Genomic DNA, 115,343 nt, shown 5'->3' on the forward strand with positions numbered 1-115,343 from the left:
CAATGTCAAATGCTCCTGCTTCATATACAGACTTTGGTCCACCTGACAAAATGATTCCGACCGGATTTATCTCACGAACCTCAGCAGCTGTGATTTTATTGCTTTTCAGCTCAGAAAAAACACCAATCTCGCGGATTCGGCGTGAAATAAGCTGATTGTATTGGCTTCCATAATCTAATACAATAATTCTTTCGACATCTTGCAATTCAGTTGTAGTTGTCATTTCTTCCCTTTCTTAAAAGACTTTTCTTTGTTTATTCTAACACAAAATAAAGACTTTTTCCAATAACATTAAGTAGCGATTGACTTTTATTTCAATTGATAATACAATGAAGAGAGGAAACCATTCTTGAAAGGGGTTACTATGCTTCCAGCTTATATTAAAATTCACGATCAAATAAAAAAAGAAATTGACGAGGAAATCTGGAAAATCGGGCAACGTCTGCCAAGTGAGCGCGATTTAGCTGAACAATTTGAGGTTAGCCGCATGACACTTCGTCAGGCAATCACTCTTTTAGTCGAAGAAGGAGTACTAGAGCGCCGTATGGGTAGCGGTACATTTGTAGCCAGTACACGGGTTCAGGAAAAGATGCGCGGCACAACCAGCTTTACAGAAATCATCAAATCCCAAGGCAAGACACCTTCAAGTCAATTGATTTCTTACCGTCGAACACTGCCAAGTAAAGAAGAGGTCGAAAAATTAGGAATTGAGAAGACGGAAAACGTTGTCCGAATGGAGCGGGTGCGGTATGCGGATAATATCCCCGTAGTTTACGAAGTCGCTTCCATTCCAGAGAAATTCATCAAAAATTTTAATAAAGAAGAAATTACGAAACATTTTTTTCAAACCTTACAAGAACATGGCTATAAAATCGGAAAATCTCAACAGACCATTTATGCTCGTCTTGCCAAAGAAAAGATTGCACATTATCTAGAAATCCCTAGAGGACATGCCATTCTTGGTTTGACACAGATTTCTTATTTTGACGACTGCACCGCTTTTGAATATGTTAAAAGTCAGTATGTCGGCGAACGATTTGAATTTTATCTGGAAAATAACTGATTTAAATTACATAATTTAATATACGTAAACACCCTTAGTGATTTAAGAGTGTTTTTTAGTGAGTAAAGCTCTTCACTAGTAGAGTTTATCTGTATTTTTTGATATAATAATCTTTATGGAAATTGAAAAAACCAACCGAATGAATGCTCTTTTTGAGTTTTATGCAGCGCTTTTAACAGATAAACAAATGAATTATATCGAGCTTTACTATGCGGATGATTACAGTTTGGCTGAGATTGCTGAGGAATTTCAAGTTAGTCGTCAGGCTGTTTATGACAATATCAAACGAACAGAAAAGATTCTGGAAGACTACGAAAAGAAGCTCCACATGTATTCAGACTATATCGTCAGAAGTCAGATTTTCGATCAAATAACGGAAAAATATGCTAATGATGCCTATTTACAAGAGCAAATCGCAATTTTATCTAGTATTGACAATCGAGAATAGTGAATTGTCAGCTCAAAAAACGCAAAAATCAATAACCAATAACATAGAAATTAACTAGGAGAAATAAAATTTATGGCATTTGAAAGTTTAACTGAACGTTTACAGAATGTTTTTAAAAATCTACGCAGAAAAGGAAAAATTTCAGAGAGTGATGTTCAAGAGGCGACCAAAGAAATTCGCCTGGCGCTCTTGGAGGCCGATGTGGCTTTGCCAGTTGTTAAAGACTTTATCAAGAAAGTTCGTGAGCGCGCTGTCGGACACGAAGTCATTGATACACTAAATCCTGCTCAACAAATCATCAAGATCGTTGATGAAGAATTGACCGCTGTATTAGGCTCTGATACGGCAGAAATTATCAAATCTCCAAAAATCCCGACTATTATCATGATGGTCGGTCTTCAAGGTGCTGGTAAGACTACGTTTGCCGGAAAGTTGGCCAATAAACTCAAGAAGGAAGAAGGCGCTCGTCCTTTGATGATAGCTGCTGATATTTACCGTCCAGCAGCCATTGACCAGCTTAAAACTCTTGGTCAGCAAATTGATGTACCAGTCTTTTCACTGGGTACAGAAGTACCAGCAGTAGAGATTGTTCATCAAGGTCTAGAGCAAGCCAAGGCTAATCACAACGACTATGTCTTAATTGATACGGCAGGTCGTTTGCAAATTGACGAAAGACTTATGAATGAGCTGCGCGATGTCAAAACACTGGCTCAACCAAATGAAATCCTCTTGGTCGTAGATGCTATGATTGGTCAAGAAGCTGCCAATGTAGCTCGCGAATTCAACGCTCAGTTGGAAGTGACTGGGGTTATTCTGACCAAGATTGACGGCGATACACGTGGTGGTGCAGCCTTATCTGTCCGGCAAATCACTGGCAAGCCAATTAAGTTCACTGGTACTGGAGAAAAGATTACCGATATTGAAACTTTCCACCCAGATCGGATGTCTAGCCGCATTTTGGGCATGGGAGATATGCTGACCTTGATTGAAAAAGCTTCTCAGGAGTATGATGAGCAAAAAACACTTGAGATGGCTGAAAAAATGAGAGAAAATACCTTTGATTTCAACGATTTCATTGACCAGCTAGATCAAGTACAAAATATGGGGCCAATGGAAGATTTGTTAAAGATGATTCCTGGCATGGCTAACAACCCTGCGATGAAGAATTTTAAGGTAGATGAAAACGAAATCGCCCGCAAACGTGCCATTGTATCATCTATGACACCTGTCGAACGGGAAAATCCCGACCTTCTTAATCCAAGTCGTCGCCGTCGGATTGCTGCAGGTTCTGGTAATAGCTTTGTCGAAGTGAATAAGTTTATTAAGGACTTTAACCAAGCAAAATCCGTCATGCAAGGTGTCATGTCTGGCGATATGAATAAGATGATGAAGCAAATGGGGCTCAATCCTAACAATTTACCGAAAAATATGTCAAATATGAACGGTATGGATATGTCAGCCCTTCAAAATATGGACGTGTCCGCTTTAGGGGGAGCTGGTAATCCTGATATGAGCCAGATGTTTGGTGGCGGACTTAAAGGAAAAATCGGCGAATTTGCAACCAAACAAGCCATGAAACGTATGGCAAATAAAATGAAAAAGGCTAAGAAAAAACGGAAATAAACATATTTTGTAGTAAATGATGATTGGAATAAAGCAGTTCAATTTGGTGGGCTGTTTTATTTTTTTTGAAAAACTATTGACATTTGATGATAAACGTGTATTCGAGAAATTTCAGGAGGACAATTACAACGCGCAGGTATCTGTCGTACGTCGTGCTATGATAAATCAATCAGAACTTTTATTTGCTGATGAACCTACAGGTGCTTTAAACTCAAAAATCAGCCAGAAAGTGATGGAAAGCTTTAAAGAAATCAACAAAAAAGGTGTGACTATTGTTTTAGTCACTCACGATAGAGCAGCTTACGCCAACCGAATTGTCTTTATGCAAAATACTTACTGAACTAGAAAATATAAAAAAACAAAACCAAGATATTCAAAACGATAACGATGATAGTGATAATATAACAAGATCAGTTGTATAAAATTCAGTGATTCCAACCAATCTTATTTTGTATTGTGTATTATCTATTACAAAGTAAAGAAACGAATCTTTCAATAGACCCTTACACACATCTTTCCGAAAAACTATAATTTTCTTGAAAAAAATACAGGAGTGTGCTATACTTCTATTTATAGAAAATGATGGAGAATATCTTAATGAAACGCGAAATATTGTTAGAAAGAATTGAAAAACTAAAGGCTATCATGCCTTGGTACGTTTTGGAATACTATCAGTCTAAATTGACTGTTCCATACAGTTTTACAACCTTATATGAATATCTCAAAGAATATGACCGCTTTTTTCATTGGATTTTAGACTCTGGAATTGCTGATGGGGCGCAGATTGCAGAAATTCCTCTGTCAGTATTGGAAAATATGACTAAAAAAGATATGGAAGCGTTTATTCTTTACTTACGGGAGCGTCCATTGCTGAATGCCAATACTACACAGAACGGGGTATCGCAAACCACCATTAATCGCACTCTTTCTGCTCTCTCTAGCCTTTATAAATATTTAACTGAAGAGGTGGAAAATGAGAATGGGGAGCCTTATTTCTATCGTAATGTCATGAAAAAAGTGTCTACTAAGAAAAAGAGAGAAACTTTAGCTGCGCGCGCTGAAAACATCAAACAAAAACTCTTTTTGGGCGAAGAAACTGAACAATTTTTGAATTATATTGATGAAGAATACCCTAAAAATTTATCAAATCGGGCTCTCTCCTCTTTTGAAAAAAATAAAGAGCGAGATTTGGCAATCATAGCACTGCTTCTTGCATCTGGTGTTCGTCTATCCGAGGCAGTAAATCTTGATTTGAAAGACCTAAATCTCAAAATGATGGTCATTGAAGTTACTCGTAAGGGCGGGAAAAGAGATTCTGTCAATGTTGCAGCTTTTGCCAAAGCTTATTTGGAAAGGTATCTGGAGGTTCGCTCTAAACGTTACAAAGCTGAAAAATCAGACACTGCCCTCTTTTTGACGGAATATAGAGGTGTTCCTAACCGGATTGATGCTTCTAGTGTAGAAAAGATGGTTGCTAAGTATTCTGAAGATTTCAAAGTTCGAGTGACACCTCACAAACTCCGCCATACGCTGGCTACTCGACTTTATGATGCTACTAAATCTCAAGTTTTGGTCAGTCATCAGCTAGGACATGCCAGTACTCAAGTTACAGACCTCTACACCCATATTGTTAATGACGAACAAAAAAATGCATTGGATAACTTATAAAATAAAAAATTTGCATAATTTAAGGTATGCAAATTTTTTATTTGAATTGAGCTAAATGCTGCTAGTTTGTGCCCATGCTCATAGTTTCTGGTAGGGTACTACCGCCGTCAATGACAATTTGAGTTCCTGTAAGATAGGAGGATTCGTCACTACCTAAAAAGGCAAAGAGTTCCCCTACTTCTTGCGGTTTAGCTAATCTTTTCATTGGGACAGCGGCCGCAATATCTTGAATAGGAACTTCTGGATGTTCTGGGTTGGATTCCAAGGCCATTTTTTCGACCATCGGTGTCCGAGCATAGCCTAGCTGGCTGCAGTTAACCCGGATATTGCGATCGGCATATTCTACTGCCAAGGCCTTGGTTAAGCCGACCAGAGCTGCCTTGGTCATCGCGTAAGCTGCTTCTCCAGCATCAGCAACCAAATCGCCTGTTACAGATGATGCGATGACGATAGCGCCTGCTCTCTGTTTCAACATGGGCTTGATGGTTGCCTGACAAGTGTTCCAAACGCCCTTGATATTGACATTAATATGTTGATCCCGTATCTGGTCTGTCATTTCTTCAAAGGGCGCCAGCTTGCAGATACCAGCATTACAGCAGGCAATATCAAGATGCCCAAAGGCTTGGATAGTCTGAGAGACAGCCGCTTCCAAATCTTCTAGACGACTGACATCACCGATATAGCTGATAATATCTATTTGGTAGCTGTCACGAAGTTCTTGAGCAGTTGCTTCTACTTGAGGGTCTCGATCGAAAAGGCAGAGCTTGGCGCCATATTTGGCATAGACTGAGGCAATGCCCTGACCCAGACCGACAGCAGCTCCAGTAATCAAAGCAACTTTTCCATCTAATTTAGCCATAGTAACCATCCTTTCTAAAACGAAGAAGTTTGACAGATTTTTGTGACATTTTATGATGTATTTCTAACTTTAGTCTAGTACTTTTCTAGTTGCTTGTCAATATAATAATGAAGGAAAACCTCGCATTTGCTATGATGTTTCGTCCTCTTTATAAAAATTCTATCCAATAATTTCTGTAGGGTTCGATAATAAGGAACTTGCTCCAAAGCGGATATTCTTCAAGCGATTATTGGCTGTGGTGTATCCCAGAAGCATCTGAACATCCTGATAACCAGCTTCTTCAAACAATAGAAAAAACATCCTTAGTTAAATAAACGTAAGGATGTTTTTATTTTGTTATAGTCTTGTGATTTAGCCGACCACTGCTTCTGCAATTTCTTCTTGGCTAATTCCAGCGAAATAGCGAGAAATATCCAGGTTTTCAAGAGCATTTAAAACATCTTCTCTTTCATATTTAACACCCTTGAGGACTTCTTCTACTGCTGCTACATCTTCGATTCCAAAGAAATCTCCGTAAATTTTGATGTTTTCGATTTTTGACTGAACAACATTGGCAAAGATTTCCACTTTACCGCTAGTAAATTTGGTACTACGATGAACATTGTACTCTGGCGATTTGCCATAGTTCCAATCCCAAGTAGCAAATTTAGTTTCCTTGATATGGTTGATTTCAGCTAGTTCATCATCGGAGAAGACATATTCTGTCATTTCTGGATATTCTTTCTTCATATAGTCTAGCAGGAGGTCGCGAAATTGCTCGACAGTAATCTTTTCAGGCAATTCATCAATGATATTGGTTACACGAGCTCGAACAGACTTAACACCTTTGGACTCGAACTTGTCCTTGGAAACTTTTAAGGCATTCGCTAAGACGGATAATTCTACGTCAAACAGCAAGCAACCGTGATGCATGATTCGGCCATTGATGTAGGCCTGAGCATTGCCACAGAACTTTTTACTGTCAATTTCCAAATCGTTGCGCCCTGTAAATTCGGCTTTTACACCTAATGCTTCCAAGGTCTTGATGACCGGAATAGAGAAGCTCTTAAAATCAAAGGCTTTGTTCTCAGATTCTTTGGAAATAATGGTGTAGTTAAGATTGTTATAGTCATGATAGACAGCTCCGCCTCCACTGATACGACGAACAACCTCAATGCCATTTTCACGTACAAAATCTCGATTGATTTCCTCCACGGTATTCTGATGACGTCCGACAATGATAGAGGGTTTATTGATCCAAAGCAAGAAAATCATATCTTCGTCAAGAAGATGCTTGAAAGCATATTCCTCAAGAGCGATATTAAAAGCTGTATCGTTACTATTATTGATAATGTATTTCATAGTGCCTCTTATCTTTTCTTAGGGGCATGGATAGCCATGCCGAGTACGTCTGCAAATGCTTCGTACATAACTTCTGAGAATGTCGGATGACCGTGAATGGTCTTGAGCATTTCTTCCACCGTGATTTCCATTTCGATGATAGTAGAGGCTTCATTGATTAACTCGGCTGCAGCGGGACCGATGATGTGAACACCGAGAACTTCTCCGTATTTCTTATCAGCAATCACTTTGACAAATCCTTGAGCAGCATCAGATGCAATTGCTCGTCCGTTTGCTGCGAAGTTGAATTTGCCGATAGCTACATCGTATTTTTCGCGAGCTTGTTCTTCTGTCAGACCGACTGCCGCAACTTCTGGTAAAGTGTAGATGGCTGCTGGAGTTAGATTTAATTTAGCAACTACGTGATTGCCTTTGAGAGCATTCTCTGCAGCCACTTCTCCCATACGAAAAGCTGCATGCGCCAACATCTTGGTACCGTTAATGTCTCCGGGTGCGTAAATTCCTGAAACAGAAGTTTCCATATATTCATTGACCTTGATACGACCGCGGTCTAGTTCAAAGTCAACCTCGCCAATTCCCTCCAAATCAGGCACGCGTCCGATAGAAAGCAAAGCTTTATCAGCTATGATATCTCCCTTTCCTGCAACTTTGATGCGGAGCTTGCCATTTTCTTCGACAATTTCTTCCAACTTGGTCTCTGTCAAAATGGTCATGCCCTTGCGCTCAAGGATGAGCCGAAGGTTTTTAGAGACTTCTGCATCCATAGCTGGAACAATCCGATTCATCATTTCGACAACCGTCACCTTGCTACCAAAGGTCATGAAAGCCTGTCCTAGCTCAATACCAACAACGCCACCACCAATGATTATTAAACTTTCTGGAACTTCCTTCATATCTAGAATATCATCGCTAGTCATAACAAGTGGTGATTCTATGCCTGGAACGTTAATCTTGCTGACTTTTGAGCCACCAGCTAAGATAATTTTCTTGGTTTCAAGAAGTTCAGAACCGTTCACTAAGACATTCTTATCTTTGGTAATGGTACCAATTCCTTTGTAAACATCAACATCATAGCTGCGAAGCAGACCTGCAACACCTCCGACAAGTGTGTTGACAACCTTATTTTTAGTTTCCAGAACTTTATCCATATTGACAGTAAAGTTTGGATTTTCAATGATAATACCGCGGTTTGCTGCATGGGCTAGGCTTTCAATAATTTCTGCATTGTGAAGATAGGTCTTAGTCGGGATACAGCCACGGTTGAGGCAGGTTCCACCTAGTTCAGATTTTTCAACAAGGGCAATTTTGCCTCCTAATTGAGCTGCTTTAATCGCTGCCACATAGCCAGCTGGTCCGCCACCAATAACCACAATATCATAAGCGTCATTACTCTTATTATCGTCGTTAGAAGTTGTGGTTGCAGTTGGTGTTGGACTATCATCTGAAGTAGCCAGAGCAGTCGGAATATTTTCTCCTTCTTTGCCCAGATAACCGATAACTTCCGTTACAGGAACAGTCTCACCGTCTCCTTTCAAGATAGCAATCAGATAGCCATCTTCCTCTGCTTCTAACTCCATGCTGACTTTATCTGTCATGATTTCCAGAAGGATCTCTCCTTCTTTTACAAATTCGCCAACTTTTTTATTCCATTGAACAATCTGTCCTTCTGTCATATCAACGCCGGCTTTTGGCATAATTACTTCTAAGGCCATATTTTTCTTTTCCTCTCATTTTAACTTTTTCCTACACCAACATTGAAATCGGGTCTTCAATCAGTTCTTTTAGGTCTTTCATGAATTTAGCACCTGCCATACCGTCCACGACTCGGTGGTCAATAGTTAATCCAAGACTCATAATTGGTCGAATCACAATTTCTCCGTTTACTACGACTGGTTTTTCAATGGTTGAACTGACTCCCAAAATCGCTGAATTAGGCTGATTGATAATTGGTCCGAAGGATTGAACACCAAACATTCCTAGATTGCTAATCGTAAAAGTTGAGTTTTGCAGCTCACTTGGGGCTAATTTCCCGTCTAAAGTCCGACCAATCACATCCTTAAAAGCAACGACTAACTCAGACAGACTCATTTTTTCGGCATTGTAAACCACTGGTGTCATAAGCCCGTTATCCAAACCAACAGCCATAGCCAGATTGACATACTTGTGCATGATAATGGTTTGCCCATCTTCTGTCAGAGACGAATTGAGATAAGGGTGCTTCATTAAGATTTTAACAACTGCCATAGAAAGCAAGTCTGTGACCGTGATTTTCTTTCCTGTCGCTTCCATGATTGGCTCTAAAACCTTTTTACGCAGCGCCAGCAGCTCTGTCATATCTACATCATAATTGAGAGTGAAAGTTGGCGCTGTCAGGTAAGAATCAAGCATTCTTTGGGCAATGACTTTTCGCATTGGCGTCATTGGAAGGCGCTCAATTTCTCCATAAGGAGTGATGTTGTCAGATATTTCTTCCGCTTTCTCAATCTGAGCAGGTGACTTGATGCTGTCTGAGTCAACATTTTCAGGCAGCAAAGCCAGAATATCCTTTTTCATAATCTTGCCGTGCACGCCTGTCCCTTGGATTTCCTGCCAAGCGATGTTATTTTCTTCTGCAATACGTTTTGCAAGGGGCGTAATTTTCACAATATTGAATTCTCGATAACTTTCAATATCTTCTTTGTGAATGCGTCCCTTTGCGCCAGTACCAGATACGTCATAGAGATTGATACCCAAATCATCTGCTAATTTTCTAGCAGCGGGGGTCGCTCTTAACTTATCATCAGTCATAGCTTCTCCTATTTCTTTTTTTATTGATTGTTCTTTAATCTTGAACTGTTTTTTGCTTTTACATAATTTTAGTTATGTAAAACGTTGTAGCCAATATCAATTTCAGTTTTATTCTTTATTGTAAGTCTTACGGATAGCCTCTTTGATACTTTCAACTGTCGGAATCATAGCATTTTCAAGATTCTGAGCATAGGGCATAGGAACATCTTCGCCAGCACAACGGCGAATTGGTGCATCCAAATAGTCAAATGCTTCTGATTCGGAAATGATAGCAGAAATTTCACCGATATAACCACTAGTTTTGTGGGCATCATTGACTAGAACGACTTTTCCTGTTTTTTTGATTGAGTTAATAATGATATCCTTGTCCAGAGGCACCAAGGTACGAGGATCAACCACTTCTACTGAAATGCCTTCTTCTACCAATTCTTCAGCTGCTTGCATAACCCTACGGAGCATTTTTCCATAGGTCACAACTGTCACGTCCGTTCCCTCTTTTTTGATGTCACCAACACCGAGAGGGATTGTATAATCAGGATCAAGCGGAACTTCGCCTTTTTGGTTGAATTCTGACTTGTACTCAAGAATAATAACAGGATTGTTGTCGCGGATAGAAGATTTTAGCAACCCTTTCATATCCGCAGGAGTGCCAGGTGCCACGACCTTTAAACCTGGAATGTGGGTAAACCAAGATTCCAAAGATTGTGAGTGTTGAGCAGCTGATCCGACACCATTTCCAGCTGCGCAGCGAATTGTCATCGGAACCTGACCTTTACCACCGAACATATAACGCGTTTTAGCAGCTTGGTTGACAATTGCATCCATGGCAATGACAGAAAAATCCATAAAAGTCATATCTACAATTGGGCGTAGTCCAGTCATGGCCGATCCTGCTGCAGCTCCTGAAATAGCTGCTTCAGAAATTGGACAATCACGTACTCGTTCTGGACCGAATTCTTCTAACATTCCGACAGATGTTCCGAAATCTCCTCCGAAAATACCGACATCTTCTCCCATTAACAACACATTTTCATCGTGACGCATTTCCTCAGACATAGCAAGGATAATGGTATCACGGAAGGACATTGTTTTTGTTTCCATTTTATCTCCTCTCTTAGTCCGCGTAAATATCTTCAAAAGCTGACTCAAGCGGTGGGAATGGACTTTCCTCTGCAAATTTTACAGATGCTTCCACTGCTTCTTTAACCTCTGCTTGGATAGCTTCTAACTCTTCGTCGCTTGCAATCTGATTTGCTAGCAAGTATTTACGAAGATTTTCGATTGGGTCTTTTTTCTTCCACTCCTCTACTTCTTTGCGCGTTCGATACTTACCAGGATCAGAAGAAGAATGTCCTAACCAGCGATAAGTAACACTTTCAATCAAGACAGGCCCTTTACCACTTCGAACGTATTTAACAGCTTTTTGAAAACCTTCATAGACCTCAATAACGTTGTTCCCGTCTGGGATAAAGATGCCAGGAATACCATAGGCAGCACTCCGCTCATGAATGTGCTCTATATTGGTCATTTTCTTAATATCCGCAGAAATACCATAGCCATTATTGATACAATAGAAAATCACTGGCAAATTCCAAATAGAAGCCATATTAACCGCTTCATGAAAAATACCTTCGTTCGTTGCTCCGTCACCAAAGAAGCAAACCACGATTTTATCTGTTTGGTGCATTTGCTGAGTGAGGGCGGCACCGACTGCAATTCCCATGCCTCCGCCAACGATACCATTTGCTCCTAAGTTTCCGGCATCCAAATCAGCAATGTGCATGGAGCCACCTTTTCCTTTGCAGGTTCCGTTATATTTGCCCATGATTTCTGCCATCATGCCGTTCAGATCAATTCCTTTGGCAATCGCCTGACCATGACCACGGTGGTTAGAAGTAATCAAATCATCAGGATTGAGGGCCAGCATAGCTCCAACGCTAGCTGCTTCTTCTCCAACAGAAAAGTGAGTCATTCCTGGAACTTTCCCCTTTTTTACGAGTTGGGCAATTTTTAAGTCCATCCGACGGATCTCTTCCATCTTACGAAACATCTCTAGCAAAAGATTTTTATCTAAAGTTGACATAGTCGAGCCTTTCTATGAGTGTAATTCTATAATTTCATTCTATCCAAACTAAAAAATACTGTCAAAATTTATGCTTGAACAATTTCACAAAGAAAAATCAGCCAACCTTGCTGGCAAGCTGATTTGAATTGACTAAATAAAAATTTCACAAATAGATTTTTCTACTTTTTCCCAAAATCCTCTATCATTTGATCGATTTCCGAACGACTTGGTGTTGTCAAAATATAATGAACATCTCCTTGTAAGTCTGCAAATGCCTTTGGCATGATTTTGACTGCTTTTAATTTATCGCCGTACTTTGCACGCAATTCTTCTTCTGAATACACATAATTTGAGGTTGAACGGCGTGAAGTAACCAAGCCATATTGTGCTTCGACTTGAGGTTGTGGGAAAGGTTCGCCATTCACAATATCTGCATATCCACGATAAAGGTCAATGGAGTGAGCAAAGTTATACAAATCAATCGTAAAAGCACCTGCTGGACGATTATTGTATTCTATGGCAATATAATCATCTCCGTCACGGAAAAATTCAATATGGAAGAAACGTTCTTTCATGCCAAACGCTTTAATGATAGCTTCCCCATATTGACGTAACTTGGGATCCATGTCTTTTATAATATAATATGAGTTTTCATAATGATTCAAAACTAAGTCTAAAGGGGTATAAGCATAATCAAAAGTTGTTGAAAACACAATATTTCCTTTTGAATCCAGTAATCCGTCAAACGTACAAATTTGTCCAGAATCAACGAATTTTTCAAAGAAATAAATGGTTTGCTTATCCCACTCTTGTTTAAATTGTTCAACATCTTCAGTGGTTTCCAATTTATAAGTTCCTGCTGCGCCAACTCCATTGTCTGGCTTCGCAATCATCGGAAGTCCAATTTTACTGACAGCCATGTCAACTGCCTGCAAGGTTTTTACAATTTGACCAGGAACGACAGGAACTCCAGCCTTTTTAAAGAGTTTCTTCATTTCAGACTTAAATTTTGTCTTTTTCAAGTCTTTTGGCTTTGGTCCTACAACATTAAATTGTTCACGCAATTTTGCGTCTTGGTCCAACCAATATTCATTGTGTGACTCAATGCGGTCAATTGGTCCATGCTTGTAAAAAAGGAAAGCTACAGCACGTTTAACTTCATCGAGATTTTCTAGATTTTCCACACGAAAATATTCTGTTAAAGCATTTTTCAGAGGTTGATCTAATTGATCATAGGGCTCTTGCCCAATCCCTAAAACAGTAATCCCTTTGTTAGCAAGTTCAACGGTAAATTGTTGAAAATTTTGCGGATAATATGGTGAAATAACGATATAGTTCATAATAGTGTTTCCTTTCTAATCATAGGTTTAATTGATTGAGAAAATAAGGCATTTGCTTGCGCCACCAAATCCAGTCATGCGAAACATCATATCCCCACTCAGCAAACCATGCAGGAATGTTTTTCTGCTTGAAGGCTTCTTTTAAGGTATAGAAAGAAGGTAGTCCATCCTGCTCCCATGCACCAAGTCCCGTACAGACAATGATATCAGCATTGCGATAGCGGTCAATGAACCAGCCGTCGTTTTGATTCCAAATATAATCTGCTGGTGAATTTTGATAAATTGCTTCATCATCTAAACAATCGCCAACAAAGAAGCGGGCATCATAAACTCCGCTCAGTGCAATGACTTTATTGAAGACATCGGGGTGCTGGAGAAAGAAATTAACAGCGTGATAGGCTCCCATAGAACAACCTGTCGTCATCATTGGATCAAACCAACCTGTTTTATACTTGATAAAAGGAATGGCTTCCTCAATGACATAGCGCTCATAAGCTCGGTGCATTTCTGCACGGTCGTGAGGAGCTTTCCAATCAGCCAGCCAGCTTTCACTATCTACACTACTCAAAGTGAAAAATTGGATTTTTCCTGTTTCGATAAACCATGAACAAGCCTCAAACATACCAAAATCTGCATATTCATTGTGACTGCCTCCTGATGAAGCAAAAACGACTACAGGCATCCCAGCGTGTCCATAACGATTCACATACATTTCACGATTTAAATGACCACTCCAATGACTTAAAAACTCAACATGCATATAAATACTCTTTCCTCATATTCCTAATTGATTTATTTACCATTTTTCGCTAAAGAAGCGAAGGCAGTCAGGCAAATGCTCAGCCCAGGCTGCTTCATTGTGCTCTGCCCCAGCTTGAATATGAAACAATAGATTTTCCAAATCTAAGCCGCCCGCAATTAACTGACGGAAGTAGGTTAATGACGAATCAATATAAGCTTGTTTGATATTGCCAGCCATCAAGGTTTTATCTGTATCATCTGCTTCTTCTGTTCCAACATAAATATAAATATGCTGATCTGCTAATAAGTTATGACGTTCTATATAACGATTGAATGCTTCTTGGTGCAGCCAGTTCGCAGATGAGAAAACCCCCAAGCAACCGATTTGCTCTTGGTATTCGATTCCCATAAACTGCGTAATATTTCCACCCAAAGAAGAACCAACCATGCCCGTGTGTGCTCGGTCTGACTTGGTACGGTAATGCTCGTCAACAAAGGGTTTGACAACTTCCATGACAAACTCAGCATACTCTGTTCCTTTGCCTCCAAATTCTATACCTGGAATAGTTGACTCTTGGTATTTCCAAGCAGAATACTCATTCATTCGATTAAAACCATCGTTGTCAATAGCTACCACAATCATTTTTTCAATGTCCGGATTTCGCTTAATTGTTGGAATAATCTTCCAAGAATGACCGCTAAAAGACTCCTTACTATAAAGGACATTTTGACCGTCATGAAAATAAACTACAGGATAAGATTTATTAGTATTTTGCTCATAATTTCTAGGAAGGAGCACCCGAACACGACGCTTTTGTTTAGTATAAGGCACTTCTAATTCATGTGTTCTAACTTCAAGGTAAAAATAGGAATGGTTCATTATCAGAAAACTTTCTATTTTCAAAATTTTTATCTATTATATCATAAAAGTATTAAAAAAGTTAGGAATTCCTAACTTTTTTAATACTTTTATAACAAATCATCATTATTTCTATCTTTTCCAAAAGAAAACTAGAGATTTTGATAATTTTTGATAGCTTGTAGCGCTCGTTTTGCTATTTTTTCATAGCGTTCTTTTTTGTCTCGAATACGTGGACCGTCCAACTCCTTGATAATTCCAAAATTGACATTCATTGGCTGGAAATGTTTGCTATCAGCATGCGTGATATAATGAGGTAAGCTTCCAATAGCAGTTGTTTCTGGAAAGACCAGGGCTTCTTCTCCATTGAAAAGTCTGGCTGCATTGATACCGGCTACCAGCCCGGACGCGGCAGATTCTACATACCCTTCTACACCGGTCATCTGACCTGCAAAAAAGATATTCTCTTGTTTTTTAGACTGGAACGTCTGTGTCAGGAGATTTGGTGAATCCATGTAAGAATTGCGATGCATAACTCCATAGCGGACAAATTCTGCATTTTCCAATCCCGGAATCATCCGAAAAACGCGCTTCTGTTCTCCCCATTTTAGGTGTGTTTGGAAACCAACAATATTATAAAGGCTTCCAGCTGCATTGTCTTGACGAAGCTGAACGACTGCATAGGGTGTCTTAAATTCACCGTCACGAGGTCCTTTATAGTCATCTGGGTATTCCAAACCAACTGGCTTCATAGGACCGTAGAGCATGGTTTTTATTCCTCTTTTTGCCATCACCTCAATCGGCATACAGCCTTCAAAGTATTTTTCTTTTTCAAAGCTATTTAACGGTGCTTCCTCGGCATTTACCAAAGCGTCATGAAAAGCCATAAACTCATTCTTAGTCATAGGAGCATTGAGATAACCAGCCTCTCCCTTGTCATAGCGAGATTTGAGGTAAACTTTCTCCATGTCAATTGTATTGACATCTACAATCGGTGCTGCTGCATCATAAAAGTAAAATCCAGCTCCACCATTTAGCGCGTGAATCTTTTCAGCAAGTGTATCACTTGTCAAAGGTCCCGTCGCAATAACAGTAATCGTATCATCAGGAATTTTGGTGATTTCCTCACGAATAACTTCGATTAAAGGATGGTTTGTCACCTCATCAGTCACCATTTGTGAAAAACCGTCACGGTCAACTGCTAACGCTCCTCCGGCCGGTACACGCGTAGCTTCTGCTGCTCGCATAATGATGGAATCCAAACGGCGCATTTCTTCTTTTAAGAGACCGACTGCATTCGTTAGCGAATCCCCCCGTAGAGAATTCGAGCAGACTAGCTCTGCAAAATCACTAGTCTTATGTTGCGGAGTAGATTTCACTCCTCGCATTTCATACAGTTTAACAGGAATACCACGTTTAGCAATCTGATAAGCTGCTTCACTGCCAGCTAGACCAGCTCCGATGACATTGATGTAAGATTGAGACATGAAATGAATACCTCTTTGGGAAGAGATTCCCACAAATCTTTCTAATTATTCTTAACCATTATAACAGAAAAAGCCCCTACTGACGAGTGAGACTTTCTAGAACGCAAATACACTAACTTATTAGTATCCATCCTCAAACATTGGTGTAAAGAATATAATGATTGGTCATGTATCTATTTCTTTAACATTTTTTCCAGATAAGCAATTTTAACAAAATCCTTATCATTATTTTGGTCATTTCGATAGGAATCTTGCGAAGATGCTGTGTAAATCTTAAGATATTGTTCAGCATCAGGAAGAAAATAAATTACGTAAACATCTTTAACTTATTTTACTTTTTCTTCTTCGTAATCCCCATTGCTGCAGACAACTTGCTTGCCTCCACCACGAACTTTCTTTTCTACAAGATACTGACCGCATTTCGGACAAGAGCGACCAATCGGTTTATCCCAAGAAGTAAAGTCACAATCTGGGTAGCGATTGCAGCCATAGAAAAGGCGATTGCGTTTGGTTTTGCGCTCAATGATTTGCCCTTTGTGACACTTAGGACACTCTACACCGATTTCTTTGACAATCGCTTGAGTATGACGACAGTCAGGAAAATTGCTACATGCATAGAATTTACCATAGCGGCCCAATTTGATAACCATAGGACTTCCACAGACTTCACAGTCAAATCCAGCAGGTTCATCTTTGATTTGAATTTTTTCCATTTCAGTTTCTGCTTTTGCAACTTCTTTTTCAAATGGCTTATAAAATTCATCAATGACCTTTTGCCATTGCTCTTTTCCTACTTCGACATCATCTAGCTTAGCTTCCATATCAGCGGTAAACTTCACATTGACAATATCTGGGAAAAATTCAACAATCAGAGAGTTCACGATTTCTCCCAGTTCAGTTGGCTCAAAGCGCTTAGAAACTAATTTGACATAGTAGCGTTTTTGAATAGTTTCGATTGTTGGTGCATAAGTTGATGGACGTCCGACACCATTTTCTTCCAATGTCTTAATCAAGGTCGCTTCAGAGTAACGAGCAGGTGGTTGTGTGAAATGCTGTTCAGGATTGGTATTGACCCGTTTCACTATGTCACCCTTTTCCATATCAGGCAACATTTTATTCTTATCAGAATCATTGTAAATAGCTAGATAACCGTCAAATTTAACTTGACTACCATTTGCAGCAAATTGAACACCGTTTTGCTCCAACTTCACACTCATAGTGTCAAATACTGCTGCAGTCATTTGACTAGCCACAAAACGATTCCAAATCAGCGTGTATAGTTTTAATTGATCTTTATCTAGATATTTCGCGATATTTTCAGGTGTGTTGAACACACTTGACGGACGAATCGCTTCATGGGCGTCTTGTGCGCCAGAAGCATTTCGAACTCTACTACCGTGTTTAGAATATTTCTCACCAAAACGATCTGTAATAAAGGTTGCAGCTTCGTTTTGAGCCACTGGACTAATACGAGTGGAATCTGTACGCATATAGGTAATCAAACCTTGCACACCAGATCCGATATTAATTCCTTCATAAAGTTGCTGAGCAACCATCATGGTCTTACGAGTTCGGAAATTAATTTTATTGGCAGCGTCCTGCTGCATAGATGATGTGGTATAAGGCAGCGGAGCATTGCGCTTGCGTTCCTTTTTCTCAACGCTTTCGACAGTAAATTCATCGCCTTCAATATGAGAAAGAACGTTTTTTACATCATCGTTGGTAGCAAGCTTCATCTTCTTGCCATTCATGCCATAAAAGCTGGCTTGAAATTGACGAGTTCCTTTTTTGAAAGTTCCGTCAATCGTCCAATACTCTTCCGGCTTAAAAGCATTGATTTCATTTTCACGGTCAATGATGAGTTTCAAGGCAACAGATTGCACACGTCCAGCTGACAATCCCTTTTTGACTTTTTTCCAGAGAATTGGAGAGATAGAGTACCCCACAATACGGTCAAGGACACGACGCGCTTGTTGAGCATCTACCAAATCCATGTCAATCTGGCGCGGTTCTTTAAAAGCATTTTTTACTGCATCTTTCGTGATTTCGTTGAAAACAACACGATTTTTATCTGTCTCGTCCAGATTTAGAATATGTGCCAAATGCCAAGAAATGGCTTCTCCTTCACGGTCTGGGTCACTCGCAAGATAGACTTGCTTTGCTTTTTTAGCTTCTTTTTTCAAATCATTGATAAGAGGCCCTTTTCCGCGAATATTGATATATTCTGGCTCATAGTTGTTTTCAAAATCGATGGACATGGTAGACTTTTTCAAATCGCGAATATGCCCAACACTGGCTAAAACTTTGTAGTTCCTCCCTAAATATTTTTCAATTGTTTTTGCTTTAGCTGGCGACTCTACAATCACCAGATTTTTTTTCATTGCTGTTTTTTTCTTTGTTTTTGTTACCAATGTAAACACCTTCTAAAAGTAATAAACCTCATAGAGTTTAAACTATTTTTTTTAAGATGTCAACTAGTAACATTCTCTTATAGGAGAACTTGTTTTAAAATTGGAATTCAGAAAGTACGTCAGCGCCTGATGTGACACACTTTGCACCCTCTTGAATCAAATGATGACAGCCATCACTTCTGCCGTCTAAAATTGACCCTGGAATAGCAAACACATCTCGTCCTTCTTCCATTGCGCGCTCACAAGTAATTAAACTTCCTGAGCGCATTTTGGCTTCAGCAACAATAACCCCTCTGCACAATCCTGCTATAATCCGATTACGCTCTGGAAAATGAAATTTTAATGGCTCTGCTTCAGAACCATATTCACTAAGTACTAGATGATGTTCTCCCAAATACGATTGGAGTTTTTTATTCGCTCTTGGATAAAAAACGTCTAGACCCGTTCCGATAACTGCAATTGTTCGACCACCATTTTGCAATGCTGCCATGTGAGCCGAGGTATCAATTCCGCGTGCTAAACCACTCACGATAACCAATTCATTGTTTAGCTCTTTAACAATCTTTTGAACGGATTGACTACCTACTCGGCTACTATTCCGACTTCCCACAACGGCTACTTTCGGTAATTTCAATAAATCTAAGTTTCCTTTGTAGAAAAGAAGAACGGGTGGATTGTAAATTTCGCTCAAATCCCAAGGATACACATCATCCAAGATAGAAAAAGACGGAAATTTTTCAAATTCTTGACGTAATAAATCATCATCTAGCTGCAGATATTTTTCAATGAAAAGAGCAGGATTGCGGCATTCTGAAACAACTGCCATATCTTTTACCGATAATTCTTTTTCTTGTATCTCAGCATACGAGAGAACATTGATGACCTGCTGATTGGTCAAGCCAGCTTCTTTTAATTTATAAATATCAAAATTATCCATTTTATCATTCCTTTTACTTTTTAATTACACTTCACTTATATTATTCGTAAAAGGAATTAAAAAAACGAGAATTTCTCGCTTTTCACATTTTATCTAATTCTTTAATAATTCGAGCCGGGTTTCCAGCCAAAACAACATTATCACCATAAGATTTGGTAACAACCGAGCCTGCTCCAACGACGACATTGTCTCCCAATGTTACTCCAGGCAAAATCGTTACACCGCCACCCGCCCAGAAATTATTGCCAATGGTAATTGGTGCACCGTACTCTACGCCTGATATGCGCTCTTGTGCATCTAAAGGATGAAGAGGAGTCAGAAGTTGACAATTTGATCCAAACAATGCATTTTTTCCAATAGTAATTGGACAAACATCAAGCATGGTCAAATTCCAATTAGAATAGAAATTTTCTCCTAAATGAATGTTGATACCATAATCGCAGACAAAGTTTGGTTTCATCGAAATGTTCTCACCAGTTGAGCCGAACCATTCTTTTACGGGTTTACTTCTTTTTTACCGTCCTGTTCTGCATTAAATGCGTATTGAAATTGACGAGAACGTGTTACCAATTTTCGTAATTCGGAATCCTGCGGATTGTATAATTCTCCTGCAATCATTTTTTCATATTCAGTTTTCATTGACGTTCCTTTTCATTCTTGATAAGTGAATGGTTAGATACATTTGTTCATCATCAGACGTCTGATAATTTCGCGTCTGCTTGAGATATTGGGTAATCTTTGTTGCCGTTTCATAAGCTGATGGATACTTAATTTTCAGTAAATCAAACATATCGTTGTCATCTAACTCCTGATGTCCGGTGTCCGTTAAAACACGTTCGCAAAAAAATTTCAGATGCGTAATAAAGCGTTGAACATAAATATCCTCGTCATCTAATGAGATCTCTAAGCTGTATTTGACGATTGTCATGATTTCTTCCATTAGTTGCGTCAAATCTTGAGCGGCTACATTTCCGCTATCTAATTCAGCATTGACAATGGTCAAAGCCATAAAGCCTGCTTCATCCAAAGGTAACTCTTGTCCTAAATAGTCACCCAACAATTGATTGGCATACTTGCCAACTTCAAATTCGTCAGGAAAAAATCGCTTAATGTCCCACATGAGGAAATTTTTCATAAAGAAATGATCTTGGATACGTAAAATCACACCATACAAGGTGATCAGCCATTGCTAAAAAAGCACCATCTTGCAATTTTTTATTTATTTTTGCATGTGCGTAAGTGATAATTTTATCAGCCATTTCTATGATGTCAGCAGGTAATTCTAACAATAATTCACGCTTGTTTTCTGACAAAACATATTTTTTCTCAATCAGATTATCCCGACTATCATCTCCTGCTTTACATCCAAAATCCAGTCCACGTCCCATCAACACTACTTCTTGGTGGTTTTCTTCAGAAATGACCACATTATTATTTAAAACTTTAGTAATAATCATCTCTTGTCCTCGACTTCTTCAAGCATGGATTTAATTGGTTCAAAGGTTGTCCGATGAATAGGAGTGATTCCCTTTCGTTTCAATCCTTCTAAATGATACTGGGTTCCATAACCAACATTGTGTGCAAAGTCATAACCTGGATAAGTTAGCTCATAATTTGTCATCATGCGATCTCTAGTTACCTTGGCTACGATCGAAGCGGCCGCAATAGACAGTGAATTGGCATCTCCTTTGATGATAGACAGTTGCGGTATTGGAACATCTAACTGCATAGCATCAATCAAGAGATGTTGCGGAGCAACTTCAAGATTTCCCACCGCCTCTAGCATAGCTAATTTCGTCGCTTCATAGATATTCACTTCATCAATAACTTGATTATCCTTGATACCAATACCAACTGCAATTGCTTGTTTGAGCACTTCTTGATAGATTTCTTCGTGCTTTTTCTTGGGAACTTTCTTGCTATCGTTGAGACCTTTGATTTTACAGTTTTTAGGTAAAATAACTGCCGCTGCCACAACAGGACCTGCTAAGGTACCACGCCCAACCTCATCAATCCCAGCGATATATTGGCAACCAGTAGCATAAAGCTCCTTTTCATATCGTAACATTTGCTCCAAACGACGGTCTTCGTCCAATTCAGCTTGGATTTGTTTTTTACGCTTCATAATGAGCTTGTGGACACCAACCCGACTATCATCTCGAAATTGCTCAAAAACAGGACTCTCTATGTCTGTTATTTCAGATAAGATTTCTTGAATCTCTTTAATTGTTGCCATGTATCTCACCTAAAGTATCCAAAGTATAACGTCCCAATTTACCGTCACGAATGTCTTTGATAAAAAGACGATAAAAACGATCATAATCATCTCGAAAGCCCAATTTTTGTGTCATATCCATAATGATTTCCGGTGCTTCTTCTTCCAAGTCCATTTGCTTGAACCGTTCTTGAAGTTCCTTTGGATAATGTTCTTTGAAATAATTGATTCCAAAAATAGTAACCTCATCCATTGGAAGCAAATCGTCTTTAATCGCTCCTGTTAAAGCGAGTTTCAAAGCAACTTTTTCATCTTCAAACTTAGGCCAGAGAATCCCTGGAGTATCTAAAATTTCCAAGTTCCTATTAGATTTGAGCCACTGCTGCCCTTTGGTAACACCTGGTTTATTTCCAGTCACAGCAATTTTTTTTCCAGCTAAACGATTCATCAGTGTGGATTTTCCGGCATTAGGAATCCCGATAATCATGGTTCGCAATGTTTCAATTTGGATCCCACGTTCTTTTTGCCGAGCAATTTTTTCTTTCATCAATGACTTAGCTGCTTCTGTGACTTTTTTAACAGTTGATTGTTCTTTAGAATTGATTGCCAAGGTCTTGATACCTTGACTTTCAAAATATCTTCGCCACTCTTTCGTCAGATCAGAATCAGCTAAATCCCCCTTATTTAAAATAAGAAGCTTGGGTTTCTCTCCCACGATTTTAGTTAGCATAGGATTTTGACTAGATAATGGCAAACGCGCATCTACTAAAATTGTCACAAAATCCACAAATTTGATATTTTCTTGTACTTGTCTACGAGCCTTGGACATGTGTCCCGGAAACCATTGAATTGTTGCCATGAAAACCTCTTTCTTACAGTAATCTAACATCTTCATTATATCAGAATTTTAAATAATCCGCATTGATAAGTAGAGCAATAAAAAAGCCTTTCAAAAATAAAAGGCAATTTTAAAATTTTAATGATATAAAACAGGTTTTCTATCTTGCTTATCGGTAAATGGAAGTCTTGGTTCGCGAATCCGTTTTACATAGTCAACAATTTCTTTCCCTTCGTTGTCAAATTCTACAACAGCAAAAAATTGATCATGGTAAAAGAAAAATTTATAATGGTTTTCAAATGCTGCCTTGAGCCATTTTTCTTTTGCAATAATGGAACGCATGGGGTAATCATCTACAGCAGCGACCCATACAGGCTTGCGATGCGCGTGAGTTAAAAGCAAGTCCGCCATATGAATCATGGTTTCATTTCCTTGTTTCAACAAAATGATACTATGACCATTGCTATGACCACCAGTATGAACCATTTGAATTTCCGGTATGACATTTAAGTATTCCGTAAATGTCTCCACTTGATGTTGAATAGGTTCCCAATTTTCTCTGAGATAAGTCCCTTTAGTCCGATTATTTGGGTTCATCATCTCGTACCATTCAATATCATTTACAAAAATCTTAGCATTGGGAAAAGTTGAAACCAATTGATGATTTTCATTTAATTTTGTCAATCCACCAGAGTGATCGTGATGCATGTGAGTCATCAACACATAAGAAATATCTTCAGGAGTCAAACCTAAAAGTTCCAAGCTCTCTTCAATTCTGCTTTCAGATAAAATCCCTAAATTTCGTCTTTGTTTATCAGATAGTTTCGCAGTGTTAAAACTTGCATCAATTAAATAATTTTTATTTTTGTATTGAATCAATATTGGATCGGTTAATTCAACCATCATATTTTCTTCAGTTGTTGGATAATAGCGTGACCAAACAACTTTTGGTACAGAACCAAATAAAGTGCCTGCATGTGTCATTTTGTCAACTCCACGTAACCAAATTAATTTCATGTCTCCAAATTGATACTCTTGTAGAGCGAGTTCTGTCATTTCTTACTCCTTTAGCCACCTTTCGGCAATTTCTCTTCTGATAGAATTTCCAGATCTTCCATAGTTTTCAATAGTTTCTGCATCCTTTAAATAACGTTTGATATTAACCTTGTCGAATTTTTGTAAAGGACCAATTAGTCGAAGGATTTCATCGGATATCTCAATGGCAACTTTCGTCGTGTACAGTTTTATTCGAGAAACAAATTTTGCATCTTCTTCAATTTGACTAGGATAAGAATCAAAATAAGCTTCTGCAGAGCATAATTTATTGTATAAATCAGCAAATTTATTTTGATGAATTTCCACATCAATCAAACGCTTTCCAAATCCTCTCTTCACCTTTGCAAATTCAATACCTTTATTGAAAGCCCCCTCAGCAACACCTAATGCAATGGCACTTAAGCCAAGTTGCATATTTTTAATGATGTTCGCAAATTGGACATCCCCAGCTAATTCGTCTCCCAATAAGGCGTTTTCCGAAAGCAAGACATTTTTCAGCGTGACTGAACTCAAAGGAAGACCTATCAAGCCCGGTTTTTCAATCTGTTCACCAATTAGCACATCCGAATCTTTTGGATCAACAATAAAAAGTCCGTACTTCTCCACCTTACCTTGTTCTTTTACTTTTGCCAAAACCAATAGTATATCTGCAACGCTGCTATTGGAAATCATCGCCTTTTTCCCTGAAAGACACCATCCCTGCTGAGTCTTTGTTGCATACGTTTCAAGATCTTCTAGCCCCTTTAGATGTTTATACTCGCAAAATCCTAATCCTCCTATGTACTGACCTTTTAGTAACTTTTCAAGATATAATTCCTTTTGCTCTGCTGTCCCAAAATTCAAAATAGAATAAATTCCATAGCAACCTTGTGTTAATAAAATGGCTGAAAGAGCAGCAAATTCATTAGCAATTTTTCGGATAAATGTGATGAAATCAGAACTTAAGGTGTGATTCTCTTCAGATAAAATGGGCAAAAATATATCCATTTCGTTCGTCAACTCATCCCATATTTCCTTTGGAAAATAAGTTGATTCATCATGTGATTTTACATAGTTTTTGATTGCTGTATTCGTATATGAATCAATCATAGCTGCTATAGTGCTAATTTTTGACATCGATTTGCTCCTTTGTTAGGTATCAAGGCTCGAAATAGGCTGATAGTAACCTTTCAAAAGTTCTTCATAAACGTATGCTTCAACTTCATTATAATTTGCTTTATACGACCTACAGAACCAGATATTAAATGGAATCGGATCTTTAAAACGAACAGCTTTAAACTTATTTTTATCCACAAAATATTCTACTGGACGAGGTAAAATAGCAATCATATCATTCTTATACGTAGACTCTGTTAAAAAATCCCATGCTGATGATAAATATGTAAAATTTGTCTCTATCTTTTTATTTTTTAATTTTTCAGCTACTAATTCATAAGTAGTAAATGATTTATTAAATGTTGCTAAATCATAAGCAGCGATGTCTTTCCATTCAAGAAATTCTTTATCTGCTAAAGGATGATTTTTATCCATATAAGCTGCATATTCATCGGCTTGTATAATATATTGCTCGTACTTTTTAGCATCTAAATTAGTCGGCTCAATCAATAAAACAAAATTTAAATCACCTTCAAGAAATTTTTGGCGTAAATCCTTACTGCCTCCCTCTACGACTTGAATATTAATGTGCGGATTATCCTTGAAAAATTTAGGAAGAGCACTGGCAAAATAAACACGTAAAATCAGAGAAGGAATGCCTAAATTAATAGTTCCTTTTTGTTTTTGCGCTTCCATATGAATCATGGATTGCATTTCTTCATGACGATTGACAATTTCCGTAGCAAAACGATAAATTTTCCCACCAGCTTCTGTCAGACTTTCTAATCTTCCATTTCTACTATTAAAAAGCTGCAGTCCTTCAGTCGCTTCAAAATTTGTGACAAATTGACTCAAAGCAGATTGACTAATATGAATTTTTTTAGCAGCAATCGAAAGATTACATCCACATTCGACGATATTGATAAAGTAAGTCATTTGAATAATATCCATGTTCATCGTCTCCTATCTTTCAATATTTGTAATATAATTTGTCAGGAATAAAATAGCAACTGATCTTTTTAATATAGATGATTAGTTGCTAATAGGTTGATTAAAAACTTATCATCGATAAAGTTCGTTATAAGCATATAGTCACACACTTTATGGCAAACAGTAGTTCTATTTGCTTGATAATTTAACTAGATAGACATTGTTTTTAAGTCATCTGACACGATTACTTCTCCTTCTGTCTTTTCAAGAACTTCTTCCAAAGAGACACGGGGTGCTAATTCTTTTAGCAGGAATTTACCATCTTGAAAGCCGAATACCGCTAGTTCTGTGATGACTAAATCCAAAACTCCTTTAGCTGATAGAGGCAATGTGCACTCTTTCAGCAGTTTTGACTGTCCATCAACAGTAGTATGTTGGATAGCAGCGATAACCCTTTTAGCACCAACTAGAAGATCCATAGCACCTCCCATTCCTGGAGCAAACTTGTCTGGGATAATCCAATTTGCAATACTGCCATCTTGGCTGACTTCTAACGCTCCTAAAACTGTAGCATCAACGTGGCCTCCACGAATAATGGCAAACGACGTTTGAAGGTCAAATAAAGATGCTCCCGGTAAAAGAGTAATGGGGGCTCCACCAGAGTTGGCCAGATTCGCATTGTAGTTTTCTTTTGTTGGTGTCTCACCAAAACGAAGAGCACCATTTTCTGCTTGAAGGATAACATTCACGCCTTCAGGAATGTAATCAGCAGAAGCGTTCGGAATCCCAAAACCAAGGTTGATCACATCTCCATCTTTAAATTCAAGAGCTACACGTCTTGCAATAATTTCTTTTGATTTCATATTAATTTACCCCTGCCAATTTTTTAGTCTCTATCCAGAGGTCGCCCATCATTTTATGATGTTCTTTAGAAGTCAAGCTTTTAACAACATAGTCTACAAGAATTCCGGGAATATATACATCGTTAGGATCAATTTCCCCAACTTCAACAATTTCATTGGCTTCAACAATCACTGTATCAGCTGCAAGAGCCAGCTGCAATGAAATATTTTTAGTTGTCCCATCAATGTATAAATTGCCATATTTATCTGACTTGGTAGCCTTAATTAAAGCAACATCAATTTTCAAAGGGTCATAAACAAGATATTCTCTGCCGTTGCGAGCTACTTTTTCATAATCTTTTTCCAAAATAGTCCCAACGCCAGTCGGAGTCAAAACAGCTCCCAAACCAGCACCCGCAGCATGAAGTCGTTCAACCACGGTTCCCATTGGTGTGAATTCAACTTCCATATCGCCACTAAAATATTCATGTTGTACGGCAGCGGAAGTTCCCACATGAGCTGCGATATATTTCTTAACTTGGTGATTTTCACACAAGCGACCAACGCCAATCTCTTTACCCGGTTGTGAGGTAACAACAGATACTATTGTTAAGTTCTGTTGATTTTGTCGAACCAATTCTTCAATGAGTTCAAACGGCTCACCCACTCCAAGAAAACCTGAAATACCTACAATATCTTCAGATTTAATGTTAGAAATTGCTTCTGATAATGTTACAATTTGCATACCAATATCTCCACTTATTACTTACGATTAAAAACCACCTTGCGTTTTTCTACAAAAGCACGCATCCCTTCTACTTTGTCCTCTGTAGAGAACAACAATGCTTCAGCTTCCGTTTCAAGTCTGATAGCATTTTTAAGTGGAAGTTCCGAACCAACTTGAATGACATGCTTAGCTTTTTCTACTGCTAACGGTGCATTCTTTATCATGGCTGCAGCTAATTCTTCAGCTGAGCTTAATAGTTCTTCGGCGGAAACCAGCCTGTTAAGAATTCCCAGTTCGTAGGCTTCTTGACCTTTCACTGTACGAGCAGTGAAAATCAATTCTTTCGTACGGCTTGTTCCAATCAAACGAGACATACGTTGAGTACCAGCGAATCCCGGAATAATGCCCAAGCCAACTTCTGGAAAGCCAACAACTGTCTTTTCAAATCCAATACGGATATCTGTCGAAAGTGCTAATTCCATTCCTCCTCCAAGTGCATACCCATTGAGCACTGCAATTGTTGGTTGACGTAAGTCAGAAAGTCGAGTAAAAGTATTGTTTGCAAATGTCATATATTCAAAAGCTTGAATTGGCGACATCACGTCCATTTCTTTAATATCAGCTCCAGCTACAAATGCCTTTTCTCCTGCCCCTGTTACAATCACAACACGGATTTCTTCACTTTGTTCAACTTGATCAAGAACATCATTTAGATCAGTTAATACTTGAGAACTCAAAGCATTTAATGCTTCAGGACGATTGATCGTAATGTAGCCAATGCTGTTTTTTACTTCTAGTAAAACAGTTTTACTCATTTTAATGCTCCTACTTATAAAATTTGAATTATTAAGTATAATGTCAACAAATACTTGAACCCAAAATGTAAGAGCTTACAATGCTATGATATCTCATTTTTCTACTCTCGTCTACTTAATCTTAATTTATAACTCTATAAGTTAAACTTATAGAGTTATAAAAAATACTAAGACTTTTTGATTTTCAAAAGATAAATTGCAAGAATAAGTGCAACATTTACTCGTACTCATCCACTAGAGCTTCACAAGCAGTTCTGTAAGCTAAACATTTTCGTGGTCGGTGATTGATATCATATAAGGCCTTGTTCAAAGCCTCATCAGAGATAGCGGCTAAATCTGTTTTCTTTGGAAAATATTCTCTTAGTAAGCCATTGGCGTTTTCATTGCTTCCTCTCTGCCAGGATGAATAGGCGTCCGCAAAGAAAAAGGAAATTCCTAAATTCTCTACCAGAGGATAGCAGGCAAACTCTTTTCCCCTATCTGAAGTGAAGGTTTTAAGAGCCTCTTTTGGAAATAGCTTATAAAGTTGTTCGATGGCTGAAAACATGGATTTGGCTGTTCTGTCTGGTATCTTGAAAGCTAAGTAAAAGCGCGTTTTTCGCTCCAGAAAGGTCGCTAAACAGCCCTTGCTTTTGCCTCTGGAAGACACCACAGTATCGAGCTCCCAGTGACCAAAGGTCTCACGATTCCTGACCTCTTTAGGACGTTTGGCAATCGATGTGCCAATCCTAAATCTTCCACGTGTTTCTTTAGGTTGTCGAGTTTTTCCTTTACGACGAAGGACACTCAAATCCAGAGCAATCAAACCAGCATAGAGCCAGTTATAGATTGTTTTAAAAGCTACCATCGGCCTTTGTTCAAGCTGATAGCGGCCACAAATCTGTTCAGGCGACCAGGAGGATTTTAAACCGTCCTCAATTTCCTTTTTCAACGTTGGTGTCAAACGAGACTTCCGACCTTTTTGCTTAGCCCTGTGGTCATACTGTTCCTGTGCTAGGGCTGCGGAGTAACCATTTTGGCATCGTCTTAACTCTCTTGAAATGGTAGACTTATGGACGCCAAGTTTACTTGCAATTTGGCAAGGTTTCAAACCTAATTCCAAGTAGGTTTCTATCTTTATTCGGTCGGTTATGGTAAGATGGAAGTAGCTCATAGTTTTTCCTCGGGATTCTGTTTGTGTGGTTACTTACAGTTTACACCAATGAAACGCTATGAGTTTTTTTGTTGCACTATATTTTACAATTTATCAAAATAAAAAAAATTCTACTAAGAATCATTTAAGATAAACGTCTTAGATAGAATTTGTTTTACAGAGTAAAAAATCAAATGGTAAATTAAATTTAGTAGGTAATTATTTTTAACGTTCTACAATAACTGCTGTGCCCATTCCTCCTCCGATACAAAGAGTTGCAAGACCACGTTTAGCATCGCGTTTTTCCATTTCATGCAACAAAGTAACCAGAATACGGCAGCCTGATGCTCCAATTGGATGACCAAGTGCAATGGCACCACCGTTTACGTTTACTTTTTCCGGATCAAGATTTAACTCCTTACCAACAGCACATGCTTGCGATGCAAATGCTTCATTGGATTCAATCAAATCGAGATCTTCAGTTGTAAAGCCACCCTTTTCAAGTGCTTTACGAGAAGCATAAATTGGTCCGCAACCCATGATTTTCGGATCTAATCCTGCACTTGCATAGGATTTTATGGTTGCTAAAACAGGAATGCCTAGCTCTTTCGCTTTTTCTGAACTCATGACAACAACTGCTGCCGCTCCATCGTTGATACCAGAAGCATTACCAGCTGTGACCGTTCCGCCTTCTTTAAAGACAGGGCGTAATTTAGCCAAACCTTCTAGTGAGGCATCTTTTCTTGGAAATTCATCCGTATCAAAAACAATTGGCTCACATTTTCTCTGTGGAATAATCACTGGAACGATTTCTTCTTTGAAACGTCCAGCTTCAATAGCTGCCACAGCACGTTGTTGTGACTGAACAGCAAAAGCATCTTGGACTTCACGAGAAATATCATACTGTGCAGCAACATTTTCAGCTGTGATTCCCATGTGGAAATCATTAAAGGCGTCAGTCAGACCGTCGCGCAACATAGTATCAACAACTTTAGAGTCTCCCATACGAGAGCCCCAACGTTGATTTTGCAGCACATATGGTGCTTGGCTCATATTTTCTGCACCACCCGCTACGATGATATCAGCATCTCCACAAAGGATAGCTTGTGCAGCCAACTGAACAGTTTTAAGCCCTGAACCACATACTTTATTGACTGTGAATGCTGGAGAAGATACAGGGATACCTGCATTGACACTCATTTGGCGTGCCACATTCTGACCAAGTCCTGCCCCTAAAACATTTCCCATAATCACTTCATCAACTTGTTCAGCCTTCAAATTTGCTCGTTCCAGCGCGCTTTTGATAACCAAACTTCCCAAATCAACAGCTGAAATATTTTTCAAACTTCCACCAAAAGAACCTAATGGTGTACGAACTGCTGATACAATAACTGCTTCTTTCATTTCTTGCTCCTTACCTTAGTATTTAAAGAAACCTTCCTTGGTTTTACGACCAAGTTTATTAGCTTCAACCATTTTTTCAACAATGGAGCAGGACGATATTTCGGATCACCAAATCCATTATTCAACACTCCCATAATAGCCAAGCAAACATCCAAACCAATTAAATCTGCTAAAGCCAAAGGACCAATCGGATGATTAGCTCCTAGCTTCATCGCTTCATCAATTTCTTCAGCTGATGCTACTCCTTCTCCAAGAATGAAAATCGCTTCATTAATCATCGGAATCAACACTCGATTTACAACAAAACCATAAGAATCTCTAACATCAACTGCTGTTTTACCGATTTTTTCAGTCAATTCGCGAACAGTTTTGACTACTTCTTCTGATGTTTGAAGTGCTTTGATTACTTCGACCAATTTCATGACAGGAGTAGGATTAAAGAAATACATACCAATAACTCGTTCTTGATGCACTGTTGCTGCTGCAATGTCAGTGATTGACAAAGATGATGTATTGGACGCTAAAATTGTTTCTGGTGTTGTTAATTCATCTAATTGTTTAAAAATACTCAACTTAATGTCTCGGTTTTCAGTAGCTGCTTCAATAACTAACTGAACATTTTTTGCATCTTCGTATGAGGTTGAGGGAATCACCTTACTCAAAACACTGTTTTTATCAGCTTCTGACAGACGACCTTTCTCAACAGAGCGTGTTAATTGCTTGGTGATATTTCCAATCCCTCTTTCAACAAATTCGTCTTTAATATCATTCAAATACACCGTAAAGCCTGATTGGGCAAAGACTTGTGCAATACCGCTTCCCATCTGACCTGATCCAATGATCATCACTTTTGAAATATTCAATTTTCTCTCCTATCTAATATTAACATTATAAAGTTTAAAATGAAAGAATAGGAACGATTGAATGATGAATACTCTTCAACCGTTCCTGCTTTGTCATTATACAAATGCACCTAAGCCAGTAATTTCACGACCAACAATCAAAGCGTTGACTTCATGAGAACCTTCATAAGTGTAAACAGCCTCAGCGTCTGCAAAGAAACGTGCAACATCGGTTTCAAGAGTAATTCCATCCCCTCCGCCTACTTCACGAGCAAGGGCAACAGTTTCGCGCATAACGAGTGAATTATGCATTTTAGCAAGGGCAGAATTTAACATTAATTCATTGCCAGCTTCTTGCATTTCAGCAAGACGAACTGAGTAAGCAATAGCTGCCACAGCGTTCGCTTGCATTCTAGCCAATTTTTCTTGAATGATTTGGAATTTAGCAACTGGACGTTTAAATTGTTGACGGTTTGTAGTATATTTTAATGCTGCAACAAATGAACCACAAGTTATTCCCATAGCGATATGAGCAACATCAGCACGAGTAAATGTAAGAATACGAGCTACATCTTCAAAACCATTGATGTTTACCAAACGATCTGAGTCTGGAACTTCAACATTTGTCATTGTGATATGACCATTTCGAACACAACGAAGTGCAATTTTATGTTGAATAACTTCTACATCGTAACCAGGAGCTCCTTTGCGAACGATAAAGCATTTAATTTTGCCATCTGCAACGTCACGAGCAAACACTGGAATAACATCAGCTGTATCTGAACCACCAATCCAACGTTTTTCACCGTTAATAATCCACTTGTCTCCTACACGTTCAGCAGTTGTTGCAAGCCCACCTGCAATGTCTGAACCAGAAAGTGGTTCTGTCAAAGCAAAACATCCTTGCCAATCAAATGCTGCTAATTTAGGAAGAAATTCTTTTTGTTGGCGTTCATCACCACCGAGTAAAATTGTGTTATAGCAAAGTCCACCATGCACAGTATAGAATGTAGCCATTGATGTATCAAAGCGAGCCAATTCCAAGTAAAGGAATGCGATATAAAGTTCTGATGGTTTGTAGCTGCCTTCACGTCCCTCAAACAATTTAGGATTGTTCATAATTTGCGCGCCTTTGGCAACTGCGTAAAATTGTTCAAATGGAAAATCAGGTTTTTCCCAATGTTCATTGATCACAGGACGAAGATGTTTTTCAATCAAACGACGAGTTTCTTGTAAGACTTCTGCTTCTCCTAGTGTCAAACCGTCTGCATAGTGAAAAAGATCTTCAGGATATAATTCACGTAAAATTTCTTCTTTAGTTGCCATAGTATGGACTCCTTTATAATAAAGTTATAAGAGCGCTTTCATTTCAAGACTCAGTATTTGTTGACGCTTACATTTTATATCAGATATGATCTTGTGTCTACTTAAGAAAAATTAATCGTCCCATAAGTTTCTATTATACATATTGATTTTACTGACTTTTCAAAGGATAAAGACAAGATTTTACAAATAAAATTTTTGCAAAATCTAAAAATTTATTTGTAAAAATAATTGAATTTCTAAAAATATTTTCTCTAATTTCAAAGAAATTCTTTTCCCCAATCCTCCAGAGCAAAATGCAAGCATTTGCAAAATGAATATGTTACAATGCTTATAAAAACGGAGGAAAAATCATGTTAACATACGATTTAATTGTTATTGGTTTTGGTAAAGCTGGCAAAACATTAGCAGCAAAAATGGCAACCCAAGGAAAAAAGGTTGCTTTAATTGAACGCAGCAAAGCTATGTACGGTGGTACTTGTATCAATATCGCTTGTATTCCAACCAAAACCTTATTAGTCGCCGCAGAAAAAGGACTATCATTTGAAGAAGTAATGGCTGAGAAAAACGCAGTTATTAGCCGACTTAATGGGAAAAATTATGCAGCCATTAGTAGTGTTGGAGTAGATATTATTGATGCAGAAGCTCATTTTCTGTCTAACAAAATAATTGAGATTGTAGCAGGCGACGAAAAGCAAGAGCTAACAGCTGAAAATATCGTCATAAATACGGGCGCTGTCTCAAATGTTTTACCAATTTCAGGACTTACTACAGCAAAAAATGTTTATGATTCAACAGGCATTCAAAATCTTGCTACATTACCTAAGCGTCTTGGTATTCTCGGTGGTGGAAATATCGGTCTTGAATTTGCCGGACTTTTCAATAAGCTAGGAAGCAAGGTTACTGTCCTTGACGCTGCTGATACTTTTTTGCCACGTGTAGAGCCCTCAATTGCCACTTTGGCTAAACAATATATGACGGAAGACGGTATTGAAATTCTTCAAAATATTTACACTCAAGAAGTGAAAAATGATGGTGAAGAGGTGCTTGTCATTGCTAAAAACGAAACATTTCGCTTTGACGCTTTGCTTTATGCTACCGGTCGTAAACCAAATATTGAACCATTAAAACTTGAAAATACAGACATCCAAGTTACAGACCGCGGTGCTATCCAAGTAGATAAGCATTGCCAAACAACTGTTCCTGGCGTTTTTGCTGTTGGTGATGTCAACGGTGGACTACAATTTACTTATGTTTCGCTAGATGATTTTCGTGTCGTTTTCAATTACTTATCTGGTGATGGCTCCTACACACTTGAAAATCGCAAACATGTACCAACTACTATGTTCATCACTCCTCCACTGGCACAAATTGGTTTGACAGAAGCTCAAGCTAAAGAACAAGGCCTGCCTTATGCAACCAAAGAAATTCCAGTTGCAACCATGCCACGCGGACATGTCAATGCGGATCTTAGAGGGACGTTTAAAGCAGTTGTAAACACAGAAACTAAAGAAATTCTTGGCGCTACTATCTTCTCACAAGGTGCTCAAGAAATCATTAACATTCTAACTGTAGCTATGGACAATAAGATTCCTTATACTTATTTCACAAAACAAATCTTTACTCATCCAACTCTAGCTGAAAATCTTAATGATTTATTTGCGATTTAGTCACGACTTCTGCACTTTGACAAAAATATTGTCATAAACCATTTTGATTTCATTCGACAAAAAAACAAAAGTGGGATAGGGCTGAAAACTAAAAATTTTTAGCCCGTTCTCTCACTCTTGCAAAGCTTGCTCAAGTATCGCGTGACTATTTATTTCCATCATAAAAACGAGGCTGGGATATTATCGTCCCCACCTCGTTTTTATTATAGCTGCATTTGATTATACGTTTTACTAAATGCATTTAGAATTTCTTTTGGTGCGTCTTTATAAGAAGTTTCTCCTTCCAGCATTCCTTTAACAATCGTTCGTGATGTAGCCGCAGCATCTTCACAAGTCACCAAAGTCACTTCATTGACACCTTCGCGGTCATTAATCACATCTACTCTATCAGGTGCTACATTCTCAACTGAAGTAATGGAGTAAGTATAAATTTTTTCCTTATCTGTCAGATAAATTTTCATTCCGGCTTTAGCACGATCTAAAGGAGAAAAGAGCATATTGCTTGCACCTGTAATCCCAAATACATGGTGGCTAGCCAATGCGTAATTCCCTTTCCCCATTTGCTGCGTTTCTTTCATCGTGCCTGCGCCATAATAAAGACCCACATTGTCTAAGCCCTTGAAAATCGGCAAATTCATCGAAAGTTCAGGAATAGCAATTCCACCAATAACTGGTAATTGCTGTGCTTTCCATTGCGCGTTAATCACATCTTCGGTAGACAGCGATTTAACTTTATCGAAATTAAAGCTGGTTTTGGCTTTTTTGTTTCGATTGATTTTATCTTTGGAGACATTGCTCACTTGATACCGATTGGTATGCCAAACCATGATCATATTTCGAATAGAAGAGTTGAAAATAAGTGCAAGTGCAACAATGATTAACAATGTCGCAATAATGTTAATCAGAATATTTTTTCTTTTATTATGTTTTTTTCTTGTTGATGACATAACATTTCCTTTTATCTAATTTATTCTTCATCCTCTTCTTTTTCGCTATCCGCTGCAACGCTTGTAAAAGTGACAATCTGCGCTCCCTTATCTAGTCGCATTACTTTAACACCCAAAGTTGCACGTCCTGTTTGAGAAATATTGGCAACATTTGTCCGAATAATGACCCCTGTATTTGTGATAATCATCAAATCTTCATCACCATTCACAGCCATCAAACCTGCTAATGGACCATTTTTCTCAGTAATATTAGCTGTTTTCATCCCTTTTCCGCCACGTCCTTTCGTAGCGTATTCACTAGCTAAAGTACGCTTGCCATATCCTTTTTCAGTGATGACTAACACTTCTTGATCATTCGAAATGACACTTGCTCCTACAACATGGTCACCCGCACGCAAATTCACTCCGCGCACGCCGGTTGCAGCCCGTCCCATATTTCGGACTTGGTTTTCATTAAAACGTACAGCATAACCCATTTTTGTTCCAATAATGATATCTGCTTGACCATTTGTCAAAAAGACATTGATGAGTTCATCCTCATCTTTTAAATTCAGAGCTTTCAGACCGTTTTGACGAATATTAGCAAACTCTGTTACGCTTGTCCGTTTCACAACACCATAGCGCGTTGTAAAGAAAAGGTAGGAATTATTATCATGCTCGGCTTGAACGTTGATAATCGTTTGGATTGTTTCGCCTTCGTCCAATTTCAATAAATTAACAATCGGCAAACCTTTCGCTGTACGACCGTATTCAGGAATTTCATAGCCTTTCAAACGATAAACGCGACCTTTATTGGTAAAGAAGAGTAAGCGATCATGTGTGCTGGTAGAAACTAATTCACGGACAAAATCGTCATCCTTTACACCTGTTCCTTGAATACCACGACCACCACGTCTTTGCGCAGTGAATTCATCTTGGTTCAACCGTTTGATGTAACCCTTATTGGAAAGTGTAATCAAAACATCTGCTTCCTCGATGAGATCTTCATCTTCCAGAGCCAGTACTTCACCAACCATTAGTTCTGTACGACGTTCGTCAGAAAACTTACGTTTAATCTCTTCTAATTCTTCCTTGATAATCGCAACAACTCGTTCTGGTTTAGCTAAAATATCTGCTAAATCTGCTATCAATTTCATCAAGTCGTCATATTCAGATTGAATCTTATCCCGTTCCAATCCCGTTAAACGGCGAAGACGCATATCCAGAATCGCCTGACTTTGACGTTCGGATAATTCATAGCGTGCCATCAACTCTGCTTGCGCTTCTGCATCTGTCTCGCTGTTTCGGATGATGCGAATCACTTCATCAATGTGATCTAGTGCAATCAGCAAACCAGCTAAAATATGTGCACGAGCTTCCGCCTTTTCCTTATCAAAAACTGTCCGGCGTGTAACCACTTCTTTTTGGTGTTCAATATAAGCAAGCAAAATCTCGCGTAAAGACAAAATCTTTGGCACTCCATTTTGAATCGCCAGCATATTGAAGCTAAAATTCGTCTGCATTTGCGTTAATTTGAATAAATTGTTCAAGATAACATGCGCACTTGCATCCCGCTTCACTTCAATGATAAAACGAACCCCTTCACGGTTAGATTCGTCACGAACCGCTGTAATTCCGTCAATACGCTTTTCTTGGACTAACCGCACAATATGTTCGTGAACTTTGGTTTTATTGACCATATACGGAAATTCAGTAACCACAATTCGTTCACGACCAGATTTTGTTTCTTCGATTTCCGTCCGAGCACGTAGAACAATGGAACCTTTCCCAGTTTCATAAGCGCGATGAATGCCTGATTTCCCCATAACCAAAGCGCCTGTCGGGAAGTCTGGACCAGGCAACACTTCCATAAGGTCATGTGTTGTTACATCTGGATTGTCCATGACTAATTTTACAGCATCAATGGTCTCACTAAGATTGTGAGGAGGAATGTTTGTTGCCATTCCCACAGCAATACCTGTCGCCCCATTGACCAGCAAATTAGGAAAACGTGACGGTAAAACTAATGGCTCACGCTCACTGCTATCATAGTTATCTGCAAAATCAACTGTATTTTTGTTGATATCGCGTAACATTTCAAGCGATATTTTGCTCATCCGAGCTTCTGTATACCGTTGTGCCGCAGGACCGTCTCCGTCCATAGAACCAAAGTTTCCGTGACCATCTACTAACATGTGACGGCAAGACCACCATTGCGCCATCCGCACCATTGCTTCATAGATAGAAGAGTCTCCATGTGGATGGTATTTACCCATGACATCACCCGTGATACGAGCAGATTTCTTATGTGGTTTGTCAGGAGTTACCCCCAGCTCATTCATTCCATACAATATTCTACGGTGAACAGGCTTTAAGCCGTCTCGAACATCTGGAAGAGCACGAGCAACAATGACACTCATGGCATAATCGATGAAACTCGTCTTCATTTCGCTTGTTAAATTCACATTTACTAAATTATTATCCTGCATTAAAAAATGCCTCTCTTCATTTATATGACCATATCATTATAACATAAATTGGGATTTTTTTCAGTAAACACCTCTTATTATAAAAACGTTTACATAAGATGATATGTATTATATTCGTGACAAAATGTTACAAAAGTGATAGAATGGATGTGTAAAGGGAAAATGTTCCCCAATAAAATAAAGGAGATGTTTAGCAAAATGACTCTTACTAAACAACATAAAAAAGTCATCCTTGTTGGTGACGGTGCTGTAGGTTCTTCTTACGCATTTGCTCTTGTAAACCAAGGAATCGCCCAAGAACTTGGTATTGTTGATATTTTCAAAGAAAAAACAGAAGGGGATGCTGAAGACCTTAGCCATGCCTTGGCTTTCACTTCACCTAAGAAAATTTATTCAGCAGAATATGCTGATGCACACGATGCAGATCTTGTCGTTTTGACTGCTGGTGCACCACAAAAACCAGGTGAAACTCGTCTTCAATTGGTTGAAAAAAACCTTCGTATCAACAAAGATGTTGTTACTAAAATTGTTGCTTCAGGATTCAACGGTATCTTCCTTGTAGCTGCTAACCCAGTTGACATTTTGACTTATTCAACTTGGAAATTCTCTGGATTCCCTAAAGAACGTGTCATTGGTTCAGGTACTTCTCTTGACTCAGCACGTTTCCGTCAAGCACTTGCTGAAAAATTAGATGTAGATGCTCGCTCTGTCCATGCTTACATCATGGGAGAACATGGTGATTCAGAATTCGCTGTTTGGTCACATGCCAACGTTGCAGGTGTCAACCTTGAAAATTATCTTCAAGACGTAGAAAACTTCAATGCTGCTGAATTAGTTGACTTGTTTGAAGGTGTCCGTGATGCTGCATACTCAATCATCAATAAAAAAGGTGCAACTTTCTATGGTATCGCAGTTGCCTTAGCTCGTATCACAAAAGCTATCCTTGATGACGAAAATTCAGTTCTTCCACTTTCAGTATTCCAAGAAGGTCAATATCCTGGCGTTACAGATTGCTACATTGGACAACCAGCTATTGTTGGCGCACATGGTATCGTACGTCCAGTAAATATCCCGTTGAATGACGCTGAAAAACAAAAAATGCAAGCTTCTGCTAAACAATTAAAAGACATCATCAATGATGCCTTCTCCAAAGAAGAATTTGCTTCAGCAGCTAAAAACTAAAGAATTTCCTTTCTTACTCCTTGTTTTATCAAGGAGTTTTTTCATATCTAAAATGGATACGATAAAGTCATAATGCCGTGCAAATCAGCTTTATCGTACCCATTTATTTTATATAATCTTACTTTATCAAACATATTTATCAATTTATTTCAATATATCTTTTAAATAAGGAACAATCTTTTCATCCTTCATATCTGGCAGCGCCCGAATCCAGCGAAACGCTGTGTGCTCTTCCAAATCAAGTTTAACCTCTCTATATTCCAGCAATTTTGCCTTGTACACTAGACGCGTAAAAACGATGCCCTTTGTATCATCATAACAGCTATCCTCATGAAGAATCGAACTTAATTGTATCTTTTGATTAACTTCTTCCATTGTTTCACGCACAGCTCCTTCTCGTGGTAATTCGTCTTCTTCCACGCTACCTCCTGGAATGTCCCAATATTCTGGGTACATATTTGGCAAACCACGTTTTATTTTACTTCGTTTGATGAGCAGATATTTTCCATCTTTTTCAATTAGAGCATGAGCAATCAATTTCACAGGCATTGGTAATCTCCCTTGTAAAAATAAAAAATCTTGCATATAACAAGATTTATAAGCAGATAACAATTATCCACCCTGAGGGAATCGAACCCCCATCTCAAGAACCGGAATCTTACGTGATATCCATTACACTAAGGGTGGCAACTATTATAGTATACACAAAAAATGAAAAAATAACAAGTAAAAAAGGACTGAAAACATAATTCCAATCCCTTTATTTTGCTTATAATTCAATGTCACCAAACAAGTCAGCCATTGAGAATCCAGTTTGAGTTTCTGGAAGTTCAAAGTCACGTTTTTCTTGGCGTTTTTGACGACGAGGACGTGATTGACGTTTTTCTTTTTGGCTGTCTTCTTGAGCCGGACGTTCTTCAAGAGCTTTGATAGAAAGTGATACGCGTTCTGCATCAGCATTTACATCAAGAACTTTTACGGTTACTTCTTGACCAACTTTAAGCACATCTTTTGGATTTTCAACGCGCTTGTGTGAAATTTGTGAAATATGGACAAGTCCGTCAATACCTGGCAATACTTCAACAAAAGCACCGAAATCTGTCAAACGTTTAACTGTACCTTCAATCACATCACCAGCAGCTAATTTTTGTTCAACACCGTCCCATGGTCCAGGTGTTGTAGCTTTAAGAGAAAGTGATACGCGTCCTTCTTCTTCGTTCAAATCAAGAACTTTTACTTCAATTTCATCGCCAACTGATACAACAGATTTTGGTGAAACGTTGCGTTCGTGTGACAATTCAGTTAAGTGAACAAGTCCGTCAACACCACCAAGGTCAATAAAAGCACCAAAGCTTGTGATACGTGCAACTTTACCAGTCACGATGTCACCAACAGCTAATTTGCTAAATACTTCAGCACGTGCTGCTGCAGCTTTTTCTTCTACTACTTCACGGCGTGAAAGAATGAAACGATTTTCTTTTGGATCCACTTCTTTAATTTTTGCTTCAAATTCTTGGCCAACAAAACGTTCAGTGTTACGAACGAAACGAGTATCTAGCATTGAAGCAGGGATAAATCCACAAAGTCCTTCAAATTCTACTGAAAGACCGCCTTTAACAGCACGAGTACCTTTTACAGTAACAACTTCTTCTTCACGTCCAACCAACTTGTCCCATGCCTTGCGAGCTTCTAAACGTTTTTTAGATACAAGGTAAGTAACTGTATCAGTATCTTTACCAACTACTTGACGAAGAACAAGCAATTCAAGTGTTTCACCTGGTTTTACAAGATCGTTAATGTCAGCTTCACGATCATTTGTCAATTCACGAAGGGTCAACACACCTTCTACACCAGTTCCAGCGATTGCAACATTAGCTTGGTTCGCATCAACAGTCAATACTTCAGCAGTAACGACATCGCCTGGCTCGACTTGGCTAACACTATTTAGCAAATCTTCAAATTCATTCATCTAAAAAAATCCTCCAACAATCAAGCATTTCTCGCTTGACATACTTATAATATTTTTCCTAAGCACCGCAATGACATTGAACTATCTTTAACGTTTCTCACCCTATAAAGAAATAAAATACCCTAAGATATTTTACCATTTATCTGATATATTACCTAAGAACTGGGGTAGCTGGATTCGAACCAACGCATGAGGGAGTCAAAGTCCCTTGCCTTACCGCTTGGCTATACCCCAAAAAGAACGTGGTCATACCATTAAAAACTAAGTACGCTCATGGAGAGGGAGGGATTCGAACCCCCGAACCCGAAGGAGCGGATTTACAGTCCGCCGCGTTTAGCCTCTTCGCTACCTCTCCTGTATAATCAACAGTATTCATTATACCATTGATGAAAAGAAAATACAAGCATTTATTTACTCAAATTATAGGTTTCAATCAATTTTTCCACGGCATTTTCAAGTTTTTTATAAAAACTATCAACATTTTCATTTTTTATGATAGCAAATTGCCCGTCTAACTCAGCAATTTGACCAATGACTTTTTTTCCAATTGATAGAACATAACCTTCGTACTGGTCAGTTCCTACTTTGACTTGGCTATCTGCCAATTGGATTTCAATCTTTTTATCTTTTTTACTCATCATATACCTCTTTCAAGTCTCTATTTTACAAAAAAATAGGAAAACTAGCAAGTGCTACGTGAAAATAAAAGCTACCTCAATCGAGAGATAGCTTCAAAAATTTTTAAACTTTTACAATCCAACCTTCTGGTGCTTCAACATCACCAAATTGAATACCGGTTAATTCATTATAAAGTTTTCGAGTCACAGGTCCAACTTCTGTTTCACTGTAAAAGACATGGAAATCTTCACCATGCTGAATACCACCAATTGGAGAGATGACCGCTGCTGTACCGCAAGCCCCTGCTTCAGCAAAACGATCCAAATCATCAATTGGTACATCTCCTTCGATAGCTTTCAAGCCCAAACGATGTTCTGCTAGGTATAGAAGAGAATATTTTGTGATAGAAGGAAGGATAGATGGGCTGTACGGCGTTACAAATTCGTTGTCTTTGGTAATTCCAAAGAAGTTTGCAGATCCCACTTCTTCAATCTTCGTATGAGTGGCAGGGTCTAGATAAATGACATCAGAAAATTTCTTTTCATGCGCCATTTGTCCTGGAAGCAAGCTTGCTGCGTAGTTACCGCCGACTTTAGCAGCACCTGTTCCATAAGGAGCAGCACGGTCATACTTGTCAGAAACGATAAAGTTTGTTGGAGTCAAGCCCCCTTTAAAGTAATTTCCAACCGGCATGGCAAATACGGTGAAAATGTATTCATCTGCTGGTTTAACACCGATGATGTCACCAACACCTAGCAATAGCGGACGAATATAAAGGGTTCCTCCCGTTCCGTACGGCGGAACGTATTCTTCATTTGCACGAACCACTTGCTTCACAGCATCTACAAACATATCAGTCGGAACTTGCGGCATCAAGAGACGGTCTGAGGTGCGTTGCAGACGTTTTGCATTTTGATCTGGACGAAATAGTTGTACACTTCCGTCTTTCGTGCGATAGGCTTTCATTCCCTCAAAAGCTTGTTGCCCATAATGAAGACAAGGAGAAGATTCAGACATGTGCAGAGTTGCATCTTCAGTCAATCCTCCTTTTTCCCACTGACCATTTTTATAATAAGCAAGATAACGATAAGGCAATTTCATATAGGAAAAGCCAAGATTTTCCCAATCAAGATTTACTGACATAACATTCTCCTTTTTAATTTTATGATTTTTATTTTACACTATTTTTAGATATTTTCAATTGTTTTTTGCAAAATTCTGAAAATTTTTTAATTTCAGTTTATACCTGAACAAAAAATCAGCCGCTTGGACTGATTTTCAATTATTTAATATTCGCAGAGAACACTTCTTCATCAGAAATAGTATCAGAGATAAAGCTACCGTTGCTGGTTCTTTCAGACAAACCGAGGTTAGCAAGATTCACTTGGTAAGTCGTTCCTTTGTTAGAAACAATAGAAAGAATCTGCTCTTCTTCTGCTGTTGGATGATCTGAACTAAAGAGGTCTAGTTCTGCAGGTTGCTCTCCAAAGACAGGACCTGCTTGGAAAATACGATGTGGCTTGGACTTCAGCTCGCGCAACACTTGCAAACCACGATTTGCTCGGCTCGTCACAGGAATATCTGCAACTGCCATTCGCTTGAGCGCTCCGCGCTGGGTCAAGATATAAAGTGAATCAGTATTGGCAATAAAAGCCGCTGCTAAGACATCATCTTTTTTGAGATTGATAGCTTTGACACCTGCTGCTTTAGCACCCACAACTGGCACTTCTTCAATATTAAACCGCAAGGCATAACCGTTCTTGGTCACTAGCATAACATCATCTAGCTTGATTGGAGAAAGTGTGATAATTTGGTCGTCTTCATTTTTTAATTTAGCAAATTTAACAGACTTGGACTTATAGGTGCGCCAAGGACTGAATTCTTTTCGCTCTACTCGCTTGATTTGTCCTAGTTTTGTTACCGCAAAATAAGTTCCTTCGTCAAAATTATCAACTAATTCTGTATAAAGTACTTCTTCATTCGTCTCAAAATTGGTAATGGTCTGGCTGAGGTGTTCCCCGATTTCTTTCCAGCGAATGTCTGCCAATTCATGTACCGGTCGATAGATGACATTTCCAAGATTGGTAAAAATCAAAAGGTGCTGAGTGGTTTTCGCCGAGCTGACAAAAATCAGACGGTCGTCCTCGCGCTTGCCGACCTCGTCAACCGTTGATGAATTGAAAGAACGTGGACTGGTGCGTTTGAGGTAGCCACCACGAGTGACGCTGACAAAAGTTTCTTCTTCTACAATCAGACTAGCCGTATCAATTTCAATGGCATTAGCCGTATCTTGCAATTCACTAAGACGAGGATTGCCAAATTTCTTTTTGACCTCGCGGAGTTCGCGCTTCATCAGATTGTACATGGTCCGCTCCTCGCCGATAATGGCAGAAAGCATGGCAATTTTTTCGCGTAATTCCGCCTGCTCTTCCTCCAGAATTACCACGTCTGTATTGGTCAAACGATAAAGTTGGAGAGTGACGATAGCCTCTGCCTGCTCCTCGGTGAAATCATAGCTGACTTTGAGGTTTTCCTTAGCATCCGATTTATTTTCCGATGCACGAATGAGCGCAATCACTTCATCCAAGATAGAAATTACTCGAATCAAGCCTTCCACGATATGCAGGCGCTTCTCTGCTTTCGCTTTGTCAAAACGACTACGCGCCAGAATAATCTCTTTTCGGTGGGCGATGTAACTAGTCAGAATCGGCACAATCCCTACCAAACGCGGTGTAAAATGATCAATCGCCACCATGTTAAAATTGTAATTGACCTGCAAATCCGTATATTTAAAGAGATAATTCAAAATCAGCTCGGTATTGGCATCCTTTTTCAGCTCAATGGCAATACGAAGCCCGTCACGGTCAGACTCATCCCGTACTTCCGCAATACCAGCTACCTTATTATTGACCCGAACATCATCAATCTTCTTGACCAGAACAGCTTTGTTAATGTCATAAGGAATTTCAGTGACAACAATCTGCTCTTTGCCACCCTTGAGCTTTTCAATCTCCGTCCGAGAACGCACGACAACGCGCCCCTTTCCAGTCTCATAGGCTTTCTTAATCTCATCACGCCCTTGCACAATGGCTCCCGTTGGGAAGTCAGGCCCTGGCAGAAACTCCATGAGTTTGTCAACCTTGGATTTGGGGTGGTCAATCATATAAACCACCGCATCGATGACTTCAGCCAGATTGTGAGGCGGAATGTCCGTCGCATACCCAGCAGAAATCCCCGTCGCCCCATTTACCAAAAGATTTGGAAAGGCAGCAGGCAATACGGTCGGTTCTTTTTCCGTATCGTCAAAGTTCCAAGCAAAAGGCACAGTGTCCTTTTCGATGTCTTGGAGCAAGTAGCCCGCAATCTCAGACAAACGAGCTTCGGTGTACCGCATAGCGGCTGGCGGATCGCCGTCCATAGAACCGTTATTTCCGTGCATTTCCACTAAAATTTCACGGTTCTTCCAGTCCTGAGACATGCGCACCATGGCGTCGTAAATGGAGCTGTCACCATGCGGGTGGAAATTCCCCATGATATTTCCGACAGACTTGGCCGACTTGCGGTAGCCCTTGTCAAAGGTGTTGCCGTCTTTGTTCATCGAATAAAGAATCCGACGCTGCACGGGCTTGAGTCCGTCACGAATATCGGGTAAAGCCCGCTCTTGAATGATGTATTTGGAGTAGCGCCCAAAACGCTCTCCCATGATGTCCTCTAAGGACATGTTTTGAATGTTACTCATAAGATACAAAGGGACGTTTCGGCTTGCCGAAAATTTCTGTAGAAAAATAGGAAATCGATGCAGGGTTCGATGAACTCCAATCGATTTATCTTTTTTTCTAAGTCTTAGTCCCATGTTCAGTTGCTATACAACCAAACTATCCTTTCTGTATTTTTCTTTTTTAATGCTTCCTGATGTAAGAGGCATCTCTTATGAATGAGCAAAGTGGATTATCACTTTCTTAGATTCAGTTTTTCTTTAGTGTACTGAATCATTTTTTCTGCAGTTTCTTTATCATAAGGAAAACCAGTCTTGAGAGAGAAAACCTGAGCTTCTTTGTGAAAAAATTGCTGCGTAGACAGTAAAGACTGGATGAGGCTTTCTTTATCAGAAAAATCAAGCAAAGTGGCAAATTCTTCTTCCTTCTCAGCGGGCAAATACTGAAACAGATACTTGTAGTTTTTGCCGACATCAATCACTCCCTTTTCTTCTGCCACTTGCCAAGCCAATAACTTCAGCAATTCTTTCTGACAGATACCATAGAGATGATCCACCGCATACACAAATTGCTGACGCTGAATCCCCTTGACAACATAGGCTGAAACCCACCAGAATTCATTGCACGATTTTGCAAAATCATCTGCACTCGCTGGTTTTGTCCAATAACGTTTGGAACTAGGTGTATAGGGCTGAAAGAGTCCCTGGGGGTCATCCAGCACCGTGAAATCTGCTTCGCTATCCACCCATTCTTTGATATGCTCCTTGGGGCAAAGGGTCAGATCTATCCGATTGCCATCTTCAAAGAGCATGAGATAGAGGCGGCGATGGTCAAGTATATTATGCTGCTCGATGATGCGCTTGCCAAACGCTTCTAACCAAGCAAGGTCGGTTACCCAAGCTGCCAAATCATCTACAATGTAAACCACATCATAGTCTTGAAACTCATCCTTGGGAGCATTCGGATTTGTCCGCGAGCCAGATAGAGCGACTGAATCCGCTTGTATGACTTTTGCAGTTCGTAAAATCAAATCCAACATTTCTCTTTCAGTTCTCATGGCAGTACCTACCTTTTTGCTAGATCGCTTCTTTCACTTTCTTAACCACTTTGCGTTTTTTGTAGCGGCTGCGAATGGTATTGAGGTGGTCGCGAAGATCTGCATAGTGGCTTCTTTCTGGGTAGGCATAGGTCATGATAGCGGTGAAATCCAGCAAGAAATCGTAAATTTCTTGTAGCTGAATGCGAAGTTGCTTGCTTTGGCTAGGCACTTTGCCTTTTAACTCGGTCAAGCGCTCCTTATAGGCTTCTTCAAACCGCTTTTGCGCAGTCACCAAGCTTTCCACATGAGCTTCCAAGTGCAGTTTTGCTAGTGCTGTTTGATAGGTTGATTTCTTCAACTCTTGGAGCAGGTGGTTGATGCCCTCTGTCTCTTTTTCATAGTTGGCAGCCGCAATCCCTGCGTAATTTTTCAGCAAGCCCGTCAAGGTGTCGTAGGCTTCTTTGGTCGCAGTCTCCTTGACCCGTGAAAATGCCCGCACCAAAGCAGTCAGCGTCCCCAAAGCATCGTCTCGCTCGCGGTCGGCTTGGTCCAAACTGGTCACCAAACGACTAGCTTTCGTCTGATGAAGCCCCTCCTGAAACTTAGCCAAATGCTGGCTCATCTCTTCCAGCTTGCTCGTATAAATACTTTCAACCTTGTGCGCCTTGTTAAAAGCAGCAATCGCCTCTTTCGACTCGGTCATGAGCTGGGAAAATTCATTGTTCTCCAAATTGCGTACCGTTAAACTAATAACTCCATATTCTTTTGTCATAAACTCCTCTTTCTTCGTGTGTTTTTTAGTTTTTTGCTTTAAAATTGCTCAGAACACATGTAAATGTTCGTCTTTTGCTCCAAAAATTCAAATCACACATGTGTGATTTGGTTTTTTACTGTTAGAAAAGAAATTCTTCATGTGAAATTTCTTGTTTTAGGGGTAAGGAAGGTGATTTCTTGTGGGGAAATAATATGTTGGAATTATTGCTGTTTTCCACTTTTTTCAAATCCTAAATAAGTAGAAAAACCTAGCATATAAATAGCCATAGAAATTGCTAAATCTTTAGACTCAAGATCCTCTTTTTCGGCATTTAGAATAATTTCTTCAAATACGATGTCTCTAGGTACAGTAGAACTTCCAAGTTTAGAAACAACATTTTCTATTACTTCTGGTAAAACCATACACAATTGATAAAAGGCATCATCTTGACCCGTTACTAAAGCATAAAACTGGTCAAGGCTTACTCGTCTAATTAACTTATGCCCCATTTTCTTGCCATCAACTTTAGGCTCCCACTTAATATTTTGAGATTTCTTAGCAATAGCTTCAACTAAAAAACAAGCACAATTATCATCTTGCAACAGTTGATTCTGCATTTTGATAAATGTTTTACCAGATGATGCCGAATTCATTGTATTGTGTTTATTTTTCATTTCAACATAAATTTTGCTAACCTTGGAGTTCTCTGGTAAAACAATACCATTTGGATTTTCATAAATAACATCCCATCCACCTTCATGACCATTATCTGGTACAGAGCAATTGTTTATATACTGAAAAATTCTTTGATGAAAATAGCCAATATCATTATTATTTGATTTATCACGCTGACGAAAAATTTCGCTTTTTATAATTTCATCCCATGAATTATGATAAACAGTTTTATCAAAGATTAATTTAATTGGATCAATAATATTTTTATTGAATCGCTTTAAGTCAAAGGACTTTAATTTTTCCCCATATTTTTCAATGGTTGCCTGAACATGATTATAAAAATCTTCTTCACTAATAAAATCTAATTTCCAAGTCATAACATTTCTAAACTTTCTTTTATTTGCATGCCTACTTCATAGGCAAGATTTACAGGAACTGCATTTCCCACTTGTTTATATTGATTTCCAATACTACCTTGAAATTTCCAGTCATCAGGAAAACTTTGAATTCGTGCGTTTTCCCTAACCGTAAATGGTCGAGCTTCTAGTGGATGACAACGTTCAGTCTGTTTTTGAGTCGGAGAAGTTAAGACTGTTAAAGACGGCTCATCCAAGCTCATCCGACGTAAAATACCAGTTCTTCCGCCGCCCATATCCCAAGTAGACTTCATATATTTTTTTGCAATATCCTCAGGAATATCTCTCCAATATCCACCAGGGGGAACCAACTCAAAAATCTTTTTCTTATAATCTGAATATTGCACCCCAATACTTGGTGGACAGTCTAACAAAATATCTCTCAATACAGGCTTGTAATCATGTGGAGCTGGATAGTCAAAAGAGATTTTATCAATTAAATCATTTCTTATCCCAACCATAATCATTCTCTCACGTTTTTGAGCAACTCCATAATCCCAAGCATTTAATACTTTCCACTGAACAGTATAACCTTCTGCTTCAAATATCTCCATAATAGTTCTAAATGTTTTTCCTTTGTCATGAGTTACTAGTCCTCTTACATTTTCAAATAGAAACATTTTTGGTTGTAATTTATCCAAAAATACTGCGTAATGATAAAACAAAGTGCCTCGAGCATCTTCTAAGCCCAATCGATTTCCTGCATAAGAAAACGACTGGCATGGGGCACCGCCACTAAGTAAATCTAGTTCTCCTTTTTTAATATTAAATAAATCTTCTAAATTTAACGGTGAAATTTTTTCAATATCTTCATGTAAAACATTCCAATTAGGTCTATTATACTTCAAAGTATCGGAAGCGGCTTTATCAAGTTCAATCAATCCAATTGATTCAAAGCCAGCTTTTTCTATTCCTAATGCCAAACCTCCAGCACCTGCAAACAATTCAATAACTTTCATTAAACATATCCTCTCATTATCAAAACACTCCACTCTCCTCTAGCGTAAACTTAACATTATCTTCAATCCATTTACGGCGGGGTGGGACTTTGTCGCCCATGAGGACATTGACGCGGCGCTCGGCACGAGCCAAGTCGTCAATGGTAACGCGAATGAGGGTGCGGTTTTCAGGGTTCATGGTGGTTTCCCAGAGCTGGTCGGCGTTCATTTCTCCAAGCCCTTTGTAACGCTGCAGCATGGCACCTTTGCCAAATTTCTTACGCAGGTCTTCTAGCTCGCCGTCCGTCCAAGCATACTCGACAACCTCGTTCTTGCCTTTGCCTTTGGACATTTTATAGAGCGGAGGCAGGGCGATATAGACATGCCCCGCTTCTACGAGTGGGCGCATGTAGCGGTAAAAGAAGGTCAGCAAGAGCGCCTGGATATGGGCACCGTCCGTATCCGCATCGGTCATGATGATAATCTTGTCGTAGTTGGCATCTTCTAGGGAGAAGTCCGATCCGACACCTGCACCAATGGTGTAAATCATAGTGTTGATTTCTTCGTTTTTGAGAATGTCTGCCATTTTAGCTTTGGCGGTATTGATAACCTTACCGCGCAGAGGCAGAATCGCCTGAAACTTGCGGTCGCGTCCTTGCTTGGCAGAGCCACCCGCTGAATCTCCTTCGACCAGATAGAGTTCGTTTTTGGCTGGATTTTTAGATTGAGCTGGCGTTAGTTTTCCAGATAAAAGCCCCTTGTCTTTCTTGTTCTTCTTGCCACTTCGGCTTTCATCTCTCGCCTTGCGGGCTGCCTCGCGCGCATCTCTCGCCTTAATCGCCTTGCGGATGAGATTAGATGCCAATTCTCCATTTTCCAAGAGGAAGAAAGTCAACTTGTCTGACACAATCGAATCCACCGCAGGACGAGCAAGCGGACTGCCCAGCTTGTCCTTGGTCTGCCCTTCAAATTGCAAATGCTCTTCTGGCACTAAGATAGAAAGAACAGCCGCTAAGCCCTCACGGTAGTCAGAGCCTTCCAGATTTTTGTCCTTTTCTTTCAGCAAACCAGTCTTTCTTGCATAGTCATTCATGACCTTGGTAATAGCTGATTTAAGCCCCGTCTCGTGCGTTCCGCCGTCCTTGGTGCGGACGTTATTTACAAACGATAGGATATTGTCTGAGTAACCGTCATTGTACTGGAGAGCCACTTCTACTTGAAAACCGCCCTCTTCTCCTTCAAAATAAAGAACTGGTGTCAAAGTTTCCTTGTCCTCGTTCAAGTAGCTGACAAAGTCTTGCACCCCATTTTCATAATGAAAATCAACAGACGCGCCAGTTCGCTCATCTGTCAGAGAAAGGTGAACATTTTTCAAAAGAAAGGCTGATTCATTGAGCCGCTCCGAAATGGTATTGTATTTGAAATCTGTCGTTGAAAAAATGGTGTCGTCAGGCATAAAGGTCACTTTTGTGCCCGTTTTTGACTTGGGAGCCTTGCCAATCTTTTCCAGACTGGTAACAGGTTTTCCACCTTGCTCAAATCGTTGCCGATAAACCGTTCCGTCACGTGTGATTTCAACTTCCAGCCAGCTAGACAGCGCATTGACCACAGAAGAACCCACACCGTGCAGCCCCCCAGAGGTCTTGTAACCACCCTGACCGAATTTACCTCCGGCGTGGAGCACCGTAAAGATAACTTCTACTGTCGGGATTCCCATAGCGTGCATACCAACCGGCATTCCCCGACCGTGGTCTGCCACAGTCAAACTCCCGTCTTTATGAATGGTCACGTCAATCTTATCACCAAAGCCAGACAGAGCCTCGTCAACTGCATTGTCCACAATTTCCCAGACCAAATGGTGAAGCCCAGTTGCATCTGTTGATCCAATATACATACCAGGACGTTTACGAACCGCGTCCAATCCTTCTAATACTTGAATGGCATCATCATTGTAATTGTTAATATTGATTTCCTTTTTTGCCACAAGGAACCTCCTGAATCATTCATCCTTTCTATCTTACAAGTTTTTAGTGAATTTTGCAAAGATTTTTAGAAAATAGTGTATTCTTTCTGCTTCTCACCGCTATTTTTTCAGCCTAGACAAATTTTATAAAATATTTCTGGTCGTTCAACTATCAAAATCAAAATTCATGGTATAATAAAAACATGATAAAGATAGTTTTTACATTGATAGTAGCTTATTTGATTGGTTCAATCCCTGCTGGGCTTTGGATTGGACAAGTATTTTACAAGAAAAATCTCCGCGAATATGGTAGCGGAAATACAGGAACGACCAATACCTTTCGTGTCCTTGGAAAAAAAGCAGGCATGATCACCTTTATTTTCGACTTTTTTAAAGGAACATTTGCGACTTTACTGCCATTTTTCCTTCATATCAACGGTATTTCTCCTCTCGTTTTTGGACTTTTAGCCGTTCTTGGGCATACCTTCCCCATTTTTGCTGAATTTAAAGGCGGTAAAGCCGTGGCAACCAGTGCAGGTGTCATTCTGGGCTTCTCACCGACTTTCTTCACTTATTTAGCTGTCATCTTTTTCAGCTGCTTGTATCTGACTAGTATGATTTCCTTTTCAAGTGTGACAGCTGCTGCCTCCGCTATTCTGGGAGTCTTAATTTTCCCACTATTTGGCTTTCTTTTACCACGTTATGATGTACTCTTTACCGTAATTGTACTCGCATTAGCGCTCATCATTATCGTCCGACACAAAGATAATATCCAGCGAATTCGGATGAAACAAGAAAACCTCATTCCCTTCGGATTGAATATCACAAAACAACAACCTAAACAGAAATAAAAGAAGCTAGGATAAAAAATCTTAGCTTCCTTTTATTTTATTCTTTGTGAGCTTTTTTAAATCTGGATAATCCTAAAAGTCCAACAACAAAGCCAAGTAAACTGATAAAGGTAGTATCTGTTGTACCTGTTTCTGGCAAGCTCTTTTGACTTGAAGGCATAAATTGTTTATGTACATTGACTGGAATCGTTGCCGTTCTTTGAGCTGTATTTGTTTGAACTGCTGGCACAAGTTCTTTTTCTCCAGTTTCATTTGGCTTCACTTGGTTAGCAGCTTGATCCTGAAGTTTCTTGTATTGTGCAGTTGAGATTGAGATAGTTCGTGAATTAGGATTGACAACCGCATAAGCTGTTAAGTCTGTTTTTGCTAAATAGTCCGCAAAAGCAACGTCCATTGAAGAACCTTCTTCGCGAGCCCCGCCCAACATACTATAACCATCACCACCTGCAGCCAAGAAATCGTTGGTTGTAAGATAGTAAGTTTTTGCGAGATTTAATTTTTCGTATTTTCCTGTTTCAGGATTTTTGATTTCAATGCCAAGAATACGCTTATCGGCTGGCAAGGTGGTGTCATAATAAACTTTTGCTCCAGAAACTTGTAGGAAACCGCCGCTTGGTTCAAGTAGCGGTTGCCCATTTTCATCTAGGACTGGTTTGCCGTCTTTTTCTTGTAAAATAGAGCCTAAAGACTTAGCAAACATGTCTGCGATGTTTTGCCCAGTTACTTTTATTTGAGTAATGGTATTACCAAATGGTAGAACAGCAATGATATCTCCTTTGGTGATTGGTTTTCCTTTCGCAATTGTTTCACGAAGTCCGCCGCCGTTAGTTACAGCAAGGTCTGTCTTATGACTGAATCCTGTTTGCCCGTACTCATAGAGCGCATCTGCTACGACATTTCCAAGATTGGTTTCCCGCACACGGACATTTTCTCGATTACCATTTAACTCAACTGGGCTATTAGCAACGTCCACTTTTGCGTTTTCTTGGTCATATTTCTCTTTGATTTTGTTTACTAATTGCTGAATAGCTGGATCTGGAGTAACGCCTTTTACTGAATCAGCTGAGATTTGTTGAGGATTTCCTAGGATTTGACCAGATTTATACGTTACTTTTCCGATATTATGCAAGTAACTACCTGTTTGATTATAAGTAACATTGTCGCCATAGGTTACTGATTCTACAGTATGTGAATGCCCGTCAATCACTGTCACACGTTTTCCTTTTAGCAAAGGATTTTTTGATAATGCTTCTGCCAAGGTAGAACCACGCCATTCAACTGGTGTCGTCGTATCTACACCCAAATGCGCCAAAACGACATAATGTTTGTAAGTTTTACCTTCCGCTTTCGCACGAGATTCCACTTCTTCAATGACTTTATTGACTTCTGAAATTGGATCTGTAAACGTAACCCCTTGAACATTGCGTGGGTGTGTTTTTGTTGCAGTTTCTGGCGTTGTCACCCCAATAACCACAAATTCATCTCCCACAACATTCTTGTCTTTATCAACAATCGTAGAAGCTTCAAAAAGACGTGCTCCATTGACATAAGTGTTGGCACTAAGAAGAGGGAATTTCAAAATTTCTTTGTATTTTTTCACCTCATCCAAACCAAAGTCAAATTCATGATTTCCGACCGCCATTGCGTCATAGCCAATCTTATTTAAAATATTCGCGCGTTCTTCTCCTTTTGAGCTATTGGAAATCGGAAGTCCTTGAAAAGCATCGCCTGCATCCACAACAAGTGTTGTTTGATTAGTCTTTGCACGTTCTTGCTCAATGACTGCTGCTAATTTAGCATCGCCAATGACTCCTTTTTCTTCCACAATACGACCGTGTACATCATTTGTATGAAGAATAACCGTATCTTTTTCAGATTGAGTTGTAGGTGCAGCAACCGCTTGAGCGGCTGGAGTTGTAGAATCTGCTGGGGTTACAGAATTTTCAACTTGTTTGTTCTCGCTCTTTTCTGTTACTTTCTCCGTGGAAGCTTCAGTAGCAGGCGAAACTGCTGAATCGCCTTGAGCGATCGTAGGGGCTACCGACTGATTTTCTTTAGGAACTTCTACTTGCTCTACAGGTGCTGTTGAAGCAGCTGGATCTACAGCATCAGCAGAAACCTGATGTGCTAAAATTGCTGGAGCAATTAGCAATGTTGACAAAATGGGGATAATGAATTTTTCCTTTTTCATAATCAATCCTCTTTTATTCTTTTTTGATTCTATTATACAAGATTTTCTGGTAAAATAAAACCTTATTGAGCAATCTTTATCTTATCGTTCGCTAAAATTGTTCTAAAAAGAAAAATATTCTAACTTTTACATTAGAATATCTTATTTCACAAACATTATTTATAAACTTCTATCTTGTGAGTTTATCTGTGTCATTAAGTCCTTCAGTCCTGCTGCTCCAACGGTATCACCTGCTTTTTCAAAACACGCCAGTGCTTTTTGAGCATCAAATTTAGCCATTTTTATATCTCCCTTAGCTAACATTACCTCAGCCAAGCCCCGATAAGCACAAGCATGATTGACAAAGTCATCTGTCTGCAACGCTAAATTTAGTGTTTCTTGCAAAAGTTCTTCTGCAAGGTGAATATTTCCAAGTTTGAATTGTAAATACCCCTGTTCGTACAAATTGACCGATGCCTTTAGGACATCATCGGGGAAATGCTCTGTAATAATTGCAGCTTCTGCCATTATCAAGTCATAAGCCTTTTGAAAATGCTCTTCTTCTCGTTCGACCATCGCTAATTGATGTAAGCCTATATGCTGTTCTTCCAGATTCTTTTCAGACATAGCTTGAGCATAATAGTCTTTTAAAACCTGACGAGCCAACTGAAAATCCTTTTCTTCCAAAGCAATATAAGCTTTTAAATTCAGTGTACTATAACTATCTTGGTCTATTTGATAAACGAATTGCTTGGCAAGCTGATATTGCCCATCAAACAATGCTTGCCAGGCTTTTTGAAGTTGTTCTTGTGTCATAATTTCTTTCCTTTTATTCATAGAAAACAAAATGTCCCACTCTAAAAGTTATATCAAATCAGTCTCCGAGATCGCTTCTTTCACTTTTTCGATTGGCAGATGTACTAGCTCAACTTTCTTTTCGCTATATAAATACCGCGCATAATCATCCATACGGTATTGATTGATATAAACCACTCGCTTGCAACCAACTTGTAAAAGCTGTTTCGTACAATTGAGACAAGGGAAATGAGTGACATAAACAGTAAATCCTTTTGGGATTCCACGCTCTGCACCTTGCAAAATTGCATTTACTTCTGCATGCAAAGTCCTCACACAATGCCCGTCAACTATCAGGCATTCATGATCGATGCAGTGTTCCGTTCCTGAAACAGATCCATTATATCCTGTTGATATAACTTTATTATCCTTTACAATAACCGCCCCAACGCTTGCTCGTTTGCAGGTTGAGCGATTTGCAATCAAGAGCGCTTGTGCTGCAAAATATTCGTCCCAAGCCAATCTTTTTGTCGCCATATTGTCACCTTCTTTTCTTACTTATCACTCGGTTTATCATTTTTTCGATGTGGAAAAAGCGGCAGTCCGAGCGATGCAATCTTCTCTGCCGGAACCCTCATGCCGTCTTTTGTCCATTTGATTAAAACAGAAACCACCGCCGAACTCCAAAATGAATTCATGTAAGTTGAAGCTTCTTTTCTGGAACTATTTTGTTTTTCCAAGAAATCAAACACAGCACTTGTCAACAGTTTTTCTAAATTATAATCCACTGCTAAGCTAAGGATTCGTGCTTCTTTTTTGACTTCTTTAAACAAGAACAGCCACACTTGATAAAGCTCGGTTCTCATATTGAATTGTTCCAATTTATCGGTAATCTTTTGTACTGTTCGTTGGAAAATCTCTTGTAAAATTTCTTCTTTTGAATCATAATTTCGATAAAAAGCTGCGCGCGAGACACCAGCTCTCTCTACTAATTCAGAAATGGTAATTTGGGTCAACTCTTTCTTTTCTAACAATTGCAATAGCGAGATTTCTAAGGATTCTTTTGTAATTCGATTAGATTCCCGATTTGATATTTTTAGATTTTCTAAAGATTTTTTCGATATTTTACGTTCCGACATAACATTTTCTTTCTATATGTAACAACCGACTGTAAAGGCTTTCTAAAGCGGTGTTTTCATGATATAATTGTAAAAAAAGGCAAACCTTTTGTCAATGTCTAATTAAGGGATCATCCCACTAAAGGAGAAATTGAATGACTTGGAAAATTGTAGCTGATTCAGGCTGTGATTATAGAACTATCGAAAACCTTGCTGTTGACACCTTATTTAAAACTGTTCCTCTGACTATTCAAGTAGGCGATGAAATCTTTATAGATAACGATCAGCTTAATATTGATGAAATGATGGAAAAAATGTATGCCACTTCTTCGGCTTCAAAGTCTGCTTGCCCTAGTCCAGATGACTATATGAAAGCTTTTGATGGAGCTTCAAATATTTTTGTGGTCACTATTACAGGAACCTTATCAGGAAGCCATAATAGCGCACAAGTGGCTAAAAAACTCTATCTCGAAGACCATCCTGACGTGAATATCCACATTATTGATACTCTTTCTGCTGGCGGTGAAAATGATTTGATCATCAAAAAGCTTAATCTTCTTATCGGTCAAGGTTTAAGTTATGAAGAAGTCATAAAAGAAATTACAACCTATCAAACCAAGACAAAATTGCTTTTCGTTCTTGCAAAAGTTGACAATTTAGTCAAAAACGGACGGCTGAGCAAATTGCTTGGAGCCGTTGTAGGATTACTGAATATTCGTATGGTCGGCGAAGCCAGTCAAGACGGCAAGTTGGAGTTGCTTCAAAAGGCGCGTGGTGCTAAAAAATCACTAGTCGCAGCTTTTGATGAACTCATCAAAGCAGGCTATGCCGGTGGACAAATCATTATTGCTCATCGAAATAATCCCAAGTTTTGCCAGCAATTTTCCGAAATGGTTCGTGAAAGATTCCCACAAGCTGTTATTGAAGTCATCCCGACTTCTGGACTTTGTAGCTTTTATGCTGAAGAAAATGGTCTCCTCATGGGCTATGAAATTCAATAATATAACGAAACTGTAGTCAATCACTAAACTACAGTTTTTATATTACAAATAAAGCAAACCAAAAACAATTAACACACTAATCATGCTAAAAAGTGAGCCAATGAGATAGTATTCTGCAAAGGACTGACTTTCAGAAATTTTGTTATATCGTGCGATTGACTTGGCAGTAAAGACTAAGCCAACGGAAGCAAACTGCCCAAATATAAGAGACAAAGCCATAATAAAACGCTCTAAAATCCCAATCATCGCACCTGCACCTGCTATAGTGTCTTGGTTATCTCCCTTTGACTGATACCTACTGAAGAAAAGCTTAAATAAAATATTAACAGGCTTGCCAACGATTGCCAAGAAAAGAAGGGTTTGAGCAACTGACGCTCCATTTTTCAGCCATTGTGGGTTGATTTTATTAGCTAATAAAGCATAAAATAGAAAAATACAAATCAAATGAAGGAGTTGGTCAATGATGAAAACTTGCTTTGTGAGTTTCTTTATTTCTATAAACGTGTTGAGCCTGTATTTCAGGAAATCAATAACTACATGACTAAGCCAAACAGCGATAAAGTAAATAATATTTTTCGGGAAAAAGATACTCAAAATCAGCAACGGAAGAAAAACAATGGCTAAATGCAGCAATAAATAAGGCAATTTTAGACATTTTAAATCTGCCATTTTTTGACTTTGCCATTGAAAATCAGCTAAAACATGCGCTAATAATGTTAACAACAAGATTGGATGTTGTACAAAATAGTCTGAAAATCCCCACAAATTAGACATGTTTCTCCTCCTTCTCTATCGCATTTAACATCAAGTTCATCGCAACTCGTTTATTTCTGAGATAAATTTTTAACCCACTCGCCTTGATACGTTTGTTGAAAGCACTCGGAGTGATACCAAGTAGTTTTGCCATTTCTTTATGCGAAAATGTTTCATCGTATATATTTTCAGCTAGTAATTGTTTGAGGACACCATATTGGATATCTGTCCACTTGGACTGAATAAAAGAGCACGCAGCTAAAATAGCATTGATTGTCTGACCGACTTCTTCGTCTGCCAAAGAAACCGAAATGTGATTGATGCCATAGTCATTCTTATCATGAACATAGTTAATCGCTTCTCTCGCGAGCCAATACGCCGGACCGTCAGAACCAATGCTTTGTTCTTTGTTAATTTCTGTAATCATGTCTCCAGCACCAATCCCAAATCGAATTTCGTAAGGAGCAAATGCAACAGAAAGCTGATCCATGATTTGAAACATATCCGAATTTGGTAAAAACAAAGCTTGAAATTCATCGCCAGCTGTGACCGTAAAGGGCGAAACTAAATATTTCTGATATTGCTGATTCAACTCTTTCATCAATTGCAACAATTTCTGTTGCGCCTGCGCTCGATCTTGTATTTTTTTTGATTCAATAATATCTCCAATAAGAGCAATGTACATCATCTTCTCACCTCTTTTTGTCTATTATAATGGAAATTTTCCAAAATTTCCATTATAAAGGACATTTTCCAAAATTTCCGTCATGGAGGACATTTTTTAATCTACTATCTCTAAAAAATACAGCTAAGCACATGATTGAAACCATCATTTGATTTGAAAATGACTACCCCATTACTTTCCATGCCTTACCCAGCACTTCTCCAATCTTGCCCTTGATGACTAAGTCAGCTTGACTATCTTGTAGTACATTGTTTTTATTGATAACAACTAAGTGCCGTCCTTGAAAATAATGAACCAAATTAGCAGCTGGATAAACAACTAGCGATGTTCCGCAAATGATGAGTAGGTCAGCTTGACTGATAACCTGAATAGCTTGAGAAAAAACTTCCATATTTAACGGTTCCTCATAAAGAGTCACATCTGGCTTAACTACACAACCACAAGTCTCGCAATAAGGAATGATTCCTGGCAATTTCAAAAAATCCTCTGAGTCATAAAAACGATGACAATCGATACAAAAATTTCGGTCCACACTACCATGAATTTTTAATACGTTCCTGCTTCCTGCCATCTCGTGTAAACTATCAATATTCTGGGTAACAATTGCTTTTAATTTCCCTAGCTTTTCTAGATAAGCTAAATATTCATGGGCTACATTTGGCTTAGCGTTAGGATAAATAAGATATTTCTTGTAAAAGTCAAAAAACTGTTCTGGATAACGTTCAAACATCGTATGTGAAACTAGTTGCTCTGCTGAAAAATGCTGGTTTAACTCAATATTGTAAATACCATTTGAGCTGCGAAAATCCGGAATACCAGATTCAGTTGAAACACCTGCACCACCGAAGAATACAATATTTTGGCTACTTTGAATGATCTGAGCCAGTTCTTCAATCTTGTCCATATCGCCCTCCTAAAAGTTACCAATATTATTAAAGAAAAAATCGGCTAGCAGAACTAGCCGATTCATATTATAACTGAATTATTTTGACAAGTTATAGAAAGATTTCAAACCACGGTATTCAGCAACTTCACCAAGTTGGTCTTCGATGCGAAGTAATTGGTTGTATTTAGCAATACGGTCAGTACGTGACAATGAACCAGTCTTAATTTGTCCAGCGTTAGTTGCAACTGCGATATCAGCAATTGTTGAATCTTCAGTTTCACCTGAACGGTGTGATACAACGGCAGTGTAACCAGCTTCTTTTGCCATTTCAATAGCATCAAATGTTTCAGTAAGAGTACCGATTTGGTTAACTTTAATAAGGATTGAGTTAGCACATCCTTTGTTAATACCTCTTTCAAGATAAGAAGTGTTTGTTACGAAGAAGTCATCACCAACAAGTTGTACTTTCTTACCAAGGCGTTCAGTAAGTTTCTTCCAACCTTCCCAGTCATTTTCATCCATACCATCTTCGATAGTGATGATTGGGTATTTATCAACCAATTGTTCAAGGTATTCGATTTGTTCGTCAGCTGTACGAACTGCAGCTCCTTCACCTTCGAATTTAGTGTAATCATAAACTTTGCGTTCTTTGTCGTAGAATTCTGATGATGCACAGTCAAATCCAAGGAATACATCTTTACCAGGAACATAACCAGCAGCTTCGATAGCAGCAAGGATAGTTTCTACACCATCTTCAGTTCCGTCAAAACGAGGAGCAAATCCGCCTTCGTCACCAACAGCTGTTTCAAGACCACGAGATTTAAGGATTTTCTTAAGAGCGTGGAAAATTTCAGCACCCCAACGAAGAGCTTCTTTGAATGTAGGTGCACCAGCAGGAACAATCATAAATTCTTGGAAAGCGATTGGAGCATCTGAGTGAGAACCACCGTTGACGATGTTCATCATTGGAGTTGGAAGAACTTTAGTATTGAATCCACCAAGGTAGCTGTAAAGTGGGATTTCAAGGTAATCAGCAGCAGCACGTGCTACAGCAATAGATACACCAAGGATTGCGTTTGCACCCAATTTACCTTTATTTGGAGTACCGTCAAGTGCAATCATTGCACGGTCAATAGCTTGTTGATCGCGAACGTCATAACCAATAACTGCTTCAGCAATGATATTGTTTACGTTGTCAACAGCTTTTTGTGTACCAAGACCACCGTAACGAGATTTGTCACCATCACGAAGTTCAACTGCTTCGTGTTCACCAGTAGAAGCTCCAGATGGAACCATACCACGTCCGAAAGCGCCTGATTCAGTATAAACTTCTACTTCAAGTGTTGGGTTACCGCGTGAGTCTAGGACTTCGCGAGCGTAAACATCAGTAATAATTGACATTTTTTACTCTCCTTTGAGTTATTTTATTTACATTCCTATCATACCTTAAAAATCAGTTTTTTTCAAGGAAAAATCGTGCCTTTCTATGAAATTTACGATAATTTTCTATGTAAGCGCTTTATATTTCCGAATGTTTCTTGGATAAATTTCAAAAAAAGTATGCTATACTAACTTTATGACAGATATAAATAAAACAATAATGGAAAAATCTCAAGGGGGATTAAAATTAAATCCCGATGAGCAAAGAAAATTTTTAGAGACATTTGAAGAGCGGGTCATTGCAGAATGTAGTATTGATGAAGCTAACAGCGCTCCCATCCACGACCACTTTAAAGAAATGTTACAAAAGATTATCTTGGACTATCAACCTGTAACTGTGAAAATATCTCCCGAGGTCACCAGTCAGTATCAAATTTTTTACTTAAAAATAGCAAAAGATCTTGGCTGCAAAGCAACAATCGTGTCTAGTAACTGCAAGAATTCTCCATTTGGCTTGGTCATTCATAGCGATCATCCAGTAGAGATTACCGAAAAAGAAATCCTTATCCAATTTTCTGAACTTTTCCAATCAGATTCAACTCAAAAAACAGAAAAGAAAACTTCTTTTTGGGAAAAGTTGTTTCATTAAGGAAGTCGCTAATGACAAATTTAGAAACATTAACCTTGTTCTTTCGAGCGGAAAATCAAAGAGATTAGAAAACTTACCAAACATTTTTACATCCTGAAATTCTCTGGGAATTGCATGAGCAAGAGGTTTCTATTATTCATGGAGTAGAAGATTACCTTTCTAAGATTCAGCAAGCCTATCGTCATAACACTGTTCAATTTTCCCGTTTACATACTTTTTCAACAGATGAAAATCGGATTGTTACTATTCTCAAAAATGATTTTAGTCAACTATCCTGTGATATTTTTGAGTTTGAAAATGGTTTAATTGTCAGAGAATATAAATATTTGCTATGATCATTTTTGAGAAACAAACGTATAAGGTTAGGGAATAATATCCTAGCCTTATTTTTTATAACAACTCTGCTTCGCCTATACCAAATGCCGTTAGGATCTGCTTGATTTGGTCGAAATTCAAGCGAAAATGTTCTAACGTATGGGCATCAGAGCCAACAGAATACTTTGTTCCGCCCAATTCTTTCACCAAAGATAAAGCATAGATATAAATATCTTCGTGATTATAGAGATACATAGACTTGCAATTTAGTTCAAAAGCCAAGTTGTACTCTATCATTTTCTGAAAGAGGGCACGAAGTTGAGGTTCAAAGTTTTTCAGTTCTTCAACTGTCACATTAAACTTGCGAAAACCATAGTCGAAATGTGCCAAAATATGGGCTGGAATACTCTCAATAGCTTCTTCCATTTCTTTAAAATAAGTTGGAATCACCTTCATTTTATCAGATTGTAAAGCAGGTTCTTCTAAGTAATCGAACTTCCCATTATGGTGAACAGACAACAGTTTTAAATCATAATTTTTATTTTCTAAGAAAGCTAAAATATCTTTCTTTCGTGGTCTGTAATAGCCAATCTCAATTCCTTTTTTGATTCGATTTCCATATTTCCGATTGAGAGCAGCTATTTTTCTAGAATAAGACTCATAATCAGGAATATCATCGTGAGGAGAACCTGAATCATACGGATAGGGATTAGATAAATCCAGATGTTCAGTCGTTACGATTTCACCATCGTAATGTTCCAAATAATCTCTGAAATCAGCATCTGAATCATAAGAAAAGTAAGTATGAAGATGATTATCGCGCATAAGTTTTCCTCCTATCATCTCTATAACACTAAGGAATTATATAGCAGTTTATACTAACTACAATATATAGTATTTTTAAACAAGATTTTCCTAAATTTGATAATTATATTTTGTAGTTGTGTAAAAAATAAGTATATAATTTTACTTATATTTGCTGTTTTTATCATAAGCAGCAACAACTGGTTGCATTCATTAAAAATTAGATACAAATCACTTCTGCAGATAATAAATAATGAGCTAATTTTTGATTGATTTCAATTGTTTACGAATCATTTGAAAAACAATCACTAAAAACGGCGTTAGCAAGATAAGAACTAGCCCTAATCCAATAAAAGTCTGATCAAAGCCAAAACTGTCAATCAGCCAACCAACAATCGGAAAAATGATAATCATGCTTACACTGAACATCATTGAAGCAACACTTAACATGGTCGCTCTGGCTGAACTTGGTAAATACTGTTGCAAATCATTGTAAAATATTGGTTGGTACATAGCATACAAAGCATTTGTCGTCAAATAAATCATAATATACATGAATGGTGTTCCCAAAAATGACAGTACATAAGCTGCTCCTGTTAAGCTGACAACTACTGGAAAAATCCGAAAAGAATGCCATGTTTTCCCAATCTTACTGGCAAGAGAAACTGCCAAAATATTTAAGACGCTACCAATCAACATAACTGTCGAAATCTGCCATCCTGCCAAGTCTGGCAATTGTTTTTGATAGTAAAAGTAAAACATGCACATTATTGTTCCAACAAATTGAAAAATCATCATCCATGTAAAAAGACTGGGATTATTTTTCATCTCTTCTCTCACAATCAAGATAATTTTTTTCATCGTCAACACTTCGTCATTTTTCTTTTTCATTGTCGGTTCTTTTATCAACCAAATCAGAATTAAAACAATAATAGAAACCGCAATCATGATATAATAAGTAATATACAAATATCCATGTACAAATAACCCCGCTAGTACCGTTCCTAAAGAGATTGCTGCCTCAGAAACACCTGACATCAAACTTGATATTTTCAAATAACGGTCTTTTAAACCAGCTTCTACAGCAGAGTCATATAGCAGTGCAGAGCTCGTTCCTGAATCAAAGTTATAAGACAAAGCATTGATTATCATTGCCATTGCATATATCCAAAAATTTCCTTGCCCTGTCAACATTAAAATAGATGATAAAATGCTAGTCAAGCGGCTTACGTACAGATTGGTCTTATAAGAAAATCGATCTGCCAACATGCCTGACGGAATTTCAAAAACAATGCCTGTTGCATGAAAAATACTCTCTAACAGCCCAATTTGCAGTAAAGACATACCATTTTGACTGAGGAATAAAATCCAAAAACTCGTAATACCTAGAAATCCTAAGAATTCCACTCCTGCCATAAGAGGAATATTTCTTTTGTAACTTCTCCTAAACATACTTTTTCCTTTACTAAGAAGAAACCGAACTTTCCGTTCAGTTTTCTAACTTATTCATTTTTCATATTCTTTTAATTTTTAAAAAAACGCCAATCGGCGTTTTTACATTTCCTAAGGTTCAATTCTGTGGAGCATACGTGGGAATGGAATAGCTTCACGGATGTGTTTCGTTCCTGCAACAAATGTCACCATACGTTCCAAACCAAGTCCAAATCCAGCATGAGGAACTGAACCATATTTACGAAGATCTAGATAGAAAGCATAGTCATCAGGGTTCAGACCATTTTCTTCAATCTTCGCTAATAATTTTTCATAGCTTTCTTCACGAGCAGAACCACCTATGATTTCTCCATAGCCCTCTGGTGCTAAAAGGTCTGCACAAAGCACACGTTCTTCGTTACCAGGAACAGGTTTCATATAGAAAGCCTTAAAGCTAGCAGGGTAGTTCACAACGAAAGTTGGCACACCAAAATAGTTTGAAATCCAAGTTTCGTGTGGTGACCCGAAATCATCACCTCGTTCGATATGCTCATACTCAGCTTCTTCATCATTTTCGTGTTCTTGCAAAAGGTCAATTACTTCATCGTAAGAAATACGTTTGAAGGGTTCTGCCACGTATTTTTTAAGAAGATCAGTATCACGTTCCAACACTTCAAGCGCATGTGGTGCACGATCCAAAACTCCTTGAATCAAAGCCTTCACATAAGCCTCCTGAAGATCAAGCGACTCATCATGAGAAACAAATGGATATTCTGCATCCATCATCCAGAATTCTGTCAAATGGCGGCGTGTTTTGGATTTTTCGGCACGGAAAACAGGGCCAAAGTCAAATACACGACCAAGTGCCATAGCACCTGCTTCTAAGTAAAGTTGCCCAGATTGACTTAGAAAGGCAGGAGTTCCAAAATAATCTGTTTCAAAAAGCTCTGTGGAATCTTCCGCTGCATTTCCCGATAAAATCGGACTATCAAATTTGATAAAGCCGTTGCGGTCAAAAAATTCATAGGAAGCATAGATAATTGCGTTGCGAATCTGCATAATTGCCATTTGCTTGCGTGAACGTAGCCATAAATGACGGTGATCCATCAAAAAGTCTGTTCCGTGCTCTTTTGGTGTGATAGGATAATCATTAGACTCTCCAACGATTTCAATATCCGTCACGTCTAATTCATATCCAAATTTTGAGCGCTCATCTTCTTTGACGATTCCTTTTACTAAAACAGCTGTTTCTTGGTTCAAGTGTTTGATGATATTAAATTTATTCAAACCCTCTTCTTCACCAAATTTTTCAAGGAAATTTGGCTTGAAAGCCACAGCTTGAAAAAAAGCTGTCCCATCGCGTAATTGCAGAAAAGCAATCTTTCCTTTTCCTGATTTATTGGCAACCCAAGCACCAATCGTCACTTCTTCTCCGACATGATTTTTAACATCCATAATTGAAGTATATTTTGTTGACACGTTTTTTCTCTTTTCTATTTTATTTTTTATGATAAACAGCCTCAATGTTGTTCCCGTCTGGGTCTATCACAAAGGCCGCATAGTATCCCACATGGTAATTTTTACGTTCGCTAGGTGCACCATTATCCTTTCCTCCAGCAGCCAAAGCTGCTTGATAGAAAGCATCTACTTCTTGACAAGTTTGAGCACTAAAGACAAAATGCATCGGCTCTTGTTGACCAACATTTAGCCAAAAATCACCACCTGGATCCACATCTCGCGGTTCTGTGAAACTAACGACCTGCCCCGTATCAAATTGAAGGTGATAATTAAAGGAATTAAAGCAGCTTGATAGAAAGCTTTAGAAACTCCTAAATTCTTTACCTTAAGGGTAAAATGATCGATCATTTTTTAATCCTCCATAAACGCCTTGATACGATGAACGGCCTCTTTCAAGGTATCCATATCCGTCGCATAGCTCAGGCGAACATTCTCTGGCGCACCGAAGCCAGCACCCGTTACAAGAGCGACGCCTACTTCTTCTAGGATTGCTGTTGTAAACTCTGTCACATCTGAATAGCCTTTCAGCTCCATTGCTTTTTTAACATTTGGAAAGAGGTAAAATGCTCCTTGTGGTTTCACCACTTCAAAGCCAGTAACTTCTGCAAGCAAAGGATAAATGGTATTGAGACGTTCTTCAAAAGCCTGACGCATGATTTCAACAGTATCTTGAGGACCCTTTAGAGCTTCAATCGCCGCATATTGGGAAGCAGTGGTTGGATTAGAAGTCGTTTGTCCAGCCACTTTACTCATCGCTGCAATGATTTCAGGCTCTCCAACAGCATAACCCAGCCGCCAACCAGTCATCGAATACGACTTAGATACACCATTGATAACAATTGTTTGCTTGCGGATTGCTTCAGATAAGCTCGAAATCGGTGTAAATTCATTTCCATTGTAAACCAAGCTGCCATAAATATCATCTGCCAAAATGAGAATATCATGCTCTACAGCCCAATTACCTATCGCTAATAACTCCTCGGCAGTATAAATCATTCCCGTTGGATTGGAAGGAGAATTGAGCACCAAAACTTTCGTTTTCTCTGTCCGAGCAGCCTCTAATTGCTCAACGGTCACTTTGAAATGATTTGCTTCCGTCGCTTGAACAAAAACTGGTATCCCTTCTGCCATCTTAATCTGGTCGCCATAACTAACCCAACACGGTGCCGGAATAATCGCTTCATCACCTGGATTGATGACACTCATAAAAAAGGTATAAAGGGAAAACTTTGCACCCGTCGCAACGGTCACTTGATTTGGTTTAATCGTATAACCATAGTATTTTGCAAAATATGCTACAATTGCTTCCTTTAATTCAGGCAGACCACTGGTAACCGTATAAAAGCTAGCTCTACCATTTTTTATTGCAGAGATAGCAGCATCTTGAATATTCTTCGGAGTTGGAAAATCTGGCTCTCCCAAAGTCAGAGATAGAATGTCCCGTCCTTGTGCTTTTAAAGCTTTTGCGCGCGCTGCTGCTGCTAAGGTTACACTTTCTTCCATATTTAAAACACGATTTGATAATATCATAGCCCCTCCTTGCTGAGCAATGTTCCTGTTTCAAATCCAACATTATAATAAATTGTTCCAGACTTGACTTCCCAAATTGGTTGCTCTTTTACATAGCCAAATGTCACTTTATCAATTTGTTTGGCACCACTCTCTTTAGCGATTTGTTTTGCTTTTTCTTGACTAATCCCTTTGGACAACTCATAAGTATAGATTTTATCACTATCTGCTTCTATCAAAACAGCAAGCTGCGTCTTTTTACGATTTTTCCCCAAAAGACTGTAATAACTTTTTTCACCGTTATAAATAGCAAAGCGATCTACTTTATCCAAATCTGCATATTGACGAGTAATTCTACTAGCCGTTACCTTAGCTGATTGGTAAGGATCCATAGATAGATTTAAAATGTAAAGAAAAGAAAAAGTGAGAACGGCCAAAACTATCACACTTCCGATAATATATTGCCAAATAATGAAATTTCTATCATTTTTTCTTCTATTTTTCACTCGTCCATTATACTATAAATAAGGATTTTTTTCTATCTTTTTCTAAAATTTGATTTTATTACTACTTATTGATAAAATACAGTTATGGACAAACTAACAAAACTTTTTCAAGAAAATCATTTAGATTTAAAAACAATGATTGTTTTAAATAAAGCTATTCGCACGATTCGACCTTTTGAAAATCAGGCGGCAAAACAACACAATCTGACTCCAACTCAATTTTCAGTTTTAGAAACCCTTTATAGTAAAGGAAACTTGCGGATCCAAGATTTAATTGATAAAATGCTTGCTACATCTGGAAATATGACCGTTGTCATTAAAAATATGATACGGGACGGTTGGATTTTTCGTACCTGTGACCCATCTGATCGACGTTCTTTTTTAGTCGGATTGACTCCAGAAGGACGTAGTAAAATTGAAGCGGTACTTCCAGATCATATTCAAAATATTCAACAAGTATTTAGCATTTTAACAGAGCAAGATAAAGAAGATTTGATTCGGATTTTAAAGAAATTTAAAAAGTTGAGCTAATCTCTTGCTAACTAGTGGTATTTGTTGTAACATAAACAGGTACAAAAGAAAAGGAGAGTGACTTATATGTCTAAAAAAGTGCTATTTATCGTCGGGTCTCTTCGCCAAGGCTCATTCAACCATCAGTTAGCTTCTAAAGCTGAAAACATTCTTGCTGGCAAAGCTGAAGTTTCTTATCTTGATTTCAAAGATGTTCCATTTTTCAATCAAGATATTGAAAGCCCAGCTCCCGCGGCTGTTGCCAAAGCTCGTGAAGAAATTCTCGCTGCTGATGCTATCTGGCTCTTCTCACCAACCTATAACTGGGCAATTCCAGGAGTTGTTAAAAATCTCTTAGATTGGCTATCACGTGCTCTTGACCTTTCAGATCCATCAGGACCTTCTGCTCTTAATGAAAAACTTGTAACAGTTTCCTCTGTAGCCAATGGAACTTCTCCAGATGAAGTTTTCAAACATTATCGCAGCCTTCTTCCATTTATTCGTATGAAAGTTGTTGAACCATTTACTGGTGTTACTGTTAACCCGGAAGCCTGGGGAACAGGTCAACTGACAGTTTCCGAAGAAAAACAAGCTGAACTCGCAGCTCAAGCTGAAGCATTATTGGCAGCTATCTATTAAAATAAGCAAAAAATGGAATGACACTTTTACATCATTCCATTTTTATTTTACTCCTTAACAAAGACATAGGTATTTATCGTAGACAAATCCTCTCGGAAAGCAAAGCCTGCAAATTGCAATTGCTTGATTTCCTCTTTCGTTGTTATTTGATTTTCAATTAAAGCAGTTAAAAATTGCCCCCGCGCCTTCTTAGAAATAGTTGAGTGAACTTTCAAACTTCCTTCTCTATCTTCTAAAAATTTAAACCGAAGCATCTTATCGCGCACAGATTTGGAAAACACCGTCTCGAACTCACTTGATAACAGAGACAAAATCATTTCCTCATCTGAAATAGCTGCATCATAATCATTGCGCCAATAATTTTTCAGGCTTTTGCCAGAAATAGTACATTTCACTGAAAAATCCAATCGATGAGGTGAAATCAATGCCATAGCTGGTATAACACCATATAGACTAGAAGTGATGAACAAATGCTTGTCTACATACCTCAACTCTTGCTTCGTTAAATGACTTCTTCCGATGTTTCGATACATAAGACCATCAAATAAATGCAAAGCTGGGTAAGTCAAGGCTTGCCCATTTTTTAATTGTTGAAGATGAATATACTCTTCTTCTGCACGTTCCAGACTAATATGATAGAAATCTGCTAATTCTTCAATAGAATACTGTGATAGACTAGCTACAATTGTTTTTGTTTGCTCTGAAAGAAAACACTTGCCATGAGGCTTAAGGCTAAGATTCATTTCCTTTGCAGTTGGAATTAAAATTTTCATAATCTTATTGTATCAAAAGTTATTTTGCAGAACAAATGATTTTTCTCTTGACAACAGACAATCATTATCATATAATCTAGTTATAAAGACTAGATAAGGAAGAGGTGGATATTTTGGAAATCACAAAATTCCCAACTTGGGAAGAACTACCAGAGTTAGATCTTTATCTTGACCAGGTTCTCCTCTATGTGAATGGTGTCAACGAACAAGCATTTCATAGCACGGATAAGCCTTTAACGGCTGCTATGGTCAATAATTATGTGAAACACGCCCACATTCCAAAGCCAATTAAGAAAAAATACAATCGTGTACAGATTGCTCGTCTGATTGTACTGACGACGTTAAAACCTGTCTTTCCAATACCAGATATTATCAAGACGATTCAACTTCTGGTAGACGGAAAAGATTCGGCCACTCTTTATAATGAATTTGTTAATTGTATGCGAGAAGAAAAAGCTGACATAATCGCACCTGCCATTGAAGCAGCTTGCCAAACGGTGAAATTATTTCATCAAACAAAGAAATTGGCTCTAGCCTTAGAAGGAGGTAAAACAAATGAATCAAACGCTTAAACTCAGCAAACAACTCAGCTTCGGGGAAGAAATTGCCAATGCTGTCACTCACGCTGTCGGGGCTGTGGTTATGTTAGTACTGCTTCCTATCTCAGCCATTTACAGCTATGAAGAACATGGTATGCTTGCTGCTGTCGGAGTTTCAATTTTTGTCATCAGTTTATTTCTGATGTTTCTTTCTTCAACGATTTACCATTCAATGAGCTATGGTTCTACGCATAAGTATATTCTACGGATCATCGATCATTCAATGATTTACATTGCTATTGCGGGAAGTTATACGCCAGTCGTACTATCCCTTATGAACAATTGGTTGGGTTATCTTATTATCACAATTCAATGGGGAACGACCATTTTTGGTATTTTGTATAAAATATTTGCTAAAAAAGTTAATGAAAAATTCAGCTTAGCGCTTTATCTTATTATGGGCTGGTTGGTGATTCTGATCATTCCGCAAATCATTGGTCAAACGGGACCTATTTTCTGGGGATTGATGTTAGCTGGAGGACTCTGTTATACTGTTGGTGCAGGATTTTATGCTAAGAAAAAACCATATTTCCACATGATTTGGCACCTCTTTATCCTAGCTGCTTCTGCACTTCAATATCTTGCTATTGTCTATTTTATGTAAAACATTTTAAAAACAATCATTCTCTAAGTCGCTCTTCTTAGCAGAATGATTGTTTTTTTATCACAAAAGCCAGGCTACTTTAAACAGTAACTTGGCTTTTTGCAATAGTTTATTTTGATTTAATATAATTGACACCGTCTGCTTTTGGTGCAACAGCTTTCCCGAAGAATGCTGCCAACACAACAATAGTCAATACATAAGGTGCAATTTGTAGGTACACAGCTGGTACATGTGATAGGAATGGTAATTGACTTCCGATAACGGCTAAGCTTTGAGATAGTCCAAAGAAGAGACTTGAAAGCATAGCGCCAATTGGATTCCATTTACCAAAAATCATAGCAGCTAGTGAGATGAATCCTGGTCCGATAATGGTTGTCGCAGCGAAATTTACGGAAATAGATTGTGCATAAATCGCTCCACCAACACCGCCAAGAAAACCTGAAATCATCACACCGTAATAACGCATGAGATAAACATTGATACCGAGGGTGTCTGCCGCTTGTGGGTGTTCCCCTACAGAGCGCAAACGAAGCCCAAATTTCGTCTTAAACATAATGAACCATGCTAGGAAAGCAAATGCAACTGCAATATACCCCATTAGACTGGTGTGTTTAAAGAGGATATCTCCAATGACAGGAATATCTGATAATAGTGGAAAATTAAATTTACCAAACGATACTTGAATATTATCTGTTTGCCCTTTATTATAGAAAGCTTTTACCAAGAAAATCGCTAACGCAGGCGCCATCAAATTAAGCACTGTACCACTAACAACGTGGTCCGCACGGAAATTGATAGTCGCTACAGCATGAATGAGTGAGAAAATTAGTCCCACAATACCACCAACTAAAAGTGCTAACCAAGGCGTTAAACTTCCAAAGGTATTCACAAAAGTAAGGTTAAAGACAACTCCTGAGAAAGCTCCCATAACCATAATACCTTCAAGTCCGACATTGACAATCCCAGCATGCTCTGAGAAGGCACCACCGATACTAGTAAAGATTAAAGGTGCCGCATAAATCAGCATAGAGGAAACTAACAGACTTAATATTGTTACAAAATTCATCTTATTTTCCTCCCTTTACTTTTGCTTGTTTTCTTGGTTTGATAAAATGTTCAATGATGTAATGAATACTTACAAAGAAAATAATTGATGCTGTTACAATATTTACCAGCTCCGCTGGAATCGTTGCGGTGTTCATACCTGGAGCTCCGACTTGAAGCACGGCAAATAAGAATGCTGCAAAGAGAATACCAATTGGTGAATTATTTGCCAGCAAGCTAACGGCCATACCATTAAAGCCGACAGCTAGGGAACTTCCTTGTACATAGACATTTTGGAAAGTTCCAAGTCCTTCAACAACACCTCCGACACCGGCAAGGGCACCTGAGATAATCATTGAAAGAATAATCGTCCGTTTAGCAGACATCCCTGCATATTCACTCGCATTTGGATTTAGCCCGACAGAACGGATTTCAAATCCAAGCGTTGTTTTTTTCAGCATAAACCAAATAAGAACAACGGCAATAACTGCAAAGAAGATTCCGATATTCATCCGTGAATTATTGGTCAATGCCCGTAACCATTCTGTTTGATAGGTTGCATTAGCCCCAACTTTAACACTTGAGTCAATACTTTGCATAACGCTTTTTGGGAAACTATGAATCATTGCATTTCCAACGTAGAGAACGATGTAGTTCATCATAATCGTAACGATAACTTCACTTGTTCCCAAATAAGCACGAAGAATACCAGGAATAGCACCGATAATCCCACCAGCTACTGCTGCAATGACAACCGTAGCAAGAATCATAATTGGGCGAGGAAGATTAGGAAATGAAAGCGCAAACCAGCCACTCAAAATCCAACCTGCCAAAGCTTGCCCCGGCAAGCCGACATTAAAGAACCCAGCCCGACTCGCTACTGCAAACCCAAGAGCAATTAAAATAAGTGGACCCATTGCGCGGAAAATTTCACCAATACTACGGATAGTACCAAAAGCAGCTTTGAACAGCTCTTCATAACCCCAGATAGCATCATAGCCAAAAATCCACATGATAATGGCACCGAGTAAAATTCCAAGAACAACGGAAATCAAAGGCACCGCAATTTGCTGCGTTTTCTTAGTCATTTGAATCTCCCTTCTTAATTTCACCACCAGCCATCAAGATACCCAACTCTTGTTTATTAGTTTCTGCTGGAGTTACAATACCTTGAATCTTACCATCATGAATAACAGCAATACGGTCTGAAACATTCAGGATTTCATCTAATTCAAAGCTGACCACAAGCACTGCTTTACCCTTGTCACGTTCTTCAATCAAACGTTTATGAATGTATTCAATCGCTCCAACGTCTAATCCACGAGTTGGCTGACTAACGATTAGAAGGTCAGGATTGCGGTCTATTTCACGAGCAATAATGGCTTTTTGTTGATTTCCTCCTGAAAGAGCAGATGCTGGAACACTTTCACTTGCAGCCCGAACATCAAATTCATCCATTAACTTTCGTGCATAAGAAGTGATATTATTGTAATTCAAAATTCCATTTTTGCTTAATGGCTCCTTGTAATAAGTTTGCAGAGCCATATTCTCAGACAACATCATATCTAAAACCAAGCCATCACGATGACGGTCTTCCGGCACATGACTAACTTGCATTTCGGTAATTTTCCGCGGAGATAAGCCAACGACTTCTTTCCCCTTAATGGTAATGCTACCTGATTTCACCTTCCGAAGACCTGCGATTGCTTGAACTAGCTCGCTTTGTCCATTGCCATCAATCCCGGCAATCCCAACAATTTCACCAGCTCGTACATCCAAAGATAAATTTTTAACAGCAGGCACACCACGATTCTCATTCACAACCAAATCCTTAATAGATAGAACAACTTCTTTTGGATTTGAAGCTTCTTTTTCCGTTGTAAAGGATACTGAACGTCCCACCATCATTTCAGCAAGATCTTTATTCGTTGCGCCACCAATTTCAACGGTTTGAATACTCTTACCGCGACGGATGACAGTTACACGATCAGAAACAGCACGGATTTCATCCAATTTATGTGTAATCAAAATAATGGATTTTCCTTCTTTGACTAGATTTTTCATGATATGTTCTAGTTCTTCAATTTCTGAAGGAGTTAATACTGCTGTTGGTTCGTCAAAAATCAAGATATCTGCGCCACGATACAATGTTTTCAAGATTTCAACACGTTGTTGCGCACCAACTGAAATATCTTCAACTTTTGCAGTCGGATCCACAGCTAAACCATATTTTTCGGATAGTTCCTTGATGTCTTTGATTGCCTTTCGAATATCTAAAACACCATTTTTGGTCGTTTCACTACCCAAAATGATATTTTCAGCAACCGTGAAAGCCTCTACCAACATGAAATGCTGGTGAACCATTCCGATTCCTAAAGATGCTGATTTCGATGGAGAATCAATTGTCACTGATTTTCCATTCACAGTAATCTCACCACTTGTTGGCTCAAGCAAGCCAGCTAACATATTCATCAGAGTGGACTTGCCCGCTCCGTTTTCTCCTAAAAGTGCATGAATTTCACCGCGTCTTAGATTTAAGTTGATTTTATCATTTGCGACAAATTCACCAAAAATCTTGGTTATTTCATGCATTTCAATGACATTCTCATGTGCCATATGATTGATTCCTTTCAGAAATTATTTTATTTCAGTAAAACTCACTAAAAGATTAGCCAGCTTTACTGAGACAAAAGCTGTCTCAATCTCAAAAAAGCGACCCACGAAGGTCGCTTCTTGAGTGTCAGGTTATTCTTTATTCTGTAGGAACTTTAATACTTCCGTCAAGGATTTTTGCTTTTGCATCTTCAACAGCTTTTTTAGCATCATCTGATAAGTTCTTAGTTGTCAAATCTACTCCACCGTCTTTCAGACCGTAAGTTGTAGTTTTTCCTCCTGGGAATTTATCTTTTGCTGTTTTGTTAGCAATATCTTTTACAGTACCACCAACTTTTTTCAAGCTAGATGCCAAAACAAAGTTAGATTCTTTGCCGTCTTTAGATTTGTATTTACCTTCATCGTTTTGGTCGCGGTCAACACCGATAACCCAAACTTTGTCAGATTCATTTCTAGTTTCGTTGATAGATTTTGCTTCGTTGAATACACCAGCACCAGTACCACCGGCTACTTGATAAACAACGTCTGCACCAGCTGCATATTGAGCTGCTGCGATTGTCTTCCCTTTAGAAGCATCTCCAAAGCTTTCAGCGTATTTCACATCAATCTTAATAGAAGGATCAACAGATTTCACACCTGCTTCAAAACCTTTTTCAAAACGAGTTAATACAGCACCTTTGATACCACCAACAAAACCAATCATTTTTGTTTTAGTTGTTTTGGCTGCAGCCACACCAGCAAGGTAAGCAGCTTCGTTATCTGCAAAGAGTGCAGAAGCTACATTCTTTTGACCTTTAATTTCATCATCAATAATAACATAGTTAATATCAGAGTGATCCTTTGCAGCAGATTCTACTGCATTACGAAGAGCAAATCCAATACCAAATACTAATTTGTAATTGCTAGAAGCAGCTTGCTCAAGGTTTGTAGCGTATTCAGATTCGTTTGTAGATTGGAAGTAAGTAAAGCCATGGTCTTTTGTCAACCCATTTTCTTTACCCCAAGCTTGCAAACCTTCCCAAGCAGATTGGTTAAATGATTTATCATCTACACCACCTGTATCTGTAACAATTGCAGCTTTCAAATCCGTCTTTGCATCTTTATTATCTGATTTAGATGCACGGTTACCACATGCAGCAAGTCCAATTGCTGCGACAGCTACTAGACCAAGGCCTAGCCATTGTTTCTTGTTCATCTCTGAACCTCCTAAATAAGATGTGCAACAAACGTTGCAAGATTAACTATGGTCAAATGACCTTTTTACCAACTAGTCTAAGTTAGTAAAAGAATATGGAAGTAATTCCCTGACCGTCATCACGACCGTCGATTTATCTTTGGCAACAAGCGTTACCTTTAAATCCTTAGAAAAAAATTCTGCCATTACTTGTCGACAAGCTCCGCATGGAGAAACAGGCTGTTCGGTTTCACCGTAGACGATTAACTCCTCAAAGTCTGTGACACCTTCAGAAACTGCTTTAAAAATAGCTGTGCGTTCCCCGCAATTTGTCAAACCAAAACTAGCATTTTCAATGTTCACACCTGTAAAAATCTGACCATTTTTTGCTACTAGTACAGCACCGATTGGAAAATGAGAATAAGGAACGTAGGCCTTTTTACTTGTCTCAATAGCTAGATCAATCAACTCAGTAGTCGCCACTAGCTTTTTCTCCTTTCATAATGGCTACACCAGAAGAAGCTCCAATACGCGTTGCGCCTGCTTCAATAAATGCGACTGCATCTTCGTATGAGCGAGCGCCTCCTGAAGCTTTGACCCCCATATCCGGACCAACTGCTTTTCTCATCAAAGCCACATCATGAACAGTAGCGCCTCCAGTTGAAAAACCAGTTGAAGTCTTCACAAAGTCTGCACCAGCTTTCTTAGCTAATTGACAAGCGATTACTTTCTCTTCATCTGTCAACAAACAAGCTTCAATAATTACTTTTACAAGCGTGTCACCACTAGCTTCTACTACTGCTGCAATATCTTCTTCTACCAAAACAAGATTTTGTGATTTCAAAGCACCAATGTTGATCACCATATCCACTTCGTCTGCACCATTCTTGATAGCATCTCTTGCTTCAAATGCTTTTACAGCAGGCGTATTTGCTCCCAGTGGGAATCCAATAACAGTACAAACCTTAACATCTGTATCTCGTAATCCTTCTGCTGCAAAACTGACCCATGTTGGATTAACACAAACACTTGCAAAATCATATTCTCTTGCTTCTTCAATCAATTTTTCAATTTGCTCTTGGTGAGCATCTGGCTTTAAAAGCGTATGATCTATATATTTATTTAACTTCATTTTCGGTTCTCCTGTAAGTTAAGCGATTACTTCAATAATCTCTTGAACTTTTTTCGGCTCATTACTTATTTTAACATTTTTTTTGAATTCTGTAACTAGTTCTTGTGAAATTTTTTCATTTGCATAAATTTTTGCGACAATTTCATCGATTTTGACCGGCTCTCCGACTTTCTTTTCAAAAACAATTCCTGTTTCAAAGTCTAATGCATCAGATTTCACAGCTCGACCTGCGCCCAGCCGCATAGCAAATAAACCAAACTCCATCGCTGGTAATTCAGAAATATAACCCGCTTCATCTGCAGTCACTTCTACAACGTATTTTGCTGATGAAGGGCGGTACAAATCTTCTAAATCGCCACCTTGTGCAACAACCATAGCTTCAAATTTTTGCAGTGCCGATCCATCAAATAGATGTTCCCGCACTTCTTTTACAGTTTTTTCAACATTTGCTAAGCCAAGCATGATTTGGCCTAATTCACAAATAAATTCTGTTACATCTTCTCGTCCTTTTCCTTGCAGGATATCCAAAGCTTCAAGGATTTCCAAACGATTACCAATGCTGGTTCCTAAAGGTTGGCTCATGTCGGTGATAACAGCTGTTGTTCTACGCCCAACTGCCTTTCCTAAATCAACCATAGTACGAGCTAGAGCACGCGCATCATCCAAGTTCTTCATAAATGCACCTTCACCAACTGTCACATCTAGCAAAATACTATCTGCACCAGCTGCGATTTTCTTACTCATAACAGAACTTGCAATTAAAGGAATGGTATCAACTGTCGCCGTCACATCACGCAAAGCGTACAACAACTTGTCTGCCTTCACCAACTGATCAGACTGACCAATGACGGATAGTCCAATATCCTGTACTTGCTTAATAAATTCTTCTTGGCTACGCTCAATTTGAAATCCTTTAATGGATTCTAATTTATCAAGCGTTCCCCCTGTGTGACCGAGTCCACGACCACTCATTTTAGCAACGGGGATTCCAAAACTAGCTACCAAAGGCACCAGTACAAGCGTTACCTTGTCTCCTACGCCTCCGGTTGAATGCTTATCAACCTTAACTCCAGATATAGCTGACAAATCAATTTGCTGACCTGTCTCTACCATGGTCATGGTTAAATCAGATATTTCACGAGTGGTCATGCCTTTAAAATATACTGCCATTGCAAAAGCTGACATTTGATAATCTGGCACAGTTCCGGCAACATAACCTTCAATTAACCACTTGATTTCATCACTAGTTAATTCTAAGCCGTCTCGCTTTTTCTGAATAACATCAACTGCTCTCATATTTCCTTCCTACTTCTAAGGATATAATATCCCTTATCTTTTTTTAGAATTTCGCAGTTTCCAAAAACCTCTTCCATCTTAGCTTTTGCACTTGGTGCCCCTTGTTTTTTTTGAATCACAATCGTCAAGTCGCCCCCGTCTAGTAAGTGCGTATAACTTCCTGTAATCACCTCATGAACGACCTGTTTCCCTGCTCGAATCGGTGGATTACTGATAATATGATGAAATCTCCCTTCTACATTTTGATAAAGATTAGATTGAAAAATCGTAGCTAGGACTTGATTGCGCTCAGCATTTTGACGCGCCAAATCAAGAGCGCGCTGATTTATATCAACAAGGGTCGCCTTGACTTCTTTAGCCTTGACTAAAGTAAGTCCTAATGTTCCATAGCCACAACCAACATCTAATACGCTTTCTTGCTTATGAAAATCAAGACACTTTAAAAGAGCTTGACTGCCATAATCAATCATTTTCTTACTAAAGACGCCTGCATCAGTCAAGAAAGTCATCTTTTGACCCAGAAGTTGAACCTTCAATTTGTGAATATCATGTTCTGCATCTGGATTTTCTGCGAAATACATTTTAGCCATAAAACTATTTTAACATAAAGACCTTTTATTTGTAAACCGTTTACAATTTGTTTAAAATTATGTTATACTATTTTTCAACTATAGGAGTGAGTATGACGAACGAATTTATCCATTTTGAAAAGATTAGTCGAAAAACTTGGCAAAATCTGCATCGTAAAACAACCCCGCCTTTGACGCAAAAAGAATTGAATTCTATCAAAAGTTTCAATGATAAGATCAGCCTTCAAGATGTGACAGATGTTTATCTTCCCTTGACCAATCTCATCCAAATTTATAAGCGCTCAAAAGAAGATTTAGCATTTTCAAAAGGTATTTTTTTACAGAAAGCAAGCAAACGGCAACCGTTCATCATTGGTGTTTCTGGAAGTGTCGCTGTTGGAAAATCTACTACCAGTCGGCTCTTGCAAATACTTTTATCTAGAACATTTTCAAATGCTACTGTTGAATTGGTAACAACAGATGGATTTCTTTATCCTAATGCTCATTTGGAGGAACAAAATCTCCTCAAGCGCAAAGGCTTTCCAGAAAGTTATAACATGGAGCTGCTGCTTGATTTTCTTGACAATATCAAAAATGGACAAAACTACCAAATTCCTGTTTATTCACATGAAATTTATGATATTGTTCCTGATAAAAAACAGTCTGTTACAGCTGCAGATTTTGTCATTGTTGAAGGTATCAACGTTTTCCAAAATCCACAAAATGAACGTCTTTATATGACGGATTTCTTTGATTTTTCGATTTACGTGGATGCGGAAGTTGAAAATATCGAAACTTGGTATCTGGATCGCTTTAAAAAATTGCTCACTTTAGCAAAAGAAGATCCAAATAACTATTATCATCCTTTCACTTCTCAGCCAGAAAACAAAGTTATGGAATTCGCTCAAAATGTCTGGAAGTCGATTAACCTTGTGAATTTGCAAGATTATATCGAACCCACACGCAACCGAGCCGAAATTATTCTTCATAAAACAGAAAATCATGAAATTGATGAAATTTACTTAAAAAAATAAAAAGGCTTGTCAAATCTCAACTTTTCATATATAATTAGATAGTTAGTATATCATTGGAGGTGAAAACATTGGCAAATATTAAATCAGCTATCAAACGCGCTGAATTAAACGTTAAACAAAACGAAAAAAACTCAGCTCAAAAATCAGCTATGCGTTCTGCAATTAAAGCATTTGAAGCAAACCCTTCTGAAGAACTTTTCCGTGCTGCAAGCTCAGCTATCGATAAAGCAGAAACTAAAGGTTTGATCCACAAAAACAAAGCGAGCCGCGATAAAGCACGCCTTGCTAGCAAACTTGCAAAATAATCTGCATAACGTAAAAAGAGCTCAAAGGAGCTTTTTTTGTTGCTGAAAACAGAAAGGCTAGATATGAAAATTATAATCATTGGTTATTCTGGTTCAGGAAAATCTACTTTAGCGACCAAATTAGCCCAGTATTACTCTATTCCCAAATTGCATTTGGACACGCTACAATTTGTACCCAATTGGGAAATGAGTGACCGCAGCTGGATGCAAGAGCAAGTCAAGACTTTCTTAAACGAAAATCTGTCTTGGGTGATAGACGGAAACTACAGCTCCTGTTGCTATGAAGAGAGAATGGAGCATGCAGACCAAATTATTTTTTTAAATTTCTCGCGTTGGAATTGTCTTTTACGGGCTGCAAAGCGTTATTCCAAGAACAGAGGTAAGGTCAGAGACAGTATGGCACAAGGCTGCCCTGAAAAGTTTGACTGGGAATTTATCCGCTGGATCTTACATGACGGACGAACTGCTAACATTCGGAAACGATATGAGAAACTTCAAAAAATGTATCCCTACAAATTTATAGTTCTTCATAACCAAAAAGAACTAGATAACTTTTTAGAGCAATTTTCATAAAAAACAAGAGCTATATTCAGTTCAGTTAAGAATACAGCTCTTGTTTTTTTATTTTTTAATACTGTCAATATGTTCTAGCAAATATAACAGAAATTGAGGAATCGTCTCCAACATATCCTTTTCATAGACGCGTTCTGTTAACTGATGTAAATCTTTTCCCCAAGGTCCCAGATTGATGCCAGGAACATTGATGTCCTGAATTTTCTCAAAATCAATCGAATATAAATGTTCAGGAACAGCCATACTCTCGATAATTTTTTGATACTCTTCAACAGATTTTTCTAAAGCACAGTAACTAATATCGCAAATTCCCATAAAGAACTCTTCCACTGTTAGACGAGCAGCCGCCGTATCGGCTAAATATCTACCATAAAGTGCAATGAGTTTTTCTATATCAACCACGCTATTTTTCAGATGTCGACAATTCATAGAAGGATAATAAGGCGGCGCAATAGCCAGCACAACAAATGCTTCCTTTTTATCATAGAAATCTAACACCTTTTGAACAGTTGCAATGGTTATTTCTTGATAGCTTGAACCCGCTTGAAATGCTTCATGAGAAGATTGGTTTACCCTTTGCATAAATTCTTCAAATCCAGCCTTCTTTTGACATAACTGGATTAACTCTTCATAAGTCAGTACATGAGGTTTTGTGACTTTTTTATCCTCTTTATAAGTTACCTGCAAAGCCTGATAACGCTCATAAAACTCATCAATGGCTTCTTGGCAGAGTTGTTGAATCGTCGTCATCAGCTCTTTTGGACTTTTATCTAAATAAAGAACACTAAAATAGCCTGCTGCTCTGAGAACGGTTGACACATCATAATTTTCCTTCAAATCACGCATGTAAGACCACGAAGGCAAAGGAGCCTGCTCTCCATAAATCGAATCCGACAAAAGGGGATTGAGATCAATTTTTTCCACTACTTTTGCTAGAAGCGAGACGGCATTGATACCTTTGAGAGGCTCTTTCATGTGGGAAAGAATACCCTGCGTAACCACGACAGGCATCATCTTTCCAACTGTTCCAACATGCAATACTTTTTCTTGAGCTGAAGGACTTTCAAATGGTTCTGAATCAATCGCCAAGATATAATTCAGATGAAATTTCTTTTTCAGATTAGCAAGCAAACCTACAGCAGCACGCATTCCCTGAGAATAAGATTCCTCATCTCCAACTGATAAATAAAGAAGATTCACTTCTCCTTCTGCCTTGCTAGCATATTCTGCTACCACTCCCAATTGCAAAGCCAATGCAGCTTTCATATCACATGACCCACGGCCAAACTGCCATTCGTTAGCAGCTATATCGTCTAACACATCTTGACCCAGTGAAGCACTCGCTAAAGCCTTTTTCAAAGCAACATTATCAAAAGCAAATTCCTTTAAATTTCCAAAATCCTCAATATCCACCGTATCATGGTGATGAAACAAAATCACTGTATCTGCACAATGACCTTTTACCAAAGCCCAATTAACACTACGCTGGTAAATATCATCCGGAATCTGATAGGTGCCAAAATAATCTGAATGCTCCTGAAAATACAGCAGACTGCCAATATAGTGATTGAGAAAATTTTCTATATTTCTTTCTGAACTCGTATGGGTGAAACTCTCAATTGCCATACTCTTGTCAAAAATATCTTGAATCCTATTTTTCATCAATGGCTCCTTCAACTTTTTATAAAAATAGCTTGCTAGCCTTATTATATACCTCAACAATCATCGTTTCAATCTATTTTTCATCCTCTGATTCTATAAAATCTACGCAAACGTTTGCGCGGTAAAGATTATTTTGCTAAAATAGTAGCCATCAAGACAAGAAAGAGGTATCTCGTATGGAAAATCAAACATTAATGCAATATTTTGAATGGTATCTACCAAATGACGGACAACATTGGAATCGTTTGGCAACAGACGCTCCACATCTAGCTTCTAAAGGCATTCGCAAGGTTTGGATGCCACCTGCTTTTAAAGCCACTAGTTCCAACGATGTCGGCTACGGCATTTATGATTTATTTGACTTAGGCGAGTTTGACCAAAAAGGAACGGTTCGGACAAAGTATGGCTTTAAGGAAGACTATTTGAACGCAATCAAGGCACTCAAAGAAAATGGAATTGAACCCATTGCAGATATCGTTTTAAATCACAAGGCGGCAGCGGATTACAAAGAGAGATTTACTGTTATTGAAGTTGACCCAAATGATCGTACAGTCGCCCTCTCTGAGCCTTTTGAAATAAAAGGCTGGACCAAGTTCACATTCCCCGGTCGCCATAAAAAATACAATGATTTTGAATGGCATTGGTACCACTTTACAGGTACGGATTATGATGCTAAGCGAAATAAATCAGGGATTTACCTAATTCAAGGGGACAACAAAGGTTGGGCTGACGATGATTTAGTGGACAATGAAAATGGAAATTTCGACTATCTCATGTACGCTGACCTTGATTTTAAGCACCCAGAAGTCATTCAAAACCTTTATGATTGGGCAGATTGGTTTATCGAAACGACCGGCATTCATGGCTTTAGACTGGACGCTATCAAGCATATTGACTCTTTCTTTATGGGAAATTTTATCCGCGACATTATGGCGAAGTATGGAGAAGACTTCTATGTCTTTGGAGAGTTTTGGAATGGTGATGAAACTGCAAATAACGATTATTTAGGAAGTATTGACTACCGTTTTGATCTCGTAGATGTCAAACTGCACCACAACTTATTTGATGCTAGCCGCGCTGGGGCGGACTATGATTTGAGAAATATTTTTGAACAAACGCTTGTCAAAAACCACCCTAAATCGGCTGTTACTTTTGTCGATAATCATGACACACAACGTGGACAAGCACTGGAATCAACTGTTGAAGAATGGTTTAAACCTGCTGCTTACGCTCTCATTTTGTTGCGTGAAGCAGGCCTGCCTTGCGTTTTCTATGGAGATTACTATGGTATCAAAGGCGAATTCGCTCAAGACAGCTTCCAAACAGTTCTTGATAAATTATTAGATATTCGTCTCAACTTAGCCTATGGAAAACAGAAAGATTATTTTGACGATGAGCATTGCATTGCTTGGACCCGTTCAGGCAAAGACAACGGACAGCCGATTGCTGTCATCTTAACAAACGATCAAGCCAGTTCAAAACGCATGTATGTCGGTAAAAATTGGGCTGGTAAGAAATTCAAAGATTACTTAGGAAACAGCTCATCAACCGTGACAATCAAAAAAGACGGCTGGGCAGATTTCCCAGTTGCAGAAAAATCAGTTAGCGTCTGGTCTGCGCAATAAAACAAGGAACACAGAGAGAGAGCTAAACCCAAATTCGCTCTCTCTGTCGATCAGGGCGACGAAGCAAACCGAAAGTTGAGACCCCCGTCCGCCCGGCTGACAGCATAAACTAAAACTTAGGCGGCTCGTCCGCCCAGTCGACAGAATAAACCGAAACTTAGACAACTCGTCCGCCCAGCTGACAGAATAAATTAAAACTCAGGCAACTCGTCTGCCGGGCATATGAAAGCAAGAAAGAACGATGTTGACATTCTCATTCAACTATGCTTTTAAACAAGAAAAAAACACGACCAAATCAAGATTAGCTAGCAACTCGTCTTGACTTGGTCGCGTTTTATTATCATCTTTCGGAATAACTTTCTTTACAGGTACACTGAAAGTATCCTAAATCTATTTTTTCTTTTTATTATCCGTTCGAATCGCAATCTTCACCTCAAAAATAGTTCCTTTAGGCTTATTGTCTTTCACTGCAATGGTTCCTTTAAGAGCTTCTGTGATTTGCTTTGCAAGCGACAAGCCTAGACCAAAACCACCTGTCTGCCGAGTCCGTGCTTTATCAACCCGATAAAAACGATCAAAAATCTTTTTCTTATCTGCCATACTAATCCCCGAACCATTATCTGAAACCTTTAAAAACAAATTTCGATCATTTGCAGAGATTGTCAATTCAATCACACCATCTTCATCTGTATATTTCAGGGCATTATCAAACAAGATAGTCATCAATTGCTTCAGTAAGGTTTTATCCGTTTTAATTACGCGGTGAATCCTATTGTCAAATCGGAAAATTTTCCCATTCTCTGCGGCAACCATTTCATAGTTGGTGAAAGTTGTATTAAAGAAATTTGGCTCGACATCGCCAATTTCTGGTTTAATCCCGTCGTCACGCCGTGCTAGATTGAGTAAGTTTGTCGTCAACATTTTCATATTGCGCACTTCATCCAAACTAGAAGCAATGCTTTCACTGGCTTCCATAATAGTAGCTTCTGGCTTTCTAAATAAAGTCTCCAAACGATTTTGCAACACAGCTAGAGGTGTACGCAACTCATGACTAGCGTTTTCGACAAAACTTTTTTGCTTTTGAATGCTTTCTAAAAGAGGTTTAACACTGACTCGTGCAAGATAAACACTAGCAATCAAGGAAATTCCCCAGAAACTAATCATCACCACCACAATCAACTGTTCATGATTTTGACTAGTTTGTTCCAATTGACTGATATTGATAAAAACCGCTGCGTATTTGACATTGGTCTCCAAATTAGGCAGTTTTACCTCAAATAAAATCATTCGATAGGTTTCTTCTCGACCATAATTGCTTTTTACTTGAATCTGACGAATGTGGTCTAATTGCTTGCTATTAAAGGAAAGTTTATTGAATCCTAAGAAATTATTGCTTGTAATAATCGGCTTATAATTCTTATCAAATAAAATAACTTCTGTATTGGCACTAACATTTGGTTTATCTGTCAATTCTTTGTCAGCTGTTCCACTTTTAGGCTCTCCATTTTCTGACTTTTGATCTAGCCCTACTTTTCGAGCAAGTGCTAAATTAATCACAGAAGCCGAATCTTGACTCAAGCTTTTTAAATTGTTATCTACCGTTGTATAAAGGCTTGAGCGCATAACTTGAATGATAATCAAGGTCATAGCTGAGAAAATAAGAGTAAAAATACCAAAATTGCGAATGAAATAAGAAAAATCATCCGCATACCATGTTTTTTTTAGTTTATTCAGCATCTTTTAAAATATATCCGACACTACGAAGCGTTTGAAGATTGTTCGCAAAGGTCGTCCCTTTCAATTTTTTCCGGATTTTTGAGACATAAACTTCTACAACTGAAATCGTTGTATCACTATCAAATCCCCACAAGCGATCGAAAATCTGTGTCTTAGGCAAAATAACATTTTGATTTTGCAAGAAATACACCAGCAAGTCAAATTCTTTTCCGAGCAATTCTACTTCATTTCCGTCTACAAGTGTAGTGTTTGTTGATAAATTAATAGTGACATCGCCATAAGAAAGAGTATTTTCATTAAACTTGCCCGATCGTTTCAAAAGAGCTTGAATCCGCATTTTTAACTCTTCCAAATAAAATGGTTTGGTCAAATAATCGTCAGCTCCCAGTTCAAAACCATGTCCTTTATCATTCAAACTTTCTTTGGCTGTCATAATCAAAACAGGTGTGGTAACGCCTTTTTCACGCAATTCTTTCAATACTTGGAAACCGTCTTTTTCTGGCAACATCAGATCAAGCAAGATAAGGTCGTACACGCCACTCTCAGCCTCGTACAATCCTTCCTCACCGTCAAAAACTTGCATGACATCTGCAAAATCATCCAAAAAATCAAATACTGAATTAGATAGACCGAGGTCGTCTTCCACTAATAGAATCTTAATCATATGCTTTTCCTTCTAAAATACGAGTTTGGGACAAAAGTCTCCAGTTTCAAAATTCGTTATGCACTAAACTAACGATGCAGTAGCTGATTGCTCAAAACAGTACTTTACGGCTTGAGGGGATAAGACCACAAACTAAACATTTTGAATGTTTAGTTCTGCCCTCACTCCCTTAATCATGAACTAATTACAAGTAAAGACTTCTTTTAACTTCACCTTTTTGAAAATCAATCTACTAACGTTCTGATTCTATTATATCATGACTTCCTCTGAAATATTAAGAATTTGTTGTATTTGAATCATTATTTTCTGTCGTGCTACTATTCTTATCTGATTTGGTTGAACCGTCAGCATTTGATGGAGCTTTTTTCTTTGAGTTATTACTGTTTCCTGAGCCATTTTGGCTGTTACTATTGTCACTTTGATCGTCATTTTGTTGGGGTGGCATTCCATTTGGACCGCCTTGATTATTTCCGTTTTGTTGTCCGCCTGGAGGCATTCCCGGACCACCTTGATTTTGGTTCCCCTGTTGCTGGTTATTCTGTGCCTGAGTTGTTGTGCTTGTCTGTACTTTTGCCTGCTGATTGAGAGCATTCGTTGCCAAAGAACCAATGCCTAGCCCACCGAGAAGACCAACAGCGAGTGCCCCGCTTGCTACAACAGTCATCCACCATTTGGTACTTTTTTCAACCATGATCATCTTCTCTTTCTTACTTGTGTTCTCTTGTTTCATTTTTGTCAAATTCCTTCTTTCTATTTTTAAGCGATCAGAGATTGCATTCCAAAGAGTATTGCCACAATACCTCCTTTGATGCCAAGATTTATCAGACAAACAAATTTAACTTTGACTTTCTCATCTCATCACGTCCTTTCTTTTGAATGGAACTATCATATCTACTTTTTCTTAAAAGTGACTGAATTTTTTCTTAAAAGAAACTAAAAATAAAGACAGAAAATAGTAAAATGACACACAAAATATAAAAAAACTAAATCAGATTGTTCCAATTTAGTTTAGAAGATTATCTCATAAAATTTGTCCTAGAAAAGGCAAAGAGCAAAATCTCTTTTCTCAAAAGAGTGACCTAATTTCCATTTTATCTTCAAGCAATGCTGCTATTTCTTTCGGTTTTTCCATATACAATGAATGACTACAGCTAGTCATTTCTATGAGGTTTAGAAAGTTCGGGATGGTCTGTATAGCCCTCTTTTTCCAAATTGGTGTTTCCTTGTTTATTTCTGGAATGAACAAAATTACATTTTTATTTTTCAAAAAGGACAAATTTCTAAAAGCTTGCCGTCTTATTGTCAATAAATGAGTCATTAACTTTTCAGATAAGCTTAAATACCAATGTTTTTGAACTTTATCAAAAACAAAACTTTCTTTTGCCGCCCTCTCCAAATTTTCTGACCATACAGCAGAGCTTTGTTTTTCAGTTATAACAGCTTTCTTTAGGCTCTCATAAACATTCGTTTGAAGATAATTCAGAGAATCTTCAATTTCTACATTCAAAGGGCAAATTTTATCCATATTAATGTATCCACCATCTAATAAGACGAGATGCGTAATTTTATCATAGACACTTGTTAGATAAACGGCTAAATCTGCTCCCAAAGAATGGGCTATTAACAGAATATCGTCATCCATATCAACTTGTGCCATAAACCAATCTTTCAACGCCTGTAATGAAATCAGTTGCTCTTCCAACCTAGAATCATAAATATCTAGATAAGTAACTGGAAAAGACAGTGCATTAAAAAAGTCCTGGGGATAATAGCAATTACACCCTAAACCACCAATAAAATAAGCTTTCATATTCTTATCCTTTCAGTCAGATGTTTCCAAAACAAACTTTACTTTTATATTTTATTGAGAATAACAAGCAAATATTGAACTCAAAAAACACAAAAGCCCTTCAACAGCAAGGACTTTTGAGGGCACGTTATGTCCCCTGCCAGTAAAATTACGTTAAATTAAGTTAAAATAAAAAACAGAAATCGCATGAAATCAAGGTTTTATCACTTGCTTTAGAATATAAAAAAACAATTTTTTGAACAGATTTTGAACAAACTTTGTAAACTATCAATTCTCAACATGAGTAAGATTGCTTTTGCACTGAATCAAAAACTCACCATTAACATTGGCTAATATCAGCTTTTAGATGTCATATAAAGAAACTCTATGAATAACACTTCAAGGAGTTCTTTTATATCAAATTGACAGATGAAGACATTAGGTGTATAATATACTTATGATATAAAAGGAGGTGCAAAAATGACTCTCACAAAAAATAAGTCAAGATTAAATTTGAATATTGATTCCGACCTAAAAGAAAATGTAGGGAAAATTTTATCAGAAATGGGACTAGACTACACAACGGCTATCAATATCTATTTCAGAAAAATTTTAACCGAGCAAAAAATACCTTTTGAAATTAGTATTCGTAAAAATTTGACTGTTGATGAAATTTTTGGGAAAAATTGGAGAGACGGCTTAGATGAAATTGAGGACGATTGGGAATGACCTACCAAGTTGAATTAACTCCAGATGCTCAAAATGATTTAGCTAAATTAGATAACAGTCAAATCATTCATGTTAGAAAATCTTTACTCAAACTAGAACAAAATGGTCCTAAAGTCGGTGAAGCTCTCCACGGTAAGTTAGCAGGCTATCGCAAATTAAAACATAGAAAATTAGGTTTAAGAGTTATCTTTAGAGAAACGAGCAACGGAATTGAGATTATAGAGGTCATTGCGATTGGCAAACGGAGTGATTCTGAAATCTATAAGATTGCTGAAAAAAGAATTCTGCCTTAATTTATTTTTATTATACTATAAAAGCTCTAGTATTTTTAGATACCAGAGCTTTTTCTGTATAGGAGATGACTAAAGAATGCTATCAACAACCCTCAAAAAAGACTTATACGTTAATATGATTGAGGCAATTTTAAAGAAATACTTTTTCTAGTACTGCCAACCAAAAGGTTTGTAGAGAGAAATACTCTTCATGCCACAACATGCCCCCTTGTGTTAAAACGGTACCGTTATTATAACAAGTCACCTTAAAACCTTCAGAATCATAAGATTTACCATTTGAGACATCTTGTTCATTATAAATTTTATCAGGCTTTGATTCTTTTAGGCGCTGAAAAGAATAACATATTACTTGACGGTTTGCTATTCCTGCTACAGCTAGCCATTTTGAAGAAAGTGCAATATTTTCTTTATTTTTAAAGACTTCTTTCTTTACCTTTAGGATAAATTCCTCGCCCTCTTTTGTGTCCGCAAGAAATAACATTTTATTTTCCTGATACTCTATAGTGATACTAATATTGTTTTCTCCTTGGAAAAAATAATGTGGATTTTCTCTAATTAAGCCGGCATCTGAAAATTTATAATCAGCATATTCAAAATTTTTAATCTTCTTATAGCAGTTTAGAAGTATAAAATGTAGAAAAGCAGGATCTAGCTGATAGGGAACTTCACAAAACACATCTCCCAAATAAAGAAAGTCTTCTAAATTTATAACATCTTCAACTTGTGTTTCTTCTAGTTCCCGTTCCTGATATTCAGATACAGCTCTATCATATGCTTCAGCAAGATTTTCTCCTTCGCACCCCAGTAAAGTTTCAAAATCATATCCCATTGTATTACCTCGTTTACATTGATTTGATGAACATATATAACCTTAGAATCTTAGTTTCTTCCCTGTTTTCTACGTACACCAAAGCTAAGACTTGCTAAGATTCCCATACCTATCAATGCCAGCCATGAACCTTTTTCTCCAGTTTGTGGGAGTTGTTTGTCAGCTCGGCTATAAATATAGCTTGAGTGAATGGTTGGGCGAATCTTTTTGCTTGTGGTCATTGGTTTGGCAGCTTGACGCATTGAAAGAGCTTGTGCTTTTTCTTCTGCTGCTTTCTTAGAAGCCAACCACTCCTCATAAGCCTTCTTCACCGCCTCATACTGGCTATTTGCATCCCGTTGGTCTTTCAACAGTTCCGCCAGTTTACTACGCGCTTCTAATGTTTTCGCAACGGCTTCCTTATGTTTCGCACTTGCTTCCAATTGTCTTGATACTGCTTCACTAAGCAACTTATCTGCATTCTTATACATGGTCAGCAAGTTTTGTTGGTCTTTCAACTTGCCTTCCAGCACTGCACGTTCCGCAGCCGATTTAGCTTCCACGGCTTTAGCATCGGCTACCGCTTGTTCAGCAGCTACCAATTTGGCATCTTCATTTGCTTTACTTGCTTTCAACACAGCCAAGTTGTTTTCAGCTGCCGTCAAGGCTTGTTCTGCGGTACGAAGCGCCGCTTGTTTTTCTTTGATAGATGCTTTGAGGTTGGCAACCGCTTTGTCTGCCGCATCTTTACGAGCTTGTGCATCCTTGCGCGCAGTCGTTGCTTTTTCAAGGGCTTCATTAGCCGCTGGTGTAGCGTCTTTCACCCCGGTAAGTGCTGCCAATTTGGCTTTGGTAGCGTTGAGCATCTGTTGCGCTTCTATTGCTTTGCTTTCTGCTTCACGAAGAGCGGTTGCAGCCTTTTGAGCCGCTTCTTCTTTGGCAACTAAGACCGCTTGTGCTTTGCGAAGCGCAGCTTGTTTTTCTTGAATGGATGCGTTGAGGTTGGTAACCGCTTTGTCTGCACTCGCTTTGCGGGTTTCTGCGCTAGTACGCGTTGCAACTGCTGCACGGTGTGCCATTTCAGCGCTAGGTGTTTGGAGCGCTTGGTTGCGTACAGTAGCCAATTCGCTTTGTGTCGTGCTCAATGCTTGATGAGCTGCATCAAAAGCAGCTTGTTTAGCAGTCAGAACCCCATTGGCTTCATTGAAGGCTGTGAGTGCGGCTTGAAAATCACTTTCGGCTTGAGCCAAGTCTTTTTCCAATTGCGTTGTGTCATATGGGTCTGGTAGGGCTTGACCGGCGTGTGCAGTTGGGAAACCAACATAATGCATGCGACCAAGACCGTTTGGGGTCACACTGGATGCGACACCGATAACGTCGTCGTAGTCAGAGCTACCAAGCATATTGTCCATATGACCAAAATTACTATGGTAGTCATCCACCATCATACCAATGATTGTACGAACGATAAATCGATACATTTCTGTCATGGTTGTAGTACTTGTACGAAGCGTACTGATATTTTCTGTATTCCATGTTAACTTAGAAGAATTAGTTTGACCTGCGTTCAATGCATCATGACTGTGACCAGATGACCATGGTTTGTTTTCTTTTGCATATGCTTCGGCAACTTTTTGCACATAGTCCATTGCTTCTTCGGTGGTGTAAGTCTTCACATTAGTACCCCAGATTTGGCGGCGAACTGCTGTAACTAAGTGTGCATAATATTGGGTTAAGGCTTTTGCTTGTTCACGGGTCATATGAGCTGGATCAACCGTTGATGGATCAATTGGTACATTTCCATAACGTTCAATGTCGTAAGCACCTTCCTCAATCCACTTGTTGAAGACATCTTGAAGCGCATCTTTATCGGCTTCTTCACGTTCAGAATCCAAATACTTCTTATACGCATCAATCACATATTGTGGTACGGTGATCGTCGATAACTTCTTCTTGTCGTCCAATTCTTTCTGCAACGCATCACGTTTGGCTTCGGCTGCTTCTTTGACTGCTTTCTTGGCTTCGGCATTTTTCTTAGCTTCCGCAAGGGCATTTTCGGCGTCCGTTTTAGCTACAGCTTGTTCTGCTTTTTTTGTGGTTAAGTCTTTGATTTTGGCATCACGATCAGCGTCTGCTTTCTTGGCTTGGTCGGTCACCGCTTGATCGGCTTGTTGTTTGATGCCATGCGCTTCCTCAACCGTCTTCTCTGTTGGGGTGGTAGTGACCACAGCGCTATCCTTCGTCAATAGAACACCGTCTAAGACTTTAATATTATGCACCTTGGGTGCTGTTACATCAGAAGACAGAGTAGTTGACGGTTTGACCACTTCGTCCGCTTGTACAGTTGCCCCACTAGTTACACCAAATGTAGCTAGTGCTATAGCCCCTGTCGCCGCACCTTTAATAACCTTGTTTCCCATAGTTCCTCCTGTTTTTTAACTTTTAGGAAGGCTTGACTACAAAGTCAGGCCTTGTTATATGTAGTATAACAAGCGTTTTTGTCAAGTATTTAGCATGATTTTTGAAAAATTTTTGAGAAAAACGTTCCCCTATCCAACCTTAAAAAGTTGTCACAGATTGATTATAGCACCTAAAACCAATCTTGTAAAGTTATTCATCAACCTTTTGAGAAGTTATCTTTCTCCCTAAAAATCGGTATCATGGAGAAAAAGAGGTACGATATGAAAGAATTATTACGAGATTACATTGGGAAAAGAATCCGCCTTTTAAGATTAGAAAGAGGAATGACCCAAGAACAACTGGAAGAACGAGCGGATTTAGGCACAAATTACGTTTATAAACTAGAGCATCTTGCTCCAAATGTCAAAATCAACACCCTTGAAAGAGTGATGCAAGCCCTAGAAGTTGATATTGAAACCTTTTTTGATATGGTACCAGATAAGGAAAAAGAAGATGATTTAACCCAATTAGTCCAACATCTGAAATCACTCCCACAAGAAAAACAAAAGAAAGTGATTGATGCCATTACCGTATTATTAGAAAGTTGAGCGTTTTAAATCAATATATAAATAAAAAAACAACTTAGAACTAAGATTTTAAGTTGTTTTTGTTTTTATAAAAATAGAATTTCTACAGTTTTTCCATAGATAAGTTTTTTAGATAAGCACATCTTTGAGAAGAAAAATACTTGTCAGAAGTATCTTCCTTGAACACTTCGCTATTAAAATATTGAAGCTCTATATCTCCGTGTGAATTTAGTTGAATATCACTTAGTCTGTCTAGATAACTGCTACTCGCTTCAAGCAATTCAATCAGTCCTAAGATATAAGCCTCAGATTCAATGAATTTATCATAAGTATCTTTATTTTTACCGTTTGTTAGATTTTGAAATTCTATAAATGCTTCCATTTCTAAATCTTGAACAATTAATTGATAAACCCTCTTCCCTAATGAAAATTGAATAAAATTTTTTCTATCTTCTAAAATAGGAATCAGTGTGTATTCAATAAAAGAAATTATAAATTTATCAAAATAGCGAAAATTGGCTTCTGTATACTTCACGACAAATTGTTTTTTTTCTTTACTTTCGTACCTTAGAGGTTGGTTGATTAAAAAAGAGAATTTATCAACTAAAGTATCAGAGAGGGCCAATTGACAAAAATAAAAGATAGCACCTTCAAAAGCATTGACATGTCGCTCCTTATAATGAATATCCAGTAATGTAGGAGTATATTCTCCCAACTGATACTCTATAAATTCTGCGTGAAAATCTTCCTTTGTAAAGACTTGTTCATATGCTTGATAACTAGCATAGGGAACATATTCTTGTAGTGTCTCTTCAACCAATTCCCTTACCTTTTCTCTATTTTCCTCTATATCAAAACAATCTTCTTCAAATTGATGATCTAATATATCTCGAAATAAATTTGCCAGAAAATGGAATTTCCAACTAGAAGTATTCATTTCTTCATCTGTTCCCCAATAAATTTCAGATACATTTAAAAATTCTAAGTTTTCTCGTTTTTCTTTTTTAAACTGTTTGCCTTCTTTATCTTCTTCATTTTGATAAATCACTTTATCTTCATATTTCATATTGAAAAGGATAGAGTTGGCAATAGCTGGAGATAAAAATTCAGAAGTAATATCAATGGCATCAGTTGTTAAGAGTCTGATAATTTTTTGAGTTTTATTTGGATATAGTTTTCCTTTGGTCAATTTAGAAACCCTTTTTCCGGCTCTTTTCTGCTCTAAACGTTTCTGATTGATAGAATCTATTCTATTATTTATTCTTTTTTGCGATTCTGAGTAGATATATTTTTTTAAATGATAAAACAATTTATTTCCCTTCTTTAATCGGATTTTTTCAGTTCAAATTATATCATAAAGTCTATTATATGTCTTGAAAAAATTTCATATAATCTAATCAAATAAAGACAATAACCTTTGGAATACAAACAAATGGAGAGTTTCCAACTATAAAGAAATTTATGATTCTAAATAGATTTAGTCCTTTAAATGATAAAACAATTTGTTTATTTTAAAAATCGGATTTTTTCAGTAAAAATTATACAGAAAATTCTAATGTATGTCTTAAAAAAATGATGTAGTATATAATCAAGCAAGGGGCACACTTGCAAAAATAAAAACTAACAAGGAGGTTTTCCGCCCATGAGGAAAATCACTCAATCTGGTTATAGTTCAGAACTCGCTAATCATACACTTGATTCCAACAAAGAGATTTATCTCTTGAGTACAGAGCTAGAACCGCAATATCGCTTTGAAAATAATCATCGTACAGATGAGATTGTAGCTTATCGTGCGTGGTTCACCCAAGAAGGGCTACCGCCTTTTACGGTGAAATTCGCTAAAAAGATTGCGCTGCCAAGCTACTTGTCTGCCGTAACCTTTAACAACTTAGAAGCCTGCGAAGTTCGTTACAATATCTACTTCCGTGCTGATGAAGTACATGAGGTGAAATCATGAGTTTGAGCATGCAACATCAAAAGCAAGCTCAACCGTCACGAAACCCACTAGAGCCAACCGCATCTAGTGGGGCCTTCCGTGACCCTCATGAGTTATGCACTTTTATTCAACGAAACCTAAATAATGCCCTCGATGTCAACGGTGAGACGAGCTATACAAATTCGTTTATGATTCGTCTGGCTGGCAATGACCGCGGCTTTCTCTATCTGCCAAATCTCCCCGTTTCCTACTCCCTTGACAATCAGCTTTATATGAAAATCTATGCGATTTGTTCAGGAATTTTATACCCTTACAAAACTTTGTTACCGCAAACCAGTGCTTACTTTGTTCCTTACGACCCCGAAGAACCCAATCTCGCACGAGCCCTCTTTTTTCCTTGGATTGACGGAATTCCAGAGCGTCTAATGATTGAAAATATTGACCAGTTCATCGCTACAGAAGTAACTAGCAACCGTATTCCAATCATGAAAAACAAGGTCAGTCTCAATATGGACAACATTGTTCATCTAGCCGTTAGCGGTTCGTCAGGTTCAGGAAAATCAAAATTCACTGAATATTTAATTAGATGCTTAAACGCTGATTCTGCTACTCATCTCTTGCTCGTTGATCCAAAGTTGTCTCAAATTTACAAGTTAGGAAGAGAACTAAACTTAGAAGTTCTATCTCCGACCTTCGGCTCTAACCTCAATAGCTTTATTACAGAAGTCAACGAACTTTTAGGACGAGTGATAAACAAGATTTATGAGCGGCAACAAAAATTACTCCTCAATCCTAGTACACAATTTTCAAAAATTTACGTTGTAATTGATGAACTGCTCGCTTTAGTCCAAGGCAGCTCGAAGCAGGCAAGAGATACCTTTTCTCAATTGCTTGGAACGATTGCCCTGTTAGGGCGTGAGACACAAGTCAGCTTGATTCTCATCTCTCAACGCTTTGACGCAACTGCTTTTGGTGGAAACACAGCCGTTCGAGAACAAATCAATTGCGCCATTATTCTAGGTGACATCAACACAAATACAACGCAGTTCTTATTGCCTCACGCTAATATTGATCATATTGTTGTCCCGACTGGCATAGGGACGGGGATCATCAAGTTTACAGATGATCAGCACAACAATCACATTATGCCACTATTGACGCCAACTTATGGATAAAGGAGCTTTTATTATTATGACTACTTTAAAAAATTCATTCAAATTCATCAACTTTTATAACATATTTTACATTTTACTCATACCCTTGCTTGTAACAGGTGGAAGCGGTCTTTTACTCAAATTATTCTTAGTTGTTTTTCAAACACCTATACTAATCACCAATATCTTTACTTTTCTTTCTGCTAAACTGTTAGCTCTCGCATTGAGACCGATTCTATTACTTGTTGGGATAACAGCGATAAAATGGTTGCCAAATCAAAAACTCAATATGTGGAAATCTCTTTATTACACAAATAAAATCAGAAGATTTGCATATACAACTACTGAAAAGTCTCTGAATATCGGACAAGAGAAGATTCCTTACAGCGTTGCCGATAAACGTCTTGCCAATCGCTCTCTATGGTCTTTAACAGTCGAATGTGAAGAAGATAAAATCATCACTTCTATAAAGTTACCTGTCAATCATAAAGCTATGAAAATGGTCAAAGATTTATTGCCCAATATTAAAAGTCAGCTGACAGAACTAGACCCAACCTATAGCTTTAACGACTTCACGCTTGAAAGCTACCGCGTTTATCAAGCCATTGGCACTCGCACTAAATAGGTGCTTCTGCGGCTTTGTCGGAACAGACAAAGAGCCGCAGAAAAGCACCCCATTTCAAACAGGAAGCAGGATAGAAATAGCGTAGTCTTTTCTATCTTGGTAACTGTTCCTAGCGCAGCCGCCGAGCTGGAAGGGCGGTTCCCGCTAATAGCGGGAAATTGTGACAGGAACTAATGGGGGGACTACGACCCCCCATTAGTTCAATAATCAATAATCAAATTATTAGAAAGATTGATATATTATGCCTTTAACAAAACGTTCTAACAAGTGGGCTTTTCTCCTCTACAAAGAAAGTGCGCCCGAAAACTATATTGACATTTTAGAAGAAATGCAAGTCCCTTATATTTTGAGCCCATGGCATGACCAAGACGTGGACAAAAAAACGGGTGAACTATTAAAAGCCCACAAACATGGGGCTCTCTTCTTTGATTCTTTAAAGAGCTATACGCAAGTATCCGAACTTCTTACCGAAAATCTAAACACTCCTAAAAGGGTGCAAATTGTCTTCTCTCCAACGGGAATGTTTGATTATTTTACTCATGCACAAAACCCAGAAAAAACACCTTATGATGTCGAAGATATCGAAAGCGGTGCAGGGTTTGACCTTGATCGGTTCTTAGTTGAACAACAATCTGAGCGCTTTATCAATGAAACCATTGACCTTATTAACGATTACAATTTCACCGAATTTCAAGACCTCGTGATCTATGCCAGATACAACAGCTCTCGCATGCTAACATTGATTATGACTAATACCTACTTTTTTACAAAATTTATAGAATCAAAACGCTATCGCACGAGTAAACACATCAAAGACGTGACCATCATTGACCAAGAAATGGATACAGACTAACTGCCTATGAAACCAACCACCCTACAAATTGACTTAAAAAATATTACGATACAACTACCACCCGATAAAATTATCGTTGACCGTTCCGAGTATGAAGAACTCAAAAAAATCTCCTCAAAAGGGCGTTATCTAACGCTCTCTGAGGTTTTAGAACTTCTTTCCGTCTCTCGTCCATGGCTGCTCGAAAACGTGCTTTATAAACCTGAAATTCGGAAGCAAATTGACATTGATAAAAATAGCAATGGATTTGTGAAATACCCAGATAATCAAGGTGGACGCTATTACTTTCTGGCAAGCAAAACCAAAGAATTTTTTGAGGAACATTTTGCAAAAATTTTTGAATTATGATAAGATAACCAAGATAAAACCTTGGTTATCGATTTCTTAGAAAAGAGGTAATCATGTCACTATACATTACGCAACGCGGAGGGAAAAAAGGGAAGTGGTCTTATCGTATCACTGACAAAAAAGGAAACTATATTACATCAAAATCAGGATTTAAAACCAAAAAAGAAGCTGAAATTGAAGGTTTGACCCAAGAAATTAAATTACATCAAGGAAAGGTCATTGATAAAAACATCAGTCTCTTTCAATTGTGGGAAAAATGGTACCATTTAAAAATCATCCCACTGAATAAAATGGAATCTACACAAAACAAGCATCGCTTGCGTGGGAAGTTTATTCAAAAATACTTTGGAGACTCACCTGCTGTATCCATCACATCAAGCCAATATCAAGCATTTATCAATAAATACGCTGAAACAAATTGTCGTGATAATGTCAGCCGCCTAAATGCAGAGATACGAAGTGTCCTTATTTTTGCTAGGCAAGATAAGCTCAGTATAGATTTATTCACAGAAGGAGTTGTACTATCTGGCAGAGAATCACCAAAATCTAAAAATGAAAGATATATCCATAGCTTAGAAGATTATAAAAAACTTTGTCAGTATCTAGAATATCTCCTCGATTATCAAGAATCCGTCATTCCATACCTCTTATATATCCAACTGAAAACAGGTATGCGGTTTGGAGAAGTTCTTGGCTTAACTTGGGATTGTATCAATATTGAAAATAAGACCGTTAAAACATATAGACGCTATGATTGCACAAGAAAACGCTGGACAAAAGCTAAAACAGAAACTTCTATCCGTGACGTTCCGATTGATGATACTACAGTCTCTATTTTACAAAAGCTAAAGGCTGAACAAAGGTATGTTTTAAGAAGCCATCAAGTTTCTAATCCAGACAAATGTTTGTTCTTTGATAAACAATCTGGACTACCCACAAATTCAGCAGTCAATAAACAATTAAAGAAGATACTATCTGAATTGTCTATTACTCCTTCAAATATGACTAGTACTGGTTTAAGACATACTTACGCAAGCACACTTCTGGCAATGGATATAGACATCTGGGCAATCGCCAAGAATATGGGACATAAAGATATTCAGCAAATCAGTGAGACTTACGGGCATTTAATCAAAGAAAAAGCTATCCGTGAGGACAATAAAATCCGTGACTTTTTCCACGGTTTAAGCCAGTAAAAACTATTTTGAACAAATTTTGAACAAAAATAAAAGAAACGCTGATTTATCAACGTTTGAAGCCTTTGAAATATGTCCCCTGCCGGAATCGAACCAGCAACTACTCCTTAGGAGGGAGTTGTTATATCCATTGAACTAAGGGGACTAGAGAAAAACTCTGCCAAGTGACAGAGTTAATTCCACATTAACGGCGAATTTCTTTGATACGCGCTGCTTTACCTTGCAATGCACGAAGGTAATACAATTTCGCACGACGTACTTTACCGTAACGAACAACTTCAATCTTTTCAACACGTGGTGTGTGAAGTGGGAAGATACGTTCAACACCTACACCGTTAGAAATTTTACGAACAGTATAGTTTTCTGAAATACCAGCACCTTTACGAGCGATAACCACACCTTCGAAGATTTGGATACGTTCGCGATTTCCTTCGACAACTTTCGCGTGAACACGAACAGTGTCACCAGGACGGAATGCAGGAATATCAGTACGAAGTTGACCTTCAGTCAAACTTTGGATTAATGGATTCATTTTTCTTCTCCTATCTTACTAATCTTACAGTTCAAGACCACAGCGGATTAGTCGTTTTCTAGTGCTTCCATTACGCACTAACTAATATCATAACAAATTTTATAAAAATTGTAAATGCCTTATTTGAATTATTTTTCTTTTTGGAAGGGTTATTGAAGAACTAAAGAAGCTGCTCCGATGACACCTGCATCATTTCCAAGCGTTGCAAGTGCAAGTTTTGTGGATGTACGCACTTGAGGGAAAGAATTTTCTTCATAGACCTTACGAACACCGTCTAGTAAAAATTCACCTGCTGCAGAGACGCCACCACCGATGACAATCGTTGACGGATTTAAGATAGATCCAATGTTGGCACAAGCAATACCAAGATAACGTGCAAAATTGCGATAAACAATGAGGGCTAATTCATCACCAACTTTAGCCAAATCAAAAACAATTTTTGCATTAACGTCTTCGCCATTATCAATCAGTTTTTTCAGCTCTGCATCACCAGCATATTCATCAGCGTAGCGACGCGTTAAATTAACTATACCTGTTGCAGAAGCTACGGTTTCTAAGCAACCTTTTTTACCACAAGTACAGAGAATCGGCTGATCAAAATCAACTGTGATATGTCCCAATTCTCCGGCTGCTCCAGCTACCCCATGCAGTAATTTTCCTTCCGCAACAATACCACCACCGACACCTGTTCCAAGTGTCATAAAGACAACATCTGGTTGGTTTTCACCAGCACCTTTCCAACGTTCGCCAAGCGCAGCTACATTCGCATCATTATCAATAAAGAAAGGAATGCCAGTCGCTTTTTCAATTTTTTCTTTTACGGGTTGAAGGGTTTTCCAGTTTAAGTTGTAAGCTCCGATAACAGTTCCTTTTTCACGATCCACTACACCAGGAGAACCCATACCAATTCCAATGAAATCTTCAGCTGAAAGGTCTAATAATTTCAAGCGATGGTTGATCGATTCAATCATATCATCAACAATATGACTGCCTTCATCTAAAATATTTGTCTTAATAGACCATTTTTCTTGAACTTCTCCTTCTTGGGTCAGAATCGCAAACTTCACAGATGTACCACCTAGGTCAATCCCAATAATTTTTTTAGACATGCTACTCTCCTCTAATAACTTTTTTCATTCTCATTATATCAGATTTTTTACGAATTGAAAAGGTTTGCATAGAACTTGAATAGTTTTGAACGACTTGTGCTGCTCTCTGCTCTCATTTTACAAGATAAATAAAAAATTGTACAATAACGATAGATGATACTAGTATTCATTTTACCTATAGTCAAAGCTGTCCAACTCATTGATCAAAAAGGAGACATCATGCTGAATTTACAACACTTGGAGCAACTCATTGTTTTCTAACAGGAGGGAACTTTGTCTAAAGCAGCCGAAGTCCTACTCATCTCTCAGCCATCCTTAACTCGAAATATGCAAATACTGGAAGATGAATTGGGAGTTATTCTTTTTGAGCGAAGAAAAAATAAATTAGGTTTTACGGAAACCGGTCATCAAATTGTTAAACTAGCCAAAAAATTCCTGAAACAAAAATTTCTCGATGATGTACAACATTTTGCATTAAAAGAAAGTATTATTTTTGGTGGCGTTAATGCACCGGAAGCCATCTTTGAACTGGAAAGTCGTATAAAAAAAGGCTTGGAGCAACACATTTAAATTGAGCAAAAGACGAGTGACGAATTGGAGAAAGCTCTGGACGATGAGAACGTTCACTTCATTGTAACAGACTATCCTATCAAAAAAGATCATATTCTTTCCATGGGTCTTTTCATGGGGCAACTTTACTTATCCGTTCCCTTGACTCACCCGTATGCCACACGAAAAGAGATAAAGCTTGCAGAATTGCTAATTTGACTATGCTGCTGCGCTCGGATCTAGGCATTTGGCAGCCATTAGTCAATCAACTGACGCAAACAAAGTTTATTGTTCAAAAAGATCGGGCAGCCTTTGTTGATTTAGTAAATGCTTCTGCATTACCAACTTTTTCTACCAATATTACTCAACAAAACACTGAAGAATCCACTGTGAATAGCCAACGTATCCAGATTCCTATCTCGGAAAAAGAAGCTACCAAGACTTTCTACATTTCCGTTTTGAAGAAGAACAAAGCTATTTTACAGGAGTTGGTGAAATGAAGAAAAAGACCTAAGCCTTTGGTTACGAGACTTAGGTCTTTTTATCAATTCTAAAATTAAAATCTATAAATTATTAAAAAGATGAAAATTACTAACCGCTTGGGAACAGCGGAAGTTGGGGGAAGTGGCGGTGTCTTTTTCTGGTGGTACCCCTTCTGTTGGGAATTCCAAATATTATAATGGTGAAATTCCTTTTATTCGTTCTGCTGAAATCAATTCAGCAATTACTGAGCTGTATCTAACAGAAGAAGGATTAAAAAATTCATCAGCAAAAATGGTAAATGTTGGTGATATACTTTATGCACTTTATGGTGCAACAAGTGGTGAAGTTGGTATATCAAAAATAAACGGGGCAATTAATCAGGCTATTTTAGCAATTAAACCTTACGATGCCTATAATTCTAAATTCATTGAGCAATGGTTGAAAAATCAAAAGAAAAATATCATTGATAAATATTTACAGGGAGGGCAAGGAAATTTATCTGCTGCTATTGTAAAAAATTGCTTATTCCTTTCCCCTCTCTCCCCGAACAACAAGCCATCGGCGATTTCTTTTCCACCCTAGACTGCTCCATTGCCCTTCATCAGCGTGAGTAATTTAACAGATTTTGGAGGTGGAATTATGATGACATTTACATCAGAGACTCTTTTTCATGAATATTTCAAAGAATGGATTAAGCTTTTTAAAGAGGGGGCAGTCAGAACTGTCACATTAGAAAAATACTACCATAATCAAAAGGAAATAGAAAGGTTAGCTAGCCGTCTGACATTGGGACAAATAGATCGAACAATCTATCAGCAGTTGCTAAATGCATATGCTTTAACTCATGAAAAACAAACTGTGATAGACTTTCATCATCAAGTCAAGGGGGCTATCCTTGACGCAGTTGATGAGGGATATATTCAGCGTGATCCAACGCGAAAAGTAATTTTCAAAGGGAAACCACCAAGACCTAAAAAAGCCAAATATCTGAATCAATATGAGCTACATAATTTATTATCTGATTTGAAATTGACAAATGAAATTAATTGGGATTGGTTGATTTTGCTGATAGCAAAGACCGGCTTGAGATTTTCAGAAGCACTAGGTTTAACGCCTGATGATTTTGACTTTATTCACCAAACTATTTCCGTAAATAAAACTTGGGATTACAAAAACCACACCGGTTTTCAACCAACAAAAAATCGCTCCTCCATTCGAAAAGTTCAAATTGATTGGCAGATTGGCATGCAGTTTCAACAGCTTGTAAAATCTATTGAACACGATGAACCGATATTTGCAACTGATACAATTTGCAATTCAACCCCCAATAAATGGCTGGAGCGTCACTGTAAAAAGATAGGGATTCCAGTTATCAGTATCCATGGCCTCCGTCACACTCATGCATCTCTTCTAATGTTTGCGGGAGTTTCTATCGCCAGTGTTTCAAGAAGATTGGGCCATTCGTCAATGACCACAACACAAAAAGTTTATATGCACATCATTCAAGAGTTAGAAAATCAAGATAATGATCTAGTTATGAGATATTTATCTGGACTAGTCTAGGGTAGTTCGGAATCATGCAATCTACTCACGCTGATGAAGGGCAATGGAGCAGTCTAGGGTGGAAAAGAAATCGCCGATGGCTTGTTGTTCGGGGAGAGAGGGGAAATTAAAATTTAAAGATGAAAAATCACTAAAACTTATACTTCTGCCATCTCTAATACCGTAAGTTACAGCTTCCAATCTCTTTATAAAGTCCCTACTAGTTAAAATATTCTTCCAAAATAAATCTGAATGTTCATCGAGTTTTACAAAATCAAGAATTGTGTATGCTGGAGAAGTAATACCTTCAATAATAGAATGAGCAAAGCCCCCTTGAAATGAGCGAAGGTGAATTACAAACTGTCCAGGTACGACCCTTTTGTAATTTTTCAAACTACTTTTATCATATTTTATATCTATGCCTACATCATCTCTTTTCACCATTCCCAATTCTTGGGAGGCAGACAAAACAGGCAAATCTGGATGATTTTTATCAGATACCGATTGAAAAATCTTATCTGACTTCCGCTGTTCCCAAGCGAAAAGAAAAAAGCAAGAAATTTTTCCTGCGTTTTCTATGTTACATCTCCACTCCCAGCCGACGTAATTGGTCTGCGATAAGGGCTTCTAATTCCGCTATTTCCGCTTCATCTTGAGCGATAAGGCGGGTTATCTCATCCAGATCTATCTCCTCTTCCTCTTCGAAAGTATCAACATATCGAGGAATGTTTAGATTAAAATCATTCTCTTTAATCTCTTCAAATGAAACTAGTCGAGCATATTTGTTCACATCTTGACGATTTCGGAAAGTTTCAATAATTTTTTCAATGTGAGTATTGTTTAAGGTGTTTTGATTCTTTCCCTTATCAAAATCTTTACTGGCATCAATGAAAAGAATGTCTCGATTTTCTTTATTTTTTCTGAAAACAAGGACAGTTGTGGGAATGCTTGTTCCATAAAAGAGATTGGCTGGCAGACCAATAACGGTATCCAAGTAATTCTTTTCAACTAGCGTCTGACGGATTATTAATTCAGCAGCTCCCCGAAAGAGCACGCCGTGCGGCAAAACAATGGCCATGGTACCTGTATCATTCAGATGGTAGACACTGTGGAGAATAAAGGCAAAATCCGCCTTAGAAGCAGGAGCTAATTTCCCATATTCTGAAAAGCGCGGGTCTTTTAGCTTGTTGTCAGCATTGTCCCATTTAGCAGAATAGGGGGGGGTGGCTACTACTGCATCGAAGCTGCGGGGATGGTCAACCCCTTTTTCGTCCGGTCCGTCCGGCCAATCACTTTCCAAGGTGTCAGCATTGCTCAGATTCATGTTACTATAAGTAACACCGTGCATCATCAGATTCATCCTAGCCAAGTTATAGGTCGTTGTATTAAGCTCCTGTCCAAAATACTTAATTGCTCCAGGCTTTTGACCATTTGGCAATTCATTCCCAACTGTCAGCAAAAGAGAACCCGAACCCATAGTTGGGTCATATACAGAAAAGGTACGCTCGGTTTGTTCAACCTTATCCGTGACAATCTTAGCTAGAATTTGACTAACTTCATGCGGTGTGTAAAATTCTCCACCTTTTTTCCCTGCTGAAGCCGCAAACTTCTTGATTAATTCTTCATAGATAAACCCTAAAATATCTCTACCGTCATCACTCTTGTAGTTAATATCATCCACTAATTTGACAATTCGATTGAGCGATTTTGCCCGATCATTGGTAGAAGAACCAAGACGCGTATCTCCCAGATTGATATCATTAAAAACTCCACGAAAATCCTGCACCGCTTCTTTGTTCAGTTCCGCATTGTGATTGAAATGGTCAAAAATTGTTTGATAATCGCTCGGGATAACCTCATTGTTTTCAATGCGAGCCAATAAAGAGAGCCATGTATCTTCAGGAGCAATCGCATACCCTAAACTAGACGCAATATCTTCCAGATAATCTGCCAACTCCTCACCCGTTGCCTGCTCTTTATACAGTTGGTTGATTGTCTTACCATCTTCTAGATCTAAAATAGCATTGTTAATCAGGTATTGCTCCTGATGCTCGGACAAATAGCGATAAAACATAAAGGCCAAGATATAGTTTTTATACACAGAAGCATCCATGTTCCCGCGCAGTTCATTGGCCATTGCCCATATTTTATTTGTAATTTCTTGTGTTTGTGACATATTATAAATCCTCAGTCCTGTATAAACTGTATCCCTCATAGTAATAACTATGATCAATCCCTTTCATGTAAAGTTCTCGGTTAGTTGTATCTCGCGTGAGAGCTTTTCTCAAGATATGTTTTATTTCAATATCCCTGATTGGACTTCGCTCCATCGCAAGCAGATAATCGTCCTTGTCCACCTTAGACCAATCAACAACCTGTCCTAACTCTTTTTTCAAGATTACATCCAACCAAATCCGCATGCTTCTACCATTCCCTTCTCGAAAGGGATGGGCAATATTCATCTCAACATATTTTTCAACGATTTCCTCAAACGTATTCTGAGGCATGGCAGACACATTTTCCAAGGAAGCCTCAAGATACATAACTGGTGCAAAGCGAAAACTTCCTTTGGCAATATTGACTGTACGAACCTTGCCCGCAAAATCATAAATTTCTGAGAACAAATAAGCATGAATGGCAGCTAGACTGTCATAAGAGCCAACTTCCAAGGTGTCTAAGAAGCCTGTTTCGAACATTTCAGCTGCTTTTTGCTTGCTGATTTTTTCCTCTTGCCGGGCTAATTCCGTTGAGTCTGTTAAATGCAGTTTATTTTCTAAAACCATACAGTTCTCCTTTCTTAAGGAAATATTTTTTGCAAAAGCGCCTTCTTACGAAGTTTCAAATGCTCAAGCTTACGTTGATGAAGGGCAATGGAGCGATCCAGGGTCTGGAAAAAGTCGCCGATGGCTTTTTGTTCGGTGAGAGAAGGAATATAAACTCCAAACTCATCCAGAAACGTTTTAATTACATGAGGAATATTCGGTGTTCTATACTTCTCATATATTATTTGTTGTCTTGATTTCAATTGTTGATAAATAAATAAGCTACTTTCTGAAATTGTATACGCTTTTAATGTAGAACCTAAAGCTCCTTCAAAACCATAATACAAAGTACCTGCCTGAGAACCATCCCATAAAATAATTACATCATCTAGATATGTATCTTTGACAGCATTAACCTTAACAATTTGTCCGCCATTCAAATATTCTGTATCAAGATATACAGACTCATCCCCAATCATATCAGCTTTTGCTTTGCCCTTTTTTTCAGCGCTCACCACCTCTCCCAACTTCCGCTGTTCCCAAGCAGGGGCATTTTTGAATTCTGGGAAGCGTAATTGTGGGATTCGCTCCTTGTTTTTCTCTTTTTCCACGTTCTTTCCTCTTTTTTTCTTAATTTGACTTTGTTAAAATTTTCATCATATCTGTAAAAAGACACCGGTGTTTTACGTCCAGTGCCCTTAAATAAGTTCCGAAAAACGTTACCGCTATTAATAATTTAATTATAACAGCTTTCACTATTTTTTCAACCAAAGCACCATTGTTACATCTCTTTTTCTTGCTACAAATGTTGAAATAAACTCCCGCCCCTTCCTTTACTTTTCCTCAATCAAAGTGTATAATGTAATTATAAAGATAACTTGAGAAGGATGAACGCTGGGTCCCAGAATGGGGTAGGTAGATGATACTGAGCATTCCTATGTGCCTGGGGTTATCTTTTTATTTTGATTTTTTAAGACTTTCAACAAATTTGTCGGGGGTCTTTTTAATTTCAGCAACAATAAATTCAACAAACTCTTGTAAATATGTATAGTTTTCAATATTCCCCACAATATGTTTATAGGAGTATTTAGGATTGTCTTTAATGTTGTAAAATTTAATCACCAGACCAAGCACATAGCTATTAAACCCTTTTTTGTATCCAAGGTTAACCTGTATCTTCTTGAGTCGCTCTTGAACAGCAGTAATGACATTCCCAAATGAATACTTATGAGTATCAGATGGATCTTTTAGTTCCTTTACAATTGAAACTTCGGTATCGGCAAAACGGTTGATACTTACCACAAAATCCGCCTCATCTTTTTTCTTAGTTATATATAAATTCTGACGAACATTGATAGCAAACTTCTCCGAATTATATTCTTTACTTAAGACATCAATTTCATTGGCTTGTCTGATAAATTTTTCCGCAATTTCAGGAGGATACTTCAACTTGATTTCTTCATTTGTCAACGGTTCGTAGTTGACACTTAGTGTTAGAAAGTTTTGTGCGATATACTCTGTTACATCTCGATTGTGAAACCTTTCCATCTCAGTAATAAAGTTCAAAACACACGCTTGAAATAACGGTGCATATTTCACTTCATAATCTTCTGTAATATAGTGAGTGCTAATGTTCCGTAGCTCAATGATTCGCTCCAAATTTAATCGAATTCTTGTATTTTTATCAGAATAAATCTTCTTAACAACCGATTCAAGACTCAGAGTCCTATCGTTTTTATCCTTGAAATAGATTGATATATTTCGATTTAACATCTCTGCTTTCAACATCAATTCCCAAGCATTGCATATAAAGAAACTAAATCCCTCTATTCGATAACGTATGGTTGGTTTATTATAAATTTCTAATCCCATAATAAAAGCCTCAACACTTTTATCAACCAATCTTTTACTTAAGTCTTCCAATGTATCTCCTTTTCTTTCTCCCCCATTTAACTGCCTTCCAACTAACTCTTGCAACAAAAACGGCTCAGCACTGGTACGCTTGGAATTTTCCAGAGGCGGAGCTAAGCCGTAATCCTAGCTCTATTCTACGTTTATTTCGATTATTTGTCAATCTCATCTCTCTGTCAAATCGTCCGCCAGCTGGTAAATGGCTTGACGCAGGCTATTCCGGTATTTGATCTTTGAGAGAGCTTGAACAGCGTCATCACTAGCCATGACTTTATAATTGCTGCTGGCTTGGGTCACAATATCTTGTATCTGCCCTGTATCATCCAGATCTTGCTGCCCAAAGCGGTGACGGCTAAACAACTGACGCATTTGACTGCTAGTGATAACATCCGTAATTCCCCACTTCAAACGAAAATCAAGCAGCGTCCGGTCGAGACTGATAATACTTGCCTCTTGAATAATACTCTTGCTATCATCTTCATTCAATTTAGCGGGATAGTGGAACTCACTGCCAGCCGGAGGGAAGTGTCCTTTGATAATCATATCTGCTGCATCCACGATCTGTTGAGCATAGCTCCGATCGTCCAAACCATTGGCAAACTGATTGATTTTTTCCTGTGTTGCTTCTGCCTCTTCTATCCGACCTTCGTGTACCTGATTCAAGAGGGCTTCTACCAATTCTGTCAGATAGTCGTAGTCAACCTGAACATCCTTGATATGCGTCATCCGCAGCTCAATCTGATAGAAAGGAATTTTCTTTGCTTTAGAAAGGTGCGTCTTGAGCTCATTTGTCAAAACAGTCGTCAGCATTACTTCTTGCGTGCTTGTCATGCCCAGAGCTTCAATGAGATCATCTGGGTTATCATAGTCGAAACCTTCTACTACATCACTATCTGGATTATAATCATATTGCTTCAATTTAGCAATGCCAGCATTATAATTCTGAAGCAACTCCAACATTTTTTCCTTTTTCTTTTCAGAAGGTGGAAGTTGGGTGAAAGATTCCGTCATCTCTGACAGAGTTTGAACGATTTGCTTCACTTTGTTAAACAGTTCTCTAAACTCTGGCGCAGTAATGCCATCTTCCTTATTTTGCTCGTGGAGTTCTTTGTCTGATAATTTGGCAGAATCCTTGTTGGCGTAGATAGCCAATGCCTTATTCATCAGCTTTTCATTCTGAGCAGGCCAGCGATAATTCACCACGCGCCCCCATGGTTTTTCCTGCATGTCTGAGACACGATTCGTTCGTGAATATGCCTGTATCAGCCCAGCACCTTTCAACGTGCGATCGACATACAGTGTATTGAGCTCTGGAGCATCAAATCCCGTCAGAAGCTGATCAATCACAATAACAAGATCTAGAAACTGTCCATCTGCGGCCGTTTTATTCAATCGTGAAGTGACATCTTCAGTGTAGCCTGAGACGTTGTCTAAACCAAATTTAGTGCCAAAAGTAGCATTATAAACCTGCATAGCTTCATGTAGCCCTTTATTGGTAGCTACCATGCTATCATTGTTAGAAGCATTAAGGCTGAATGTGACTGCTACTTTCAAAGTTTGACTCTCTTTTCCAGCTTCGAGCAACTCTTGATTAACTCGCTGAAACTCTCTAAAATACATCATCGCCATTGGCGTGCTTGCTTTCCCGCCTCCGACATGAGTAGTCAAGAGAGCATTGTATTTACCGTCACTGGAGCGATTACGCCAGTTAGTAAAAATATCCTTTACAACTTCTTTCACATGGTCTTCATTTTCATCATAAAAGCTGGGTTCCACAGCATCATCCATATCTTCTTGCGAGAGATTGGCGATTTTTTTCTGAATCTGCTCCTCGGACCACATTGGATAGCGTTCCCGATAGAAGGCTGGAAGGTAATTTTCCTTCATTTCTTCTTCGCTAATGGTGGTCTCAAAGTCGACTTTAAATCCTAATACATTGCGATCCGCAATCGCCTCACGGATGGTGTAGGCATGCAGCAGTCTACCAAAAACATCCTCTGTCCGCACTTCTTTTCCCATATCGTCAAACATCGGTGTCCCCGTGTAGCCAACCCAAGCTGCTCGCTTAAAGGCTTTTTGAATATCTGAGAAAGAGCTGCCGCCGGTTGACCGGTGTGCTTCATCTACTACAAAAACTATATTTTTCTCAGGTGATTTAAAGGACTTACGATTGATGAGTGTGTTCAGTTTTTGAATCGATGTGATAACGATACCATTCTCTTTTGATTTTAACTTTCGGCTTAAATCAGTTGTATTTTTTGTATCAAAGATTTTACCATCGTCTTTTTCACCCGCTCCATCTGGATCATAGGCTTGATAATTTTCGGTTGTCTGATTGGTAAGCGCAATCCGGTCTACGACAAAGACAACCTTATCAATCTTAGGCATACGGCTAGCTAGCCATGCTGTTTTAAAGCTGGTAATGGTCTTCCCAGAGCCCGTCGTATGCCAGATATAACCTACTTTATTAGCTCCCATTTCAAAATCAACCTTTTTCAGTCCTTCAATGACCTCCTGAGTGGCATAGACCTGATAGGGACGCATCACTTTTAGCATCTGTTTGTTTTTGGTTCCATCCAAAATCATATAATTGGTCGCCATCTGGTGCGCCATTGGAATAGAGAGCATGGAGTCCGCAAACTCTTTCCAATTTCGAACAATGCTATTGTCACTTTTACGCTGCCAGTTAAAAGCAAAATCCTTGTTAAACTTATCTGCAGTTGTGTTCGCCATGTACTTGACATTATTTGGTGTAATGGCAACTAAAATTTGTACAGTTGAAAAAATATCGCGATATTGATTTTCTTCAATATACTGGTGCATTTGGTTGAGTGCTTCATTGACATCATGAGTATCCTTTTTTTCTTCGATCTGGATAATTGGCAAGCCGTTGATCAGAAGCGTTGTATCAAAACGACGATCCTGCTTTCCAGCAATAACTGCAGGCCGCTCAATCTGACTGACTATCTGATAAATGGTGTCACCTGCCCCAATCTGTCTTTGGTCAAAGACAGTCAAAAATATATGCTGTCCGTCATCTGAGTCAATCCCAATCTCTGAAATGCCATTCAGCCCATACAAAAACTGACCTGCCGCATATGGCGTGTGAAGCTCTGAGATAATCGCCTTCACTTGAGCAAACTCAGTCGTGCTAAGTGGACGTTGCAATCTTTGATAATTGTGCTGCTCCAGTATCTTCTTGAAATTCTCCCAGAGCGCCTCCGTTGTTTTAATGGACGGTTCATAAGTCCATAATTTGGTTTTCGTCACATAATCTGCTATCCGATCATGAACTGTCGAATCACTTGTACCTTGATTAATCGTACCTGTCGACAAATATTCAATAAGTTCTTTCTCAAATTGCGCTTCTTTCATGGCTGCTTGCCTCCTTCAGTTGAAATAGTAATCGTTTCGTTTTGAGTTCTATTAAGTGTTTTTGAAGTGCTTCTAAATGAAGTTGTTTTAAATAGAGTTTTCCTATTAAGGATTGACGCTCAATAGTCGGTAATGCTGGCAATCGTAACTCTTTTACTTGTTTTACTGTGTATTTTAATGTTGAAGAACCTTGTAAACTCAACTGAAATTGATGTTTAATGCTCAAATCTTCATTTAAAAGATAGACGATATAACTTGGTATGACAGGAGTATCTACAACTAATCTAAGATAGTTCTGAGTGATTAAGAAGCCTGCGTGATTCTTCCCGACAATTGCCGCTTTCCCGGATATCAAACTAAACACAATATCTCCTTCTGCAACTGTCAAAACAGGATCAAAGGTCCGAATGCTCTTTGTTTCACTCTGATTCATTTCTATTTGGGATAAATCATTTTCCAGCTCATTTTGTCCGTAGAAAAAATAGAGGGGAGCAGCCTTATCTACAGTTTCTTTAATTCTAAATTGAGGAGATCCACTTTCAAATGTGATGAATTCTGTCACCTTTACCATAAAATTGTGCCTTTCCGAAATTACTATATCTATCGTTACAAAATTATTCTACCACTAATCAAAAATTTGTCAAGTGTTTTTTGTAATTTTAAAAAACTACAAAATAAACAAATTGAAATAGGGCATATCTACTCCGAGATTAGCCATTAGCGATATAAGGATTTGAGAAATTAAAAAGCCCAACTCAATCAAAATAAAAAGTTAGGCTTTTTATTGGTACTATTGTATTGTAAAATAAGATGATTAGTTAAAATACTTGCCCTTTATATACAGACCTATCACCAAAATATTTTCTAATAGAAATATCACAAATACGATTAATTTAACATATTTGTTTGGAAATAACAATGCAATAATTGGTAAGATAAAATAGCTAGCAAGAACAAATAGACTAAATTTTGGAGTTAACATTAGATAACCTTTCAAAAATTATAATAAAGCATTCTTTACATTATATTACTTACATATATAATAATCTTCTTCAAGCGAAAATCAAGCAATTATACCCAATTGTTATTAAAATGTTATCTGAATGAAAACTAACATAGTTATTTTCTGAAATCAAACGAAAATCCTGTTCTCATTTTCTCCCCAGAAATCCTAAAAAGAGATCTACTGTGCTGGCTTCTTGATGATTAAAGAAAAGGCTGGTTTGGGTATCCATACTTGCAATCTTTGTCATATCTTCTGCACTGAGTTCAAAGTCAAAAACATCAATATTTTCCTTCATTCGCTCAAAACGTGAATACTTAGTCAAGCAAACAATTCCCCGTTGAACTTGCCAGCGAACCATGACTTGTGCAGTGGATTTACCATGCTTATCAGCAATACTTTTGAGAATTGGATTGTTGAGAATGTCACCACGACCTTCTGCAAAAGTAGCCCAAGATTCAATTTGCACCTTATTTTTTATCATATTTTCTTGTGCGAATATCTGTTGATTCAGTGGGTGAGTTTCCACTTGATTGACTTGTGGTGTAATTTCATTGAAAGCTACAATGTCGCTGAGACGATCTGGATAGAAATTAGACACACCAATCGCTCGAAGTTTTCCTTCTTTGTAAAGTTGTTCCGAAGCACGGTACACGGTAGGCACCATAATAGTCACCAAAAGGTTGGTGGAGCAACATAAGATCCAGATAATCTAACTCCATTCTGTCAAGAGATTCTAAAACTGAGGCATAAGCCTTGTCGTATCCATAGTTGGATAACCAGACTTTACTAGTGATGAAAAACTCTTTGCGATCAATCCCAGACTCTCTAATCGCCTCGCCTACTTCCTTTTCATTGGCATAGGCTTGAGCAGTATCAAAATGACGATAACCTGCCTTGATAGCATTTAGCACAGCACTCTTGGTATCTTTGGGAGCAATTTGGTACACTCCAAAACCTAAAATTGGAATTTCGACACCGTTGTTTAAGGTTATATTTTGCATGTGATTTCCTCTTTTCGCAATTTTTATCATAAGTATAACGCTCTTTTCAGAAAAAGTACAATAACAAAATTGCAGAGTGGTATGCAAAAAATGAATAGCAAATTATCGTCCGATTCATAATTTATAACAACAAAAAGAGGAGATTAGGATAGATGACCATGATTGTGTCAGCAGCCCTAGGCGTCTGTCCTACTCCTTCTCAATTTCTTTGATTTCGCTGGTTTTGTCTATCTACAAGGCGCTCTTGAACTAAGAAGACAACCTCATCATTGGTTGGCAAGTCCGAGTGCTGGGCATCCGCACCTGTGACTGTGGTTTCAGTATAGTGCGCCGCTTGTCCTTGATAAATATATTTCCCTGCACTCACGCTCGTATCTGGTACCAATTCGTCTGAATCATAAGTAATGGTTCCTGCAACAGAATACATAGCTAAAGTGGTCGGAATATTTTCACGATTTTTAATGAAATCAGCTAACATCTCAGTTTTATTGTTGATATTGGTTTCAGTAAAGTTATAAGGCGTCCCGATTGTCATCAACTTCTTCAATTCCACATCATAGCTGCCGAGGTAATTTTCAATAAAAGCTGTGTAAATTAAACCACCGTTTGAGTGACCCAAGCCCTTAAAATTATTGAAATTGTATTTTCCTTGGAGATTTTCAAAGGCAGTGTCAACCATTTTGGCTTGTTTTTTGATGTTACTATAGCCATCTTTATTATTTTCAAAACCAATCACAATAATTGGCTCATTATCATTCGCTGCGATAGAGCCGCTATATGTAATTCGTCCGTCATTCCAGACCTTAACTTTGAGCAAGCTATGCTTCACGCCGCGACGTCTTTGATTGAGCTTTTGAACCAAGCCATCAAAGCGGTTTTCCGTAGCAGAACTACCTGGTATCATAATGATTGGCGACATCCGAGCATTATAAAATTTAGCAATTTGATCAATATTTTTTCTCGTCCAACTATAAGAGGGAACTGCTAGTCCTATCAAAAAAATTAGAACAATTAGTAGCACTATTTTTACCTTTTTAGTCATGTTCGCCTCCTTTCTGATCCATTTGTCTGAGTTCCTCATGAATCCGGTCATTAAATCTCACAAAGGGGATATAAAGGAGAACATCAATAATAAAAATGAAAATTCCTACTGCTAATGCTCGCAAACTTCCACCTGTCCCAATAAAAGCATAGAGTACACTTGGCGCTCCGCTAGGAACTGGATAAACAGCCGGAGGCATTATTCTAAAATATAGAAAAATACTAGCTACAAAGACATTCAGCATGGGTACGAGGATAAAAGGGATTAAAAATAGAAAGTTGAAAAATATAGGAATCCCAACCATAAAGGCTACACCATGGTTGAAAAGTGAAGGAAAAATACTTTTCAAACTCACATCTCGGTCTTTGTCACTTCGAGATTTCCAGAGAATAGCTACGAGAAGAGCTAAAACTCCGCCCAGACCTGAAAACGTTCCATAAGCATCATACAGATTGGTCGTTGAAAAGAGATAAGGTACCCCTGTTGTAGTATGATGTTTCAAAGCATAATTGAGATTATCCAAGGCAGAGGAGTCATTGACAAACGGCAGGTCATTAAATGAATTACTATTTCCAATCCAAGTACTAAAAGTCCGTAAGGCAGTATTCATTTCAATGACAAAGATATTGTTTCTATTGACAATTAAGCCTGACAAAAAATTTGCAATTGTTGAAAAAACATTGTGTCGATTGCCCAGATTAATGAGAAAACTAACCAAGACAGCCAGAGCAAACGAGCAAAAGATAGGGCGCAACGTTTTAGGGTAATAAATAAAATGCTCATCTACAATGTGGTCATCATTCGGACTTGAAAATCGAAAAATTTGTCCCACCACATAACCAATCAATATCGCAACAATTAGATTGATATTGACAGGAAGATTGATTTTCGTCAAAGCGCCGTCATTTAAAACCACCGAAAATAATTCGCGCGAATTAACTAATAAGCTAAAAATAAAGGCTGTAATCCCAGCTGTCCCCGTACTACGACCATAATAACCAGCTGTGTATTTTGCACTAAAATAAGTCGCTAATGGGCCCGACAGCCCACCTATCAAAGCAGTACAGTTTGTCAAAACCAATCCAATTGTCGAAAAATACGGAAACCAAGAGCGAACGTTGAATAGGTTGTTAATATAACCATTTACTGAAAAAACCGACTCTGACAAAACCATTGTTGTCGTTGT

Annotated in this window: 107 protein-coding genes, 4 tRNA genes and 8 pseudogenes (2 of these 119 cut by a window edge); 32 read left to right on the forward strand and 87 right to left on the reverse strand. The window is 38.3% G+C overall.

Translation table 11 applies throughout. The features are described from left to right. A protein-coding gene (gene guaA, locus ANG_RS05465) for a glutamine-hydrolyzing GMP synthase (RefSeq protein WP_020999607.1) crosses the window boundary here: on the reverse strand, nucleotides 1–223 show its 5' portion. The gene continues 1,337 nt to the left of window position 1, outside the view; the window shows 223 of its 1,560 coding nt (coding positions 1–223); it begins with the start codon at nucleotides 221–223; its stop codon lies off the left edge, out of view. 141 nt (nucleotides 224–364) lie between these two features. Here guaA and ANG_RS05470 point away from each other — a divergent pair, with 141 nt between their 5' ends. The 5 genes from ANG_RS05470 (at nucleotide 365) to xerS (ending at nucleotide 4,802) form a co-directional block, all read left to right on the forward strand. After that, nucleotides 365–1,063 (forward strand): GntR family transcriptional regulator, encoded by a 699-nt coding sequence (locus ANG_RS05470; RefSeq protein WP_020999608.1) that lies wholly within the window; start codon nucleotides 365–367, stop codon nucleotides 1,061–1,063. Between the two features lie 115 nt (nucleotides 1,064–1,178). Next, nucleotides 1,179–1,511 (forward strand): putative DNA-binding protein, encoded by a 333-nt coding sequence (locus ANG_RS05475; protein ID WP_003034487.1) that lies wholly within the window; start codon nucleotides 1,179–1,181, stop codon nucleotides 1,509–1,511. 72 nt (nucleotides 1,512–1,583) lie between these two features. Continuing rightward, nucleotides 1,584–3,134, forward strand: coding sequence for a signal recognition particle protein (gene ffh, locus ANG_RS05480; RefSeq protein WP_003034502.1), 1,551 nt, complete (start codon nucleotides 1,584–1,586; stop codon nucleotides 3,132–3,134). 16 nt (nucleotides 3,135–3,150) lie between these two features. Continuing rightward, on the forward strand, nucleotides 3,151–3,474 hold the full coding sequence (locus ANG_RS11430) for a P-loop NTPase family protein (RefSeq protein ID WP_025271772.1): 324 nt from the start codon (nucleotides 3,151–3,153) through the stop codon (nucleotides 3,472–3,474). 257 nt (nucleotides 3,475–3,731) lie between these two features. After that, nucleotides 3,732–4,802 (forward strand): tyrosine recombinase XerS, encoded by a 1,071-nt coding sequence (gene xerS / locus ANG_RS05490; protein ID WP_003034462.1) that lies wholly within the window; start codon nucleotides 3,732–3,734, stop codon nucleotides 4,800–4,802. A gap of 61 nt (nucleotides 4,803–4,863) precedes the next feature. Here xerS and ucpA read toward each other — a convergent pair whose 3' ends face one another. The 27 genes and pseudogenes from ucpA to fadE form a co-directional block, all read right to left on the reverse strand. Then, complete coding sequence (gene ucpA / locus ANG_RS05495; RefSeq protein ID WP_025271773.1) at nucleotides 4,864–5,661, reverse strand: SDR family oxidoreductase UcpA; 798 nt, start codon at nucleotides 5,659–5,661, stop codon at nucleotides 4,864–4,866. Nucleotides 5,662–6,012: 351 nt separating this feature from the next. Continuing rightward, nucleotides 6,013–7,002 (reverse strand): lipoate--protein ligase, encoded by a 990-nt coding sequence (locus ANG_RS05500; RefSeq protein WP_003034477.1) that lies wholly within the window; start codon nucleotides 7,000–7,002, stop codon nucleotides 6,013–6,015. 8 nt (nucleotides 7,003–7,010) lie between these two features. Then, the gene (gene lpdA, locus ANG_RS05505; RefSeq protein ID WP_025271774.1) at nucleotides 7,011–8,714 is read right to left on the reverse strand and encodes a dihydrolipoyl dehydrogenase; all 1,704 of its coding nucleotides are present in this window, start codon (nucleotides 8,712–8,714) and stop codon (nucleotides 7,011–7,013) included. Nucleotides 8,715–8,745: 31 nt separating this feature from the next. Continuing rightward, a complete protein-coding gene (locus tag ANG_RS05510; protein WP_025271775.1) occupies nucleotides 8,746–9,789 on the reverse strand; it encodes a dihydrolipoamide acetyltransferase in 1,044 nt (347 codons plus the stop codon). A gap of 108 nt (nucleotides 9,790–9,897) precedes the next feature. Then, nucleotides 9,898–10,890 carry an alpha-ketoacid dehydrogenase subunit beta gene (locus ANG_RS05515; RefSeq protein WP_025271776.1) on the reverse strand — a complete coding sequence of 331 codons (993 nt, stop codon included), beginning with the start codon at nucleotides 10,888–10,890 and terminating at the stop codon, nucleotides 9,898–9,900. A gap of 13 nt (nucleotides 10,891–10,903) precedes the next feature. Next, on the reverse strand, nucleotides 10,904–11,872 hold the full coding sequence (locus ANG_RS05520; protein WP_003034425.1) for a thiamine pyrophosphate-dependent dehydrogenase E1 component subunit alpha: 969 nt from the start codon (nucleotides 11,870–11,872) through the stop codon (nucleotides 10,904–10,906). Between the two features lie 161 nt (nucleotides 11,873–12,033). Next, nucleotides 12,034–13,194 carry an ATP-grasp domain-containing protein gene (locus ANG_RS05525; RefSeq protein ID WP_003034485.1) on the reverse strand — a complete coding sequence of 387 codons (1,161 nt, stop codon included), beginning with the start codon at nucleotides 13,192–13,194 and terminating at the stop codon, nucleotides 12,034–12,036. 19 nt (nucleotides 13,195–13,213) lie between these two features. Beyond that, the gene (locus ANG_RS05530; protein WP_003034476.1) at nucleotides 13,214–13,954 is read right to left on the reverse strand and encodes an esterase family protein; all 741 of its coding nucleotides are present in this window, start codon (nucleotides 13,952–13,954) and stop codon (nucleotides 13,214–13,216) included. A gap of 36 nt (nucleotides 13,955–13,990) precedes the next feature. Further along, nucleotides 13,991–14,815: an alpha/beta hydrolase gene (locus ANG_RS05535; protein ID WP_003034490.1), complete on the reverse strand. Its 825-nt coding sequence runs from the start codon at nucleotides 14,813–14,815 to the stop codon at nucleotides 13,991–13,993. A 131-nt stretch (nucleotides 14,816–14,946) separates the two neighbouring features. Beyond that, complete coding sequence (trmFO, locus tag ANG_RS05540; protein ID WP_003034472.1) at nucleotides 14,947–16,281, reverse strand: methylenetetrahydrofolate--tRNA-(uracil(54)-C(5))-methyltransferase (FADH(2)-oxidizing) TrmFO; 1,335 nt, start codon at nucleotides 16,279–16,281, stop codon at nucleotides 14,947–14,949. Nucleotides 16,282–16,454: 173 nt separating this feature from the next. Beyond that, nucleotides 16,455–16,592 (reverse strand): annotated as a pseudogene (locus ANG_RS10925) (phosphoribosylanthranilate isomerase); the annotation flags it as partial. A 15-nt stretch (nucleotides 16,593–16,607) separates the two neighbouring features. Further along, nucleotides 16,608–18,701: a type I DNA topoisomerase gene (topA, locus tag ANG_RS05545; RefSeq protein ID WP_100207875.1), complete on the reverse strand. Its 2,094-nt coding sequence runs from the start codon at nucleotides 18,699–18,701 to the stop codon at nucleotides 16,608–16,610. An 85-nt stretch (nucleotides 18,702–18,786) separates the two neighbouring features. Then, entirely contained in the window at nucleotides 18,787–19,629 is an 843-nt protein-coding gene (dprA, locus tag ANG_RS05550) for a DNA-processing protein DprA (RefSeq protein ID WP_003034514.1), read from the reverse strand. A gap of 82 nt (nucleotides 19,630–19,711) precedes the next feature. Then, a pseudogene (locus tag ANG_RS05555) lies at nucleotides 19,712–20,268 on the reverse strand (sugar O-acetyltransferase). Next, nucleotides 20,258–21,086 (reverse strand): annotated as a pseudogene (locus tag ANG_RS05560) (PRD domain-containing protein). The pseudogenes ANG_RS05555 and ANG_RS05560 overlap by 11 nt, the downstream one beginning before the upstream one ends. After that, entirely contained in the window at nucleotides 21,083–21,865 is a 783-nt protein-coding gene (locus ANG_RS05565; protein ID WP_025271777.1) for a ribonuclease HII, read from the reverse strand. The pseudogene ANG_RS05560 and the gene ANG_RS05565 overlap by 4 nt, the downstream one beginning before the upstream one ends. Next, nucleotides 21,852–22,703, reverse strand: coding sequence for a ribosome biogenesis GTPase YlqF (gene ylqF, locus ANG_RS05570; protein ID WP_003034464.1), 852 nt, complete (start codon nucleotides 22,701–22,703; stop codon nucleotides 21,852–21,854). Before ylqF ends, ANG_RS05565 begins: the two co-directional genes overlap by 14 nt. A gap of 117 nt (nucleotides 22,704–22,820) precedes the next feature. Next, nucleotides 22,821–23,738: an MBL fold metallo-hydrolase gene (locus tag ANG_RS05575; protein WP_025271778.1), complete on the reverse strand. Its 918-nt coding sequence runs from the start codon at nucleotides 23,736–23,738 to the stop codon at nucleotides 22,821–22,823. A 3-nt stretch (nucleotides 23,739–23,741) separates the two neighbouring features. Continuing rightward, nucleotides 23,742–24,854: an acyl-CoA dehydrogenase family protein gene (locus ANG_RS05580; RefSeq protein WP_003034535.1), complete on the reverse strand. Its 1,113-nt coding sequence runs from the start codon at nucleotides 24,852–24,854 to the stop codon at nucleotides 23,742–23,744. Between the two features lie 15 nt (nucleotides 24,855–24,869). Beyond that, nucleotides 24,870–25,784: a LysR family transcriptional regulator gene (locus ANG_RS05585; protein WP_003034382.1), complete on the reverse strand. Its 915-nt coding sequence runs from the start codon at nucleotides 25,782–25,784 to the stop codon at nucleotides 24,870–24,872. A 188-nt stretch (nucleotides 25,785–25,972) separates the two neighbouring features. Then, nucleotides 25,973–26,626 (reverse strand): 3-oxoacid CoA-transferase subunit B, encoded by a 654-nt coding sequence (locus ANG_RS05590; protein WP_003034416.1) that lies wholly within the window; start codon nucleotides 26,624–26,626, stop codon nucleotides 25,973–25,975. A gap of 1 nt (nucleotide 26,627) precedes the next feature. Beyond that, a complete protein-coding gene (locus tag ANG_RS05595; protein WP_003024444.1) occupies nucleotides 26,628–27,350 on the reverse strand; it encodes a CoA transferase subunit A in 723 nt (240 codons plus the stop codon). 17 nt (nucleotides 27,351–27,367) lie between these two features. Then, complete coding sequence (locus ANG_RS05600; RefSeq protein ID WP_003034460.1) at nucleotides 27,368–28,147, reverse strand: enoyl-CoA hydratase/isomerase family protein; 780 nt, start codon at nucleotides 28,145–28,147, stop codon at nucleotides 27,368–27,370. Nucleotides 28,148–28,364: 217 nt separating this feature from the next. Continuing rightward, a complete protein-coding gene (locus tag ANG_RS05605) occupies nucleotides 28,365–29,300 on the reverse strand; it encodes an IS30 family transposase (RefSeq protein ID WP_020999450.1) in 936 nt (311 codons plus the stop codon). A gap of 204 nt (nucleotides 29,301–29,504) precedes the next feature. Continuing rightward, a complete protein-coding gene (locus ANG_RS05610; protein ID WP_003036837.1) occupies nucleotides 29,505–30,683 on the reverse strand; it encodes an acetyl-CoA C-acetyltransferase in 1,179 nt (392 codons plus the stop codon). A 15-nt stretch (nucleotides 30,684–30,698) separates the two neighbouring features. Continuing rightward, nucleotides 30,699–31,546 (reverse strand): annotated as a pseudogene (locus ANG_RS05615) (3-hydroxybutyryl-CoA dehydrogenase). Between the two features lie 96 nt (nucleotides 31,547–31,642). Beyond that, nucleotides 31,643–32,851, reverse strand: a complete 1,209-nt coding sequence (gene fadE / locus ANG_RS05620; RefSeq protein ID WP_003029666.1) for an acyl-CoA dehydrogenase FadE — start codon at nucleotides 32,849–32,851, stop codon at nucleotides 31,643–31,645. A gap of 350 nt (nucleotides 32,852–33,201) precedes the next feature. On the opposite strand from fadE, the gene ANG_RS05625 reads away from it, so the two are divergent. After that, nucleotides 33,202–34,518, forward strand: a complete 1,317-nt coding sequence (locus ANG_RS05625; RefSeq protein WP_003036866.1) for an FAD-containing oxidoreductase — start codon at nucleotides 33,202–33,204, stop codon at nucleotides 34,516–34,518. A 203-nt stretch (nucleotides 34,519–34,721) separates the two neighbouring features. Here ANG_RS05625 and ANG_RS05630 read toward each other — a convergent pair whose 3' ends face one another. Together ANG_RS05630 and gyrA are read right to left on the reverse strand one after the other, a co-directional pair. Continuing rightward, nucleotides 34,722–35,465: a class A sortase gene (locus ANG_RS05630; protein ID WP_003036757.1), complete on the reverse strand. Its 744-nt coding sequence runs from the start codon at nucleotides 35,463–35,465 to the stop codon at nucleotides 34,722–34,724. A 20-nt stretch (nucleotides 35,466–35,485) separates the two neighbouring features. Further along, complete coding sequence (gene gyrA / locus ANG_RS05635) at nucleotides 35,486–37,933, reverse strand: DNA gyrase subunit A (protein WP_003036858.1); 2,448 nt, start codon at nucleotides 37,931–37,933, stop codon at nucleotides 35,486–35,488. Nucleotides 37,934–38,131: 198 nt separating this feature from the next. Here gyrA and ANG_RS05640 point away from each other — a divergent pair, with 198 nt between their 5' ends. Further along, complete coding sequence (locus ANG_RS05640; protein ID WP_003024429.1) at nucleotides 38,132–39,115, forward strand: L-lactate dehydrogenase; 984 nt, start codon at nucleotides 38,132–38,134, stop codon at nucleotides 39,113–39,115. 144 nt (nucleotides 39,116–39,259) lie between these two features. On the opposite strand, the gene ANG_RS05645 is transcribed toward ANG_RS05640, so the two are convergent. The 13 genes from ANG_RS05645 to parE form a co-directional block, all read right to left on the reverse strand. Then, the gene (locus tag ANG_RS05645; RefSeq protein ID WP_003036752.1) at nucleotides 39,260–39,664 is read right to left on the reverse strand and encodes an NUDIX hydrolase; all 405 of its coding nucleotides are present in this window, start codon (nucleotides 39,662–39,664) and stop codon (nucleotides 39,260–39,262) included. Between the two features lie 66 nt (nucleotides 39,665–39,730). Then, nucleotides 39,731–39,802 (reverse strand) — tRNA-Arg (locus ANG_RS05650). Between the two features lie 82 nt (nucleotides 39,803–39,884). After that, on the reverse strand, nucleotides 39,885–41,084 hold the full coding sequence (gene rpsA, locus ANG_RS05655; RefSeq protein ID WP_003036730.1) for a 30S ribosomal protein S1: 1,200 nt from the start codon (nucleotides 41,082–41,084) through the stop codon (nucleotides 39,885–39,887). Nucleotides 41,085–41,246: 162 nt separating this feature from the next. Then, a tRNA-Gln gene (locus tag ANG_RS05660) sits at nucleotides 41,247–41,318 on the reverse strand. Nucleotides 41,319–41,358: 40 nt separating this feature from the next. After that, a tRNA-Tyr gene (locus ANG_RS05665) sits at nucleotides 41,359–41,439 on the reverse strand. A 52-nt stretch (nucleotides 41,440–41,491) separates the two neighbouring features. Beyond that, nucleotides 41,492–41,722, reverse strand: a complete 231-nt coding sequence (locus ANG_RS05670; protein ID WP_003036652.1) for a DUF2969 domain-containing protein — start codon at nucleotides 41,720–41,722, stop codon at nucleotides 41,492–41,494. Nucleotides 41,723–41,825: 103 nt separating this feature from the next. Then, complete coding sequence (locus ANG_RS05675; protein WP_080671905.1) at nucleotides 41,826–42,863, reverse strand: branched-chain amino acid aminotransferase; 1,038 nt, start codon at nucleotides 42,861–42,863, stop codon at nucleotides 41,826–41,828. Between the two features lie 121 nt (nucleotides 42,864–42,984). After that, the gene (gene parC, locus ANG_RS05680) at nucleotides 42,985–45,441 is read right to left on the reverse strand and encodes a DNA topoisomerase IV subunit A (RefSeq protein ID WP_020999613.1); all 2,457 of its coding nucleotides are present in this window, start codon (nucleotides 45,439–45,441) and stop codon (nucleotides 42,985–42,987) included. 212 nt (nucleotides 45,442–45,653) lie between these two features. Next, nucleotides 45,654–46,475 (reverse strand): aminoglycoside 6-adenylyltransferase, encoded by an 822-nt coding sequence (locus tag ANG_RS05685; RefSeq protein ID WP_003036775.1) that lies wholly within the window; start codon nucleotides 46,473–46,475, stop codon nucleotides 45,654–45,656. Between the two features lie 19 nt (nucleotides 46,476–46,494). Continuing rightward, nucleotides 46,495–47,229 (reverse strand): DUF6261 family protein, encoded by a 735-nt coding sequence (locus ANG_RS05690; RefSeq protein WP_003036754.1) that lies wholly within the window; start codon nucleotides 47,227–47,229, stop codon nucleotides 46,495–46,497. A 203-nt stretch (nucleotides 47,230–47,432) separates the two neighbouring features. Then, nucleotides 47,433–48,263 carry an Eco47II family restriction endonuclease gene (locus ANG_RS05695; RefSeq protein ID WP_003036660.1) on the reverse strand — a complete coding sequence of 277 codons (831 nt, stop codon included), beginning with the start codon at nucleotides 48,261–48,263 and terminating at the stop codon, nucleotides 47,433–47,435. Further along, the gene (locus tag ANG_RS05700) at nucleotides 48,260–49,261 is read right to left on the reverse strand and encodes a DNA cytosine methyltransferase (RefSeq protein ID WP_003036647.1); all 1,002 of its coding nucleotides are present in this window, start codon (nucleotides 49,259–49,261) and stop codon (nucleotides 48,260–48,262) included. Before ANG_RS05700 ends, ANG_RS05695 begins: the two co-directional genes overlap by 4 nt. Nucleotides 49,262–49,280: 19 nt before the next feature. Next, nucleotides 49,281–51,224, reverse strand: a complete 1,944-nt coding sequence (gene parE, locus ANG_RS05705; protein ID WP_020999614.1) for a DNA topoisomerase IV subunit B — start codon at nucleotides 51,222–51,224, stop codon at nucleotides 49,281–49,283. 182 nt (nucleotides 51,225–51,406) lie between these two features. On the opposite strand from parE, the gene plsY reads away from it, so the two are divergent. Beyond that, a complete protein-coding gene (plsY, locus tag ANG_RS05710; protein ID WP_003036697.1) occupies nucleotides 51,407–52,054 on the forward strand; it encodes a glycerol-3-phosphate 1-O-acyltransferase PlsY in 648 nt (215 codons plus the stop codon). Nucleotides 52,055–52,091: 37 nt separating this feature from the next. On the opposite strand, the gene nt5e is transcribed toward plsY, so the two are convergent. From nt5e to ANG_RS05730, 4 genes are all read right to left on the reverse strand, one after another. Further along, nucleotides 52,092–54,245, reverse strand: coding sequence for a cell surface ecto-5'-nucleotidase Nt5e (nt5e, locus tag ANG_RS05715; protein WP_025271781.1), 2,154 nt, complete (start codon nucleotides 54,243–54,245; stop codon nucleotides 52,092–52,094). A 159-nt stretch (nucleotides 54,246–54,404) separates the two neighbouring features. After that, nucleotides 54,405–55,040, reverse strand: a complete 636-nt coding sequence (locus ANG_RS05720) for a hypothetical protein (protein WP_003036805.1) — start codon at nucleotides 55,038–55,040, stop codon at nucleotides 54,405–54,407. 48 nt (nucleotides 55,041–55,088) lie between these two features. After that, nucleotides 55,089–55,556, reverse strand: coding sequence for a deoxycytidylate deaminase (locus ANG_RS05725; RefSeq protein ID WP_003024408.1), 468 nt, complete (start codon nucleotides 55,554–55,556; stop codon nucleotides 55,089–55,091). A 17-nt stretch (nucleotides 55,557–55,573) separates the two neighbouring features. After that, nucleotides 55,574–56,158, reverse strand: a complete 585-nt coding sequence (locus tag ANG_RS05730) for a TetR/AcrR family transcriptional regulator (protein ID WP_003036781.1) — start codon at nucleotides 56,156–56,158, stop codon at nucleotides 55,574–55,576. 134 nt (nucleotides 56,159–56,292) lie between these two features. On the opposite strand from ANG_RS05730, the gene ANG_RS05735 reads away from it, so the two are divergent. Then, entirely contained in the window at nucleotides 56,293–57,138 is an 846-nt protein-coding gene (locus ANG_RS05735; RefSeq protein ID WP_003036762.1) for a DegV family protein, read from the forward strand. Nucleotides 57,139–57,180: 42 nt separating this feature from the next. Here the strand turns inward: ANG_RS05735 and ANG_RS05740 are convergent, their stop codons facing one another. The 4 genes from ANG_RS05740 to eno form a co-directional block, all read right to left on the reverse strand. Continuing rightward, complete coding sequence (locus ANG_RS05740; protein WP_003036641.1) at nucleotides 57,181–57,912, reverse strand: DUF3307 domain-containing protein; 732 nt, start codon at nucleotides 57,910–57,912, stop codon at nucleotides 57,181–57,183. Beyond that, complete coding sequence (locus ANG_RS05745; protein WP_025271782.1) at nucleotides 57,905–58,579, reverse strand: SatD family protein; 675 nt, start codon at nucleotides 58,577–58,579, stop codon at nucleotides 57,905–57,907. Before ANG_RS05745 ends, ANG_RS05740 begins: the two co-directional genes overlap by 8 nt. Before the next feature lie 160 nt (nucleotides 58,580–58,739). Beyond that, the gene (locus ANG_RS05750) at nucleotides 58,740–59,480 is read right to left on the reverse strand and encodes an NAD-dependent protein deacylase (RefSeq protein WP_025271783.1); all 741 of its coding nucleotides are present in this window, start codon (nucleotides 59,478–59,480) and stop codon (nucleotides 58,740–58,742) included. Nucleotides 59,481–59,558: 78 nt separating this feature from the next. Beyond that, nucleotides 59,559–60,863 carry a surface-displayed alpha-enolase gene (gene eno, locus ANG_RS05755; protein ID WP_025271784.1) on the reverse strand — a complete coding sequence of 435 codons (1,305 nt, stop codon included), beginning with the start codon at nucleotides 60,861–60,863 and terminating at the stop codon, nucleotides 59,559–59,561. Between the two features lie 175 nt (nucleotides 60,864–61,038). On the opposite strand from eno, the gene ANG_RS05760 reads away from it, so the two are divergent. Further along, nucleotides 61,039–61,491: a DUF1694 domain-containing protein gene (locus ANG_RS05760; protein WP_025271785.1), complete on the forward strand. Its 453-nt coding sequence runs from the start codon at nucleotides 61,039–61,041 to the stop codon at nucleotides 61,489–61,491. An 11-nt stretch (nucleotides 61,492–61,502) separates the two neighbouring features. After that, a pseudogene (locus tag ANG_RS05765) lies at nucleotides 61,503–61,826 on the forward strand (nuclear transport factor 2 family protein). A 55-nt stretch (nucleotides 61,827–61,881) separates the two neighbouring features. Here ANG_RS05765 and ANG_RS05770 read toward each other — a convergent pair. The 6 genes and pseudogenes from ANG_RS05770 to ANG_RS05795 all read right to left on the reverse strand — a co-directional run bounded on the left by ANG_RS05770 (nucleotide 61,882) and on the right by ANG_RS05795 (nucleotide 67,574). Beyond that, on the reverse strand, nucleotides 61,882–62,631 hold the full coding sequence (locus ANG_RS05770) for a PHP domain-containing protein (RefSeq protein WP_025271787.1): 750 nt from the start codon (nucleotides 62,629–62,631) through the stop codon (nucleotides 61,882–61,884). A 237-nt stretch (nucleotides 62,632–62,868) separates the two neighbouring features. Next, nucleotides 62,869–64,062, reverse strand: coding sequence for an MFS transporter (locus ANG_RS05775; protein ID WP_003036666.1), 1,194 nt, complete (start codon nucleotides 64,060–64,062; stop codon nucleotides 62,869–62,871). Between the two features lie 111 nt (nucleotides 64,063–64,173). Continuing rightward, the gene (asnS, locus tag ANG_RS05780) at nucleotides 64,174–65,520 is read right to left on the reverse strand and encodes an asparagine--tRNA ligase (RefSeq protein ID WP_003036751.1); all 1,347 of its coding nucleotides are present in this window, start codon (nucleotides 65,518–65,520) and stop codon (nucleotides 64,174–64,176) included. A gap of 19 nt (nucleotides 65,521–65,539) precedes the next feature. Beyond that, nucleotides 65,540–65,907, reverse strand: a pseudogene (locus ANG_RS05785) (VOC family protein). A gap of 3 nt (nucleotides 65,908–65,910) precedes the next feature. After that, nucleotides 65,911–67,089 carry a pyridoxal phosphate-dependent aminotransferase gene (locus tag ANG_RS05790; protein ID WP_003036807.1) on the reverse strand — a complete coding sequence of 393 codons (1,179 nt, stop codon included), beginning with the start codon at nucleotides 67,087–67,089 and terminating at the stop codon, nucleotides 65,911–65,913. Beyond that, nucleotides 67,086–67,574 (reverse strand): cell wall elongation regulator TseB-like domain-containing protein, encoded by a 489-nt coding sequence (locus tag ANG_RS05795; protein WP_003036639.1) that lies wholly within the window; start codon nucleotides 67,572–67,574, stop codon nucleotides 67,086–67,088. The genes ANG_RS05790 and ANG_RS05795 overlap by 4 nt, the downstream gene beginning before the upstream one ends. Nucleotides 67,575–67,658: 84 nt before the next feature. Between ANG_RS05795 and ANG_RS05800 the strand changes: the two genes are divergently transcribed. Together ANG_RS05800 and ANG_RS05805 are read left to right on the forward strand one after the other, a co-directional pair. Next, nucleotides 67,659–68,105 carry a MarR family winged helix-turn-helix transcriptional regulator gene (locus ANG_RS05800; RefSeq protein ID WP_003036856.1) on the forward strand — a complete coding sequence of 149 codons (447 nt, stop codon included), beginning with the start codon at nucleotides 67,659–67,661 and terminating at the stop codon, nucleotides 68,103–68,105. 66 nt (nucleotides 68,106–68,171) lie between these two features. Next, the gene (locus ANG_RS05805) at nucleotides 68,172–68,723 is read left to right on the forward strand and encodes an NADPH-dependent FMN reductase (RefSeq protein WP_003036827.1); all 552 of its coding nucleotides are present in this window, start codon (nucleotides 68,172–68,174) and stop codon (nucleotides 68,721–68,723) included. A 47-nt stretch (nucleotides 68,724–68,770) separates the two neighbouring features. Here the strand turns inward: ANG_RS05805 and yaaA are convergent, their stop codons facing one another. Then, entirely contained in the window at nucleotides 68,771–69,496 is a 726-nt protein-coding gene (gene yaaA / locus ANG_RS05810) for a peroxide stress protein YaaA (RefSeq protein WP_003036840.1), read from the reverse strand. 113 nt (nucleotides 69,497–69,609) lie between these two features. On the opposite strand from yaaA, the gene ANG_RS05815 reads away from it, so the two are divergent. Both ANG_RS05815 and trhA read left to right on the forward strand, forming a co-directional pair. Beyond that, entirely contained in the window at nucleotides 69,610–70,068 is a 459-nt protein-coding gene (locus ANG_RS05815) for a DUF1836 domain-containing protein (protein WP_020999621.1), read from the forward strand. Next, a complete protein-coding gene (gene trhA, locus ANG_RS05820; RefSeq protein ID WP_003024373.1) occupies nucleotides 70,052–70,699 on the forward strand; it encodes a PAQR family membrane homeostasis protein TrhA in 648 nt (215 codons plus the stop codon). Before ANG_RS05815 ends, trhA begins: the two co-directional genes overlap by 17 nt. A 109-nt stretch (nucleotides 70,700–70,808) precedes the next feature. Here the strand turns inward: trhA and ANG_RS05825 are convergent, their stop codons facing one another. From ANG_RS05825 to ANG_RS05860, 8 genes are all read right to left on the reverse strand, one after another. Beyond that, on the reverse strand, nucleotides 70,809–71,765 hold the full coding sequence (locus ANG_RS05825; RefSeq protein WP_003036779.1) for an ABC transporter permease: 957 nt from the start codon (nucleotides 71,763–71,765) through the stop codon (nucleotides 70,809–70,811). A 1-nt stretch (nucleotide 71,766) separates the two neighbouring features. Next, complete coding sequence (locus tag ANG_RS05830; RefSeq protein WP_003036657.1) at nucleotides 71,767–72,831, reverse strand: ABC transporter permease; 1,065 nt, start codon at nucleotides 72,829–72,831, stop codon at nucleotides 71,767–71,769. After that, complete coding sequence (locus ANG_RS05835) at nucleotides 72,824–74,359, reverse strand: ABC transporter ATP-binding protein (RefSeq protein ID WP_003036863.1); 1,536 nt, start codon at nucleotides 74,357–74,359, stop codon at nucleotides 72,824–72,826. The genes ANG_RS05830 and ANG_RS05835 overlap by 8 nt, the downstream gene beginning before the upstream one ends. Nucleotides 74,360–74,495: 136 nt before the next feature. After that, complete coding sequence (locus ANG_RS05840; RefSeq protein WP_003024369.1) at nucleotides 74,496–75,551, reverse strand: BMP family lipoprotein; 1,056 nt, start codon at nucleotides 75,549–75,551, stop codon at nucleotides 74,496–74,498. Nucleotides 75,552–75,623: 72 nt separating this feature from the next. Then, the gene (locus tag ANG_RS05845; protein ID WP_003024368.1) at nucleotides 75,624–76,013 is read right to left on the reverse strand and encodes a cytidine deaminase; all 390 of its coding nucleotides are present in this window, start codon (nucleotides 76,011–76,013) and stop codon (nucleotides 75,624–75,626) included. Then, on the reverse strand, nucleotides 76,000–76,662 hold the full coding sequence (deoC, locus tag ANG_RS05850) for a deoxyribose-phosphate aldolase (RefSeq protein WP_003036743.1): 663 nt from the start codon (nucleotides 76,660–76,662) through the stop codon (nucleotides 76,000–76,002). The genes ANG_RS05845 and deoC overlap by 14 nt, the downstream gene beginning before the upstream one ends. A gap of 18 nt (nucleotides 76,663–76,680) precedes the next feature. Beyond that, entirely contained in the window at nucleotides 76,681–77,958 is a 1,278-nt protein-coding gene (locus tag ANG_RS05855) for a pyrimidine-nucleoside phosphorylase (RefSeq protein WP_003036791.1), read from the reverse strand. After that, nucleotides 77,955–78,548 (reverse strand): class I SAM-dependent methyltransferase, encoded by a 594-nt coding sequence (locus ANG_RS05860; protein WP_003036706.1) that lies wholly within the window; start codon nucleotides 78,546–78,548, stop codon nucleotides 77,955–77,957. The genes ANG_RS05855 and ANG_RS05860 overlap by 4 nt, the downstream gene beginning before the upstream one ends. A gap of 92 nt (nucleotides 78,549–78,640) precedes the next feature. On the opposite strand from ANG_RS05860, the gene coaA reads away from it, so the two are divergent. The 3 genes from coaA to ANG_RS05875 all read left to right on the forward strand — a co-directional run bounded on the left by coaA (nucleotide 78,641) and on the right by ANG_RS05875 (nucleotide 80,439). Continuing rightward, nucleotides 78,641–79,561 (forward strand): type I pantothenate kinase, encoded by a 921-nt coding sequence (coaA, locus tag ANG_RS05865; protein WP_003036728.1) that lies wholly within the window; start codon nucleotides 78,641–78,643, stop codon nucleotides 79,559–79,561. 53 nt (nucleotides 79,562–79,614) lie between these two features. Beyond that, complete coding sequence (rpsT, locus tag ANG_RS05870; RefSeq protein ID WP_020999623.1) at nucleotides 79,615–79,866, forward strand: 30S ribosomal protein S20; 252 nt, start codon at nucleotides 79,615–79,617, stop codon at nucleotides 79,864–79,866. A 63-nt stretch (nucleotides 79,867–79,929) separates the two neighbouring features. Continuing rightward, nucleotides 79,930–80,439, forward strand: a complete 510-nt coding sequence (locus ANG_RS05875; RefSeq protein WP_020999624.1) for a DNA topology modulation protein — start codon at nucleotides 79,930–79,932, stop codon at nucleotides 80,437–80,439. Nucleotides 80,440–80,487: 48 nt separating this feature from the next. On the opposite strand, the gene ANG_RS05880 is transcribed toward ANG_RS05875, so the two are convergent. Then, the gene (locus tag ANG_RS05880; RefSeq protein ID WP_020999625.1) at nucleotides 80,488–82,101 is read right to left on the reverse strand and encodes a M20/M25/M40 family metallo-hydrolase; all 1,614 of its coding nucleotides are present in this window, start codon (nucleotides 82,099–82,101) and stop codon (nucleotides 80,488–80,490) included. Between the two features lie 176 nt (nucleotides 82,102–82,277). On the opposite strand from ANG_RS05880, the gene ANG_RS05885 reads away from it, so the two are divergent. Then, entirely contained in the window at nucleotides 82,278–83,726 is a 1,449-nt protein-coding gene (locus tag ANG_RS05885; RefSeq protein WP_003036764.1) for an alpha-amylase, read from the forward strand. Between the two features lie 390 nt (nucleotides 83,727–84,116). On the opposite strand, the gene ANG_RS05890 is transcribed toward ANG_RS05885, so the two are convergent. The 4 genes from ANG_RS05890 to ANG_RS05905 all read right to left on the reverse strand — a co-directional run bounded on the left by ANG_RS05890 (nucleotide 84,117) and on the right by ANG_RS05905 (nucleotide 87,937). Next, on the reverse strand, nucleotides 84,117–85,463 hold the full coding sequence (locus ANG_RS05890) for a sensor histidine kinase (protein ID WP_003036710.1): 1,347 nt from the start codon (nucleotides 85,461–85,463) through the stop codon (nucleotides 84,117–84,119). Beyond that, nucleotides 85,453–86,127, reverse strand: a complete 675-nt coding sequence (locus ANG_RS05895; protein ID WP_003036714.1) for a response regulator transcription factor — start codon at nucleotides 86,125–86,127, stop codon at nucleotides 85,453–85,455. Before ANG_RS05895 ends, ANG_RS05890 begins: the two co-directional genes overlap by 11 nt. A 274-nt stretch (nucleotides 86,128–86,401) precedes the next feature. Then, nucleotides 86,402–86,857: a hypothetical protein gene (locus ANG_RS05900; protein WP_003036769.1), complete on the reverse strand. Its 456-nt coding sequence runs from the start codon at nucleotides 86,855–86,857 to the stop codon at nucleotides 86,402–86,404. A gap of 336 nt (nucleotides 86,858–87,193) precedes the next feature. Beyond that, entirely contained in the window at nucleotides 87,194–87,937 is a 744-nt protein-coding gene (locus ANG_RS05905; protein ID WP_003036850.1) for an alpha/beta fold hydrolase, read from the reverse strand. Nucleotides 87,938–88,396: 459 nt separating this feature from the next. Here ANG_RS05905 and ANG_RS05910 point away from each other — a divergent pair, with 459 nt between their 5' ends. Together ANG_RS05910 and ANG_RS05915 are read left to right on the forward strand one after the other, a co-directional pair. Next, nucleotides 88,397–88,645, forward strand: a complete 249-nt coding sequence (locus tag ANG_RS05910; protein WP_025271788.1) for a type II toxin-antitoxin system RelB/DinJ family antitoxin — start codon at nucleotides 88,397–88,399, stop codon at nucleotides 88,643–88,645. Then, the gene (locus ANG_RS05915; RefSeq protein ID WP_003024343.1) at nucleotides 88,642–88,938 is read left to right on the forward strand and encodes a type II toxin-antitoxin system RelE family toxin; all 297 of its coding nucleotides are present in this window, start codon (nucleotides 88,642–88,644) and stop codon (nucleotides 88,936–88,938) included. The genes ANG_RS05910 and ANG_RS05915 overlap by 4 nt, the downstream gene beginning before the upstream one ends. Before the next feature lie 130 nt (nucleotides 88,939–89,068). On the opposite strand, the gene ANG_RS05920 is transcribed toward ANG_RS05915, so the two are convergent. Both ANG_RS05920 and ANG_RS05925 read right to left on the reverse strand, forming a co-directional pair. Beyond that, nucleotides 89,069–89,767, reverse strand: a complete 699-nt coding sequence (locus ANG_RS05920; RefSeq protein ID WP_003038287.1) for a hypothetical protein — start codon at nucleotides 89,765–89,767, stop codon at nucleotides 89,069–89,071. A 50-nt stretch (nucleotides 89,768–89,817) separates the two neighbouring features. Further along, a complete protein-coding gene (locus ANG_RS05925) occupies nucleotides 89,818–92,166 on the reverse strand; it encodes an SEC10/PgrA surface exclusion domain-containing protein (protein WP_025271789.1) in 2,349 nt (782 codons plus the stop codon). 261 nt (nucleotides 92,167–92,427) lie between these two features. Here ANG_RS05925 and ANG_RS05930 point away from each other — a divergent pair, with 261 nt between their 5' ends. After that, on the forward strand, nucleotides 92,428–92,754 hold the full coding sequence (locus ANG_RS05930) for a helix-turn-helix domain-containing protein (RefSeq protein ID WP_003031298.1): 327 nt from the start codon (nucleotides 92,428–92,430) through the stop codon (nucleotides 92,752–92,754). A gap of 82 nt (nucleotides 92,755–92,836) precedes the next feature. On the opposite strand, the gene ANG_RS05935 is transcribed toward ANG_RS05930, so the two are convergent. Further along, a complete protein-coding gene (locus tag ANG_RS05935; RefSeq protein WP_025271790.1) occupies nucleotides 92,837–94,042 on the reverse strand; it encodes a hypothetical protein in 1,206 nt (401 codons plus the stop codon). Between the two features lie 333 nt (nucleotides 94,043–94,375). Here ANG_RS05935 and ANG_RS05940 point away from each other — a divergent pair, with 333 nt between their 5' ends. The 6 genes from ANG_RS05940 (at nucleotide 94,376) to ANG_RS05965 (ending at nucleotide 98,845) form a co-directional block, all read left to right on the forward strand. Next, the gene (locus ANG_RS05940; RefSeq protein ID WP_025271791.1) at nucleotides 94,376–94,690 is read left to right on the forward strand and encodes a hypothetical protein; all 315 of its coding nucleotides are present in this window, start codon (nucleotides 94,376–94,378) and stop codon (nucleotides 94,688–94,690) included. Then, complete coding sequence (locus ANG_RS05945; protein ID WP_025271792.1) at nucleotides 94,687–95,844, forward strand: helicase HerA domain-containing protein; 1,158 nt, start codon at nucleotides 94,687–94,689, stop codon at nucleotides 95,842–95,844. Before ANG_RS05940 ends, ANG_RS05945 begins: the two co-directional genes overlap by 4 nt. A 16-nt stretch (nucleotides 95,845–95,860) precedes the next feature. Then, the gene (locus ANG_RS05950) at nucleotides 95,861–96,448 is read left to right on the forward strand and encodes a hypothetical protein (RefSeq protein ID WP_025271793.1); all 588 of its coding nucleotides are present in this window, start codon (nucleotides 95,861–95,863) and stop codon (nucleotides 96,446–96,448) included. Between the two features lie 241 nt (nucleotides 96,449–96,689). Further along, nucleotides 96,690–97,301 carry a replication protein gene (locus ANG_RS05955; RefSeq protein WP_025271794.1) on the forward strand — a complete coding sequence of 204 codons (612 nt, stop codon included), beginning with the start codon at nucleotides 96,690–96,692 and terminating at the stop codon, nucleotides 97,299–97,301. A 6-nt stretch (nucleotides 97,302–97,307) separates the two neighbouring features. Next, nucleotides 97,308–97,649, forward strand: coding sequence for a DUF771 domain-containing protein (locus ANG_RS05960; RefSeq protein WP_003034684.1), 342 nt, complete (start codon nucleotides 97,308–97,310; stop codon nucleotides 97,647–97,649). 53 nt (nucleotides 97,650–97,702) lie between these two features. Next, nucleotides 97,703–98,845 carry a site-specific integrase gene (locus tag ANG_RS05965; RefSeq protein ID WP_003034729.1) on the forward strand — a complete coding sequence of 381 codons (1,143 nt, stop codon included), beginning with the start codon at nucleotides 97,703–97,705 and terminating at the stop codon, nucleotides 98,843–98,845. 73 nt (nucleotides 98,846–98,918) lie between these two features. Here the strand turns inward: ANG_RS05965 and ANG_RS05970 are convergent. The 3 genes from ANG_RS05970 to ANG_RS05980 all read right to left on the reverse strand — a co-directional run bounded on the left by ANG_RS05970 (nucleotide 98,919) and on the right by ANG_RS05980 (nucleotide 100,486). Next, nucleotides 98,919–98,990 (reverse strand) — tRNA-Arg (locus ANG_RS05970). A 39-nt stretch (nucleotides 98,991–99,029) separates the two neighbouring features. Next, entirely contained in the window at nucleotides 99,030–99,377 is a 348-nt protein-coding gene (rplS, locus tag ANG_RS05975; RefSeq protein WP_003024326.1) for a 50S ribosomal protein L19, read from the reverse strand. Nucleotides 99,378–99,526: 149 nt separating this feature from the next. Further along, nucleotides 99,527–100,486 carry an ROK family glucokinase gene (locus tag ANG_RS05980; RefSeq protein WP_003036699.1) on the reverse strand — a complete coding sequence of 320 codons (960 nt, stop codon included), beginning with the start codon at nucleotides 100,484–100,486 and terminating at the stop codon, nucleotides 99,527–99,529. A gap of 273 nt (nucleotides 100,487–100,759) precedes the next feature. Between ANG_RS05980 and ANG_RS11435 the strand changes: the two genes are divergently transcribed. From ANG_RS11435 to ANG_RS06000, 4 genes and pseudogenes are all read left to right on the forward strand, one after another. Next, nucleotides 100,760–101,056: a LysR family transcriptional regulator gene (locus ANG_RS11435; RefSeq protein WP_003036801.1), complete on the forward strand. Its 297-nt coding sequence runs from the start codon at nucleotides 100,760–100,762 to the stop codon at nucleotides 101,054–101,056. A gap of 200 nt (nucleotides 101,057–101,256) precedes the next feature. Further along, on the forward strand, nucleotides 101,257–101,535 hold the full coding sequence (locus ANG_RS11440; protein ID WP_003036789.1) for a hypothetical protein: 279 nt from the start codon (nucleotides 101,257–101,259) through the stop codon (nucleotides 101,533–101,535). A 100-nt stretch (nucleotides 101,536–101,635) separates the two neighbouring features. Beyond that, nucleotides 101,636–102,132 (forward strand): annotated as a pseudogene (locus tag ANG_RS11445) (restriction endonuclease subunit S); the annotation flags it as partial. Between the two features lie 25 nt (nucleotides 102,133–102,157). Then, a complete protein-coding gene (locus ANG_RS06000) occupies nucleotides 102,158–103,081 on the forward strand; it encodes a site-specific integrase (RefSeq protein WP_003036835.1) in 924 nt (307 codons plus the stop codon). A gap of 21 nt (nucleotides 103,082–103,102) precedes the next feature. Here the strand turns inward: ANG_RS06000 and ANG_RS06005 are convergent, their stop codons facing one another. From ANG_RS06005 to ANG_RS06050, 10 genes and pseudogenes are all read right to left on the reverse strand, one after another. Continuing rightward, nucleotides 103,103–103,504 (reverse strand): restriction endonuclease subunit S, encoded by a 402-nt coding sequence (locus tag ANG_RS06005; RefSeq protein WP_020999626.1) that lies wholly within the window; start codon nucleotides 103,502–103,504, stop codon nucleotides 103,103–103,105. A gap of 136 nt (nucleotides 103,505–103,640) precedes the next feature. Beyond that, entirely contained in the window at nucleotides 103,641–105,236 is a 1,596-nt protein-coding gene (locus tag ANG_RS06010) for a type I restriction-modification system subunit M (RefSeq protein ID WP_025271796.1), read from the reverse strand. A gap of 1 nt (nucleotide 105,237) precedes the next feature. Next, nucleotides 105,238–105,843 carry a protein adenylyltransferase Fic gene (fic, locus tag ANG_RS06015; protein ID WP_003036683.1) on the reverse strand — a complete coding sequence of 202 codons (606 nt, stop codon included), beginning with the start codon at nucleotides 105,841–105,843 and terminating at the stop codon, nucleotides 105,238–105,240. A gap of 14 nt (nucleotides 105,844–105,857) precedes the next feature. Continuing rightward, nucleotides 105,858–106,433 carry a restriction endonuclease subunit S gene (locus ANG_RS06020; protein ID WP_231847256.1) on the reverse strand — a complete coding sequence of 192 codons (576 nt, stop codon included), beginning with the start codon at nucleotides 106,431–106,433 and terminating at the stop codon, nucleotides 105,858–105,860. Between the two features lie 346 nt (nucleotides 106,434–106,779). Continuing rightward, nucleotides 106,780–107,745, reverse strand: coding sequence for a DUF3644 domain-containing protein (locus tag ANG_RS06025; RefSeq protein ID WP_003036726.1), 966 nt, complete (start codon nucleotides 107,743–107,745; stop codon nucleotides 106,780–106,782). A 153-nt stretch (nucleotides 107,746–107,898) separates the two neighbouring features. Further along, a complete protein-coding gene (locus ANG_RS06030; protein WP_025271798.1) occupies nucleotides 107,899–111,108 on the reverse strand; it encodes a type I restriction endonuclease subunit R in 3,210 nt (1,069 codons plus the stop codon). Then, a complete protein-coding gene (locus ANG_RS06035) occupies nucleotides 111,089–111,679 on the reverse strand; it encodes a restriction endonuclease subunit S domain-containing protein (protein ID WP_003024292.1) in 591 nt (196 codons plus the stop codon). The genes ANG_RS06030 and ANG_RS06035 overlap by 20 nt, the downstream gene beginning before the upstream one ends. Nucleotides 111,680–112,259: 580 nt before the next feature. After that, nucleotides 112,260–113,115 (reverse strand): annotated as a pseudogene (locus tag ANG_RS06040) (aldo/keto reductase). Nucleotides 113,116–113,314: 199 nt separating this feature from the next. Further along, on the reverse strand, nucleotides 113,315–114,157 hold the full coding sequence (locus tag ANG_RS06045; RefSeq protein WP_003036768.1) for an alpha/beta hydrolase: 843 nt from the start codon (nucleotides 114,155–114,157) through the stop codon (nucleotides 113,315–113,317). After that, nucleotides 114,150–115,343, reverse strand: partial view of a PTS sugar transporter subunit IIC gene (locus tag ANG_RS06050; RefSeq protein ID WP_025271799.1) — the 3' portion only. Its footprint extends 135 nt past the window's final position; 1,194 of the gene's 1,329 nt are visible here — the last part of the coding sequence; its start codon lies beyond the right edge, outside the window; the stop codon is at nucleotides 114,150–114,152. The genes ANG_RS06045 and ANG_RS06050 overlap by 8 nt, the downstream gene beginning before the upstream one ends.

The sequence above is a fragment of the Streptococcus anginosus subsp. whileyi MAS624 genome (assembly GCF_000478925.1).
Classification (GTDB): domain Bacteria; phylum Bacillota; class Bacilli; order Lactobacillales; family Streptococcaceae; genus Streptococcus; species Streptococcus whileyi.

Excerpts from the sequence above, each read along its gene's own strand:
- ANG_RS05600 (WP_003034460.1), bottom strand. The coding sequence starts at position 28,147 with ATGAGTAAAACTGTTTTACTAGAAGTAAAAAACAGCATTGGCTACATT.
- ANG_RS11440 (WP_003036789.1), top strand. The coding sequence starts at position 101,257 with ATGCTGCTGCGCTCGGATCTAGGCATTTGGCAGCCATTAGTCAATCAA.
- dprA (WP_003034514.1), bottom strand. The coding sequence starts at position 19,629 with ATGGATAATTTTGATATTTATAAATTAAAAGAAGCTGGCTTGACCAAT.
- ANG_RS05930 (WP_003031298.1), top strand. The coding sequence starts at position 92,428 with ATGAAAGAATTATTACGAGATTACATTGGGAAAAGAATCCGCCTTTTA.
- fic (WP_003036683.1), bottom strand. The coding sequence starts at position 105,843 with ATGGTTTTAGAAAATAAACTGCATTTAACAGACTCAACGGAATTAGCC.
- ANG_RS05575 (WP_025271778.1), bottom strand. The coding sequence starts at position 23,738 with ATGACAGAACTCGCTCTACAAGAGTATCAATTTGGAGACATGAAATTA.
- ANG_RS05720 (WP_003036805.1), bottom strand. The coding sequence starts at position 55,040 with ATGACACAAGAACAACTTCAAAAAGCCTGGCAAGCATTGTTTGATGGG.
- ANG_RS05520 (WP_003034425.1), bottom strand. The coding sequence starts at position 11,872 with ATGTCAACTTTAGATAAAAATCTTTTGCTAGAGATGTTTCGTAAGATG.
- lpdA (WP_025271774.1), bottom strand. The coding sequence starts at position 8,714 with ATGGCCTTAGAAGTAATTATGCCAAAAGCCGGCGTTGATATGACAGAA.
- ANG_RS05980 (WP_003036699.1), bottom strand. The coding sequence starts at position 100,486 with ATGTCTAAAAAAATTATTGGGATTGACCTAGGTGGTACATCTGTGAAG.
- ANG_RS05800 (WP_003036856.1), top strand. The coding sequence starts at position 67,659 with ATGGACAAACTAACAAAACTTTTTCAAGAAAATCATTTAGATTTAAAA.
- ANG_RS05515 (WP_025271776.1), bottom strand. The coding sequence starts at position 10,890 with ATGGAAACAAAAACAATGTCCTTCCGTGATACCATTATCCTTGCTATG.
- ANG_RS05790 (WP_003036807.1), bottom strand. The coding sequence starts at position 67,089 with ATGATATTATCAAATCGTGTTTTAAATATGGAAGAAAGTGTAACCTTA.
- yaaA (WP_003036840.1), bottom strand. The coding sequence starts at position 69,496 with ATGAAAATTTTAATTCCAACTGCAAAGGAAATGAATCTTAGCCTTAAG.
- ANG_RS05895 (WP_003036714.1), bottom strand. The coding sequence starts at position 86,127 with ATGATTAAGATTCTATTAGTGGAAGACGACCTCGGTCTATCTAATTCA.
- ANG_RS05890 (WP_003036710.1), bottom strand. The coding sequence starts at position 85,463 with ATGCTGAATAAACTAAAAAAAACATGGTATGCGGATGATTTTTCTTAT.
- ANG_RS05915 (WP_003024343.1), top strand. The coding sequence starts at position 88,642 with ATGACCTACCAAGTTGAATTAACTCCAGATGCTCAAAATGATTTAGCT.
- ANG_RS05905 (WP_003036850.1), bottom strand. The coding sequence starts at position 87,937 with ATGAAAGCTTATTTTATTGGTGGTTTAGGGTGTAATTGCTATTATCCC.
- coaA (WP_003036728.1), top strand. The coding sequence starts at position 78,641 with ATGACGAACGAATTTATCCATTTTGAAAAGATTAGTCGAAAAACTTGG.
- ANG_RS05690 (WP_003036754.1), bottom strand. The coding sequence starts at position 47,229 with ATGACAAAAGAATATGGAGTTATTAGTTTAACGGTACGCAATTTGGAG.
- ANG_RS05610 (WP_003036837.1), bottom strand. The coding sequence starts at position 30,683 with ATGAAAGAAGCAGTTATTGTATCAGCAGTTCGTACACCATTAGGTTCT.
- ANG_RS05685 (WP_003036775.1), bottom strand. The coding sequence starts at position 46,475 with ATGAGAACTGAAAGAGAAATGTTGGATTTGATTTTACGAACTGCAAAA.
- ANG_RS05645 (WP_003036752.1), bottom strand. The coding sequence starts at position 39,664 with ATGCCTGTGAAATTGATTGCTCATGCTCTAATTGAAAAAGATGGAAAA.
- deoC (WP_003036743.1), bottom strand. The coding sequence starts at position 76,662 with ATGAAGTTAAATAAATATATAGATCATACGCTTTTAAAGCCAGATGCT.
- ylqF (WP_003034464.1), bottom strand. The coding sequence starts at position 22,703 with ATGGCAACAATTCAATGGTTTCCGGGACACATGTCCAAGGCTCGTAGA.
- ANG_RS05530 (WP_003034476.1), bottom strand. The coding sequence starts at position 13,954 with ATGCATGTTGAGTTTTTAAGTCATTGGAGTGGTCATTTAAATCGTGAA.
- ANG_RS05590 (WP_003034416.1), bottom strand. The coding sequence starts at position 26,626 with ATGAAATCAAAAGAAATTATTGCAAGACGTGTAGCTCTTGAATTTAAA.
- ANG_RS05745 (WP_025271782.1), bottom strand. The coding sequence starts at position 58,579 with ATGATGTACATTGCTCTTATTGGAGATATTATTGAATCAAAAAAAATA.
- ANG_RS05625 (WP_003036866.1), top strand. The coding sequence starts at position 33,202 with ATGTTAACATACGATTTAATTGTTATTGGTTTTGGTAAAGCTGGCAAA.
- ANG_RS05750 (WP_025271783.1), bottom strand. The coding sequence starts at position 59,480 with ATGGACAAGATTGAAGAACTGGCTCAGATCATTCAAAGTAGCCAAAAT.
- ANG_RS05945 (WP_025271792.1), top strand. The coding sequence starts at position 94,687 with ATGAGTTTGAGCATGCAACATCAAAAGCAAGCTCAACCGTCACGAAAC.
- ANG_RS06005 (WP_020999626.1), bottom strand. The coding sequence starts at position 103,504 with ATGGTGAAAAGAGATGATGTAGGCATAGATATAAAATATGATAAAAGT.
- ANG_RS05605 (WP_020999450.1), bottom strand. The coding sequence starts at position 29,300 with ATGAGCTACTTCCATCTTACCATAACCGACCGAATAAAGATAGAAACC.
- ANG_RS05925 (WP_025271789.1), bottom strand. The coding sequence starts at position 92,166 with ATGGGAAACAAGGTTATTAAAGGTGCGGCGACAGGGGCTATAGCACTA.
- ANG_RS05900 (WP_003036769.1), bottom strand. The coding sequence starts at position 86,857 with ATGAAACAAGAGAACACAAGTAAGAAAGAGAAGATGATCATGGTTGAA.
- ANG_RS06000 (WP_003036835.1), top strand. The coding sequence starts at position 102,158 with ATGATGACATTTACATCAGAGACTCTTTTTCATGAATATTTCAAAGAA.
- ANG_RS05525 (WP_003034485.1), bottom strand. The coding sequence starts at position 13,194 with ATGAACTATATCGTTATTTCACCATATTATCCGCAAAATTTTCAACAA.
- fadE (WP_003029666.1), bottom strand. The coding sequence starts at position 32,851 with ATGGCAACTAAAGAAGAAATTTTACGTGAATTATATCCTGAAGATCTT.
- ANG_RS05920 (WP_003038287.1), bottom strand. The coding sequence starts at position 89,767 with ATGGGATATGATTTTGAAACTTTACTGGGGTGCGAAGGAGAAAATCTT.
- ANG_RS05770 (WP_025271787.1), bottom strand. The coding sequence starts at position 62,631 with ATGCGCGATAATCATCTTCATACTTACTTTTCTTATGATTCAGATGCT.
- ANG_RS05880 (WP_020999625.1), bottom strand. The coding sequence starts at position 82,101 with ATGAAAAATAGGATTCAAGATATTTTTGACAAGAGTATGGCAATTGAG.
- gyrA (WP_003036858.1), bottom strand. The coding sequence starts at position 37,933 with ATGCAGGATAATAATTTAGTAAATGTGAATTTAACAAGCGAAATGAAG.
- ANG_RS06045 (WP_003036768.1), bottom strand. The coding sequence starts at position 114,157 with ATGACTAAAAAGGTAAAAATAGTGCTACTAATTGTTCTAATTTTTTTG.
- xerS (WP_003034462.1), top strand. The coding sequence starts at position 3,732 with ATGAAACGCGAAATATTGTTAGAAAGAATTGAAAAACTAAAGGCTATC.
- ANG_RS05830 (WP_003036657.1), bottom strand. The coding sequence starts at position 72,831 with ATGACTAAGAAAACGCAGCAAATTGCGGTGCCTTTGATTTCCGTTGTT.
- ANG_RS05510 (WP_025271775.1), bottom strand. The coding sequence starts at position 9,789 with ATGACTGATGATAAGTTAAGAGCGACCCCCGCTGCTAGAAAATTAGCA.
- ucpA (WP_025271773.1), bottom strand. The coding sequence starts at position 5,661 with ATGGCTAAATTAGATGGAAAAGTTGCTTTGATTACTGGAGCTGCTGTC.
- ANG_RS06010 (WP_025271796.1), bottom strand. The coding sequence starts at position 105,236 with ATGTCACAAACACAAGAAATTACAAATAAAATATGGGCAATGGCCAAT.
- ANG_RS05960 (WP_003034684.1), top strand. The coding sequence starts at position 97,308 with ATGAAACCAACCACCCTACAAATTGACTTAAAAAATATTACGATACAA.
- parC (WP_020999613.1), bottom strand. The coding sequence starts at position 45,441 with ATGAGTAACATTCAAAACATGTCCTTAGAGGACATCATGGGAGAGCGT.
- ffh (WP_003034502.1), top strand. The coding sequence starts at position 1,584 with ATGGCATTTGAAAGTTTAACTGAACGTTTACAGAATGTTTTTAAAAAT.
- ANG_RS05940 (WP_025271791.1), top strand. The coding sequence starts at position 94,376 with ATGAGGAAAATCACTCAATCTGGTTATAGTTCAGAACTCGCTAATCAT.
- ANG_RS05910 (WP_025271788.1), top strand. The coding sequence starts at position 88,397 with ATGACTCTCACAAAAAATAAGTCAAGATTAAATTTGAATATTGATTCC.
- trhA (WP_003024373.1), top strand. The coding sequence starts at position 70,052 with ATGAATCAAACGCTTAAACTCAGCAAACAACTCAGCTTCGGGGAAGAA.
- ANG_RS05475 (WP_003034487.1), top strand. The coding sequence starts at position 1,179 with ATGGAAATTGAAAAAACCAACCGAATGAATGCTCTTTTTGAGTTTTAT.
- ANG_RS05825 (WP_003036779.1), bottom strand. The coding sequence starts at position 71,765 with ATGAATTTTGTAACAATATTAAGTCTGTTAGTTTCCTCTATGCTGATT.
- ANG_RS05630 (WP_003036757.1), bottom strand. The coding sequence starts at position 35,465 with ATGTCATCAACAAGAAAAAAACATAATAAAAGAAAAAATATTCTGATT.
- ANG_RS06035 (WP_003024292.1), bottom strand. The coding sequence starts at position 111,679 with ATGGTAAAGGTGACAGAATTCATCACATTTGAAAGTGGATCTCCTCAA.
- ANG_RS05470 (WP_020999608.1), top strand. The coding sequence starts at position 365 with ATGCTTCCAGCTTATATTAAAATTCACGATCAAATAAAAAAAGAAATT.
- ANG_RS05885 (WP_003036764.1), top strand. The coding sequence starts at position 82,278 with ATGGAAAATCAAACATTAATGCAATATTTTGAATGGTATCTACCAAAT.
- ANG_RS05955 (WP_025271794.1), top strand. The coding sequence starts at position 96,690 with ATGCCTTTAACAAAACGTTCTAACAAGTGGGCTTTTCTCCTCTACAAA.
- ANG_RS05760 (WP_025271785.1), top strand. The coding sequence starts at position 61,039 with ATGACAGATATAAATAAAACAATAATGGAAAAATCTCAAGGGGGATTA.
- ANG_RS05535 (WP_003034490.1), bottom strand. The coding sequence starts at position 14,815 with ATGAACCATTCCTATTTTTACCTTGAAGTTAGAACACATGAATTAGAA.
- ANG_RS05585 (WP_003034382.1), bottom strand. The coding sequence starts at position 25,784 with ATGGATATTATTCAAATGACTTACTTTATCAATATCGTCGAATGTGGA.
- rplS (WP_003024326.1), bottom strand. The coding sequence starts at position 99,377 with ATGAATCCATTAATCCAAAGTTTGACTGAAGGTCAACTTCGTACTGAT.
- ANG_RS05670 (WP_003036652.1), bottom strand. The coding sequence starts at position 41,722 with ATGAGTAAAAAAGATAAAAAGATTGAAATCCAATTGGCAGATAGCCAA.
- ANG_RS05860 (WP_003036706.1), bottom strand. The coding sequence starts at position 78,548 with ATGGCTAAAATGTATTTCGCAGAAAATCCAGATGCAGAACATGATATT.
- ANG_RS05595 (WP_003024444.1), bottom strand. The coding sequence starts at position 27,350 with ATGCAAATTGTAACATTATCAGAAGCAATTTCTAACATTAAATCTGAA.
- ANG_RS05580 (WP_003034535.1), bottom strand. The coding sequence starts at position 24,854 with ATGTCAAAAATTAGCACTATAGCAGCTATGATTGATTCATATACGAAT.
- ANG_RS05965 (WP_003034729.1), top strand. The coding sequence starts at position 97,703 with ATGTCACTATACATTACGCAACGCGGAGGGAAAAAAGGGAAGTGGTCT.
- ANG_RS11430 (WP_025271772.1), top strand. The coding sequence starts at position 3,151 with ATGATGATTGGAATAAAGCAGTTCAATTTGGTGGGCTGTTTTATTTTT.
- trmFO (WP_003034472.1), bottom strand. The coding sequence starts at position 16,281 with ATGTCTCAATCTTACATCAATGTCATCGGAGCTGGTCTAGCTGGCAGT.
- ANG_RS05695 (WP_003036660.1), bottom strand. The coding sequence starts at position 48,263 with ATGACTTGGAAATTAGATTTTATTAGTGAAGAAGATTTTTATAATCAT.
- ANG_RS06030 (WP_025271798.1), bottom strand. The coding sequence starts at position 111,108 with ATGAAAGAAGCGCAATTTGAGAAAGAACTTATTGAATATTTGTCGACA.
- ANG_RS05640 (WP_003024429.1), top strand. The coding sequence starts at position 38,132 with ATGACTCTTACTAAACAACATAAAAAAGTCATCCTTGTTGGTGACGGT.
- ANG_RS05565 (WP_025271777.1), bottom strand. The coding sequence starts at position 21,865 with ATGGCAACAATTAAAGAGATTCAAGAAATCTTATCTGAAATAACAGAC.
- ANG_RS05840 (WP_003024369.1), bottom strand. The coding sequence starts at position 75,551 with ATGAACAAGAAACAATGGCTAGGCCTTGGTCTAGTAGCTGTCGCAGCA.
- ANG_RS05500 (WP_003034477.1), bottom strand. The coding sequence starts at position 7,002 with ATGAAATACATTATCAATAATAGTAACGATACAGCTTTTAATATCGCT.
- ANG_RS05775 (WP_003036666.1), bottom strand. The coding sequence starts at position 64,062 with ATGTTTAGGAGAAGTTACAAAAGAAATATTCCTCTTATGGCAGGAGTG.
- ANG_RS05805 (WP_003036827.1), top strand. The coding sequence starts at position 68,172 with ATGTCTAAAAAAGTGCTATTTATCGTCGGGTCTCTTCGCCAAGGCTCA.
- ANG_RS05855 (WP_003036791.1), bottom strand. The coding sequence starts at position 77,958 with ATGAGAGCAGTTGATGTTATTCAGAAAAAGCGAGACGGCTTAGAATTA.
- ANG_RS05735 (WP_003036762.1), top strand. The coding sequence starts at position 56,293 with ATGACTTGGAAAATTGTAGCTGATTCAGGCTGTGATTATAGAACTATC.
- ANG_RS05730 (WP_003036781.1), bottom strand. The coding sequence starts at position 56,158 with ATGTCGGAACGTAAAATATCGAAAAAATCTTTAGAAAATCTAAAAATA.
- nt5e (WP_025271781.1), bottom strand. The coding sequence starts at position 54,245 with ATGAAAAAGGAAAAATTCATTATCCCCATTTTGTCAACATTGCTAATT.
- ANG_RS05950 (WP_025271793.1), top strand. The coding sequence starts at position 95,861 with ATGACTACTTTAAAAAATTCATTCAAATTCATCAACTTTTATAACATA.
- ANG_RS05835 (WP_003036863.1), bottom strand. The coding sequence starts at position 74,359 with ATGGCACATGAGAATGTCATTGAAATGCATGAAATAACCAAGATTTTT.
- plsY (WP_003036697.1), top strand. The coding sequence starts at position 51,407 with ATGATAAAGATAGTTTTTACATTGATAGTAGCTTATTTGATTGGTTCA.
- ANG_RS05725 (WP_003024408.1), bottom strand. The coding sequence starts at position 55,556 with ATGGCGACAAAAAGATTGGCTTGGGACGAATATTTTGCAGCACAAGCG.
- eno (WP_025271784.1), bottom strand. The coding sequence starts at position 60,863 with ATGTCAATTATTACTGATGTTTACGCTCGCGAAGTCCTAGACTCACGC.
- rpsA (WP_003036730.1), bottom strand. The coding sequence starts at position 41,084 with ATGAATGAATTTGAAGATTTGCTAAATAGTGTTAGCCAAGTCGAGCCA.
- ANG_RS05740 (WP_003036641.1), bottom strand. The coding sequence starts at position 57,912 with ATGTCTAATTTGTGGGGATTTTCAGACTATTTTGTACAACATCCAATC.
- ANG_RS05700 (WP_003036647.1), bottom strand. The coding sequence starts at position 49,261 with ATGAAAGTTATTGAATTGTTTGCAGGTGCTGGAGGTTTGGCATTAGGA.
- ANG_RS05875 (WP_020999624.1), top strand. The coding sequence starts at position 79,930 with ATGAAAATTATAATCATTGGTTATTCTGGTTCAGGAAAATCTACTTTA.